Source organism: Ottowia beijingensis, assembly GCF_013423955.1.
Classification (GTDB): Bacteria; Pseudomonadota; Gammaproteobacteria; order Burkholderiales; family Burkholderiaceae_C; genus Ottowia; species Ottowia beijingensis.
Window position 1 is genome coordinate 2,043,079 of the sequence record NZ_JACCKX010000001.1, and the last position, 113,181, is coordinate 2,156,259.

General features: G+C 69.1%; 92 protein-coding genes, 23 pseudogenes and 1 riboswitch (2 of these 116 cut by a window edge). Of the genes and pseudogenes, 55 read left to right on the top strand and 60 right to left on the bottom strand.

The genetic code is table 11. The annotated features are described in order from the left end of the window. Positions 1-1,627, bottom strand: a pseudogene (locus tag H0I39_RS10270) (cation:proton antiporter); it reaches 355 nt to the left of the window's first position. A gap of 132 nt (positions 1,628-1,759) precedes the next feature. Here H0I39_RS10270 and H0I39_RS10275 point away from each other — a divergent pair. Genes H0I39_RS10275 through H0I39_RS10290 form a run of 4 tightly spaced genes read left to right on the top strand, consistent with a single transcriptional unit; the run spans position 1,760 to position 4,711 of the window. Beyond that, entirely contained in the window at positions 1,760-2,737 is a 978-nt protein-coding gene (locus H0I39_RS10275; RefSeq protein WP_180550414.1) for a KpsF/GutQ family sugar-phosphate isomerase, read from the top strand. After that, positions 2,737-3,285 carry a KdsC family phosphatase gene (locus H0I39_RS10280; RefSeq protein WP_180550415.1) on the top strand — a complete coding sequence of 183 codons (549 nt, stop codon included), beginning with the start codon at positions 2,737-2,739 and terminating at the stop codon, positions 3,283-3,285. Before H0I39_RS10275 ends, H0I39_RS10280 begins: the two co-directional genes overlap by 1 nt. Next, positions 3,282-3,899, top strand: coding sequence for an LPS export ABC transporter periplasmic protein LptC (gene lptC, locus H0I39_RS10285; RefSeq protein ID WP_180550416.1), 618 nt, complete (start codon positions 3,282-3,284; stop codon positions 3,897-3,899). The genes H0I39_RS10280 and lptC overlap by 4 nt, the downstream gene beginning before the upstream one ends. Next, positions 3,896-4,711 (top strand): SDR family oxidoreductase, encoded by an 816-nt coding sequence (locus H0I39_RS10290; RefSeq protein ID WP_180551772.1) that lies wholly within the window; start codon positions 3,896-3,898, stop codon positions 4,709-4,711. Before lptC ends, H0I39_RS10290 begins: the two co-directional genes overlap by 4 nt. 62 nt (positions 4,712-4,773) lie before the next feature. On the opposite strand, the gene rbp is transcribed toward H0I39_RS10290, so the two are convergent. Next, positions 4,774-5,370: an RNA-binding regulator gene (rbp, locus tag H0I39_RS10295; RefSeq protein ID WP_180550417.1), complete on the bottom strand. Its 597-nt coding sequence runs from the start codon at positions 5,368-5,370 to the stop codon at positions 4,774-4,776. 386 nt (positions 5,371-5,756) lie between these two features. On the opposite strand from rbp, the gene H0I39_RS10300 reads away from it, so the two are divergent. The 6 genes and pseudogenes from H0I39_RS10300 (at position 5,757) to H0I39_RS10325 (ending at position 13,437) form a co-directional block, all read left to right on the top strand. Continuing rightward, positions 5,757-6,326, top strand: coding sequence for a TMEM165/GDT1 family protein (locus H0I39_RS10300; RefSeq protein ID WP_180550418.1), 570 nt, complete (start codon positions 5,757-5,759; stop codon positions 6,324-6,326). A gap of 131 nt (positions 6,327-6,457) precedes the next feature. Then, positions 6,458-7,670, top strand: a pseudogene (gene metX, locus H0I39_RS10305) (homoserine O-acetyltransferase MetX). Continuing rightward, entirely contained in the window at positions 7,667-8,251 is a 585-nt protein-coding gene (gene metW, locus H0I39_RS10310) for a methionine biosynthesis protein MetW (RefSeq protein WP_180550419.1), read from the top strand. Before metX ends, metW begins: the two are co-directional and overlap by 4 nt. 175 nt (positions 8,252-8,426) lie before the next feature. Then, positions 8,427-9,671 (top strand): Calx-beta domain-containing protein, encoded by a 1,245-nt coding sequence (locus H0I39_RS10315; RefSeq protein WP_180550420.1) that lies wholly within the window; start codon positions 8,427-8,429, stop codon positions 9,669-9,671. Then, positions 9,656-11,887: an ExeM/NucH family extracellular endonuclease gene (locus tag H0I39_RS10320; protein WP_180551773.1), complete on the top strand. Its 2,232-nt coding sequence runs from the start codon at positions 9,656-9,658 to the stop codon at positions 11,885-11,887. The genes H0I39_RS10315 and H0I39_RS10320 overlap by 16 nt, the downstream gene beginning before the upstream one ends. Positions 11,888-12,057: 170 nt before the next feature. Then, positions 12,058-13,437, top strand: coding sequence for an amidase (locus H0I39_RS10325; RefSeq protein WP_180550421.1), 1,380 nt, complete (start codon positions 12,058-12,060; stop codon positions 13,435-13,437). Between the two features lie 159 nt (positions 13,438-13,596). Here the strand turns inward: H0I39_RS10325 and H0I39_RS10330 are convergent, their stop codons facing one another. Together H0I39_RS10330 and H0I39_RS10335 are read right to left on the bottom strand one after the other, a co-directional pair. Then, on the bottom strand, positions 13,597-14,142 hold the full coding sequence (locus H0I39_RS10330) for an FAD-dependent oxidoreductase (protein WP_180550422.1): 546 nt from the start codon (positions 14,140-14,142) through the stop codon (positions 13,597-13,599). After that, on the bottom strand, positions 14,078-14,806 hold the full coding sequence (locus tag H0I39_RS10335) for a transglutaminase-like domain-containing protein (protein WP_180550423.1): 729 nt from the start codon (positions 14,804-14,806) through the stop codon (positions 14,078-14,080). Before H0I39_RS10335 ends, H0I39_RS10330 begins: the two co-directional genes overlap by 65 nt. 159 nt (positions 14,807-14,965) lie before the next feature. Here H0I39_RS10335 and ltnD point away from each other — a divergent pair, with 159 nt between their 5' ends. From ltnD to H0I39_RS10350, 3 genes and pseudogenes are all read left to right on the top strand, one after another. Then, positions 14,966-15,838 carry an L-threonate dehydrogenase gene (gene ltnD / locus H0I39_RS10340; protein ID WP_308645920.1) on the top strand — a complete coding sequence of 291 codons (873 nt, stop codon included), beginning with the start codon at positions 14,966-14,968 and terminating at the stop codon, positions 15,836-15,838. Next, positions 15,835-17,099, top strand: a pseudogene (gene otnK / locus H0I39_RS10345) (3-oxo-tetronate kinase). The gene ltnD and the pseudogene otnK overlap by 4 nt, the downstream one beginning before the upstream one ends. Beyond that, positions 17,096-17,761, top strand: coding sequence for a class II aldolase/adducin family protein (locus H0I39_RS10350; RefSeq protein WP_180550424.1), 666 nt, complete (start codon positions 17,096-17,098; stop codon positions 17,759-17,761). The pseudogene otnK and the gene H0I39_RS10350 overlap by 4 nt, the downstream one beginning before the upstream one ends. Positions 17,762-17,971: 210 nt before the next feature. Here H0I39_RS10350 and H0I39_RS10355 read toward each other — a convergent pair whose 3' ends face one another. The 11 genes and pseudogenes from H0I39_RS10355 to can all read right to left on the bottom strand — a co-directional run bounded on the left by H0I39_RS10355 (position 17,972) and on the right by can (position 29,882). Further along, on the bottom strand, positions 17,972-18,946 hold the full coding sequence (locus tag H0I39_RS10355) for an IS5 family transposase (protein ID WP_024815148.1): 975 nt from the start codon (positions 18,944-18,946) through the stop codon (positions 17,972-17,974). A 202-nt stretch (positions 18,947-19,148) separates the two neighbouring features. Continuing rightward, positions 19,149-19,826, bottom strand: a complete 678-nt coding sequence (locus H0I39_RS10360) for an HAD family hydrolase (RefSeq protein WP_180550425.1) — start codon at positions 19,824-19,826, stop codon at positions 19,149-19,151. A gap of 39 nt (positions 19,827-19,865) precedes the next feature. Beyond that, positions 19,866-20,273: a YchJ family protein gene (locus H0I39_RS10365; protein WP_180550426.1), complete on the bottom strand. Its 408-nt coding sequence runs from the start codon at positions 20,271-20,273 to the stop codon at positions 19,866-19,868. Beyond that, positions 20,273-21,731 (bottom strand): annotated as a pseudogene (locus H0I39_RS24090) (TrkH family potassium uptake protein). The gene H0I39_RS10365 and the pseudogene H0I39_RS24090 overlap by 1 nt, the downstream one beginning before the upstream one ends. Positions 21,732-21,970: 239 nt before the next feature. Continuing rightward, positions 21,971-23,359: a Trk system potassium transporter TrkA gene (trkA, locus tag H0I39_RS10375; protein ID WP_180550427.1), complete on the bottom strand. Its 1,389-nt coding sequence runs from the start codon at positions 23,357-23,359 to the stop codon at positions 21,971-21,973. 95 nt (positions 23,360-23,454) lie between these two features. Further along, positions 23,455-24,590, bottom strand: a pseudogene (locus H0I39_RS10380) (acyl-CoA dehydrogenase family protein). Positions 24,591-24,758: 168 nt separating this feature from the next. Then, positions 24,759-25,430, bottom strand: a complete 672-nt coding sequence (locus H0I39_RS10385) for an SDR family oxidoreductase (RefSeq protein WP_180550428.1) — start codon at positions 25,428-25,430, stop codon at positions 24,759-24,761. Positions 25,431-25,519: 89 nt separating this feature from the next. Then, positions 25,520-26,658, bottom strand: a pseudogene (locus tag H0I39_RS10390) (acetyl-CoA C-acyltransferase). Between the two features lie 95 nt (positions 26,659-26,753). Further along, on the bottom strand, positions 26,754-27,323 hold the full coding sequence (locus H0I39_RS10395) for a DUF8453 domain-containing protein (RefSeq protein ID WP_180550429.1): 570 nt from the start codon (positions 27,321-27,323) through the stop codon (positions 26,754-26,756). Positions 27,324-27,402: 79 nt separating this feature from the next. After that, a pseudogene (gene aceK, locus H0I39_RS10400) lies at positions 27,403-29,195 on the bottom strand (bifunctional isocitrate dehydrogenase kinase/phosphatase). A gap of 54 nt (positions 29,196-29,249) precedes the next feature. After that, positions 29,250-29,882, bottom strand: a complete 633-nt coding sequence (can, locus tag H0I39_RS10405) for a carbonate dehydratase (protein WP_373368280.1) — start codon at positions 29,880-29,882, stop codon at positions 29,250-29,252. A gap of 206 nt (positions 29,883-30,088) precedes the next feature. Here can and H0I39_RS10410 point away from each other — a divergent pair, with 206 nt between their 5' ends. Together H0I39_RS10410 and H0I39_RS23275 are read left to right on the top strand one after the other, a co-directional pair. Then, the gene (locus H0I39_RS10410) at positions 30,089-30,472 is read left to right on the top strand and encodes a hemerythrin domain-containing protein (protein ID WP_307776807.1); all 384 of its coding nucleotides are present in this window, start codon (positions 30,089-30,091) and stop codon (positions 30,470-30,472) included. Further along, positions 30,412-30,684 (top strand): hypothetical protein, encoded by a 273-nt coding sequence (locus tag H0I39_RS23275; protein ID WP_307776808.1) that lies wholly within the window; start codon positions 30,412-30,414, stop codon positions 30,682-30,684. Before H0I39_RS10410 ends, H0I39_RS23275 begins: the two co-directional genes overlap by 61 nt. A gap of 217 nt (positions 30,685-30,901) precedes the next feature. Here the strand turns inward: H0I39_RS23275 and H0I39_RS10415 are convergent. From H0I39_RS10415 to H0I39_RS10425, 3 genes and pseudogenes are all read right to left on the bottom strand, one after another. Continuing rightward, positions 30,902-32,082, bottom strand: a pseudogene (locus H0I39_RS10415) (isovaleryl-CoA dehydrogenase). 25 nt (positions 32,083-32,107) lie between these two features. Next, positions 32,108-32,551, bottom strand: a complete 444-nt coding sequence (locus tag H0I39_RS10420; protein WP_257645749.1) for a PaaI family thioesterase — start codon at positions 32,549-32,551, stop codon at positions 32,108-32,110. Between the two features lie 36 nt (positions 32,552-32,587). Then, positions 32,588-33,004, bottom strand: coding sequence for a MerR family transcriptional regulator (locus tag H0I39_RS10425; RefSeq protein WP_180550430.1), 417 nt, complete (start codon positions 33,002-33,004; stop codon positions 32,588-32,590). Between the two features lie 129 nt (positions 33,005-33,133). Between H0I39_RS10425 and H0I39_RS10430 the strand changes: the two genes are divergently transcribed. From H0I39_RS10430 to H0I39_RS10440, 3 genes are all read left to right on the top strand, one after another. After that, entirely contained in the window at positions 33,134-34,213 is a 1,080-nt protein-coding gene (locus H0I39_RS10430; protein WP_180550431.1) for an MBL fold metallo-hydrolase, read from the top strand. A gap of 86 nt (positions 34,214-34,299) precedes the next feature. Beyond that, the gene (locus tag H0I39_RS10435) at positions 34,300-35,073 is read left to right on the top strand and encodes an SDR family oxidoreductase (protein WP_180551777.1); all 774 of its coding nucleotides are present in this window, start codon (positions 34,300-34,302) and stop codon (positions 35,071-35,073) included. A 147-nt stretch (positions 35,074-35,220) separates the two neighbouring features. Beyond that, complete coding sequence (locus H0I39_RS10440) at positions 35,221-36,462, top strand: diguanylate cyclase (protein WP_180550432.1); 1,242 nt, start codon at positions 35,221-35,223, stop codon at positions 36,460-36,462. Here the strand turns inward: H0I39_RS10440 and H0I39_RS10445 are convergent. The 16 genes and pseudogenes from H0I39_RS10445 to H0I39_RS10515 form a co-directional block, all read right to left on the bottom strand. Further along, positions 36,411-37,354 (bottom strand): annotated as a pseudogene (locus tag H0I39_RS10445) (M48 family metallopeptidase). The gene H0I39_RS10440 and the pseudogene H0I39_RS10445 overlap by 52 nt on opposite strands. A 17-nt stretch (positions 37,355-37,371) precedes the next feature. Next, positions 37,372-38,148: a lysophospholipid acyltransferase family protein gene (locus H0I39_RS10450; RefSeq protein ID WP_180550433.1), complete on the bottom strand. Its 777-nt coding sequence runs from the start codon at positions 38,146-38,148 to the stop codon at positions 37,372-37,374. Positions 38,149-38,217: 69 nt separating this feature from the next. After that, positions 38,218-38,838, bottom strand: coding sequence for a D-glycero-beta-D-manno-heptose 1,7-bisphosphate 7-phosphatase (gene gmhB, locus H0I39_RS10455; RefSeq protein ID WP_180550434.1), 621 nt, complete (start codon positions 38,836-38,838; stop codon positions 38,218-38,220). Between the two features lie 9 nt (positions 38,839-38,847). After that, the gene (locus tag H0I39_RS10460; protein WP_180550435.1) at positions 38,848-39,504 is read right to left on the bottom strand and encodes a hypothetical protein; all 657 of its coding nucleotides are present in this window, start codon (positions 39,502-39,504) and stop codon (positions 38,848-38,850) included. After that, positions 39,501-41,500, bottom strand: a pseudogene (gene glyS / locus H0I39_RS10465) (glycine--tRNA ligase subunit beta); the annotation flags it as partial. The pseudogene glyS and the gene H0I39_RS10460, both read right to left, overlap by 4 nt. Further along, positions 41,410-41,637, bottom strand: coding sequence for a glycine--tRNA ligase subunit beta (locus H0I39_RS24095; protein ID WP_373368281.1), 228 nt, complete (start codon positions 41,635-41,637; stop codon positions 41,410-41,412). The pseudogene glyS and the gene H0I39_RS24095, both read right to left, overlap by 91 nt. 11 nt (positions 41,638-41,648) lie before the next feature. After that, positions 41,649-42,071, bottom strand: a complete 423-nt coding sequence (locus H0I39_RS10470; RefSeq protein ID WP_180550436.1) for a type II toxin-antitoxin system VapC family toxin — start codon at positions 42,069-42,071, stop codon at positions 41,649-41,651. A gap of 35 nt (positions 42,072-42,106) precedes the next feature. After that, a complete protein-coding gene (locus H0I39_RS10475; protein WP_257645751.1) occupies positions 42,107-42,370 on the bottom strand; it encodes an AbrB/MazE/SpoVT family DNA-binding domain-containing protein in 264 nt (87 codons plus the stop codon). Positions 42,371-42,398: 28 nt separating this feature from the next. Beyond that, complete coding sequence (locus H0I39_RS10480; RefSeq protein WP_180550437.1) at positions 42,399-42,725, bottom strand: antibiotic biosynthesis monooxygenase family protein; 327 nt, start codon at positions 42,723-42,725, stop codon at positions 42,399-42,401. Further along, entirely contained in the window at positions 42,725-43,630 is a 906-nt protein-coding gene (gene glyQ / locus H0I39_RS10485; protein ID WP_180550438.1) for a glycine--tRNA ligase subunit alpha, read from the bottom strand. Before glyQ ends, H0I39_RS10480 begins: the two co-directional genes overlap by 1 nt. A 263-nt stretch (positions 43,631-43,893) precedes the next feature. Then, positions 43,894-45,111, bottom strand: coding sequence for a beta-ketoacyl-ACP synthase I (fabB, locus tag H0I39_RS10490; protein WP_180550439.1), 1,218 nt, complete (start codon positions 45,109-45,111; stop codon positions 43,894-43,896). Further along, positions 45,108-45,631 (bottom strand): annotated as a pseudogene (fabA, locus tag H0I39_RS10495) (bifunctional 3-hydroxydecanoyl-ACP dehydratase/trans-2-decenoyl-ACP isomerase). Before fabA ends, fabB begins: the two are co-directional and overlap by 4 nt. A 63-nt stretch (positions 45,632-45,694) precedes the next feature. Next, the gene (lnt, locus tag H0I39_RS10500) at positions 45,695-47,278 is read right to left on the bottom strand and encodes an apolipoprotein N-acyltransferase (protein ID WP_180550440.1); all 1,584 of its coding nucleotides are present in this window, start codon (positions 47,276-47,278) and stop codon (positions 45,695-45,697) included. 41 nt (positions 47,279-47,319) lie between these two features. Next, a complete protein-coding gene (locus tag H0I39_RS10505) occupies positions 47,320-48,147 on the bottom strand; it encodes a CorC family transporter (protein WP_180551779.1) in 828 nt (275 codons plus the stop codon). 166 nt (positions 48,148-48,313) lie between these two features. After that, positions 48,314-48,988: a GNAT family N-acetyltransferase gene (locus H0I39_RS10510; RefSeq protein WP_180550441.1), complete on the bottom strand. Its 675-nt coding sequence runs from the start codon at positions 48,986-48,988 to the stop codon at positions 48,314-48,316. A 209-nt stretch (positions 48,989-49,197) separates the two neighbouring features. Beyond that, positions 49,198-49,691 (bottom strand): annotated as a pseudogene (locus H0I39_RS10515) (Lrp/AsnC family transcriptional regulator). A 241-nt stretch (positions 49,692-49,932) separates the two neighbouring features. On the opposite strand from H0I39_RS10515, the gene hppD reads away from it, so the two are divergent. Next, positions 49,933-50,997, top strand: a complete 1,065-nt coding sequence (gene hppD / locus H0I39_RS10520) for a 4-hydroxyphenylpyruvate dioxygenase (protein WP_180550442.1) — start codon at positions 49,933-49,935, stop codon at positions 50,995-50,997. A gap of 497 nt (positions 50,998-51,494) precedes the next feature. On the opposite strand, the gene H0I39_RS10525 is transcribed toward hppD, so the two are convergent. Both H0I39_RS10525 and H0I39_RS10530 read right to left on the bottom strand, forming a co-directional pair. Next, positions 51,495-52,433, bottom strand: coding sequence for a lysylphosphatidylglycerol synthase transmembrane domain-containing protein (locus H0I39_RS10525; RefSeq protein WP_180550443.1), 939 nt, complete (start codon positions 52,431-52,433; stop codon positions 51,495-51,497). Continuing rightward, a complete protein-coding gene (locus H0I39_RS10530) occupies positions 52,430-53,422 on the bottom strand; it encodes a glycosyltransferase family 2 protein (RefSeq protein ID WP_373368282.1) in 993 nt (330 codons plus the stop codon). Before H0I39_RS10530 ends, H0I39_RS10525 begins: the two co-directional genes overlap by 4 nt. Positions 53,423-53,560: 138 nt before the next feature. Here H0I39_RS10530 and H0I39_RS10535 point away from each other — a divergent pair, with 138 nt between their 5' ends. From H0I39_RS10535 to H0I39_RS10570, 8 genes and pseudogenes are all read left to right on the top strand, one after another. Then, entirely contained in the window at positions 53,561-55,087 is a 1,527-nt protein-coding gene (locus H0I39_RS10535) for an ArnT family glycosyltransferase (RefSeq protein WP_180550444.1), read from the top strand. A 38-nt stretch (positions 55,088-55,125) separates the two neighbouring features. Continuing rightward, positions 55,126-56,258: pseudogene (locus tag H0I39_RS10540) on the top strand (NAD-dependent epimerase/dehydratase family protein). Between the two features lies 1 nt (position 56,259). Continuing rightward, positions 56,260-57,597 (top strand): annotated as a pseudogene (locus H0I39_RS10545) (UDP-glucose dehydrogenase family protein). A gap of 70 nt (positions 57,598-57,667) precedes the next feature. Further along, positions 57,668-58,525 carry a 2-oxo-tetronate isomerase gene (otnI, locus tag H0I39_RS10550; RefSeq protein ID WP_180550445.1) on the top strand — a complete coding sequence of 286 codons (858 nt, stop codon included), beginning with the start codon at positions 57,668-57,670 and terminating at the stop codon, positions 58,523-58,525. Between the two features lie 164 nt (positions 58,526-58,689). Next, entirely contained in the window at positions 58,690-58,833 is a 144-nt protein-coding gene (locus tag H0I39_RS10555) for a hypothetical protein (protein ID WP_180550446.1), read from the top strand. After that, complete coding sequence (locus H0I39_RS10560; protein WP_180550447.1) at positions 58,830-59,342, top strand: DUF1236 domain-containing protein; 513 nt, start codon at positions 58,830-58,832, stop codon at positions 59,340-59,342. The genes H0I39_RS10555 and H0I39_RS10560 overlap by 4 nt, the downstream gene beginning before the upstream one ends. Positions 59,343-59,394: 52 nt before the next feature. Then, on the top strand, positions 59,395-59,994 hold the full coding sequence (locus H0I39_RS10565; protein WP_180550448.1) for a YceB family lipoprotein: 600 nt from the start codon (positions 59,395-59,397) through the stop codon (positions 59,992-59,994). Positions 59,995-60,194: 200 nt separating this feature from the next. Next, complete coding sequence (locus tag H0I39_RS10570) at positions 60,195-60,959, top strand: alpha/beta fold hydrolase (RefSeq protein ID WP_180550449.1); 765 nt, start codon at positions 60,195-60,197, stop codon at positions 60,957-60,959. A 26-nt stretch (positions 60,960-60,985) separates the two neighbouring features. On the opposite strand, the gene H0I39_RS10575 is transcribed toward H0I39_RS10570, so the two are convergent. The 3 genes from H0I39_RS10575 to H0I39_RS10585 form a co-directional block, all read right to left on the bottom strand. Then, the gene (locus H0I39_RS10575) at positions 60,986-61,456 is read right to left on the bottom strand and encodes a 6,7-dimethyl-8-ribityllumazine synthase (protein ID WP_180550450.1); all 471 of its coding nucleotides are present in this window, start codon (positions 61,454-61,456) and stop codon (positions 60,986-60,988) included. A gap of 126 nt (positions 61,457-61,582) precedes the next feature. Next, a riboswitch (FMN riboswitch) is annotated at positions 61,583-61,740 on the bottom strand. 154 nt (positions 61,741-61,894) lie between these two features. Next, positions 61,895-62,713 carry a DUF72 domain-containing protein gene (locus H0I39_RS10580; protein ID WP_257645752.1) on the bottom strand — a complete coding sequence of 273 codons (819 nt, stop codon included), beginning with the start codon at positions 62,711-62,713 and terminating at the stop codon, positions 61,895-61,897. Between the two features lie 66 nt (positions 62,714-62,779). Beyond that, complete coding sequence (locus H0I39_RS10585) at positions 62,780-63,487, bottom strand: glutathione S-transferase N-terminal domain-containing protein (RefSeq protein ID WP_180550451.1); 708 nt, start codon at positions 63,485-63,487, stop codon at positions 62,780-62,782. Positions 63,488-63,587: 100 nt separating this feature from the next. Between H0I39_RS10585 and H0I39_RS10590 the strand changes: the two genes are divergently transcribed. The 3 genes from H0I39_RS10590 to H0I39_RS10600 all read left to right on the top strand — a co-directional run bounded on the left by H0I39_RS10590 (position 63,588) and on the right by H0I39_RS10600 (position 66,870). Beyond that, positions 63,588-65,063 carry a M20/M25/M40 family metallo-hydrolase gene (locus H0I39_RS10590; protein ID WP_180550452.1) on the top strand — a complete coding sequence of 492 codons (1,476 nt, stop codon included), beginning with the start codon at positions 63,588-63,590 and terminating at the stop codon, positions 65,061-65,063. Further along, a complete protein-coding gene (locus tag H0I39_RS10595; protein ID WP_180550453.1) occupies positions 65,063-65,965 on the top strand; it encodes an alpha/beta hydrolase in 903 nt (300 codons plus the stop codon). The genes H0I39_RS10590 and H0I39_RS10595 overlap by 1 nt, the downstream gene beginning before the upstream one ends. Before the next feature lie 152 nt (positions 65,966-66,117). Next, the gene (locus H0I39_RS10600; protein WP_180550454.1) at positions 66,118-66,870 is read left to right on the top strand and encodes an Lcl C-terminal domain-containing protein; all 753 of its coding nucleotides are present in this window, start codon (positions 66,118-66,120) and stop codon (positions 66,868-66,870) included. A 6-nt stretch (positions 66,871-66,876) separates the two neighbouring features. On the opposite strand, the gene H0I39_RS10605 is transcribed toward H0I39_RS10600, so the two are convergent. Beyond that, on the bottom strand, positions 66,877-68,058 hold the full coding sequence (locus H0I39_RS10605) for an MFS transporter (RefSeq protein WP_180550455.1): 1,182 nt from the start codon (positions 68,056-68,058) through the stop codon (positions 66,877-66,879). Next, positions 68,055-68,779, bottom strand: a pseudogene (locus H0I39_RS10610) (16S rRNA (uracil(1498)-N(3))-methyltransferase). Before H0I39_RS10610 ends, H0I39_RS10605 begins: the two are co-directional and overlap by 4 nt. A 67-nt stretch (positions 68,780-68,846) precedes the next feature. On the opposite strand from H0I39_RS10610, the gene H0I39_RS10615 reads away from it, so the two are divergent. The 4 genes and pseudogenes from H0I39_RS10615 (at position 68,847) to H0I39_RS10630 (ending at position 74,350) form a co-directional block, all read left to right on the top strand. Further along, a complete protein-coding gene (locus H0I39_RS10615) occupies positions 68,847-69,602 on the top strand; it encodes a TFIIB-type zinc ribbon-containing protein (protein WP_180550456.1) in 756 nt (251 codons plus the stop codon). An 81-nt stretch (positions 69,603-69,683) separates the two neighbouring features. Next, a pseudogene (locus H0I39_RS10620) lies at positions 69,684-71,772 on the top strand (acetoacetate--CoA ligase). A 74-nt stretch (positions 71,773-71,846) separates the two neighbouring features. Next, complete coding sequence (locus tag H0I39_RS10625) at positions 71,847-72,077, top strand: hypothetical protein (RefSeq protein ID WP_180550457.1); 231 nt, start codon at positions 71,847-71,849, stop codon at positions 72,075-72,077. A gap of 14 nt (positions 72,078-72,091) precedes the next feature. Continuing rightward, a complete protein-coding gene (locus H0I39_RS10630; protein WP_180550458.1) occupies positions 72,092-74,350 on the top strand; it encodes a hybrid sensor histidine kinase/response regulator in 2,259 nt (752 codons plus the stop codon). A gap of 32 nt (positions 74,351-74,382) precedes the next feature. Here the strand turns inward: H0I39_RS10630 and H0I39_RS10635 are convergent, their stop codons facing one another. Further along, positions 74,383-74,739, bottom strand: coding sequence for a response regulator (locus tag H0I39_RS10635; RefSeq protein ID WP_180550459.1), 357 nt, complete (start codon positions 74,737-74,739; stop codon positions 74,383-74,385). A 318-nt stretch (positions 74,740-75,057) separates the two neighbouring features. Here H0I39_RS10635 and H0I39_RS10640 point away from each other — a divergent pair, with 318 nt between their 5' ends. Then, positions 75,058-75,900: a glycine zipper 2TM domain-containing protein gene (locus tag H0I39_RS10640; RefSeq protein WP_180550460.1), complete on the top strand. Its 843-nt coding sequence runs from the start codon at positions 75,058-75,060 to the stop codon at positions 75,898-75,900. A gap of 67 nt (positions 75,901-75,967) precedes the next feature. Here the strand turns inward: H0I39_RS10640 and H0I39_RS10645 are convergent, their stop codons facing one another. Both H0I39_RS10645 and H0I39_RS10650 read right to left on the bottom strand, forming a co-directional pair. Beyond that, the gene (locus H0I39_RS10645; RefSeq protein ID WP_180550461.1) at positions 75,968-76,285 is read right to left on the bottom strand and encodes a chaperone modulator CbpM; all 318 of its coding nucleotides are present in this window, start codon (positions 76,283-76,285) and stop codon (positions 75,968-75,970) included. Between the two features lie 18 nt (positions 76,286-76,303). Further along, positions 76,304-77,310, bottom strand: a pseudogene (locus H0I39_RS10650) (DnaJ C-terminal domain-containing protein). A 151-nt stretch (positions 77,311-77,461) separates the two neighbouring features. On the opposite strand from H0I39_RS10650, the gene H0I39_RS10655 reads away from it, so the two are divergent. Continuing rightward, complete coding sequence (locus H0I39_RS10655; RefSeq protein WP_180550462.1) at positions 77,462-78,199, top strand: ABC transporter substrate-binding protein; 738 nt, start codon at positions 77,462-77,464, stop codon at positions 78,197-78,199. A gap of 148 nt (positions 78,200-78,347) precedes the next feature. On the opposite strand, the gene H0I39_RS10660 is transcribed toward H0I39_RS10655, so the two are convergent. Both H0I39_RS10660 and H0I39_RS10665 read right to left on the bottom strand, forming a co-directional pair. Next, on the bottom strand, positions 78,348-79,259 hold the full coding sequence (locus H0I39_RS10660; RefSeq protein WP_180550463.1) for a DMT family transporter: 912 nt from the start codon (positions 79,257-79,259) through the stop codon (positions 78,348-78,350). Further along, the gene (locus H0I39_RS10665; protein ID WP_180550464.1) at positions 79,256-79,765 is read right to left on the bottom strand and encodes a flavin reductase family protein; all 510 of its coding nucleotides are present in this window, start codon (positions 79,763-79,765) and stop codon (positions 79,256-79,258) included. Before H0I39_RS10665 ends, H0I39_RS10660 begins: the two co-directional genes overlap by 4 nt. A 127-nt stretch (positions 79,766-79,892) precedes the next feature. Between H0I39_RS10665 and H0I39_RS10670 the strand changes: the two genes are divergently transcribed. Next, positions 79,893-80,738 (top strand): alpha/beta fold hydrolase, encoded by an 846-nt coding sequence (locus tag H0I39_RS10670; protein WP_308645830.1) that lies wholly within the window; start codon positions 79,893-79,895, stop codon positions 80,736-80,738. 102 nt (positions 80,739-80,840) lie between these two features. Here the strand turns inward: H0I39_RS10670 and H0I39_RS10675 are convergent. The 6 genes and pseudogenes from H0I39_RS10675 to H0I39_RS10700 all read right to left on the bottom strand — a co-directional run bounded on the left by H0I39_RS10675 (position 80,841) and on the right by H0I39_RS10700 (position 86,588). Continuing rightward, positions 80,841-81,261 (bottom strand): annotated as a pseudogene (locus H0I39_RS10675) (universal stress protein). 47 nt (positions 81,262-81,308) lie between these two features. Continuing rightward, complete coding sequence (locus H0I39_RS10680; RefSeq protein ID WP_180550465.1) at positions 81,309-82,178, bottom strand: metallophosphoesterase; 870 nt, start codon at positions 82,176-82,178, stop codon at positions 81,309-81,311. A 91-nt stretch (positions 82,179-82,269) separates the two neighbouring features. After that, a pseudogene (locus H0I39_RS10685) lies at positions 82,270-84,147 on the bottom strand (phosphoenolpyruvate carboxykinase (GTP)). A 286-nt stretch (positions 84,148-84,433) separates the two neighbouring features. After that, positions 84,434-84,571, bottom strand: a complete 138-nt coding sequence (locus tag H0I39_RS10690) for a hypothetical protein (protein WP_180550466.1) — start codon at positions 84,569-84,571, stop codon at positions 84,434-84,436. Positions 84,572-84,621: 50 nt separating this feature from the next. Next, a complete protein-coding gene (locus H0I39_RS24100) occupies positions 84,622-85,341 on the bottom strand; it encodes a PaaI family thioesterase (protein ID WP_373368283.1) in 720 nt (239 codons plus the stop codon). Next, on the bottom strand, positions 85,236-86,588 hold the full coding sequence (locus tag H0I39_RS10700; RefSeq protein WP_373368284.1) for a mechanosensitive ion channel: 1,353 nt from the start codon (positions 86,586-86,588) through the stop codon (positions 85,236-85,238). Before H0I39_RS10700 ends, H0I39_RS24100 begins: the two co-directional genes overlap by 106 nt. Before the next feature lie 254 nt (positions 86,589-86,842). Between H0I39_RS10700 and H0I39_RS10705 the strand changes: the two are divergent. Then, positions 86,843-89,176, top strand: a pseudogene (locus tag H0I39_RS10705) (ATP-binding protein). Here the strand turns inward: H0I39_RS10705 and H0I39_RS10710 are convergent. The 4 genes and pseudogenes from H0I39_RS10710 to H0I39_RS24105 all read right to left on the bottom strand — a co-directional run. Next, entirely contained in the window at positions 89,173-89,808 is a 636-nt protein-coding gene (locus H0I39_RS10710; RefSeq protein WP_180550467.1) for an ATPase, read from the bottom strand. The pseudogene H0I39_RS10705 and the gene H0I39_RS10710 overlap by 4 nt on opposite strands. A gap of 134 nt (positions 89,809-89,942) precedes the next feature. Further along, positions 89,943-90,299, bottom strand: coding sequence for a type II toxin-antitoxin system Phd/YefM family antitoxin (locus H0I39_RS10715; protein ID WP_180550468.1), 357 nt, complete (start codon positions 90,297-90,299; stop codon positions 89,943-89,945). 83 nt (positions 90,300-90,382) lie between these two features. Next, the gene (locus tag H0I39_RS10720) at positions 90,383-91,870 is read right to left on the bottom strand and encodes a RecQ family ATP-dependent DNA helicase (RefSeq protein WP_373368285.1); all 1,488 of its coding nucleotides are present in this window, start codon (positions 91,868-91,870) and stop codon (positions 90,383-90,385) included. A 64-nt stretch (positions 91,871-91,934) separates the two neighbouring features. Further along, positions 91,935-92,204, bottom strand: a pseudogene (locus H0I39_RS24105) (DEAD/DEAH box helicase); the annotation flags it as partial. A 192-nt stretch (positions 92,205-92,396) separates the two neighbouring features. Here H0I39_RS24105 and H0I39_RS10725 point away from each other — a divergent pair. Beyond that, positions 92,397-93,443 carry a homocysteine S-methyltransferase family protein gene (locus H0I39_RS10725; protein WP_180550469.1) on the top strand — a complete coding sequence of 349 codons (1,047 nt, stop codon included), beginning with the start codon at positions 92,397-92,399 and terminating at the stop codon, positions 93,441-93,443. Between the two features lie 88 nt (positions 93,444-93,531). Here H0I39_RS10725 and H0I39_RS10730 read toward each other — a convergent pair whose 3' ends face one another. Next, positions 93,532-94,272, bottom strand: a complete 741-nt coding sequence (locus H0I39_RS10730; RefSeq protein WP_180550470.1) for a hypothetical protein — start codon at positions 94,270-94,272, stop codon at positions 93,532-93,534. 151 nt (positions 94,273-94,423) lie between these two features. On the opposite strand from H0I39_RS10730, the gene H0I39_RS10735 reads away from it, so the two are divergent. Continuing rightward, positions 94,424-94,663 (top strand): helix-turn-helix domain-containing protein, encoded by a 240-nt coding sequence (locus H0I39_RS10735; protein ID WP_257646105.1) that lies wholly within the window; start codon positions 94,424-94,426, stop codon positions 94,661-94,663. Here the strand turns inward: H0I39_RS10735 and H0I39_RS10740 are convergent. The 3 genes from H0I39_RS10740 to H0I39_RS10750 form a co-directional block, all read right to left on the bottom strand. Then, positions 94,635-95,642, bottom strand: a complete 1,008-nt coding sequence (locus H0I39_RS10740; RefSeq protein ID WP_257645754.1) for a DMT family transporter — start codon at positions 95,640-95,642, stop codon at positions 94,635-94,637. The two genes, H0I39_RS10735 and H0I39_RS10740, sit on opposite strands and share 29 nt — an antisense overlap. 203 nt (positions 95,643-95,845) lie before the next feature. Beyond that, the gene (locus tag H0I39_RS23280) at positions 95,846-96,520 is read right to left on the bottom strand and encodes a 4'-phosphopantetheinyl transferase family protein (protein ID WP_180550472.1); all 675 of its coding nucleotides are present in this window, start codon (positions 96,518-96,520) and stop codon (positions 95,846-95,848) included. 144 nt (positions 96,521-96,664) lie between these two features. Next, a complete protein-coding gene (locus H0I39_RS10750; protein WP_180550473.1) occupies positions 96,665-100,801 on the bottom strand; it encodes a Pls/PosA family non-ribosomal peptide synthetase in 4,137 nt (1,378 codons plus the stop codon). 278 nt (positions 100,802-101,079) lie between these two features. Here H0I39_RS10750 and H0I39_RS10755 point away from each other — a divergent pair, with 278 nt between their 5' ends. The 15 genes and pseudogenes from H0I39_RS10755 to metH form a co-directional block, all read left to right on the top strand. After that, positions 101,080-101,346: a hypothetical protein gene (locus H0I39_RS10755; protein WP_180550474.1), complete on the top strand. Its 267-nt coding sequence runs from the start codon at positions 101,080-101,082 to the stop codon at positions 101,344-101,346. Between the two features lie 119 nt (positions 101,347-101,465). Beyond that, the gene (locus tag H0I39_RS10760; RefSeq protein WP_180550475.1) at positions 101,466-101,765 is read left to right on the top strand and encodes a hypothetical protein; all 300 of its coding nucleotides are present in this window, start codon (positions 101,466-101,468) and stop codon (positions 101,763-101,765) included. 59 nt (positions 101,766-101,824) lie between these two features. Beyond that, entirely contained in the window at positions 101,825-102,196 is a 372-nt protein-coding gene (locus tag H0I39_RS10765) for a hypothetical protein (protein ID WP_180550476.1), read from the top strand. Positions 102,197-102,241: 45 nt separating this feature from the next. Further along, positions 102,242-103,894 carry a DUF4384 domain-containing protein gene (locus H0I39_RS10770; RefSeq protein ID WP_180550477.1) on the top strand — a complete coding sequence of 551 codons (1,653 nt, stop codon included), beginning with the start codon at positions 102,242-102,244 and terminating at the stop codon, positions 103,892-103,894. 37 nt (positions 103,895-103,931) lie between these two features. Beyond that, the gene (locus H0I39_RS23725; protein ID WP_180550478.1) at positions 103,932-105,128 is read left to right on the top strand and encodes a tetratricopeptide repeat protein; all 1,197 of its coding nucleotides are present in this window, start codon (positions 103,932-103,934) and stop codon (positions 105,126-105,128) included. Positions 105,129-105,157: 29 nt separating this feature from the next. Further along, entirely contained in the window at positions 105,158-105,682 is a 525-nt protein-coding gene (locus tag H0I39_RS10780) for a pentapeptide repeat-containing protein (RefSeq protein WP_180550479.1), read from the top strand. 240 nt (positions 105,683-105,922) lie between these two features. Next, positions 105,923-106,371 (top strand): annotated as a pseudogene (locus H0I39_RS10785) (PACE efflux transporter). A 261-nt stretch (positions 106,372-106,632) separates the two neighbouring features. Further along, positions 106,633-107,853 (top strand): annotated as a pseudogene (locus tag H0I39_RS10790) (threonine ammonia-lyase); the annotation flags it as partial. Between the two features lie 590 nt (positions 107,854-108,443). Continuing rightward, positions 108,444-108,644, top strand: a complete 201-nt coding sequence (locus tag H0I39_RS10795; protein WP_180550480.1) for a hypothetical protein — start codon at positions 108,444-108,446, stop codon at positions 108,642-108,644. Between the two features lie 220 nt (positions 108,645-108,864). Then, complete coding sequence (locus H0I39_RS10800; protein ID WP_307776809.1) at positions 108,865-109,476, top strand: metal ABC transporter ATP-binding protein; 612 nt, start codon at positions 108,865-108,867, stop codon at positions 109,474-109,476. 268 nt (positions 109,477-109,744) lie between these two features. Beyond that, entirely contained in the window at positions 109,745-110,641 is an 897-nt protein-coding gene (locus tag H0I39_RS10805; protein WP_257645755.1) for a metal ABC transporter permease, read from the top strand. Further along, entirely contained in the window at positions 110,638-110,814 is a 177-nt protein-coding gene (locus H0I39_RS10810) for a hypothetical protein (RefSeq protein ID WP_180550481.1), read from the top strand. The genes H0I39_RS10805 and H0I39_RS10810 overlap by 4 nt, the downstream gene beginning before the upstream one ends. A 48-nt stretch (positions 110,815-110,862) precedes the next feature. After that, positions 110,863-111,390, top strand: coding sequence for a metal ABC transporter substrate-binding protein (locus H0I39_RS23285; protein ID WP_307776810.1), 528 nt, complete (start codon positions 110,863-110,865; stop codon positions 111,388-111,390). Further along, positions 111,324-111,782, top strand: a complete 459-nt coding sequence (locus H0I39_RS23290) for a metal ABC transporter solute-binding protein, Zn/Mn family (protein WP_308645831.1) — start codon at positions 111,324-111,326, stop codon at positions 111,780-111,782. The genes H0I39_RS23285 and H0I39_RS23290 overlap by 67 nt, the downstream gene beginning before the upstream one ends. 209 nt (positions 111,783-111,991) lie before the next feature. Next, positions 111,992-113,181, top strand: the beginning of a protein-coding gene (metH, locus tag H0I39_RS10820) for a methionine synthase (protein ID WP_373368286.1). It continues 1,633 nt past the right edge of the window; the window shows 1,190 of its 2,823 coding nt (coding positions 1-1,190); its start codon is at positions 111,992-111,994; its stop codon lies off the right edge, out of view.

Below are 113,181 nucleotides of genomic sequence, written 5' to 3' on the forward strand. Positions count from 1 at the left end.
CCGGCCAGCATCAGCGAGCCTTCGTGCGATTCGGGCACCACCTCGGTGGCGCCGGCGGCGCGCAGCTTGTCGAGATCGCGGTCGGTCTGCGTGCGCACGATCACCGGCAGCTGCGGCGCCTGCGCGCGGATGCTGCCCAGCACCTGCATCACGCCGTGCAGGTCCAGCGTGGTGATGACCACGGCGCTGGCGCGGTTCAGGCCGGCGGCGATCAGCGCCTGCGGCTTGGCCGCGTCGCCAAACGCCACGGCGTGCCCGGCGGCGCGCGCCTGGCGCACGCGGTCGGGGTCCAGGTCGAGCGCCATGTAAGGAATGCCTTCCTGCTCCAGCACACGCGCCATGGCCTGGCCGCTGCGCCCGTAGCCGCAGATCAGCACATGGCCCTGCGCGTTGATCGACTGGCTGGCGATGCGCGTCATCTGCAGCGACTGCTGCAGCCATTCGCTGGCCACCAGCCGCATCACCAGCCGGTTGCTGCCCATGATGATGAAGGGCGTGGCCAGCATCGACAGCACCATCGCCGCCAGGATGGGGTTGAACAGCTCGGGCGCCAGCAGGCCTTCGCGCCGGCTCAGCGTGAGCAGCACGAAGCCGAATTCGCCCGCCTGCGCCAGGTACAGCCCGGTGCGCAGCGCCACGCCGCTGCTGGCGCCCAGCAGCCGGGCCAGCAGCGCCACCAGGCCCAGCTTGAACAGCACCGGCACCGTCACCAGCGCCAGCACCAGCGGCCACTGCAGCCAGATCAGGCGCCAGTCCAGCAGCATGCCGATGGTGATGAAGAACAGGCCCAGCAGCACGTCGTGGAAGGGGCGTATCTGCGCCTCCACCTGAATCCGGTATTCGGTCTCCGAGATCAGCACGCCGCAGATGAAGGCGCCCAGCGCTAGCTCAGCCCCGCGTGCTCGGTCAGCCAGGCCAGGCCCAGCGTCATCAGCAGCAGGTTGAGCATGAACAGCTCCTCGCTCTTGCGCCGCGCCACCACCGTCAGCCACCAGCGCATCACGCGCTGGCCACCCCACAGCAGCAGCGAAATGAGGGCGGCCGCCTTCAGGCCCGCCAGCAGCAGCGCGGTGAACAGGCGCTCAGGCTCGGCACCCAGCGCCGGAATCAGCACCAGCAGCGGCACCACCGCCAGGTCCTGCAGCAGCAGCACGCCCATCACGCGCTGGCCGTGTTCCGAATCCAGCTCCAGCCGGTCCACCATCATCTTCACCACGATGGCGGTGCTGCTCATGGCCATGGCGCCCGACAGCGCCAGCGCCGTCTGCCAGCCGATGTGCCAGCGGTCGGCCATCAGCCAGTTGATGGCGATGGCGCCGGCGCTGACCAGCGCCATCGTCAGCACCACCTGCGCCAGCCGCAGGCCGAACACGTGCCGGCGCATGGCGCGCAGCTTGGGCAGGTTGAACTCCAGCCCGATCACGAACATCAGGAACACCACGCCGAACTCGGCCAGGTACTTGATGCTTTCGGCGTCCTGCCCGAAGGCCAGGCCCAGCGTGTGCGGCTCCATCAGCACGCCGGCCACCAGATAGCCCAGGATGGCCGGCAGCTTGAGCCAGCGGCACGTGGCCACGCCCAGGACGGCGGCCAGCAGATACAGCAGCGTCAGCTCCAGGGCGGTCATGGGGTGGTGTGCAAAACGGGCGGGTTGCCATGATACTCCTGAAAACATAGCTGTTGGCGCTTGATGGGTGGGCGCTACAGGCATTTTTTGCTTGAATGTCTTTCTGCGATGCCTGCCGATAAAATGCCCCGCATGCCTTTCGACCCCGCCCAGGTGCTGCGCTTGGCCCACGACACGCTGGACATTGAAGCCGCCGCAGTGCTGGGTCTCAAGCGCCGGCTGGGCGACGGCTTCGCGGTGGCGGTGGAGCTGATGCTTCAGGTGACCGGCCGCGTGGTCGTCATGGGCATGGGCAAGAGCGGCCACGTGGGCCGCAAGATCGCCGCCACGCTGGCTTCCACCGGCACGCCGGCCATGTTCGTGCACCCGGCCGAGGCCAGCCATGGCGACCTGGGCATGATCAAGGCCGCCGACGTGGTGCTGGCGATTTCCAACAGCGGCGAGAGCGACGAGCTGATCGCCATCGTGCCGCTGTTCAAGCGCCTGGGCGTGCCGCTGGTGGCCATGACCGGCCACACCGACTCCACCCTGGCGCGCCACGCCGACGTGGTGCTGGACAGCGGCGTCGAGAAGGAGGCCTGCCCGCTCAACCTGGCGCCCACCGCCAGCACCACCGCGCAACTGGCGCTGGGCGACGCGCTGGCCGTGGCGCTGCTCGATGCGCGCGGCTTCAAGGCCGAGGACTTCGCCCGCTCGCACCCCGGCGGCGCGCTGGGCCGGCGCCTGCTCACGCGCGTGGCTGACATCATGCGCAGCGGGGGCGACGTGCCGCGCGTGCCGCCCGAGGCCGACTTCAGCCACCTGATGCGCGAGATGACGCGCAAGGGCCTGGGCGCCTCGGCCATTGCAGACGCGGAGGGCACGCTGCTGGGCATCTTCACCGACGGCGACCTGCGCCGCCTGGTCGAGACCGGGCGCGACCTGCGCGCGCTGACCGCCCGCGACGTGATGCACGCCAACCCGCGCGCCATCCGCGACGATGCCCTGGCCGCCGAGGCCGCCGAGGCGATGGAAAAGCACCGCGTGAACGTGCTGCTGGTGCTGGATGCCCAGGAGCGCCTGACCGGTGCGCTGAACAGCAACGACCTGATGCGGGCCAAGGTGATCTGATGGCGTCGCCCGCACTGCACTATCCGCCCGAGTTGCTGCTGCGCGCACAGGGCATTCGCGTGGCCTTTTTCGACGTCGACGGCGTGCTGACCGACGGCGGGCTGTACATCAGCGCCGAGGGCGAGACGCTGAAGCGCTTTCACACGCTGGACGGCCACGGCCTCAAGCTGCTGGCGCGCGCCGGCATCGTGCCCTGCGTGATCTCGGGCCGCGACTCGGCGCCGCTGCGTCTGCGGCTGCAGGCGCTGGGCGTGCAGCACCTGCGCCTGGGCACCGAGGACAAGCGCCCCGCCGCCGAGGCCCTGCTGGCCGAGCTGGGCCTCGACTGGTCGCAGGCCGCCGCCATGGGCGACGACTGGCCCGACCTGCCGGTGATGCAGCGCGCCGCCTTCGCCTGTGCGCCGCCGCAGGCCCACCCCGAGGTGCTGGCGGTGGCGCACCACGTCACCCAAGCGGCGGCCGGCGCCGGCGCGGGCCGCGAATTCTGCGACCTGCTGCTGGTGGCGGGCGGGCATTACCGGCGCCTGCTGGACGAGGTGCTGGCATGAACCCGGCCCGCCTGTGGCGCTACGGCATGAACCAGTTGTCGGCCTGGCTGCCGGCCTTGCTGATGCTGGTGTTCGCGCTCGGCACCTGGTGGCTGGTGCGCAACGCGCCCAAGTTCGCGGCGGCGGATGCCGAGCAGGTGGTGTCGAAGGAGCCCGATTACTTCATGCGCGATTTCTCGGTGCGCAGCTTTGATCCCTCGGGCCGCCTGAAGTCCGAGCTCATCGGTGCCGAAGGCCACCATTACCCGGCCACCGACACGCTGGAGGTGCAGCAGCCGCGCATCCGCTCGTACGACGAGCAGGGCCACCCGACGGTGGCCACGGCGCAGCGCGCGGTCTCCAACGGCGATGGCTCGGAAGTGCAGCTGTACGGCAATGCCCGCGTGGTGCGCGACGCCGTGGCACGCCCCGGCCAGGCGGCGGTGCCGCGCATGGAGTTCCTGGGCGAGTACCTGCACGCCTTCATCGACGAGGAGCGCGTGAGCTCGGACCAGCCGGTGGAGCTGCGCCGCGGCGCCGACGTGTTCACCGGCGACGTGTTCTCCTACGACGACCGCAGCGGCGTGGCCGAGCTCACGGGCCGCGTGCGCGGCGTGCTGCAGCCGCAGCGCTGACGCCGGCCCATGGCTGCCGCGCCCTGGCCTTCATCACTGGCGCCTCCAGCGGCATCGGCCAGGCCCTGGCGCTGCGTTACGTGGCGGCCGGCTGGCGCGTGGCGCTGGTGGCGCGGCGCCAGGCCGAGCTGACCGCCTGGGCCACCGCGCAGGGCTGGCCCGCCGGGCGCTGGCAGGTGTACGGCGCCGACGTGGCCGTCATCGACGCCATCGTGGCCGCCGGCCAGGCCTGCATCGCCGCGCAGGGCGTGCCCGACGTGGTGATCGCCAACGCCGGCATCAGCGTCGGCATGGACACGGCCGAGCGGGATGACATCGACGTCATGGCGCGCACCTTCGCCGTCAACAACACCGGCATGGCGGCGACGTTCCATCCCTTCGTCGAGCCCATGCGCCGGCGCGGCAGCGGCACGCTGGTGGGCATCGCCAGCGTGGCCGCCATCCGCGGGCTGCCGGGCCATGGCGCCTATTGCGCCAGCAAGGCGGGGGTGGTGAGCTACTGCGAAAGCCTGCGTGGCGAACTGCGCGGCAGCGGCGTGCGCGTGGTCATCATCGGGCCCGGCTACATCGACACGCCGCTGACACGCCAGAACCGCTATGCCATGCCGTTCCTGATGCCGGCCGAGGTGTTCGCCGACCGGGCTTACCGGGCCATCGAGCGCGGTGTCAGCTACCGCGTGATTCCGTGGCAGATGGCGGTGGTCGCCAGGCTGTTGCGCGTGCTGCCGAACGCCCTGTTCGACCGGCTGCTGGCGGGCCGCCCGCGCAAGGCGCGGCAGCACCCTCATCCTGAGCGTCGGCGGCGACCATGAAAAAGGCTCCCGAGGGAGCCTTTCTGGTGGATGTCCTCCGGGCCGCGGCCCGAGTCGTCACATCACTCGTCGTCGCGACCGCCGTCGTAGCCGCCTTCACGGCGACCACCGCCATAACCGCCTTCACGGCGGCCACCGCCACGCGGGCCGGCGCCGTAAGGGCTGCGGAAGCTGCCGTCGTTGCCGCCGCCTTCGTAGCCGCCACCGCCTTCGCGGCGACCGCCACCGTAGCCACCGCCGCCGCTGCCTTCGCGACGACCACCGCCGTAACCACCGCCACCGCCGCCGTAACCGCCGCCGCCACCACCGTAGCCACCGCCGCCTTCACGGCGACCGCCGCCGTAGCCGCCGCCACCGCCGCCGCCGTAACCACCACCGCCACCACCAAAACCGCCGGTGCGGGGGCGAGCTTCCATCGGGCGGGCTTCGTTGACGACCACGTTGCGGCCGCCAAGCGATTGGCCGTTCATGCCGTTGATGGCGTCCTGCGCCTCGGCATCGGTGCCCATTTCGACAAAGCCGAAGCCCTTGGAGCGGCCGGTGTCGCGCTCCATCATCACCTTGGCGCTGGTCACGGAACCGAACTGCGCGAAGGCTTGCGCCAGGTCGGCATCGCGTACGCCGTACGGAAGGTTGCCGACATAAAGTTTGTTGCCCATTAAACGGGACTCCTCAATAACAAAGAAAAAGCGATGGAGTCCGCAAAACGCCTTCCACGAACCTTGGCTCGGCCAAGAAGGGGCAACTGACTGTGATCACCGCAAAGCACATGGCGTACCACTTTCTGTGGCACACCCGCGCGATTATGCGTCAGAACCATGAAAGTCAAGCATGTGGAAATTAGTTGACTGATATTGTCGGAATTCGCGTGGATACTGGCTTTGCGCACGATTGGGCCTCTGTGTGGGGGCTAGAATCCGCGGCCTTCAGGCTGTGCGGCGCGGCGTCGATCGGCTTTCAGGCAACTATTGTTTCCATAGCTGTTGGCGCATGACAGGCTTGCGAAAACGGGCATTTTGACCATCATTCTTGATTCGCAGCCTTCATGGAAGCCTTCCTGATCTCGACCGGCATCGTCGCCTTGGCTGAAATGGGTGACAAGACGCAATTGCTGTCGCTGGTGCTGGCGGCACGCTTTCGCAAGCCCTGGCCGATAGTGTTGGGAATTTTCGTCGCCACGCTGGCCAATCACGCGCTGGCCGGCGCCGTCGGCAGCTGGGTGACCACAGTGCTGGGCCCCGATGTGCTGCGCTGGGTGCTGGGTGCATCGTTCATTGCCATGGCCGTGTGGATGCTGATTCCCGACAAGCTCGACGATGGCGACACGCCGTCCGGCACCAGCCAGTGGGGCGTGTTCGGCACCACGCTGATCGCGTTCTTCCTGGCCGAGATGGGTGACAAGACCCAGATCGCCACCGTGGCGCTGGCAGCGCAATACCAGCAGTGGGCGGCGGTGGTGGCCGGCACCACGCTGGGCATGATGATCGCCAATGCACCCGTGGTGTGGTTCGGCGACAGGCTGGTCAAGAAGGTGCCCATCCGTGTGGTGCACCTGATCTCGGCGCTGATCTTTGCCGTGCTGGGGGTGTTGGCCATCATGGGCGTGGGGGCGTAGGCAGGCGCGGCGCTATACTGGCCTTTCAGCGCCGATTTGCCTCTGCTTGCGGGCGCTTAACAAATACCGCTAAATCCGAGACACGCGTGCAACCCGGTTTCTGATTTGGCGGAACCGGGTTTTTTGTTGCCATGTCGTTCATCGCCACGCCGCAAAGCCTGCATTTCGAGGCGCCGCTGCCCCTGCAAAGCGGCGCGTCGATCCGCGGCTACGACCTCACCTACGAAACCTACGGCCAGCTCAATGCCGAGCGCAGCAACGCCGTGCTGATCTGCCATGCGCTCAACGCCTCGCACCACGTGGCCGGCATCTACGAAGGCCAGGCACGCAGCGAAGGCTGGTGGGACAACATGGTCGGCCCCGGCAAGCCGGTGGATACGGACCGCTTCTTTGTCATCGGTGTCAACAACCTGGGCAGCTGCTTCGGCTCCACCGGGCCGATGCACGTGAACCCCGACACAGAGCGCGTGTATGGCGCCGACTTCCCGGTTGTCACCGTGGAAGACTGGGTCAACGCCCAGGCCCGCCTGCTCGATGCGCTGGGCATCCAGCAGCTGGCCGCCGTGATGGGCGGCAGCCTGGGCGGCATGCAGGCGCTGAGCTGGACGCTGCAATACCCCGAGCGCGTGCGCCACGCCGTGGTGGTGGCCAGCGCGCCCAACCTGTCGGCCGAGAACATCGCCTTCAACGAGGTCGCGCGCCGCGCCATCGTCACCGACCCGGACTTTCACGGTGGCCACTTCTACCAGCACGGCGTGGTGCCGGCGCGCGGCCTGCGCATCGCGCGCATGATCGGCCACATCACGTATCTCAGCGACGACGTGATGAACGCCAAGTTCGGCCGCGAATTAAGGCCCCCACGCTCCCTGCTTCGCATGGTGCGCTGCCCCCGGAGGGGCGCTCGCGCCTAGGGGCGGCCCGTCGGCGCTCGACGCGCCGCCCGTGCCAGCCTATCGTTATTCGACGCAGGACATCGAGTTCCAGATAGAGAGCTACCTGCGCTACCAGGGCGACAAGTTCAGCGAATACTTCGACGCCAACACCTATCTGCTGATCACCCGCGCGCTGGATTACTTCGACCCCGCGCGCGCCTTCGGCGGCGACCTGACGCAGGCGCTGGCGCGGGCCACGTGCAAGTTCCTGCTGGTCAGCTTCTCCACCGACTGGCGTTTCTCGCCCGCGCGCTCGCGCGAGATCGTCAAGGCGCTGCTCGAGAACCGCCGCGACGTCAGCTACGCCGAGATCGACGCGCCCCACGGGCACGATGCCTTCCTGCTGGAAGACGAGCGCTACGTGGGCGTGGTGCGCTCCTATTTCGAGAGTTTTGCAGGAGAAGCGCGATGAGCGATGCCCTGACGCAAGACACCATCGCCCGCCTCGTGCCCGAAGGCGCGCACGTGCTCGATCTGGGCTGCGGCGACGGCGCGCTGCTGGAGAAGCTGGTGCGCCAGCGCCGCTGCACCGGCTACGGCATCGAGATAGACGACGCCAACGTGCTGGCCTGCGTTCAGCGCGGCGTGAACGTGCTGCAACTCAACCTGCATGAAGGGCTAAGGGCGTTCCAGGACCAGAGCTTCGACGTCGTGCTGCAGATCGACACGCTGCAGCACCTGCGCAACGCCGAGGTGATGCTGCGCGAAACCGCGCGCGTGGGCCGCATCGGCATCGTAGCCTTCCCCAACTTCGCCTACTGGCCCAACCGCCTGAGCATCGCGCGTGGCCGCATGCCGGTGACGCGGCGCCTGCCCTACCAGTGGTACGACACGCCCAACATCCGCGTCGGCACCTTCAGGGATTTCGAGGCGCTGGCGAAGAAGAACGGCCTGAAGGTGCTCGACGCCTTCGGCCTGCAGGACGGCCGCACCGTGCGCTGGCTGCCCAATGCGCGCGCCAGCACGGCGGTGTTCAAGCTGGCGCGCGGCTGAACACTTCGACGCAAATCGTCATTGAACCGACCCGGTGCTGACACGGCCAATTCACGGCGCAGGAAGAAAGTAAGCCTTTTGTGTTTTCGCCCGCTGAGGAAGGCGGGGCGAGGAGAGGCTCATGTTCACATCTATCTCTGCGCGCCGTTGGTGGCGCGCGGGCGGCGCCTTGGCGATGACTGGCCTGCTCATGGCGGCATCGGCGCAGGCCGCGCCCATTCAGTTCGGCGGCGGCACGTACACGCAGAATTTCGACACGCTTGCCACGTCAGGCAATAACAACCCCTGGTCGAACGGCAGCACGCTGCAGGGGTGGTACCTGTTCACCATGGCGAATGCCGAGGTCACCACCTACCGTGCCGGCAGCGGTTCTGCCAACAACGGTGCCTTCTACAGTTTCGGCATTGGCACCGATGCCGACCGTGCTCTGGGCGGCATCGGCTCAGGCAGCGTCTCCGGCTACATCGCGCTGGCCCTGACCAACACCAGCGGCCGCACCATCAACGCGCTCGACCTTGCCTTCAACGGCGAGCAATGGCGCAACGGCGGCAACACCAGTGCGCAGACGATGGTGCTGGAATACGGCCTGGGCGACAGCTTTACCACGGTGACGCAATGGACCGCCGTGCCCGCGCTCCACTGGGAATCGCCTGTCACTGGCCCCTCAGCCGCTGCAGTGGATGGCAGCTCGGCAGGGCGTGTGCCGGTCAGCGGCGCCCTGAGCAATCTGAACTGGGGCAGCCAGCAGACGCTGTGGCTGCGCTGGATCGAGCGCAACGACACCGGCAATGACCACGGCCTGGCCATCGACGACTTTTCGCTGGCGGCCGCGGCCGCGCCCAGCGGGTCCACCTTCTCCATCGCCGCGCTCGATGCCGACAAGGCTGAAGGCAACGCCGGCAGCACGCCCCTCACCTTCACGGCCACGCGCAGCGGCGACACCGCGGCGGCGGCCGCCGTGGCCTATGCCGTCACCGGCAGCGGCACCGTCGCGGCCAATGGCGCCGACTTCGAGGGCGGTACCCTGCCCAGTGGCACGCTGAGCTTCGCCGCTGGCGAAACCAACAAGACGCTCACCATCGCCGTGGCCGGGGACACCACGGCCGAACCGGACGAAGGCTTCACCGTCACGCTGAGCAGTCCCACCCCCGGCACGCTGGGCACCGCCACGGCCAGGGGCATCATCCGCAACGACGACACCAGCACCGGCTTCACCAAGATCTCCAGCGTGCAGGGCAGCGGCAACGCCACGCCGTTGCCCACCAACCAGCGCGTGACGGTGCAGGGCATGGTGACCGCCTGCGTGCCCAACCTGAGCGGCTTCGTGTTGCAGGCGACGCGGCCGGACGAGATGGACGACGACCCGGCCACGTCCGAGGGTCTGTTCGTCTTTACGGCGCCAACATGCCGGCCTTCATGAGCGGCGGCGCGTGCCCGCTGGGCACCACCTACCAGGTCAACGGCGTCCCGGGCGAATACAACGGCCAGACGCAGCTCGGCTCGCCCAACACCTACACCGTCGTCTATCAGGGCAGCGCCAGCAATCTGCCGGCGCCGGTGACGATCCAGCTGCCGGTGCCCGACCCCACGGTCTGGGAGCGCTACGAGGGCATGCGGGTCAAGGTCGTCGCGGCCAGCGGCAGGCTGGTGGTGACCGACAACTACAACCTGGGCCGCTATGGCGGCCTGACGTTGGCCGGCGGTGGCCTGCAGACTCAATACACCGAGCTGAATGCGCCGGACACGCAGGGCAACCTGGCCTGGCTGAACGCGGCCAGGCTCAACCAGATCCAGCTGGACGACGGCAGCAGCCGGCAGAACCCCGGCTTGCTGCCGGGCCGCAACGGCCAGCCGCTGTGGGCCAGCAACACCCTGCGCGCGGGCGACAGCACCGACGCGGTCATCGGCTATCTCGATCAGTTCGACGATGGCAAGGGCACCTTGGCCCTGCACGAAAACAGCTACCGCATCCAGCCCACCGCCCCGCCGATGTTCAGTGGCGATGCGCGCCCGGTGGCCCATGACATCCCTGCCGCCATACGCGATGCGGGCATCAAGGTGGCATCGGTCAACGTGCTGAACTACTTCACCACGCTGGGCACGGCCAACTTCAACACGCCGCTGGGCAACGCCATGGGCGGGCGTGGCGCCAGCAACGCCGCGGAGTTCAAGCGCCAGGAGGACAAGCTTGTCGCCAAGCTGCTGGGGCTGGACGCCGACGTGATGGGCCTGATGGAAATCCAGAACAACGGCTTTGCCACGCCCACGGGCACCACCAGCAACGGCAAGAGCGCGATCCAGTCGCTGACCGACGCGCTCAACGCCAGGGCCGGCGCCGATGTCTATGCCTTCGTCAGCGGGCCGTTCAAGTCGGGCAGCACCACGGTGGCCGCCGCCGGCAACGATGCCATCACCGGCGGCATCCTCTACAAGCGCAACAGGCTCACGCCCGTGGGGCCGGCCGCCGTGCCGGACCGCGCCAACCTGGCCCAGTACGACGCCTTCTGGGGCCCGCCGGCGCAGAACGGCAACCGGGTGCCGATCGCGCAGACCTTCCAGGCCAACCGGGTCGATGGCTCGCCCGACCGCGGCGGCGAGAAGTTCACCGTGGTGGTAAACCACTTCAAGTCCAAGGGCAGCGCCACCGTGGAGCAGGGCATGGACCAGGACGACGGCCAGGGCAACGCCTACCTGGCACGCGAAAAGGCCGCCGCGCAACTGCTGGCCTGGATGCGCACCCACCCCACCGGCGACGCCGACCCCGACCCCGACGTGCTGCTGCTGGGCGACTTCAACGCCTACAGCCAGGAAAAAGCGATCAAGGACCTGGTGGCGGGCGGCTTCCAGAAGGTGTCGAGCGGCTACTCGTATTCTTTCGACGGCCTGTGGGGCTCGCTGGACCACATCTTCGCCAGCAACGCACTGCAGGCCAGCGGGCAGATCGCGGGCGTGACCAAGTGGCACATCAACGCCGAGGAGCCGGCCGTGCTGGACTACAACACCGAATACAACTCCGCCGATCAGGTCAGCAGCTACTATGCCGCCGACGCCTACCGAGCAAGCGATCACAACCCCTTGCTGATCGGCCTCAACCTGGGCGCCGCGCGCGCCGCACCCGCCACCGAGTTCAGCCTGCCCCTGGCCGGCGGCGCGGGCACCCTGAGCGCCACCAGCTGCCGCCTGGCCGCCACGCCAACGCTGGCCAGCGCCCCGGCCGCCGCGCCCGCGGGCTGGCAGCTGCCTTACCCGCTGCTGTCGTTCCAGGCACAGGACTGCGGCCAGCAGGGCAGCCTGACAATGACGCTGACCTACCCGCAGGCGCTGCCCGCCGGCGCACAGCTGTGGAAATGGGGCCCGACCGCCGCCAACCCGGCCGACCACTGGTACACGCTGCCGGCCCGCATCGATGGCAACACCGTCACCTTCACCCTGACCGACGGCGCCGATGGCGACGCCGACCGCACGGCCAACGGCGTCATCGTCGACCCGGTCACCGTCGGCCTGCCGCTGGCGGCGCCCGGCCCCGGCGGCCCTGGCACGGTGGCCGCCGTGCCCACGCTGCACGAATGGTCGATGGTGCTGCTGGCCTTGCTGATGCTGGGAAGCGCGGCCCACCGTCAGCGCCGCCGCCGCTGACGCCCGCCGCCGCCCTGCGAGATTCATGGCAGATCGGCCGCCAGTTCTTGTACAGCAAGCGCTGGCAGCTATCAATAATGAACTAAGCCGCGCCATGCCCACCGCTGCGCGCACGATCGTGCGGGCGCGATGTACGCTCGCCGTTTTCCACCGCTTGCGCCGCCATCGCCATGAACGCCGTTCCCACCATCACGCAACTCGCCGCCGACCTGGCCGCCGGTCGCCGGACCTCGCAGCAACTGACCGAAGCCGCGCTGACCCGCGCGCAAGACCCTGCCAGTGAAGGCGCGCGCGTCTTCACCCTCATCGATGCCGAACGCGCCCGCGCCGCGGCACAGGCCAGCGACACGCTGCGCGCCGCCGGCATCGTGCGTTCGCCGCTCGAAGGCCTGCCGGTGTCGGTGAAGGACTTGTTCGACGTGGCGGGCCAGGTCACCACCTCGGGCTCGGTGGTGTTGAAGGATGCGCCGCCGGCCGATCGCAACGCGCCCGTCATCGACCGCCTGATCGCCGCTGGCGCGGTGATCGTCGGGCGCACCAACATGACGGAGTTCGCTTTCTCGGGTCTGGGGCTGAACCCGCACTACGGCACGCCGAAGAACCCGTGGGATCGCGTCGATGGTGGCCGCATTCCTGGCGGCTCGTCGAGCGGCGCGGCCGTGTCGGTGACCGATGGCATGGCGGTGGTCGGCATCGGCAGCGACACGGGCGGCTCGGTGCGCATCCCGTCGGCGCTGTGCGGGCTCACCGGCTTCAAGCCGACGCAGCGGCGCGTGCCCACCGAAGGCGCGCTGCCGCTGTCCACCTCGCTCGATTCGATCGGCCCGCTGGCCGCTAGCGTGCGCTGCTGTGCCATCGTCGATGCCATCCTGGCCGGCGAGCCGCCCACCGTGCCCGCGTTGCGCGACGTCGCGGGTGCGCGGCTGGCGATCCCCGAGACGCTGGTGCTGAACGATGTGGACGACACCGTGGTCGCGGCCTTCGAGCGCGCCTGCGCCACGCTGCAGCAAGCTGGCGCGCGCCTGCAGCGCATCGCCGTGCCCGAGTTCGCCGAACTGGGCCGCCTGCATGCGCGCGGCACGCTGGCCGGCGCCGAGGCCTGGGCTTGGCACCGCCAGTTGCTGACCGAGCGCGGCGACGAGTACGACCCGCGCGTCGGCCTGCGCCTGCGCGGCGGCGAGGCCATGGGCGCGGCCGATTACATCGACCTGCTGGCGGCGCGCCGGCGCTGGATCGCGCAGGTCGAGGCACGCATCGCACCGTTCGACGCCCTGCTGATGCCCACCGTGCCCATCGTGGCGCCCCGCATCGAAGAACTGGTGGCCAGCGATCAGGCTTATTTCGCCGCCAACGGCCTCATCCTGCGCAACCCGACGCTGATCAACTTCCTGGATGGCTGCGCGCTGTCGCTGCCTTGCCATGCGCGGGGCGACGCGCCGGTGGGCCTGACGCTGGCTGCAGCCGGTGGACGAGACCGCGCCGTGCTGGCGCTGGGGCTGGGGGTGGAACGGGCACTGAGTGGGGTGACTGGTCTGGATACTCCTCTATAACCTATCCGTCAACGCTTGATGGGCGCGCGTAACAGGCAGATACTCCCCTTGTCTTAGGGCCGCCTTCTCGTGGTGGCCTTCTTGTGGCGCGCGTGCCGGAGCGCACGGGCTTTGACGGCCCCCTGCGTGAAACCGGCGGGCGCAGCGCGGTGGTGCTGCCTACCCGGCTGGCTCGCCAGCGCCCTGCGCACCGCTGCGTGCCATCGCCTTGCCCACTTCGTCCAGATTCAGCCGCCGCCAGCGCGCCAGCACGCGCGCCTGTGGGTCGAGCAGGTAGCTGGTGCGGGCGCGCGCATCGCAACGGCGCGCCAGTTCGCCCTCCATGTCGACCAGCGACTCGAAGCCTTGAATCTTCAAACCGCCGCGCGTGATCAGCAGCGGCAGCACCGGCGTGCGGGCGCGCAGCAGCGCGTGCAGCATGCGCCGCTCCTCGTCGTCCAGCAGGCCATCGCCGCGCACGAAGTACAGCAGCTGGTAGCAGCCGCCCAGGCGCGCCGCCAGCCCCTGCGGCAGGCCGTCGCTGAGCACCACCGAATCCTGCAGCGTTTCGCCCGGCTGCAGCGGGCCGAAGAAGCTCGGCTCGTCGCCCGTGTAGTCCTGGCGCTGCGCGGCCAGGCGCTCGGCGTCGGCATCCAGGGGTTCATGGGCGCGCTGTCGTGCCAGGTCGCCATCGGTCAGCCCCCGGCGCGGTCTCGCGCGCCACATCGGCCAGAAAGTCGGCCTGCTCCAGCCGGCTGTGCAGCTCGGCGCCGGGCATCCAGCCAGGATAGGTGGTGTGGAAGTCGGCCACGATCTGCGCCAGCGGCAGGTCGTCGAAGGCGCCGCGCTCGTTCACGTATTCCATGTGGCGGTTGCCGGCCTTGTCGAACGGGTGGTAGATGCTGTCGTGCACGCCGTCGAAATCCAGCGGGTGCAGGCCGAACTTCTCGCACAGGCTGAGGTTGAACGCCGGCGTGGCCTTGCGCCAGGCGCCGTCGATCCACAGTTCGGTGTAGCCGTGCCAGATGAACAGGTCGGTCTTCATGGTCTCGCGCATGCGCTCGGTGCTCAGGTGGTTGCGCACGTCGGCAAAGCCCAGCCGCGCCGGAATGCCGGCGGCGCGTGCCACCGCCGCCAGCAGCGCGGCCTTGGGCACGCACCAGCCGTAGCCGTTGGCCAGCACGGTGCTGGCGCGCATGCCGGTGGGCGACAGATCGATGCGGTACGGGTCGTAACGGAAACCGTCGCGCACGGCGTGTGTCAGCGCCACGGCGCGTTCGCGTTCGTTCGCCCCTTGGGCATGTTCGCGCGCGAAGGCCTGGACATCGGGATGATCCGCGTCGATCGCGGGCGTGGCGCGCAGGTGCGCGGGCGTGGGGGCATCGCTCATGCGGTGCATCTTAGAGGTTTGCCTGCCGGCGTGGTGCCCATCGCGCGGGCGCCCGGCCAAGGCGCCGGGCAGCGCTGGCGTATGCTGCGAGCCATCCGGAAGACAGCGTGAGGAGACCTCTTTGAGCACAGCGGACAGCGGCCGCCCCGCGTGGGCGTGATCGGCCTGGGCGCCATGGGCGCGGGCATGGCGGCGTCGCTGCGGCGGGCCGGCTTCGCGCTGTGCGTGCACGACGTGCGTGCCGAGGTAGCGCAGGCCTTTGCGCAGGCCGGCGGCACGGCCTGCGCCTCGCCGGCCGCGCTGGGCGCGCAGTGCGACGTGGTGGTCAGCGTGGTCGTCAACGCGCAGCAGACCGAAGAGCTGCTGTTCGGCGCCGACGGCTGTGCCGGTACGCTGCGCCCCGGCAGCGTGTTCGTGATGTGTTCCACCGTCGACCCGGCCTGGTCGGCCGCGCTGGCAGATCGGTTGGACGAGCGCGGCCTGCTGTACCTGGACGCGCCCATCTCGGGCGGCGCCGCGCGCGCGGCGCAGGGCCAGATCACCATGATGACGGCCGGCAGCGCCGCCGCCTACGCCAAGGCCGGCGCCGTGCTCGACGCCATGGCGGCGCAGGTCTACCGCCTGGGCGACGCGCCGGGCGCCGGCAGCAAGGTGAAGATCATCAACCAGCTGCTGGCCGGCGTGCACATTGCCGCCGCGGCCGAGGCCATGGCGCTGGGCCTGCGCGAGGGCGTGGACCCTGCCGCGCTGTACGAGGTCATCACGCACAGCGCGGGCAACAGCTGGATGTTCGAGAACCGCATGGCGCACGTGCTGGCGGGCGACTACACGCCGCTGTCGGCGGTCGACATCTTCGTCAAGGACCTGGGGCTGGTGCTGGACATGGCGCGCGCGAGCAAGTTTCCGCTGCCGCTGTCGAGCACGGCGCACCAGATGTTCATGCAGGCCAGCACGGCCGGCTTCGCGCGCGAGGACGATGCGGCGGTGATCAAGATCTTCCCGGGGATCACGCTGCCGGAGAAGAAAACGTGAAACCCATCCAGCTGGGCTGCATTGCCGACGACTTCACCGGCGCCACGGATCTCGCCAACAACCTGGTGCGCGCCGGCATGCGCGTGCTGCAGACCATCGGCGTGCCGGAGGGGCCATTGGATGTCGATGTCGACGCCGTGGTGGTGGCGCTGAAGTCGCGCACCATCCCTGCGGCCGATGCCGTGGCGCAGTCGCTGGTCGCGCTGCGCTGGCTGCAGGCGGCGGGCAGCCGACAGATATATTTCAAGTACTGCTCCACTTTCGACAGCACGCCGCAGGGCAACATCGGCCCCGTGACCGAGGCACTGATGGACGCGCTGGGCTGCGACTTCACCATCGCGACGCCGGCCTTCCCAGACAACGGGCGCACGGTGTTCAAGGGCCACCTGTTCGTGGGCGACGTGCTGCTCTCCGACAGCGGCATGAAGGACCACCCGCTGACCCCCATGCGCGACGCCAACCTGGTGCGCGTGCTGCAGGCGCAGTGCCGCCGGCGCGTGGGGTTGATCGATCACCGCGCGGTGGCGGCGGGCCAATGTGCGATCCGCGCCCGCATCGACGAACTGAAGGCGCAGGGCGTGGCCATCGCCATCGTGGATGCGGTGAGCAACGACGACCTGCTGCGGCTGGGCCCGGCGCTGGCCGACCTGCCGCTGGTCACCGCCGGCTCGGGCGTCGCCATTGCGCTGCCGGGCAATTTCGGGCTGCAGCCGTCGGCACAGGCGAGTGCGCTGCCGCCGGCCAGCGGCTTGCGCGCCATCGTGTCGGGCAGCTGCTCGCAGGCGACGAACGCGCAGGTGGCGCACTTCATCGCTGGCGGCGGCGTGGCCCATGTGCTCGATCCGCTGCGGCTGGCGCGCGACCGTGCGGGCGCGGTGGCCGAGGCGTTGGCACTGGCCGAGGCGCAACTGCCGTCGGGGCCGGTGCTGATCTACTCCACGGCCGAACCAATGGCGGTGGCGGCCGTGCAGGCGCAACTGGGCACCGAAGGCGCCGGCGCGCTGGTCGAGCAGGCGCTGGCCGAGGTGGCGCAGGGCTTGCTGCGCCTGGGCGTGCGCCAGTTGGTGGTGGCGGGGGTGAGACCTCCGGCGCCGTGGTGCAGGCGCTGGGCGTGCGGCAGATGCAGATTGGCCCACAGATCGACCCCGGCGTGCCGTGGTGCCACGCATTCGGCAACGACGGGCCGCTGCACCTGGCGCTGAAGTCCGGCAACTTCGGCAGCGACGATTTCTTCACCAAGGCGTTCGCGCAACTCGCATGACCGAATCCCAGGCCCGCGAAGACATCTGCCGCATCGGCGCCAGCCTGTTCGCGCGCGGCTACGTGCACGCCACGGCCGGCAACATCAGCGTGCGGCTGGACGACGGCGGCTTTCTCATCACACCGACCGACGCCTGCCTGGGCGCACTCGACCCCGCGCGGCTGGCGCGGCTCGATGCGCAGGGGCAGCAGCTGAGCGGCGACCGGGCCAGCAAGACCATTGCGCTGCACCGCCGCATCTACGCCGCCGCGGCGGCGAGCGATCCGCACACGCGCTGCGTCATCCACACGCACAGCACGCACTGCGTGGCGCTCAGCCTGCGCAGCGAAGGGCAGGCGGAGCTGCTGCCGCCGATCACGCCGTACTTCGTGATGAAGGTGGGCCATGTGCCGCACATCTCGTATCACCGCCCGGGCGATGCGGCGGCGGCCGAAGCGGTGGCGCAGGCCATCGCCGACTACGCCGCGCGCGGCACGCCGATCCGCGCCGTGATGCTGGCGCGGCTGGGGCCGAACGTGTGGCACGACTCGCCGGCGGCCGCCATGGCCACGCTGGAGGAAATGGAGGAAACGGCGCGCCTGGCGATGCTGTCGCCCGGCGTCACGCCGCTGGACGAGGCGCGCATCGACGAACTGCGGCGGCAGTTCGGGGCGCACTGGTGAGGCGGCACGGAGCGGTTTGGCGCGATTGCAGGCCGCAATCAATTCAATAGCTGCCTGCGCCTGTCATTCAATTATTTCGGGTTAAGGCAATGCTGATCAAGTAGCGTCAATCCATGGCACGAACCATTTGAATGCCAAATGGCGTGAAACGCTGCCGAATCTCGGCCCGCTGAGCCCGCTCTCTGGAGGCTTTCAGCCCCCTTCAAACCCCTACGGGCGCACCTGTCCCAGCAATTGCCCTCGGCCCAGGTAGATGTTGGCCAGCGCCAAGGCCGTGAACGCCCGCGTCGCGTTCTTTTGCAGCCCGCGATAGCGCACCTTGCCAAAGCCCCACAACCGCTTGACCACCCCGAACACATGCTCTACGCGAGCGCGGATGCGTGACTTGTTGCGGTTCTTGGACCGCTGCGTCTCGTCAACCACCCCGCACCTGCGGGTGCGCTGGTTGGTGAAGTCTTTGGCTTTGGGTGCCTTGCCCCGGATCAGCGCTTTCTGGCTGGCGTAGGCCGAGTCGCCGTACACGCGCTGTTCGTTGCCATGCAGCAGATCGGGCAGAGGGTGTTTGTCGTGCACATTGGCCGCCGTCACCACGGCGCTGTGCGCCAGCCCGCTTTGGCTGTCCACGCCAATGTGCAGCTTCATGCCGAAATACCATTGCTGGCCCTTCCGCGTCTGATGCATGTCGGGGTCGCGTGCCTTGTCGGCGTTCTTGGTGGAGCTGGGCGCTGCGATGATGGTTGCATCCACGATGGTGCCGGTGTTGACCTTGAAGCCGCGCTCCTGCAGTTGCTGGCCTACCTTGGCAAACAGGGCTTCGCCCAGTTTGTGCTCATTGAGCAGTTTGCGAAACTTCAGCAGCGTGGTGGCATCGGGCACGCGTTCGCGGCCCAGATCAATGCCCACAAAGCGGCGCAGACTGGCGCTGTCATACAGAGCCTCCTCGCACGCCAGATCGGCCAGGTTGAACCAGTGCTGAAGAAAATGGATGCGCAGCATGCGCTCAAGGCCAATGGGCGGGCGGCCGTTGCCTGCCTTGGGGTAGTGTGGCTCTATCACCTGGCAGAGGGCGGCCCATGGCACGATGGCATCCATGGTTTGCAAGAACTCTTCGCGTCGGGTGGGCTTGCGCGAATGCTCGAATCCGCTGTCTTGATCTGCGGCCATGGCCAGGGTCTGCTGCTTCATAGGCGGATAACGGTTGAAACCCCACAACGGTGGACCTTAATCAGCATTGCCTTAATTTATATCTGAAATCATTCAATAGCGGGCGATGGCAGCTATCATTTTGATTGATCATCAAGAGGTTTCAGACCGTGTTGTAGGAGCGGGCTTGCCCGCGATGAGGCGCCTCGTCACCGCCAACGCCTCATCGCGGGCAAGCCCGCTCCTACAACGCTGCCTGAGGCGTCTTCTGGCGCCACAACCTGGCCAGTTCGCGCATCGAATCGAACAGCTGCGCGGCGCCCGCATCGCGCAGCGCCGCCGCATCGCCCGTGCTCGACCGCAGCGCCCACACGGTGGCGCCCGCCGCCACGCCGGCCTGCACGCCGGTGGGCGTGTCCTCGATCACCAGGCAGCGCTCGGGCGCGATGCCGACCGATTGCGCGGCGGCCAGGTAGACGTCGGGGAAGGGCTTGCTGCGCGGCAGGTCGTGCCCGCTGAACACGTGCGGGCCGAACCACTCGGTCAGGCCCACCTTCGCCAGTTGCAGCAGCAGCTTGCCGCGGTCGGCGCCCGAGGCACAGGCGATGCGGCCGCCGGTGTGCGCATGGGCCGCGCGCACGGCATCCAGCGCGCCGTCGATGGGCTGCAGCTGGGCGCGCAGCAGCTCGTCGCGCCGGGCGTAGAAACGCGCCATCCATTCGTCGGTCAACGGCCTGCCGGTGCGCGATTCGATCAGCGCGGCCTGGCTGCGCACGGTGCGGCCGATGAAGTGGCGCATGCATTCGTCGATCGGCATGTCCCAGCCGCTTTCGGCCAGCTGGTCGCGCAGCACGCCGTGGGTGATGGGCTCGCTGTCGACCAGCACGCCGTCGCAGTCGAACAGGATCGCTTCAAAATTCATAGCTATTTGCGCTCGTCAGGCAAGCGTTGCAGGCCAAAATCATTCAAAAACACCATCGACGTAGAACCAGCGCCCACCCTCGCTCACGAAGCGGCTGCGCTCGTGCAGGCGCACGGCGCGGCCGGCGATGCGGTGGCGGGCGACGAACTCGACCTCGGCGGTGTCGTCGCCGGTCGCACGGGCTGAACGAACTTCCAGCCCCAGCCAGCGCGCGCCTGCGTCGAAATCGACGGACGGCGGCCGCTGCGGCGCGTGCCAGGTGGCCAGCAGGTAGTCGGCGCGCTGCAGCACGAAGGCGCTGTAGCGCGAGCGCATCAAGCTTTCGGCATCGGGCGCGGGCTGCTCATCCCAGTGGTCCAGATAGCGGCCGCAGCAGGCGGCGTAAGTCATCGGCCGGCCACGCGCATCGGTGCGGCCACAGGGGCAGTGGGTGGTGGCCGCCTTCATCAGCGCTTCCAGAACTGGGGCGTGAACAGCACCAGCACCGACAGCATCTCCAGCCGCCCCAGCAGCATGGCGGCCGAGCACAGCCAGATCTGGAAGTCGCTGAGTACCGCGTAGTTGCCCGCCGGGCCCACCTTGCCCATGCCGGGGCCGATGTTGTTGAGGCAGGCCACGATGGCGGTGAAGGCGGTCACCACGTCCAGCCCCGAGGCCAGCATCAGCATCGTCAGGCCCACCATGGTGCCGCCGTAGATCAGCATGAAGGCCATCACGGCCCAGATGATGTCGGGCGGCACGATGGTGCGGCCCAGCGCCACCGGGTACACCACGCGCGGGTGGATGATGCGCACCAGCTCGCGCTGCGCCACCTTCACCAGCACCAGCACGCGCACCATCTTGATGCCACCGCCCGTGGAGCCGGCGCACGACACGAAACAGCCCAGAAACAGCAGCAGCACCGGCACGAAGCTCGGCCACAGCAGGTAGTCGGTGGTGGCGTAGCCGGTGGTGGTGGCCACCGACACCACCTGGAACGCCGCCTGCCGGATGGCGCTGGGGAAGTCGTCGACCACCCGCTCCACCAGCAGCATCGACATCACCAGCAGCGTGGCCAGGCCCAGCACGCCCAGGTAGGCGCGCACCTCGGTATCGCGCACCACGGGTGAGAAGGAGCGCTGGCGCCACAGCATGAAGTAGCGCGCAAAGCTGATGCCCGCCAGCGACATGAACAGCACCGCCGTCCATTCCAGCTGCGGCGAATTCCAGTGGCCGAAGCTGGCGTCGTGCGACGACAGCCCCCAGCCCGACGGTGGTGCACATGTGCATGAAGGCGTCGGACCAGCTCATGCCACCCCAGCGGTAGGCCAGCAGGCAGCCCAGCGACAGCACGAAGTACACGCCCCACAGGCCGCGCGCTGTCTCGGCCAGGCGCGGCGTTAGGCGCTGCTCCTTCATGGGGCCGGGCATCTCGGCCTTGTACAGCTGCGCGCCGCCCAGGCCCAGGAAGGGCAGGATGGCCACCGCCAGCAGCATGATGCCCAGGCCACCGATCAGCTGCAGAAAGCAGCGCCAGATGTTGACCGAGGGCGCCAGCAGATCGAGCCCCGCCATGGCCGTGGCGCCGGTGGCGGTGAGGCCGCTCATGGCCTCGAAATAGGCGTCGGTGAAGCTCAGGCCCTGCACCGCGTACATCAGCGGCAGCGCGGCGTAGACCGGCAGCACCACCCACACCAGCGTGACCAGCAGAAAGCCGTCGCGCACCGTCAGCTCGCGGTTGGCGTGGCGCGTGCGCACCCACAGCCAGGCGCCGGTGGCCAGCGTGAAGGCGAAGCACCAGGCCCACACATGCACGTGCGTGCCGCCCTCGCCAAACCAGTCCCACGCCATCGGCACGAAGAAGGCGAACGAGAAGCCCATGACGACCCACGAGAGCACCAGGAAGGCGGGGGCGAAGCGGCTCATGGGGTCAATGAAGATCGGATGCTGGGGAGCGGCCTTGGCCGCGATGGCAGCACAGCGCCCGCCGAAACGCCGAATCGCGGCCAAGGCCGCTCCCACATCGGGGCGCAGGGCCGCGCAGCAGGCCATGCGGCAACCGACCAGGGGCCGCGGAGCAGGCCACACCAGAACGCCGTGGCCGGACCTGCGCCGGCCAGCAGCGTTGTCCCCCTTCGGGGGAAGGCGCGAAGCGACTCAGGGGGTCATAGGAACGTTGCACGCACCTGAAACAGCTTCTCCACCTCGCGCACCATGCGCTTGTTGGGCAGGAAGATGATCACGTGGTCGTCCGGCTCGATCACCACGTCGTGCGTGGGCACCACGGTGTGGGCGCTGCTGCCCTCGCCGCGCACGATGGCGCCGATGCGCGCGCCCGCCGGCAGCTTGATCTGCTCGATGCGCCGGCCCACCAGGTGCGATGTCTTGGCGTCGCCATGCGCCACGCCCTCCAGCGCCTCGGCCGTGCCGCCGCGCAGGCTGTGCACGGCCGCCACGGCGCCGCGGCGCACGTGCATCAGCAGCTCGCCGATCACGGCGTGCGCCGGCGAGATGGCGATGTCGATGGTGCTGCCCTGCATCAGGTCGGCGTAGGCGCGGCGGTTGATGAGCGCGATGACGCGGCGCGCGCCCATGCGCTTGGCCAGCATGGCCGAGAGGATGTTGTCCTCGTCGTCGTTGGTGACGGCGATGAACAGGTCCATGTCGGCCACGTTTTCATCGAGCAGCAGCTCCTCGTCGGTGCCGTCGCCCTGCAGCACCAGCATCTCGGGCGGCAGCTCGCTGGCCAGGTAGTCGCAGCGCTTGCGGTTGTTTTCGAGGATCTTCACCTCGCACTTTCCCACCAGCCCGCGCGCCAGCCGCAGGCCAACCTTGCCGCCGCCGGCGATCATCACGCGGCGCACCGGACGATCCGGGTTGCCGATGGTGTGCAGCGCGGCGCGCACCGTCTCGCGGCCCGTCAGCACGAACACCTCGTCGCCGGCCTGCACGCGCGTCTCGGCGGCCACCGGCAGTTCCTGGTCGCGCCGGTAGATGCCGACGATGCGCATCGGCACGTCGGCGCGGTGGGCGCGGAACTCGGCAATGCTGTGGTTGGCCAGGTAGCTGCCGGCCGACACGCGCACCACGATCAGGTGCGCCTGGCTCTGCGAGAACTTCACCACCTGCAGCGCCTCGGGGTATTCGATCAGCTGGTGGATGGTGCGCGTGACCGATTCCTCGGGGCAGATCACGTGGTCGACGGCGAAGCCGTCCTTCTCCAGCAGCTTGTCGCCCTGGCGGAACTCGGGCGAGCGCAGGCGCGCGATGGTGGTCGGGATGCCGAACACGTCGTGCGCGATCTTGCAGGCCACCAGGTTGGTCTCGTCCTGCGGCGTGCAGGCGATGAACAGGTCACAGTCCTGCGCACCGGCGCCGCGCAGCACCGAGGGCTGGATGCCGTTGCCGGCCACGCCGCGCAGGTCCAGCCGGTCCTCCAGCATGCGCAGGCGCTCGGGATCGGGGTCGACCACGGTGATGTCGTTGGCCTCCGACACCATGGTCTCGGCCACGCTCTCGCCCACGCGGCCGGCGCCGAGGATGATGATTCTCATGCGATCGCTGCCTTCAGTTGCCGATCAAGATCGCTATTCTAACGATAGCTGTTGGCGCTTGATGGATGGGCGCTGAAGCCTTGTTTGGCCTGAATCTACAGCGCCCGCGAGATGATGATCTTCTGCACGTCGCTGGTACCTTCGTAGATCTGGCACACGCGCACGTCGCGGTAGATGCGTTCGAGCGGAAAGTCGCTGACGTAGCCGTAGCCGCCCAGCGTCTGGATGGCGGCGCTGCACACGGCCTCGGCCGTCTCGGTGGCGAACAGCTTGGCCATGGCCGCTTCCTTCAGGCAGGGTTTGCCGGCATCGCGCAGGCTGGCGGCGTGCCAGATCAGTTGGCGCGCAGCCTCCAGCCGGGTCGCGCAGTCGGCCAGGCGGAAGCTCACCGCCTGGTGGTCGATGATGGGCACGCCGAAGGCCTCGCGCTCCTTGGCGTACTGGATGGCCACTTCGAGCGCGCTGCGCGCCATGCCCACGGCCTGGGCGCCGATGCCGATGCGCCCACCCTCCAGCGCGCTGAGGGCGATCTTGTAGCCCTCGCCCTCCTCGCCGATCAGGTTGGCGGCCGGCACGCGGCAGTTTTCCAGGTTGATCTGCGCCGTGTCGCTGCTGTGCTGGCCCAGCTTGTCCTCGATGCGCGCCACCACCCAACCGCTGTTGCCGAGCCGGTGCGTGGGCACGATGAAGGCCGACAGGCCGCGCTTGCCCGCCGCCTTGTCGGTGACGGCAATCACGATGGCCACGTGGCCGTTCTTGCCGCTGGTGATGAACTGCTTGACGCCGTTCAGCACCCACTCGTCGCCGTCCTTCACCGCCGTGGCGCGCAGGGCCGAGGCGTCGCTGCCCACGTGCGGCTCGGTCAGCGCGAAGGCGCCCAGCATCTCGCCGCGCGCGGCGGGGACAGCCATTGCTGCTTTTGCGCCTCGGTGCCGTAGCGCATCAGGATCGCGTTGTAGGGGCAGTTGGTGACGCTGATCGGCGTGCTGGTGCCGCCGTCGCCAGCGGCGATCTCCTCCAGTACCAGCGCCAGCGTCAGGTAGTCGAGGCCGGCGCCGCCGTATTCCTCGGGCACGCAGATGCCGTAGGCGCCCAGCTCGGCCAGGCCGCGGTGCGCGGCCTCGGGGAAGGTGCGCTCGCGGCTCCACTGCGCAGCGTGCGGCCACAGCTGTTCCTGCGCGAAGGCGCGCACGGCGTCGCGGATCATCTCCTGGTCGGTCGTCAAAAGCATGTCAGTCGTCCCGCGCTGGGCTCCACCCGCAGCGCATCAAGCACAAGGAAGCCGGCGACCGCGGAGCAGGCCATCCGAGCGAACGCCGTGGCCGGGCTTGTACCGGCCACTGGCGTTGTCCCCCATGGGGGAAGGCGGCCGCAGGCCGACTCAGGGGGCTTTCATTTTTCAACATGAAGAAAAGCGTTGTCCGTCGTATTGAAGGAAGGCGCCATTGTCGGCCGGGGTGAGCGCGGCAACCACACGGCGCAGGCCGGCAGCGCTGTCAGGCACCGCCACGGGCGCCGCGCCACCGCCCATGTCGGTCTGCGCCCAGCCGGGGTGCAGGCACACGAAGGTGGCCTGCGGGTACGCATGCCGCGCCGAGGCCACGGCCATGTTCAGCGCCGCCTTGCTGACGCGGTACAGCCAGGCGTTGCTGCCCGCCGCGCTGCCGATCTGCCCCATCACGCTGGAGAGAAAGGCAAAGCGCCCCTGCGCCGCCTCGACCAACGGCGCCACCTGCGGAATCACCTGCATGGCGCCCAGCACGTTGGCGTGCATCACGCGGTCGAAGTCTTGCTGCGTGGGCGGCTGCGTGGCGTCGGCGCGGCTGCACATCACGCCGGCCACGTGCCAGCCGGTGTCGATCTTCTCGCCATCGAGCTGCCAGGCCAGGCCGCTGACGCTGGCCGGGTTGGCCACGTCCAGCTTCAGCACCTGACAACCCAGTTCACGCAGCGTGGCCAGGCCATCGTCGCTGCGCGCCGTGGCGATCACACGCTCGCCGGCGGCCACGGCCTGGCGCGCCAGTTCCAGGCCGATGCCGCGCGAGGCGCCGAGGAGGAGGGTGGTGGGCATGGGGTTTCCATCGGGGTGCCGAGTCGGCGCCGTTCATGAATCAAACAGGCGTCCAGCGCTCGTCCATCAAGCGCGAGCAGCTATGATTTTCATACCATCTCCAGTGCCACGGCCGTCGCTTCGCCGCCGCCGATGCACAGCGTGGCGATGCCTTTCTTCTTGCCACGCGCCTTCAGCGCATGGATCAGCGTGACCATGATGCGTGCACCGCTGGCGCCGATGGGGTGGCCCAGCGCGCAGGCGCCGCCGTTGACGTTGACCTTGTCGTGCGGCACCTTCATGTCGTGCATCAGCGCCATCGGCACCACGGCGAAGGCTTCGTTGATTTCCCACAGGTCGACGTCGTCCGTCTTCCAGCCGGCCTTGGCCAGCACCTTCTCGCTGGCGCCGATCGGGGCGGTGCTGAACCACTCCGGCTCCTGCGCGTGCGTGGCGTGGGCGACGATCCTCGCCAGCGGCTTGCAGCCTAGCTTCTTCGCCGTCGATTCGCGCATCAGCACCATGGCGGCGGCGCCGTCGTTGATGCTGGAGCTGGCCGCCGCCGTCACCGTGCCGTCCTTCTTGAAGGCGGGCTTGAGCGTGGGAATCTTGTCGATGTTGATCTTGCCCGGGCCTTCATCGGTGTCGACCACGCGCTCGCCCTTGCGGTCCTTCACGGTGACGGGCGTGATCTCGTCCTTGAATGCACCGGATTTGATGGCGTCCTGCGCACGCTGCACGCTGGTTTGAGCGAACTTGTCTTGCTGCTCGCGTGTGAAGCCGTACTTGGCGGCGCAGTCCTCGCCGAACGTGCCCATGCTGCGGCCGGGCTCGTAGGCGTCTTCCAGGCCGTCGAGCATCATGTGGTCGAACACGCGGTCGTGGCCCATACGGTAGCCGCCGCGCCCTTCAGCAGCAGGTAGGGCGCGCCGGTCATGCTCTCCATGCCGCCGGCCACCAGCACGTCGTGCGTGCCGGCCACCAGCATGTCGTGCGCGAACATGGCCGCGCGCATGCCCGAGCCGCACATCTTGCTCAACGTCACGGCGCCGGCGCTCTTGGGCAGCCCGCCCTTGAACGCCGCCTGCCGCGCCGGCGCCTGGCCCTGGCCGGCCATCAGGCAGTTGCCGAACAGCACTTCGGTGACCAGTTCGGGCTTGATCCCGGCGCGTTCGACGGCGGCCTTGATCGCCGCCCCGCCCAGGTCGTGCGCGGCCAGGTTGGCGAAGTCGCCCTGGAAACTGCCCATGGGGGTGCGGGCGGCGGAAACGATGCAGATGGGGTCGGACACTTTGGTTCCTTTCGTCAAGTAATACAGATACGCAGCTAATGACTGTTAAGAGCTCATCGAATGCGTTCAAGCCCTGTTAGCTTTTCGCGCAACTTCCTCAGTTCTTCGACCACGGGATCCTGGGGAACCTCCGTGTGCAGATAGGGGTTTAGATCGATTGGTGAAACTTCAACAACTCGCTCATGACCGGCTAAATAGGTGGCACTAACGTTGAACTCCCGTGGACAGGCACCTTGCTTCCCAGTGAGTATCGAAGGACCGGTGCCAAGGAGAAATCGAAGCTTTGAATCCGGTGGGAAGCTGCGTATGGTTCGGGAAAACGCAGAAGTGTTTCGTAGATTGCTGTGCTCACCTACTTGTTCGAGTGGATATATGTCCGTATCTAACGCCAAAGTCAGATCGTTTGCTGCAGTCTTACCAACGTTCAGAATCTCAAGATAGATGAGATTTGTACCAGTGCGCACACTCGTGCTGATCTGCACATAAGGGCGCATAGTTGCATGTTGCTGCTTACGTACCGCATCAAGCATGGCCTCGTTAGCGATAAGCATCCGCCTTGTCAGCCACGCATACCAACCGGTAATGCCTACGAGGGCCAGTGTGAGCCAATCAGTTGGATTCATGGTCAGGATGTAGAAAGCGATTTCAATCTGATGACTCCGTTGTCGTCGGTCCAGTAGCGTAGGGTTGCTCAGCCGGCGTTTAGGCGTTCAGCGCCATGGAGTCAGCGAGTTCAACGGCGTCGTCGATGCCACCGTTGATACCAAACCGCCGGTGCGCCCCATACGGAAAGAAATCGATCACCTCGCCCCGCTGGATGCGTTCCTTATTGCGCTGCCAGAACCCGGGCTCCAGCAGATCGGCATGGTGGCGCATGAAGGCCTCGCGCACGCGCGGGTTGCCGAGCAGGAAGGGGGCGAAGGTTTCGGGAACACGTCGTGCTTGCCGACGTGGTACCAGATCTCGCCGCTCATCTCGTCTTCTTCGTTGCGCGGCGGTGGCACGCGGCGGAAGTTGCAGTCGGTGATGTATTCGATCTCGTCGTAGTCGTAAAACACCACCTTGCCGTGGCGCGTGACGCCGAAGTTCTTCCACAGCATGTCGCCGGGGAAGATGTTGGCGGCCACCAGGTCCTTGATGGCGTTGCCGTATTCGACGACGGCGCGCTCCAGCTGCGCGCTGGCCGCGGCGTCGCCCTCGCCGGCGTCGAAGGCTTCCTGCAGGTACATGTTCAGCGGGATCATGCGCCGCTCGATGTAGGCATGCTGGATGATGACCTCGGTGGCGCCGTCGCCGTCGCGGTCGGAGATTTCGAGCTGGCTGGCGGCGTGCTGTTCGATCTCGGCGATGAGTTCGTCGGTGAATCGCTCGCGCGGGAAGGCCAGCAGCGAGAACTCCATGGTGTCGGCCATGCGGCCCACGCGGTCGTGCCGCTTGACCAGCTGGTACTTGCCGCGCACCTGCTCGCGCGTGGTGTCCTTGGGTGGCGCAAAGCGGTCCCGGATGATCTTGAACACGTAGGGGAAGCTGGGCAGGTCGAACACCAGCATCACCATGCCCTTGATGCCGGGGGCGATGCGGAACTGATCGGTGCTGTGCCGCAGGTGCCACAGCAGGTCGCGGTAGAACAGGTTCTTGCCCTGTTTGGCCAGGCCCAGCGCGTTGTAGATTTCGGCGCGCGGCTTGCGCGGCATCAGGCTGCGCAGGAACTGCACGTAGGCGGACGGTATGGCCATGTCGACCATGAAGTAGGCGCGCGAGAAGCTGAACAGCACCGCCAGGTCGTCCTCGCCGAACAGCGCGGCGTCGACGAACAGCGTGCCGGGCGTGCGGTGCAGCAGCGCCAGCGCGAACGGCACTTCGGTGAAACCGTTGATGAGCTTGCCCACCAGGTACGCGCCCTTGTTGCGGTAGAACAGGCTGCTGAGCGCCTGCACCTGGAAGTTGGGCCGCGCGCGGCCTTCGCCCAGCTCGCGCTGCATGGCGTCGGCCACGCGGCGGGCATCGCGGGCCAGGTCTTCGAAGTCGCAGTGCAGCGCAAAGGATTCGAGCATGGCGCGCACGGTGTCCTGCAGCGGCGCGCCGGCGGGGTAGAAGGCCTGGTAGGTGGTCTTGGCGCGCGGGTCGTCGGTCTCCAGGTATTCGGTGCTGATGGCCGGGCGCACGAAGATGAAGTCGTTGTGGAAGTAGCTGCGGTGCAGGATGCGCGTGGTGACCGAGTTGAAGAAGGTCTCGGCCAGCTCGGGCTGCTGGTGCTGCACCAGCAGGCCGATGTAGTGCAGTTTGACCTGCTGCCACACGGCCATGGGTTGCTCGCCGGCCTTGAACTCGCGCTCGAGCCGGCGCTGGCATTCGCGCACGCGCAGGTCGTAGAACTCGATGCGCTCGCGCTGGGCGCGTTGCTGGCCGTGCCAGTCGCAGGTTTCAAAGCGGTGCTTGGCGCGCGCCGACTCGGTGCGAAACAGCGTGTAGTGGCGGTTGAAGCCGTCGACCATGGCCTGCGCGATGGCGCGCGCCAGGGGAGTCGAGCGCGGCCAGCGGCATGGTGGCTACAGGGGCAGATCGCTGGAGCCGGGTTTGGCGTCCGGCGCGCGTGGGTAGCGCTTGATGGCGGCGCGGAACACGTCCACCACCTCGCCCGGGTGCGCCATGGTGACGCCCAGGTCCTTCACCATGCCGTCCTTCAGGCCGTAGCACCAGCCGTGCACTGCCAGCGGCTGGCCGCGCGCCCAGGCGTCCTGCACCACGTTGGATTGCGCCACGTTGCCCACCTGTTCGATCACGTTCATCTCGCACAGCACGTCTTCCTGCTCGTGGCTGCACAGGTGCATCAGGCGGCCGCGGTGGCGCATCTTCACGTCGTGCACGTGGCGCAGCCAGTTGTCGGCCAGGCCCACGCGCTTTTCGTGCAGCACGGCCAGCACGCCGCCGCAGCCGTAGTGGCCGACGACCATGATGTGCTCGACCTTGAGCACGTCGACGGCGAACTGGATCACCGACAGCGCGTTCAGGTCGGAGTGCGTGACCACGTTGGCCACGTTGCGGTGCACGAACACCTCGCCCGGCGCCAGGCCGATGACCTGGTTGGCCGGCACGCGGCTGTCGGAGCAGCCGATCCACAGGTATTTGGGCGATTGCTGGTCGGACAGGCGCTTGAAGAAGCCGGGGTGTTCGCGCTCCACGCGCTCGGCCCAGGCGCGGTTGTTGTCCAGCAGCAGCTGCAGGGGTGGGTGGCTTGAGGTTCGGTCAAGGCGATGCTTTCACACAAATGGCGGGCATGATGTCTGCGACGCAGGGCGCGCGCGTCCTACAGCGGCGGGGGCGCGGCTTCGCACAATGCGGGCATGACCTCGATTGCAACACAAGTGCGCGACGCACCGCCCGCGCCATGACCACACCCGACATCTACCAAGCCCTGCGCGAGAGCCACGAGATTCAGCGCGCATGGTGCACCCGCCTGACGCGCACGCGCGCCACCAACCCGCAGGGCCGGCGCGACGCCTTCCTCACCCTCAAGCTGGAGCTGGCCGCCCACGCCGCCGCCGAGGAGCGCTTTCTGTACGCGCCCATGCTGATGGACGACCGCGGCATCGACAGCGCCCGCCATGCGCTGGCCGAGCACCACGATCTGGACGAACTGGTGGCGGCGCTGGGCCAGCTGGCGCCCGAGGGCGAAGCCTGGGGCGAGAAGGCCAGGAACTGGCGCACGAGGTGCGCCACCACCTGGAAGAAGAGGAGCGCGGCTTCTTTCAGGTCAGCGGCAAGATTCTGACCGCGGCGCAGAAGCAGCGCCTGGGCGCGCAGTATCTGCGCAACTACGCGCAGATGAAGAAGAAGTACGCCGCCGACTGGGGCTACGCCGCCGAGCGGGCCACGCAGACCGACACCCCGGCCGTCGGGGCCGCCCGCAAGACCGTGGCGCCCGTGCCGGCCAAGGCGCGCGTGGCGCGTGTGGTGTCGGCCGCGGGCCGGCGCAGGCGCTGAGCCGGTGCTCGGCGCGCTGCCGTGCGTGCGCGTGGTGTGCGCCAGGCCTGTTTCGGCCCTCAAAGGGTAGAAACAGGCGATTGCCATTTGGCGCGGCTTTGAGGTATGAAAAAGAAGCTGCTGGCGCTTGGTATTTGGGCGCTGGAAGCTTTTTCACCATTGAAAAATCTGGAAGGTCCCCCCGGCGTTTGAAGGTCAACGCGGAGGGCCGTCCGCCTCACATCGTCTCGGCGAACAACTCGCGCCCGATCAGCATGCGGCGAATCTCGCTGGTGCCGGCGCCGATCTCGTACAGCTTGGCGTCGCGCCACAGGCGGCCCAGTGGGTAGTCGTTGATGTAGCCGTTGCCGCCGAACAGCTGGATGCCGTCGCCGGCCATCCTGGTGGCCATCTCGGCCGTCCACAGGATGACGCTGGCGCAGTCCTTGCGCACCTGGCGCACGTGCTCGCTGCCCAGCGCGTCCAGGTTCTTGCCGATGGTGTAGAGGAAGGCGCGGCCGGCCTGCAGCACGGTGTACATGTCGGCCACCTTGCCCTGCACCAGCTGGAATTCACCGATGCTCTGGCCGAACTGCTTGCGGTCGTGGATGTAGGGCACCACGTTGTCCATCACCGCCTGCATGATGCCGACGGGCCCGCCGGCCAGCACGGCGCGCTCGTAGTCCAGCCCGCTCATCAGCACCTTGGCGCCGCCGTTCAGGTTGCCCAGAATGTTCGCCTCGGGCACCTCGACGTTGTCGAACACCATCTCGCCCGTGTGGCTGCCGCGCATGCCCAGCTTGTCCAGCTTCTGCGCCGTGCCAAAGCCCTTCATGCCCTTTTCGACGATGAAGGCCGTGACGCCGCGCGCGCCCAGCTCGGGCTCGGTCTTGGCGTAGACCACCATGGTGTCGGCGTCGGGGCCGTTGGTGATCCACATCTTGGTGCCGTTCAGCAGGTAGTAGCCGCCCTTGTCCTCGGCGCGCAGCTTCATGCTGATGACGTCGCTGCCGGCGCCCGGCTCGGACATGGCCAGCGCGCCCACGTGCTCGCCGCTGATCAGCTTGGGCAGGTATTTCTGCTTCTGCGCCTCGCTGCCGTTGCGCTTGATCTGGTTGACGCACAGGTTGGAGTGCGCGCCGTAGGACAGGCCCACCGAGGCGCTGGCGCGGCTGATCTCTTCCATGGCGATCATGTGCGCCAGATAGCCCATGTCGGCGCCGCCGTACTGCTCGGGCACGGTGATGCCCAGCACGCCCAGCTCGCCCATCTTGGGCCACAAGTCCATCGGGAACTGGTCGCTCTTGTCGATCTCGGCCGCGCGCGGGCGATCTGGCCTAAAGCAAAGTCGCGCACGGCATCGCGCAGGGCGTCGATGTCTTCGCCAAGCTGGAAGTTCAGGCCGGGCAGGTTGCTCATGGTTTGTCTCCTGGGGAAAAGCGGGTCAGTAGGTTTTGGGAACCGGCACCAGGGTCTGCTGCATCAGCGCGCAAGGCCCTTGCTTGCCATCGTCGTCCACGTGCACCACCTCGGCGGTGCAGACGATGAGGCGCTTGCCCGGCTTCACCACGCGGCCGATGGCACGCAGCGCGCCGCCCTGGTAGCTGCCGAGAAAGTTGATCTTGTATTCGGCGGTGACGACTTCCATGCCCTCGGGCGCGATCGTCAGCCCCGCATAGCCACCCGCGATGTCGGCCACCGCGCCCATGGCGCCGCCGTGAAAGCCGTCCTGCTGCTGGGTCACCTTGTCGGAGTAGGGCAGCCAGATCTCGACCAGGCCCGGCTCCACGCGCCGCAGCTGCGCGCCCAGGTGCTGCATCATGCCCTGGCGGGCAAAGCTGCTGGCCACGCGGTCGTGCAGGGCCTGGGCGTCGGGCGTGGTGTTCATGGCAATCCCGGATTGTGATTTACGTTTACGTTAACGTCAATTGGCCTTGGCCTTCTTCGCGGCCGGCCGGTCGACGCGCGCCAGCAGGCTGCGCGCTTCCTTCTCGTGCTCGCTGATCTCGCTCAGCGTGGCCTGCAGCTCGGCCAGCTGCGCCTCCAGCTGGGCGCGGTGCTGGCTCAGCACCTGCAGGAACTTGCGCAGCTGCGGCCCGGTGTCGCGCGGGCTGTCGTACATGTCGATCAGCGCCTTGGCCTCGTGCAGCGACAGGCCCAGGCGCTTGGCGCGCAGGGTCAGCTTCAGGCGCGTGCGGTCGCGGTTGCTGTACACGCGCTGGCGCCCGCCGGGGCCGCTGCGCCCGGGCTGCAGCAGGCCCATGTCTTCATAGAAGCGCATGGCACGCGGCGTCAGGTCGAACTCGCGCGCCAGATCGCTGATGGTGTAGGTGGTGGCCATGGTGGACTGCAAGGCTGTCGCGCACGTGCTGGGCGCGCGGCGCGGCTCCTTCATAGAATGAAATCGCGGGGTGACGTGCACGTCAAGCTCGCGTGCCATCGTAGCGCACCGCCGCTGAAGAACAAGCCCATGTCCCTTGCCGCCGAACTCGAACGCGCTCTGCACTACCCGCTGGCCGACCAGCTGCCGCCGCCGGGTGGCGCCATCCAGATCGCCCCCGGCGTGAAGTGGCTGCGCATGGTGCTGCCCTTCGCGCTGGATCACATCAACCTGTGGCTGCTGCGCGACCGGCTGGACGGCCGCGACGGCTGGACCGTGGTGGACACCTGCATCGACCGCCCCGAGTCGCGCGCGCTGTGGGAGCAGGTGTTCGCGCACGAGCTGGACGGCCTGCCCATCCTGCGCGTGGTGGTCACGCACATGCACCCCGACCACATCGGCCTGGCGCACTGGCTGTGCGAGCGCTGGAGCACGCCGCAGCACGAATGCCGCCTGTGGATCAGCGCCACCGACTACCAGACCGCCCGCTACGCCTGCGAGGTGGTCAACAGCTTCGGCGGCGAGCGCCTGGCCGAGTACTTCCGCAGCCACGGCATGACCAGCGCCGACGACCTGGCGCAGATCCGCAACCGCAAGAGCTACTACCGCGGCCTGGTGCCGGCGGTGCCGCTGTCGTTCGCGCGGCTGATGGACGGGCAGACGCTGACCATCGGCGGCCAGGCCTGGCGCTGCATCGACGGCTACGGCCACGCGCCCGAGCACATGGCGCTGTACTGCGAGGCGCTGAACGTGCTGATCAGCGGCGACATGGTGCTGCCGCGCATTTCCACCAACGTCAGCGTGTACGAGATGGAGCCCGAGGCCGATGCGCTGACGCTGTTCCTCGATTCCATCGAGCGCTTTCAGCCGCTGCCGCGCGACGTGCTGGTGCTGCCCTCGCACGGCAAGCCCTTCACCGGCCTGCACGTGCGCATCGCGCAGTTGCACGACCACCACCGCGACCGGCTCGATGAAGTGATGCAGGCCGCGCGCGTGCAACCCGTGTGCGCCTACGACGTGCTGCCCGTGCTGTTCAAGCGCCCGCTCGACCTGCACCAGACCACCTTCGCCCTGGGCGAGGCGGTGGCGCACCTGCACCGCCTGTGGTTCGGCGGCCAGCTGCGGCGCACGCGCGATGCCGAGGGCATCTGGCGCTTTGCGCCGGCTTGAACCGATTTTCAAGCCAAATCGGCCTGCAGCGCCCGTCCAGCAAGCGCAGGCAGCTATCAATTTCATATCAAGGAGACCTCGTCATGATCGACCCGCAGCAGCTGTTTTCACTGAAAGGCCGCACCGCCCTCGTCACCGGCGGCTCGCGCGGCATCGGCCGCATGATCGCCGAGGGCTATGTGCGCAGCGGTGCGCGCGTCTACATCTCGGCGCGCAAGGCCGAGGCCTGCGACGCCACGGCGAAAGAGCTGTCGGCACTGGGCCACTGCGTGTCGCTGCCGGGCGATGTCTCCACGCTGGAGGGCGTGCACGCGCTGGTGGCCGCCTACCGGCAGCACGAGCAGACGCTCGACATCCTGGTCAACAACGCCGGCGCCGCCTGGGGCGCGCGGTATGCCGAGTTCCCCGAAAGCGGCTGGGACAAGGTGGTCGACCTGAACATGAAGGCGCCGTTCTTCCTTACGCAGGCGCTCACGCCCATGCTGAAGGCCGCCGCCACCGACCACCTGGCCAAGGTGATCCACATCGCGTCGATCGACGGCATCACCGTCAACCCGTGGGACACCTATTCCTACGCCGCCAGCAAGGCCGGCCTGATTCACCTGACCAAGCGCATGGCGACCGAGCTGGCGCCGCAGCGCATCGTCGTCAGCGCCATCGCGCCCGGCCCGTTCGCGTCGAACATGAACAAGGACGCGCGCGACCATGAAGGCGAGGTGGCCGGGCGCGTGCCCCTGGGCCGCATCGGCCAGCCCGAGGACATGGCCGGCGCGGCCATCTTCCTGGCCTCGCGCGCCGGCGACTACGTGGTCGGCGGCACGCTGGTGGTGGACGGCGGCGTGGCCTGGGCGCGCGGGTAAGCGCCTCGGTATAACCCGCAGGTGACAGGCGCCAGGGGCGCACGTTATGATTTGTAACGAAAGGTGCCCCGCGGCACGTGCCCCCGGCAGTTGAGCTGCGGGGTGGTGCCCACAGCCTGCGATGGGCGGCCTTCGCCCGTTCCGCGCATGGCCTCCAACAAGCACCTTTATCGACGTCTGTACCCGCACCGCATCGTCGGCCTGGGCTTCGCTGCGCTGGCGGTCGGCACGGTGCTGTGGCAGCACGCTGCGCCCGCTGCCCACTGGGGCGTCGTCGTGGCGATGCTGGCGTGGCCGCATTTGGCGTTCGGGCTGGCACGCGCGGCCGCCAACCCGTTTCGCGTCGAGCGGCGGAACCTGATCGTCGACACGGTGCTGGTCGGCGTGTCGCTGCCGCTGATGTCGTTCAGCCTGCTGCCGAGCGTGATCCTGGTGCTGGTGGCCCTGTTCGACCGCGTCAACCTCGGCGTTCGCCGGCTGGCGCGGGATGCCCTGATCGGCGTGGTGGCGTCGGCCGCGGTGGCAACGCTGCTGTTGCGCCCCGGCCTTGCACTGGAAAGCCCGCTGCCCGTGGTGCTGGCCTGCCTGCCCCTGCTGGCGGTGCACATGCTGTCGGTCAGCTTAGGCATGAACCGTTACGTCCAGATCGTGGTGCGGCAGAACCGCGAGCTGGAAACCGCGCACCGCACGGACCAGCAGACCAGCCTGTTCACCCGCGCCCACTGGATGACGCTGGCCGAGGAAGCCCTGGCGGACGTGCGCGCCGGCAAGACCAGCGCGGCCGTGTTCGTGATCGACCTGGATCGGTTCAAGCAGATCAACGACACCCATGGCCACCTGGTCGGCGACTCCGTCATCACCGCGGCCAGCCTGGCCATCCGCCAGTCGTTGCGGCAGGAGGACGCGGCCGGCCGCTACGGCGGCGACGAATTCACCGTGCTCTGCCGGGGTACCACGCCGGCCGAAGCCGAAGGCCTGGCACAGCGGCTGCACGAGCGGATCGCGGCCATCCGCGTGCGTCAGGTGCCCGACCTGGTGGTGGGCAGCAGCATCGGCGTGGCCATGGCCAGCCCCGACCACGCCGACATGCAGGACTGGCTGCACAGCGCCGACGAGGCGCTGTACCGCTCAAGCGGCAGGGCCGGGGCCGGATTTCGTTCGACGGGGCCGTTCCCGGCGCGGCGTGAGCGGCGTCCGGGCTTATGCCGTTTCGACTTCAAGACGTTAGCCAACGTCATCCCTGCGAAAGCCGGGAGCCAGGTCCGCCGCGCGCGCCGTCTGGATTCCGGCTTTCGCCGGAATGACGAAATTCATGTCGTTTTGATCTGTAGATGGCATTACCAGCGCGGCACCGCCTCGTCCTTCAGCGCGCCGCGCCGTTCGGCGTAGTCGGGCAGCACGGCCTCCACGTGCTGCCAGAAGCGCGCGCTGTGGTTCATCTCGCGCAGGTGGGCCAGCTCGTGCACCACCACGTAGTCGATGATGGGTTCGCGGAAGTGGATCAGCCGCCAGTTGAGGCGGATCGAGCCGTCGGCGCTGGCGCTGCCCCAGCGCGTGCCGGCGCTCGATAGCTCATCTTCTGCCAGCGAACGCCCAGCTGCGGCGCAAAGTGATCCAGCCGCGCGGTGAACACGCGGCGCGCCTGGCGCATCAGCCAGGCCTGCACGGTGTCGCGAAGCTGCTCGGGCGTGGCGGTGTGCGGCAGGCCCACGTGCAGCGCCATCTGCGGCACGCCGGGCAGGGCGGCTTCGCCCGGTACCAACACGGCGCCGCCGCGGCCGTGGCGCTGGCGCGGGTCGAGCACCAGCACCACCGGCTCGCCCAGAAAGGGCAGCGTGGCGCCTTCCTTCCAGTCGATGCGGCTGGCTTCGAGCCGCTGGTGGCGCGCGCGCGCCTCGCCCAGCTTGGTGACGATCCAGCGCTCTTTCTCGCGCAGCGCGGCCTCGACTTCGTGCACCGGCGTCCAGCGCGGCGCGCTGACGGTGAGGCCGTCGGCCCCCACCGAGAAACCGATGGTGCGCCGCTGCCCGCGCTTGAATTCGTACGCCACCTGCGCGCCGCCCAGCGCGATGGCGCGGCTGGCGCGCGGGTGGGCGAAATGCGCCGGGGCCAGTGCGTCGGGCAGGGCGATGGCGGGTTCGGTCGCTACTACATCGATAGCTGTCGGCGCCGGATGGACGGGCGCTGGCGCCGGATTGGGCTTTGAATCGACAGCGCCAGGCGCCGGCGCGCGCGGCGCCGCGTCGGGGCCGGTGAACAGATCGAGCAGCAGTTGCAGCATGCCGCGTGCCTGTGCCTCTAGTCGGCGCCGGGCTTGATCTGCGACAGGCGCGCCTGCCCCGTGGGGTAGGCCTCGGAGTCGAGGCGCAGCATCTCGGCCTCGATCCAGGCCTCGACCTCGCGCATCAGCTCGTCGGGCTTGCGGCCCACGCTGGGGATGGCCGGGCCGATGGAGATGTCGACGATGCCCGGCCGCTTGACGAAGGCCTTGCGTGGCCAGCATTTGGCGCTGGTCACGGCGATGGGGATCACCGGCGCGCCGCATTCGATGGCCAGGCGTGTGCCGCTGCTGCGGTACTTGCCTTTCTCGCCGCGCGGGATGCGCGTGCCCTCGGGGAACATGATGACCCACACGCCCTGGCCCAGCAGGCGCCGGCCCTGCTGCACCACCTTGGCGAAGGATTCGATGCGGCGGCCGCGGTCGATGTGGATCATGTCGAGCCGCGCCATGGCCCAGCCGAAGAACGGCACGGACAGCAGCTCGCGCTTGAACACGTAGGCCAGCGGGTGCGGCATCAGCGGCGGCATGCAGAAGGTTTCCCAGGTCGACTGGTGCTTGACCAGCAGCACCGCCGGGTCCTTCTGGCCCAGGGGCAGGTTCTCGAAGCCGGTGACGCGGTTGCGGATGCCGAGGATCCAGTGGCCGCCCTTCACGGCCACGTCCAGCCAGCCCACGCACATCCAGTACAGGCGCGCGCCGCTGATGAAGGGCGCGGCGATCAGCACCGCCGTGGCCCACGGAATCACCGTGAGCACCATCCACAGCATGTGCAGGATCGAGCGAATCAGGTTCATAGTCAACTAGGCCTTCAGCGCAGGCGGGGCAAGCGCAGGCAGCTACTTATTCTATAGCTATCCTGGCCTTCAGCGCAGCGGTGCAGGGGCCGTGCGATCGGCCTTCGCGTCGGCCTCGGCCCTGGCGGCGGCCTGCTGCGCCTCCACCTCGGCCACGAAGGCGGTGGCGAAGGCGGCCAGGTCGGCGTGCACGCGCGTGCCGGGCGGAAACTCGGGCGGCAACGGATCGGTCTGCACCGGCGCGCCCTTGCCCGTCAGCACCAGGTGCGGGATGCAGCCGGCGGCCGCGGCGGCCTGCACGTCGCGCACGCTGTCGCCCACGGCGTGGATGTTGCGCAGGTCGACCTTGTAGCGCTCGCCGATCTGCTGGAACAGCCCCGGCAGCGGCTTGCGGCACGTGCAGCCTTCGTCGGGCGCGTGCGGGCAGTAGAAGATGGCCTCCACCCGCCCGCCCACGGCGGCCAGCTGCTTGTTCATCTTGGCCTGGATGGCGTTGAGCGCCGCCATGTCGAACAGCCCGCGCCCCAGCCCCGGCAGGTTGGCGGCGATCACCACGTGGTAACCCGCCTGGTTGATGCGGGCGATGGCGTCCAGCGCGCCGGGCAGCGGCTCCCAGTCGTCGGGCGTCTGGATGTAGCCCTCGCGCTCGACACAGATGGTGCCGTCGCGGTCGACGATGACGAGTTTCATGACGGGCGATTATCCGCCCGGGGCGCGGCCCGCGGGGGCGCTGACCGGCGGCCGGGGCAGCTCCAGCCGCGATTCCAGCCGGCCCCACTGGCCCCACCAGCGGCCGGCGTGCGCATGCAGGCGCGCGATGCTGCCGGGCGCAAACGCCGTCACCGGCGCATCCTCGACGAACAGCCGCTGCGGCGTGGCATCGCCCTGGCGCTCGAAATACACCTCGGTGCCGCCCGGGCGGCGCTTGGTCGGCTGCATCTCGCGCGCCAGCAGCACCCTGGCCGATTGCTCGGGCAGCGGCTGGCGGCCGTTGCGGTTCATTTCGCTGGCCACCAGCCAGGCGCCCATGGCGGTCCACATCAGCACCCACAGCGCCAGCACCGTCGCCCGAATGCGCGGCCAGCCCAGGCGCCGCACGGCCAGCCACAGGCCGCCCAGCACCGCGCCGATGACCAGCAGGCCATACAGCAGCGGGCGCGCCGCCAGCCAGAAGGCCTCGCCGGGATCGGACACCATAGAGGCCGCCGTCACCGGGTACAGGCCGTCGCCCTCGGGCTGACCCGGCATCAGCACGCGCAGCACCAGCACCGCCAGTGGCGGCACGGCGGCCAGCGCCAGCACGCGCCAGTCGGCGGGGCTGTCGTCGGGCGGGCGGCGGGCGGGCAGCACGCTCATGCGGCGAGCCTCGACAGATCGGCCACGCGGTTCATGGCCTGGTGCAGGGTCTTGAGCAGGCCCTGGCGGTTCAGGCGCAGATCGATCTGCTCGGCGTTCACCATCACGCCGTCGAAGAAGGCGTCCACCGGCTCGCGCAGCGCGGCCAGGGTCTGCAGCGAGGCGGTGTAGTCGCCGGCGTCGAACTGCGCGTCGGCCTGCGGCACGATGCGCTGCATGGCTTCGTACAGTGCTTTCTCAGCGGGTTCCTGCAGCAGCAGCTCGCTCACGTGGGCGTCGACCACCTGTTCGGCATCACCGGCCTTCTTGAGGATGTTGCCGATGCGCTTGTTGGCGGCGGCCAGCGCGGGGCTTCGGGCAGGGCGGCGAAGGCGCGCACGGCGTCAAGCGCCTTCGGGAACTCGCCCCACATCGGCCGCGCGGCGATCACCGCATCGGCCTCCTGCGCGCTGGCACCGCGCTCGCGCAGGTAGCCGTTGACGCGTTCGTAGAAGAAGTTCAGCAGCTGTTCGTTGCTCTTGGTCGCATCGGGCAGCAGTGCGCCGAAGGCCTGCGCGGCCTGCGCCACCACGGCGGGCATGTCCAGCCGCAGGTCTTTCTCGACCAGCATGCGGATCACCCCCAGCGCATGGCGCCGCAGCGCGAACGGGTCCTTGTCGCCCGTCGGCAGGTTGCCGATGCCGAACAGGCCGACCAGCGTCTCCAGCTTGTCGGCCAGCGCCACCACGGTGCCCACCTGGCCGCGCGGCAGTTCGTCGCCGGCAAAGCGCGGCTTGTAATGGTCTTCGATGGCGAAGGCGATGTCTTCGGAGAGGCCGTCATGGCGCGCGTAGTAGCCGCCCATCACGCCCTGCAGCTCGGGGAATTCGCCCACCATGTCGGTCAGCAGGTCGGCCTTGGCCAGTTGGGCGGCCTGATCGGCCGCCTGGGCCAGCACGTCGCCGCCCAGTTGCTGGCCGATGGCCTTGGCGATGGCGCGCACGCGCTCAACCCGCTCTCCCTGCGTGCCCAGCTTGTTGTGATAGACCACCTTGGCCAGCTGCGGCACGCGGCTTTCCAGCGTCTTCCTGCGGTCCTGGTCGAAGAAGAACTTGGCGTCGGCCAGGCGCGGGCGCACCACGCGCTCGTTGCCGCCGATCACGGCGCTCGGGTCGGCCGGCGAGATGTTGCTGACGACGAGGAACTGGTTCGTCAGCTTGCCCTGCGCGTCCAGCAGCGGAAAGTACTTCTGGTTCGCCTTCATGGTCAGGATCAGGCATTCCTGCGGCACGTCGAGGAATTCCTGCTCGAAGCTGCACACCAGCACGTTGGGGCGCTCGACCAGCGCCGTCACTTCGTCCAGCAATGCTTCATCTTCGATAGCTTGCAGCGCTGGTCCTGCCTGCGTTGCAGTCGATTTGAGCTGTGAAGCGATGGCCGCACGGCGCTCGTCGAAGCTGGCGATAACGGCACCCTTGTCGCGCAGCGTGTCGGCGTAGCGGTCGGCGTCGACGATGGTGATGGGGTCGGCCACAGCCTCGAAGCGGTGGCCGTGCGTGGAACGGCCGGCGGTCAGGCCCAGCGCGGTGACGGGCACCACGCTGCTGCCGTGCAGCGCCACCAGGCCGTGCGCCGGACGCACGAACTGCACGCTGTCCCAGCCGGGCAGCGGTGTGCCTTCCTGCAACTGGTAGGTCATCACCTTGGGGATAGGCAGTTTGGCAATCGCTTCGTTCAGCGCCTTCTGCAGGCCCGTGTCCAGCGTGGCGCCGGTGACCAGCGAATCGAGGAACAGCGCCTCGGCCTTGCCGTCCATCTGGCGCTTGAGCGTGGGCACCACCGACGGATCGGCGCCCACGGCCTGCAGCTTCTTGAGCAGCGCGGGCGTCGGGTTGCCGGCGGCGTCCAGCGCCACGCTCACGGGCATCAGCTTGACCTGCACCGCCTGGTCGGCCGCCTTGGCCGCCACGTGCGTGATGTGCACGGCCAGCCGCCGCGGCGTGGCGTAGGGGTGGCCACCGAATCGGCGGCGGTGAGACCCTGGCTTTTCAGTTGCTCGAACAGCGTGCCGGCGAAGGCCTCGCCCAGCTTCTTCAGCGCCTTGGGCGGGAGTTCTTCGACGAACAGTTCGACGAGGAGGTTTTGTGCGGTCATGAAATGGACGATCAGAAAGCTGTCAGTTGCAGGCCCAGGTGCCGGGCTGCCACGTTCATGTCGTTGTCGAGCGAGGCCAGCGCCTGGCAGTTGTGCCGCAGCGCCACGGCCAGATGCAGGGCGTCGCCGGCGCGCAGCTTGGCGGGTGAGGTGCGGCACAGTTCGGCCGCGTACAGGTAGTCGTCCGCGATGACATCCAGTTGGTTCGTCATCGCGACCGCCGCGTCATAGGCGTGCCAGGCTTTCGCGACGCGGTCGCGGCCCTCGCCCTTGTCACGCAGCTTGATGCCCGAAGCACTGGCGAACTCGGCGTGCGTCCAGAGTGCCGTGGCGGTGCGGTCCAGTTCGGCCTCGGCCAGCCAGCGCACGGCGCCGGGTGATTCGGGTTCGTTGTAGCAGTACGCGCACCAGACGCTGGTGTCGACGTAGGTCATGCGCGACGCAGGGGTGACATCAGTAGCGCGCCCCGTCACGCATCTCGCGGATGACCGATTCCGAGGGGGCATCGACGCCAGATGCGCCCGCGCCTGCGCCAGCCAGGCGGCCTTGTCGAACGGCTTGCGCGCGCCGCGGGCGAGAGCGTGAAGCTCTGATCGGCATTGCGTGCAAGCTGCAGCGTGCTGCCTTCGCGCAACCCCAGCTCGCGCGCCAGCTCGGCCGGCAGCCGCACCGCCAGGCTGTTGCCCCAGCGGCCGACGCTCAGTTCGAGCTTGTTCAAATCGTTGGCACCCATGGCGATCCTCGAATGTAGATACACGTATCTACATGGTACCGCAACCCGCCACGGCGTGGTAGTGCAGCACCGTGGGAAACGGGTCGTAGAAGTGGTGCAGCAGCGCGCGCCACTGCTGGTAGTCGGGCGACTGGCGGAAGCCGACGGTGTGCGCTTCCAGGCTGTCCCAGCGCACCAGCAGCACGTATTGCTGGTCGTGCTCGATGCAGCGCTGCAGCTCGTGCCCGCGATAGCCGGGGACGGCGGCGATGAGGCGCTGCGCCTGCGCGAAGGCGGCCTCGAACGCGGCCGCCTGGCCGGCGCGCACGTTCAGCGTGGCGACTTCCAGCACGCCGGCATCGGCGGTGGTGGCCATCACGCGGCCTTTTTCTCGATCTGTGCCACCCATTCGGCCGGCGCCAGCGGAAAGCCCAGGCGCTCGCGGCTTTCGTAATAGCTTTGCGCCACGGCGCGCGCCAGGTTGCGGATGCGGCCGATGTAGGCGGCGCGCTCGGTCACGCTGATGGCGCCGCGCGCGTCCAGCAGGTTGAAGGTGTGGGCGGCCTTCAGCACCTGCTCGTAGGCGGGCAGCGCCAGTTCGACCGCGATCAGCTCGTTGGCCTTCTTCTCGTGCGCCGAGAATGCGGTGAACAGGAAGTCGGCGTCGCTGTGCTCGAAGTTGTAGGTGCTCTGCTCGACTTCGTTCTGGTGGTAGACGTCGCCGTAGCTCAACCCCTCGGTCCAGGTCAGGTTGAACACGTTGTCCACGCCCTGCAGGTACATGGCCAGGCGCTCCAGGCCGTAGGTGATCTCGCCCGTGGCCGGCTTGCAGTCGATGCCGCCGACCTGCTGGAAGTAGGTGAACTGCGTCACCTCCATGCCGTTGAGCCACACCTCCCAGCCCAGGCCCCAGGCGCCCAGCGTGGGGTTCTCCCAGTCGTCCTCGACGAAGCGGATGTCGTTCTTCTTCAGGTCGAAGCCGAGTGCCTCCAGGCTGCCCAGGTACAGCTCCAGGATGTTGGCTGGCGCGGGCTTGAGCACCACCTGGTACTGGTAGTAGTGCTGCAGGCGGTTGGGGTTCTCGCCGTAGCGGCCATCCTTGGGGCGGCGGCTCGGCTGCACGTAGGCGGCCTTCCACGGCTCGGGGCCGATGGCGCGCAGAAAGGTGGCGGTGTGCGAGGTGCCGGCGCCCACTTCCATGTCGTAGGGCTGCAGGAGCGCGCAGCCTTGCGCGTCCCAATACTGCTGGAGCTTGAGGATGATCTGCTGGAAGGTGAGCATGGGACGAAGCGGCACGAAGGCAATCGGCCATTTTACCGAGACCGGCAAGGCCGGCCGCCGAGGCGCTTGGGATCAGCGGCGGTGGCTAGCGTTTCGATAGCGGTTGGCGGGCCGGCCGGCCACCAAAAAAGGCGCCGGCCGAAGCTAGGCGCCTTTTCAATAATCATAGCTGCTTGCGCCCGTTACACAGCGATTTCAGATGGATTTGATACTGAAACCTTTGAATGACGGGCGCAAACAGCTATGAAAACAATATCAGGAGCTCAGCCCCAGCGGCGCAGCACCAGGCTGGCGTTGGTGCCGCCAAAGCCGAAGCTGTTCGACAGCACGGTGCGCAGGTCGGCGTCGCGTGTGGCGGTCACCAGCGGCATGTCGCCCAGCGTTTCATCGGGCGTGTCGACGTTGACCGAACCGGCGATGAAACCCTTGTTCAGCATGATGAGGCAGTAGATCGCCTCCTGCACGCCGGTGGCGCCCTGCGAATGGCCGGTGAGCGACTTGGTCGACGAGAACGGCGGCACCTGGTCGCCGAACAGCGCCCGCATGGCGCGCACTTCCTGCATGTCGCCCACGGGCGTGGAAGTGCCGTGGGTGTTGATGTAGTCCACGCCACCGTCAAGCCCTTCGAGCGCCTGCTTCATGCACGCGATGGCGCCGTCGCCCGAGGGCGCGACCATGTCCTCACCGTCGCTGGAGGCGCCGAAGCCGATCACCTCGGCCAGGATGGTGGCGCCGCGCCGCTCGGCATGGGCCAGCGATTCGAGCACCACCGCGCCGCCGCCGCCGGCGATGACGAAGCCGTCGCGGTCGGCGTCGTAGGCGCGCGAGGCTTTTTCCGGTGTGTCGTTGTACTTGCTGGAGATGGCGCCCATGCCGTCGAACAGCAGCGCCATGCCCCAGCTCAGTTCCTCGCCGCCGCCGGCGAACATCACGTCCTGCTGGCCCCAGGCGATCTGCTGCGCCGCCGCGCCGATGCAGTGCGCCGAGGTGGAGCAGGCCGAGGTGATGGAGTAGTTGAGGCCCTTGACCTTGAAGTTGGTCGCCAGGCAGGCCGACACGGTGCTGCTCATGCAGCGCGTGACGCGATAAGGCCCGACGCGGCGGATGCCCTTGTCGCGCAGGATGTCGGCGGCCTCGATCTGGTTGGCGGGCGAGCCGCCGCCCGAACCCATGATGAGGCCGGTGCGCGGGTGGCTGATCTGCTCCGACGCCAGGCCGGCCTGCGCGATGGCGTTCTGCAGCGCGATCTGCGCGTAGGCCGCCGCATCGCCCATGAAGCGCAGCTGCTTGCGGTCGATATGCGCCTCCAGGTCGATCTCCGGCTTGCCGGCCACCCGGCTGCGCAGGCCCATCTCGGCGAATTCGGGCATGGCGCGGATGCCGCTTCTGCCTTCGCGCAGCGATTGCTCCACCGTCGCCAGGTCGTTGCCGATGCACGAGACGATGCCCGCGCCGGTGATGACCACCCGTTGCTTGCTCATGATGCCGCTCCCGGCGTGTCGCCCTCGCGCAGGAACAGCCCCACGCGAAGATCGTTGGCGACGTAGATTTCCTTGCCGTCGGCCAGCAGGCGGGCGTCGCCAATGGCCATGTTCAGCTTGCGCTTGATGACGCGCTTGATATCAATCTCGTATTTCACCAGTTTGACATCGGGACCGACCTCGCCGGTGAACTTGACCTCGCCCGCGCCCAGCGCGCGCCCGCGCCCGGGCAGGCGCAGCCAGGTCAGGTAGAAGCCGATCAGCTGCCACATGGCGTCCAGCCCCAGGCAGCCGGGCATCACCGGGTCGCCCTGGAAGTGGCAGGCGAAGAACCACAGGTCGGGCTTGACGTCCAGCTCGGCCTCGATGCGGCCCAGGCCGTGGGCGCCGCCATCGCCGTCGATGTGGGTGATGCGGTCGAACATCAGCATCGGCGGCAGCGGCAGGCGGCCGGCGTCGGGCCCGAAAAGGCGCCCTCTCCGGAGGCAATGAGATCGTCGTAGGAAAAGGATTCGGCCATCGGCCGATTGTGCCTTAGGCCAACGCGGCTGGCCGCCGCGGCCCGCGCCGGGCTTGTCCCGGATCAGGCACGGCGGCGGCGCAGCAGCGCCAGCAGCACGATCAGCGCGCAGCCGGCCCACAGCGGCCACAGGCCCGCCCGCGCGGCCCAGCGGGCGAAGGGCGTGACGTGCGTGCGGCCCTCGAAGCTGCCGTGCAGCACCCCGCGGGTGAGGCGCGGCAGCAGGTGCGTGACCTGGCCGCGGTGGTCGACGATGGCCGTGGCGCCGGTGTTGGTGGCGCGCAGCATGGGGCGTTCGAACTCCAGCGCGCGCATGCGGCTGATGTGCAGATGCTGGTCGATCGCCACGCTGTCGCCGAACCAGGCGATGTTGCTGACGTTGACGAAGGCGGTGGGTGCGCGGGCGGGGTCGGCAAAGCGCGCGGCCAGCTCCTCGCCGAACAGGTCTTCATAGCAGACGTTGGGCGCCAGCCGCTGGCCCTGCCATTCGAACGAGGGCTGGCCGACGGCCCCGCGCGCGAAGTCGCCCAGCGGGATGTTCATCATGCGCACGAACCAGCGGAAGAACGGCGGGATGAACTCGCCGAACGGCACCAGGTGGTGCTTGTCGTAGCGGTAGGGCTCGGCCTGGCCGGCCTTCAGGCCGATCACCGAGTTGGTGTAGCCCGCCTCCATGTCGCCCAGCGGCACGCCCAGCAGCGCGGCCTGGGTGGGGCCGGCGTAGCGCGCCAGCAGCGCGTCCCAGTAGCCGTCGGGCAGCTGGCGCGGCAGCAGCGGCAGCGCCGTTTCGGGGCCCACGATCAGCGGCGCGCGGTTGGCCTGCAGCTGCTCGCCGTACCAGGTGAGCGAGTCGAGCACGCCGGTGCCGGGCACGAACTTCTCGTCCTGCGGGATGTTGCCCTGCATCAGCGCCACTTCGGTCACCAGCGGCTTCTGGCCCGCGGCGGGCGCGGCCTGCAGGTCGAGGTGGCGCCAGCCCCACAGCGCCGCGCCCAATGCCAGCAGCAGCGCCATGCCAGCCAGCGTGCGCGCCCGCCGCCAGCGCACATGGCCGCCGAGCGCCAGCAGCGCCGCAAGCGCCGCCGCCACGAAGCCCACGCCGTACACGCCCACGTAGCGCGCCAGAAAGGCCAGCGGCCCGTCGACATGCGCGTAGCCGCCCGCGCCCCAGGGAAAGCCGGTGAACCAGCTGCCGCGCGCCAGCTCGGCCAGCGTCCACAGCGCGGCGAACAGCAGGGCCGAGCGCACCGGGCGGTGCACCAGCCCCTGGGCCGCCGTGACTGCGATGAAGGCCGCGCTGGCCAGCGCGCAGTAGATGGCCAGCAGCCCCGCCAGCGCCAGCACGGCCGCCACGGCCAGCACCGCGTTCAGCCCGCCGTAGGTGTGCATCGAGATGAACAGCCACCAGAACGTGCCCGCCAGCCAGCCCAGGCCGAACAGCCAGCCCAGCCACAGCGCCCGGCGCCAGGCGGTGCCGGTTTCGGGGCTGGCCCAGGTGCTGGCGCTCCAGGACATGCGCCGCTCGGCGCGGTGTGCCAGTTGCCACACCAGCCACGACAGGCTCAGCAACTGCAGCCACCAGTGCGCGTGGCCGGTCCACGGGTCGGCCATCGACAGCGCCTGCGCCGCGCCGGCCAGCAGCGCCATGGGGGAGAGGCCAGCGCGTGGATGAGCCGCATGGGCGATCTTCAGTCGGCGTCTGGGGGCGTGGGCGACACCTTGAACCAGCGCACCGCGCCGCCCTTGGTGTGCAGCACGTGGAAGTCCAGCCCGCCGAGGCTGAAGCGCTCGCCGCGCTTGGGCACGTGGCCCATCTCGTGCGCGATCAGGCCGCCGATGGTGTCGAACTCGACCTCCAGGTCGCCGTTGGGGTCGGCCCCGAGGTGCACGCCGAAGGAATCGTTGACGCGCTCCAGCGGCGTGTCGCCGGCCACGCGCCAGGTGTTGTCGGCCAGGGCGAAGATGTCGCCCTCGTCGCCGTCGATGTCGAACTCGTCCTCGATCTCGCCGACGATCTCTTCCAGCACGTCCTCGATGGTGATCAGCCCGGCCGTGCGGCCGAACTCGTCCACCACGATGGCCAGGTGGTTGCGGTTCACGCGGAAGGCGCGCAGCAGCTCGTTCAGGCCCTTGCTCTCGGGCACGAACACCGCCGGGCGCAGCAGCGTGCGCACGTTCAGCTCGGGCGCGCGCTGCAGCTTCAGCAGATCTTTCGACATCAGGATGCCGATGATGTTCTCGCGCTCGCCCTGGTACACCGGAAAGCGCGAATGCGCCGTGCGGATCACCTCCAGCAGCATGTCCTCGTAGGGCGCGTCGATGTCCAGCAGGTCCATGCGCGGCGCGGCCACCATGGCGTCGCCGGCAGTCATGTCGGCCATGCGCAGCACGCCTTCCAGCATCACGCGGCTTTCGGCGTCGATGACCTCGTTGTCTTCGGCCTCGGCCAGGGTGCCGATCAGTTCGTCCGTGGAATCAGGCCCCGGCCGGATGAATTCGACCAGTTTCTGGAACAGGCTGCGCTTGTCTTCGCGCTCGGGGCGCTCGCCGGGGCGAGCAGGGTGGGGTCAGCCACGGTGGGTGGTGCAGGACGTGCGGTAGTTGCGAAGTGGGCAAGGATAGCCCAATCGCATGGCGCGCCGGCGTCGGGGTGCGGCCCCCGCGGGGCGGCGCCGCACGCGGTCAGCTGTTCGACTTGTGGCGCCCTTCGCGCACCGCCTCGCGCACTTCCTGCACGGTGGCCAGCACGTCGCGGGCGCGCACGGCCTCGGTCTTCAGCCAGTAGTCGACCTGGCCCACCTGGTCGGCGAACAGCTCGCCCATGTGGCTGGCGAAGGTGGCCGCGGGCAGCGTCAGGTGCGCCTCGCTCTCGCTGCCCTGGCGTTCCACGGTGGCGCCGGCCTGGCGGGCGATGCGCAGCATGGCGGTGTTCTCGCTCAGCGCGTGGATGTAGAGCGTCTTCACGCCGTCGTTCACGGCATGGATGGCGGCGCGCTCGAACAGGCGCGAGCCATAGCCGCGGCCGCGCGCATGGTGGGCCACCGACACGCCGAACTCGGCAAAGCCGGCCTGCACCATGTCGGCCGGGTAGGCCAGGTGCGCCATGGCGATGAGTTCGAGCTTGCGGTTGAAGATGCCGAAGATCTGGTCGCGCTCGAAGTCGAGCTGGTCGACGTAGTGGCGGATCTGCCGGTCGTTGGCAGCGTAGCCGAAGCGCAGGTAGCGGTCGTGCTCGCCCAGCGCCAGCAGGTGCCGGGCGATCTGCTCGCGGTAGCGCGCGCCGATTTCGCGGATCGGCACGATGGCCGAATGGGGCTTGGCGGCCACGCGCGGGCTTGTGGCCTGCGCATCGCTCACCGGACGGGGGTGGTTGGCGTGTCCATGCCATTCATATTAGGGTTCACCCCTAGAGTCCACACTCCAATCGACAGCCGTGGGGCAGAAGTTGGTGACGAGATGTGAACTTTTGGGCGCATCGGTGCGCCATCCGCCACAGGGATTCAGTAGCGGTTTTCTATCAAATCAATAGCTGTCAGCGCTTTCTGTACAAGGGCTGGAGGCCAAAATCATGCCTGAATCGGCAGTGCCGTGGTCGCCTTGACCCGGTCCATCACGAAGCTGGTCTTGCAGTCCTGCACCGAGGGTGGCGCAGCAGCGTGTCCATCATGAAACGTGAGTACGCACTCATGTCCTGAAGCACCAGCCGCAACAGAAAGTCCATCTCGCCGGTCAGCGCCACGCATTCCACCACCTCGGGCCAGGCCTGCACGCTGGCGCGGAACTCGTCCATGGGGTTGCGCTTGGCATGCTCGGCGCGCTTTTCCAGCCGCACGTTCACGTAGGCCATCAGCCCCAGGCCCAGCGCCTCGGGCTTGAGCAGGGCGACATAGCGGTCGATGACACCCGCCTCCTCCAGCTTGCGGATGCGCCGCAGCACGGCGCTGGCCGACAGGCCGATTTCAGCGCCGATTGCATCGTGCGCCGCGCGGCCGTCAGTCTGCAGGTGGGCGAGGATGGCGCGGTCGAGGCGGTCGAGGCGGTCGAGCGGGGGCGGTGTCATGGTCATCGAAAGGGTCGGGCGCGGCAGTGGGGGCGCGGTTTGATGATTGAATGCATTATTTCAGCGTGATACACGGCAAAAAAGCAAGAATAAGGCGTCAAGGTCCAGTGTGCGCCGTCCGGAAGACGAGAAACGCAGGCCGTGCCACCCTACAGTGCTGGGTTTCGTCCACAACGACGTCGCAGGAGACAAGACATGACCGCTTCCCCACCGCCCGCCCCGGCACCCCTGGGACAACCCCATGGGCACCGATGGCTTCGAGTTCATCGAATACGCCGCGCCCGACCCGCAGGCCATGGGCGCGCTGTTCGAGCGCATGGGCTTCACCGCCGTGGCCCGGCACCGGCGCAAGAACGTGACGCTGTACCGCCAGGGCGAGATCAACTTCATCATCAACGCCGAGCCTGACAGCTTTGCCCAGCGCTTTGCCAAGCTGCACGGCCCCAGCATCTGCGCCATCGCCTTCCGCGTGCAGGACGCCAAGGCGGCCTACGAGCGCGCCCTGTCGCTGGGCGCCTGGGCCTACGCGGGCCAGGCCGGCGCGGGCGAACTGAACATCCCGGCCATCAAGGGCATTGGCGACTCGATCATCTACCTGATCGACCGCTGGCGCGGCAAGGACGGCGCTCAAGCAGGCGACATCGGCAACATCGGCTTCTACGACGTCGATTTCGAGCCGCTGCCGGGCGTTCAGGGCGCCGGCATCAACCCGGTCGGCTACGGCATGACGGTGATCGATCACCTGACGCACAACGTGCACAAGGGCCGCATGGCCGAATGGTCGGGTTTCTACGAGCGGCTGTTCAACTTCCGCGAGGTGCGCTACTTCGACATCGAGGGGCAGGCGACGGGCGTGAAGTCGAAGGCGATGACCAGCCCCTGCGGCAAGATCCGCATCCCGATCAACGAGGAGGGCAACGACCAGAAGGGCCAGATCCAGGAGTACCTGGACAGCTACCACGGCGAGGGCGTGCAGCACATCGCGCTGGCGACGACCGACATCTACGGCACGGTGGATGCGCTGCAGATGGCGGGGGTGAAGCTGCTGAACACCAGCGAGACGTATTACGAGCTTTTGCCGAAGCGCATCCCCGGCTTGCAGGAGCCGATTGGGGAGCTGCAGGCGCGCAACATTCTGGTGGACGGCACGCCCGATGAATTGTTGCTGCAGATTTTCAGCGAGAACCAGCTGGGGCCGATCTTCTTCGAGTTCATTCAGCGCAAGGGGAACGAAGGGTTTGGCGAGGGCAACTTCAAGGCGCTGTTCGAGACGATGGAGCTGGATCAGATGCGGCGGGGGTGTTGAAGGCGACTTGAGGTTGGATGCGCGGCTGGCCGGGAGTTCGCCCCGGCGGGCGACCTACTTTTCTTGCTCGCACAAGAAAAGTAGGCAAAGAAGTGCGCCCCACTGGCCGTGTCCCTGCGCTTCGCTTCGGGCAGCCTGCGATGCTCGGTCGCGGGGCGGCGCTGCGGAACTCGCTTCGTTCACTGCGTTCACTTCGCTCAGACAACCGCAGCGAGTCAGTTCACGAAGCGCGCATGCTTCGCTGCGCGCCCGCCCCACGCCCTGCGCTTCTCGGCACGGCCAGAGGGGGTTTGGAGCCCCACACGGGCCATCGCTGCGCTCGGCCTTGAGTGAGTCAGGCCGCTGCTTCGCGCGGCACGGGCTTTTCTCCCTCTCCCTCTGGGAGAGGGCAGGGGTGAGGGCAGCCCAACTTAAAAACATAGCGGCTCGCGCTTACCCCGAAACGATTTCAAGCCATTTTGACCTGAAACCCCCACCAATCAAGCGCAAGCAGCTATTTATTCAGAAGCGCCTTCCCGCGCACTCTGCCCCGGCAACCCAAACGCCAGCGCCCCCATCGCCCCCTGCACCAGCGCATACAGCCCGTAAATCACCCCCACGCCCACGGCCGCCGCCGCCGCTACACCGAAGGGCGCGAGCGCGGCCACCGTCGCCGCTTCGCGCGTGCCCCAGCCGCCGACGCTGACGGGCAGCGCGGCCATCAGGAACACCGGCGCAATGGCGAACGCCCACGCCGCCAGCGGCAACTGCACGCCCAGCGCCAGGCCGCCACCCGCCAGCGCAGCGGCCGACAGCACCTGAACCGCGGCCGACGCCAGCGCCTGCCAGCCCATCTGCCGATTGAAGTCGGGCCGCTGCGCGGCCGCGCGCAGCGGCCCCAGCCAGCGCACGCCCCAGCGCCGCAGCAGCGCCGGCAGCGTCCAGGGCGTGGCCAGCCACAGCGCCGTGCCGGCCAGCATCAGCGCGGTGAACGCGCCGGCCGGCAGGCGCAGCCAGGGCGCCAGCACGTCGGCGCACAGCGCGGCCCCCAGGCCGCCGATGGCGCACAGCATCCACAGGCCGCTCACGCGGTCGAGCACCACCGACCAGCTCGAGGCCAGCGTGGCCTGGCCCGCGCGCCGCAGCACCACAGCGCGGTACAGGTCGCCGCCCAGCACGGCGCCGGGCAGCAGCGCGTTCAGGCCGATGGCCTGGAAGTACCAGCGGCTGGCATCGCGCACGCTGACGTCGGCCCCCAGCCAGCGCGCCAGCGCACGCCAGCGCAGGGCCGAGACGACGTTCGACGCCACGGCCGCCGCCAACCCGGCCAGCAGCCAGCCGACGTGGGCCTGCCGCAGCTGCGCCAGCACCCGCGCCGGATCGGCCAGCGCGATGACGGCCACCAGCAGCGCCCCGCCCAGCAGGCCGCGCAGCAAGGCCTTGTGGGCGCGCTTCACGCTATGTTTTGAGGAGCTGACTGCGCTGATGGGGCGGGCGCTGAAGGCTGATTCGGCTCTGAATCAACCACGACTTCCTCGGCATGGAACTGCGGCGCGCCGCCGGCCTCGTGATAGATGCGCGTGAGCAGCTCGCCGATCAGGCCGGCGGCGATCATCTGCGCGCCCATCAGCACCAGCATCACGCCCACCAGCAGCAGCGGCCGGCCGCCGATGTCGTGCCCGAACAGCTTGACGACGAGCAGCCACAGCAGGATCAGCGCGCCCGGCGCCGCCAGCCACAGCCCCAGCCCGCCGAAGGCGTGCAGCGGGCGCTGGCGGTAGCGCATGAAGAAGACGATCAGGATCAGATCGAGGATGACGCGGAAGGTGCGGTCGATGCCGTACTTGCTGACGCCGCGCGTGCGCGCGTGGTGGCGCACCGGCACCTCGGCGATGCGCGCGCCGGCCTCCTTGGCCAGCGAGGGGATGAAGCGGTGCAGCTCGCCGTACAGGCGGATGCGGTCGATGATGGGGCGGCGGTAGGCCTTCAGCGCGCAGCCGTAGTCGTGCAGGTGCACGCCGGTGGCGTTGGAGATGAGCTTGTTGGCGATGCGCGAGGGCAGCTTGCGCGACAGCTCGGCGTCCTGCCGGTCCTTGCGCCAGCCGCTCACCATGTCGACTTCGGGGTCGGTCTCCAGCCGCTGCAGCAGCAGCGGGATGTCGCCCGGCTCGTTCTGCAGGTCGGCATCCAACGTCACCACGTAGCGCCCGCGCACGCGGTCGAAGCCGGCCTGCAGCGCGCTCGACTGGCCGTAGTTGCGCGCCAGCATCACCGGGCGCAGCCAGGGCGTGGCGGCGGCCAGCTCGCGCAGCCTGGCGCGGCTGCCGTCGCTGGAGCCATCGTCCACCGCCAGCAGCTCCCAGGTCAGCGGCTGCCCGGCCATGGCCTGGCCGATGCGCGCCACCAGGTCGGGCAGGTTGTCCACCTCGTTGTAGATCGGCACCACGATGGAAACATCGGGTGCCGGGGTGCGGGCTGGGTCATGGGGCGTCGGATGGGAGGCGGGATAATGGCCGTCGATTGTGCCTTGCGCCGTGGCCCCGCCTGCAGGCCGTGCGTGCGGGCGCTGCCCTCCTTTGCTCCCATGAATGCTTCTGCGGCGCCTGGCGCCCTTGCCCCGATCTCGCCCCGTTCGCCCATCGCCCACCCGCTGGCGTGGCTGCTGGCCATCGCGCTGGCGCATGTGGCGGTGCGCGTGTCGGTGTCGCCGGCGCTGAAATGGGACGAGGCCGAGCAGATGCTGTGGTCGCAGCAGCTGGCGTGGGGCTACGGCGCGCAGCCGCCGCTCTACACCTGGCTGCAATGGGCGCTGAACCTGGTGTTCGGCCCCAGCGTGCTGGCGCTGTCGCTGCTCAAGCACGCCTTGCTGGCACTGACCTACGCCCTGATGTACTTGGCCGGGCGCGAGCTGCTGGGCCCGCGCGGGGCCTGGTGGGCCTCGGCCAGCATGCTGCTGCTGCCGGCGCTGGGCTGGTACTCGATCCGCGACCAGACCCACACCATCCTCGTCACCGCCATGACCTGCGGCGCCTGGTGGCTGCTGCTGCGCATCGTGCGGCAGCCGCGGCCGCTGGACTTTGCCGCGCTGGGCCTGGTATGCGCGCTGGGCCTGCTGGCCAAGTACAGCTTTGCGCTGGTCATCGCCGCCATGCTGCTGGCGGCGCTGTCGGTGCCCGAATCGCGCCGCGCGCTGCTGTCGCGCGGCTGGTGGTGGGCGCCGCTGGTGGGCCTGATCGTGGTGGCGCCGCACGCGGCCTGGCTGATGGCGCACCTGCAGGAGGCCACCACCGGCACCATCGGCAAGATGCAGATCCATCCCGAGCGGCGCCTGGGCAAGGGGCTGCTGAGCTTTGCCGACGGCATCGCCGGCACGCTGGCGCTGTGGGCCATCGTGGCAGTGTGGGCGTTTCGCGGCGCCTGGTGGCGCCGGCCGCTGGCGCCGGCCATGCCCTGGGCGCACCGCGTGTTCGTGCGCTACCACGTGCTGGTGCTGCTGGCGCTGCTGGGCATGGTGCTGTTCGCCGGGGTCACCAACTTCAAGGGCCGCTGGGTGCTGCCGCTGCTGTGCGCCGTGCCGTTGGCGGCCTTCGCGGCGCGGCCCGAGTTGCAGCAACATCCGCGCGGCGGGCGCTATACCGGCGCCATCGTCGTCATGGCCATCGTCATCCTCGCTGCCGCAGGGATACGCCCGTGGTTCAGCGGCCTGCGCGGCGAGGCGGATGAACTCAACCATCCCGCGGCCGAACTGGGCGTGGCGCTGCGCGCGGCCGGCTACGACGGGGTGAGCCCCATCATCGCGTCCGACCACATGATGGCCGGCATGCTGCGCACGCGCTTTCCGCAGGCCACGGTGGATGCCTGCACCTCGGAAGAAGAGGACGTGCCGCGCTGCGTGGCCACCAACGTCGCGCGCGCCCAGGCCGCCGGCCAAGGGTGGCTGCTGATCTCGCGCGCCGACCGCATCGAACCCGGCTGGTGGGACAAGGCCGACAGCGCGCTGCAGGCACCCGCGCCGCTGCAAACCATTGAGCTGCCCTTCCACATGGTGCGCGACGGCATGGCGCCGGCGCAGTATCCCTACCGCTGGCACGCCGCGGGGGCCAGGCCATGAGCACCATCCTCGTCACCGGCTGCGCCGGCTTCATCGGCATGCACTGCGCCGAGCGGCTGCTGGCGCGCGGCGCGCAGGTGGTCGGCATCGACAACCTGAACGCCTATTACGACCCGGCGCTGAAAGAAGCGCGCCTGGCGCGGCTCACGGGCCACCCCGTTTCCGTTTCGAGCGCATCGACCTGGCCGACCGCGCCGCCATGGCCGACCTGTTCGCGCGCGTGCAGCCCGCCCGCGTGCTGCACCTGGCCGCGCAGGCGGGCGTGCGCTACTCCATCGACCAGCCCGACGACTACACCGACAGCAACCTGCTCGGCTTCGGTCACATCCTGCAGGGCTGCCGCGCGGCGAGTGTTGAGCACCTGGTGTTCGCCAGCAGCTCCAGCGTGTACGGCGGCAACGCCAGGCTGCCTTACAGCGAGCGCGACGCGGTCGATCACCCCATAAGCTACTACGCCGCCACCAAGAAAGCCAACGAGGTGATGGCGCACACCTACGCGCATCTGTACGGCATCTCCGTCACCGGCCTGCGCTTTTTCACCGTCTACGGCCCCTGGGGCCGGCCCGACATGGCGCTGTTCAAGTTCACCCGCGCCATGCTGGCGGGCGAGCCGATCGACGTGTACGGCGAAGGCCAATTGGTGCGCGACTTCACCTACATCGACGACATCGTGGAAGGCGTGCTGCGCGTGCTCGACAAACCCGCCACGCCCGACCCGACCTACGACCCCGCTGCGCCCAACCCCGGCACCAGCAACGCGCCCTACCGCATCTTCAACATCGGCAACAGCGCGCCCACGGTGCTGATGGACTACATCACCGCGCTCGAATCCGCGCTGGGCATCACCGCGCACAAGCGCATGCTGCCCATTCAGCCCGGCGACATGCACAGCACGGCGGCCGACACCTCGGCGCTGGCGGCGTGGGTGGGTTTTGCACCGTCAACACCGGTTCAAACCGGTGTGGCACGCTTCGTGAACTGGTATCGGGGTTTTATGAAGGGCAGTGACCAGTGCAAGGCCCCAACAGCCCAACCTCCATACGCAGAGGACGCAAAGATGACGCAGAGGACGCTGAAGAACAGCCAGAATCCTTGGGTTTTTTTGCGTTCTCTGCGAATCCTTTGCGTCCTCTGCGTCCGGCAGTTCCCGATTTCTGCGAGTTTGAATTGACATGAAAGTCACCGTTTTCGGCACCGGCTACGTTGGTCTGGTGCAAGGGGCCGTGCTGGCCGATGTGGGGCACGACGTGGTCTGCGTCGATGTCGACGCCGCCAAGGTGGCCGCACTCAAGGCCGGCCGCATCCCCATCCACGAGCCAGGGCTGGAGCCCATCGTGCAGGCCAACCACGCCGCGGGCCGGCTGCACTTCACCACCGACGCGGCCGAGGGCGTGGCGCATGGCGAGCTGATCTTCCTGGCTGTGGGCACGCCCCCGACGAGGACGGCAGCGCCGACCTGCAGCACGTGCTGACGGTGGCGCGCACCATCGCGGCGCACATGACCGCGCCCAAGACCATCGTCAACAAATCCACGGTGCCCGTGGGCACCGCCGACAAGGTGGCCGAGGCCGTGCGCGCGGGCCTGCAGGCGCGCGGCGCCGACATCGCGTTCGAGGTCGTCAGCAACCCCGAATTCCTGAAGGAAGGCAACGCCGTGGCCGACTGCCAGCGGCCCGACCGCATCATCATCGGCACCGGCAGCGCCGCGGTCGAGGCCCAGCTGCGCGAGCTGTACGCCCCTTCAACCGCAACCACGACCGCATGGTGGTGATGGACGTGCGCAGCGCCGAGCTGACCAAGTACGCCGCCAACGCCATGCTGGCCACCAAGATCAGCTTCATCAACGAGGTGGCCAACCTGGCCGAGCGCCTGGGTGCTGACATCGAGGCCGTGCGCCGCGGCATCGGCAGCGATCCGCGCATCGGCTACCACTTCATCTACCCCGGCGTGGGCTACGGCGGCAGCTGCTTTCCCAAGGACGTGAAGGCGTTGATCCACACCGCGCAGTCCATCGGCTTCACGCCCGAGGTGCTGCTGGCCGTGGAGCGCCGCAACGAGTCACAGCGCCGCGTGCTGCCCGAGCGCATCGTCGCGCACTACGGTGGCAGCCTGAAAGGCAAAACCATCGCCGTCTGGGGCCTGGCCTTCAAGCCCGAGACCGACGACATGCGCGAGGCGCCCAGCCGCAACCTGCTGCAAGGCTTGTGGGCCGCCGGAGCCACGGTGCGCGCGCACGACCCGGTGGCGATGCAGGAGGCGCGCCGCATCTTCGGCGAGCGCGATGATCTGCTGCTGTGCGACACGCCCACGCAGGCGCTGGAAGGCGCCGATGCGCTGGCCATCGTCACCGAATGGAAGGCCTTCCGCGTGCCCGACTTCGCGCAGATGGCGCGCCTGCTGAGGACCGCATGGTGTTCGACGGCCGCAACCTGTACGACCCGGCGGTGCTGGCACGGCACGGGCTGGGCTACCAGTCGATCGGCCGGCAGGCTGTGTCGACAGCGCCGTGATGCTATATAAACAAGAGCTGTCATCGCTTGCTACATAAGCGCTGGAGCCGTTTTTCACTCATAAACCGCCATGCCCCGATTCGCCGCCAACCTGAGCATGCTGTACCCCGAACTGCCGTTCCTCGACCGCTTCGAAGCAGCGGCCAAGGACGGGTTCGAGGCGGTGGAGTACCTGTTTCCTTACGCCTATCCCGCCGAAGAACTGGTGGCGCGGCTCAAGGCCCATGGCCTGCGGCAGGTGCTGTTCAACGCGCCACCGGCCGGCACCGACGCCGCCAGCATCGACGCCGCCTGGGCCGCCGGCCTGCGCGGCACGGCCAGCCTGCCAGGCCGGGAGGACGAATTCCGCGCCGGTGTGCAACTGGCGCTGCGCTACGCCGCCGCGCTGGATTGCCCGCGCATCCACTGCATGGCCGGCCTGCTGGACGAGGGCGCCGACCGCGAGGTCGCGCGTGCGGTGTACGTGAGCAACCTGCGCTGGGCCGCGGCCGAGGCGGCGCGCGAAGGGCGCGACATCCTGATCGAGCCGATCAACCCGCGCGACATTCCGCGCTTCTTCCTCAAGCGCCAGGACGAGGCGCACGCCATCGTGCAGGAAGTGGGCGCGCCCAGCCTCAAGGTGCAGTTCGACCTGTACCACTGCCAGATCGTCGAAGGCGACGTGGCGACGAAGATCCGCCAGTACCTGCCCACCGGCCGCGTCGGCCACTTCCAGATCGCCGGCGTGCCCGAGCGGCACGAGCCCGACACGGGCGAGCTGAATTACCCTTACCTGTTCAGCGTCATCGACGAGGTGGCGGCGCAATGCGGCTGGCAGGGCTGGGTCGGCTGCGAGTACCGGCCGCGCGAAGGCGCCCAGCCCGGCGGCACCACGCGCGGGCTGGCCTGGCTGCGCCAATGGCGCACGGTGCACGCACCGGCATCTTGATACCAAAGGCTACACCCACGTGCGCGCGTTGCATTTCGATGCAGAGCTTCACCCAGGCCGGGTGCGCGGTGGCCGGGGCTGGGGCGTTGAACGAGGGTGGCACGGGTGGTCTGCGCGGTCGCCCGCATTCAGCACGCACTTGATGCAGAAGAAGGATTCATGACATGACTTCACACCTCACCTTCCGGTCGTCGCACCGCACCCTGGCCCTGCTGCTGGCCGCAGCCCTGGGCGCCAGCGGTGCCTGGGCCGAAAGCCCGAGTGGGCCGGCGGCGGCAAGGACCGCGACGGCCCGCCCGGCCAGATGAAGAAGCAGGACCGCGACGACCGTGGCGAGCGCCGTGTCCGCCGCGACAACGACGACGGCCGCTGGGACCGCAGCGACGACCGCCGGGGGCCACGGGCCGAGCGGGGTGACCGGGGCAATCGGGCCGACCGGGATGACCGCCGTGATCGCCGCGAGGCCCGTGATCGCGGCCCCGTCGTGGTCATCCAGCCCGGCGGCTTCTTCAACGACGGCCAGCGCCGCCATGCCCACCAGTGGTATGGCGAGCAATACCGCGCCGGCCACTGCCCGCCCGGCCTGGCCAAGAAGAACAACGGCTGCATGCCGCCCGGCCAGGCCAAGAAGTGGCGCGTCGGCCAGCGCCTGCCGGCTGGCGTCGTCTATTACCCGGTGCCGCAGCCCGTGGTGGTGCAACTGGGCCTGCCGCCGGCCGGCTACCGCTATGTGCGCGTGGCCAACGACATCCTGCTGATGGCCATCGGCACGCGCATGGTGGTCGATGCCATCACCGATCTGGGGCGTATCCTCTGAGCGGTCGCAACCCCGGGGCGCGTGCCCCGCATCGCTGAAGGCACCGAACGCCATGAACCACGCCACCCCCGCGCTCACCCGCCGCCGCTGGCACCAGCTGGGCGCCGCCGCCGCGCTGACCACGCTGCTGCCCGGCCTGGGCGCCTGCGCCAGCGGCGTGGGCGACCTGGCCGGCTACACCGTGTCGCAGCAGCGGCTCAACCAGCTGCTGGCGGCCAGCTTTCCGGTCACGCGCACGTTTGCCGGCCTGGCCGATCTGACGCTGCAGTCGCCCCGGCTGGGCCTGCTGCCAGCGGCCAACCGCATCGCCACGGCGTTCGACCTGGTGCTGTCCGAGCGCATCGCCCACACCCGCTACAGCGGCGGCATGGACCTGGACTACGGCCTGCGCTTCGACATGCAGGAAGGCGCCGTGCGCATGACCGACGTGAAGGTCAACCGCCTCATGATCGACCAGCTGCCGACGGCGCAGCGGCTGCTGGTGTCGCAATACGCGCCCGGCATTGCCGAACAGCTGCTGCACAACATGGTGCTGTACCGCCTGCCCGCCGAGCAGATGGCGCTGGCGCGCAACCTGGGCTGGGGCAACGCCGCCCTGCGCGTGCTGCCGCAGGGCCTGCGCATCGACATGGGGCCGGCGGGTTTGCGCTGAGCGGTCGCGCCATGTTCCAGGCCAAATAGGCCGTCAGCGCTTGCCAGTATTGCGCTGACAGCTCCTGAATTCATAGTTTTCTGGCGCCTGCAAGGCCGCTGCGGCTGCGCTGCATCAAACGCAGCCGGCGGCGGGCTTCGTATCATGGGGCGTGCCGCGCGGCGGCACCATGCCCCACGACAACACAGGAGACAAGCGACATGCCCAACACCCATCTGGCCATCGGCAACGGCCCGCACAAGGTCATCGGCCTGCACGGCTGGTTCGGCCACGCCCACGGCTGGGGGCCTTTCACCCAGCACCTCAACGGCCAGGATTTCAGCTACGCCTTCATGGACCAGCGCGGCTACGGCGGCATGAAGGGCAGCGGCGGGCCCTACACCGTCGAGCAGATCGCGCAGGACGCGCCGGCGCTGGCCGATTCGCTCGGCTGGCAGCGCTTTTCCATCATGGGCCATTCGATGGGCGGCGTCGGCATCCAGCAGGTGCTGGTCGCCGCGCCCGAGCGCGTGCGGTCGCTGGTCGCCATCACGCCCGTGTCGGCCGCCGGCGCGGGCTTTGACGACCAGGGCTGGCAGCTGTTCTCGGCCGCCGGCACTGATGGCGGCGCGCGCCGCACCATCCTCGACTTCACCTCCGGCAACCGCCTCACGGGCACCTGGCTCGACGCCATGGTCGCCAGCACCAAGGCACACTCCGACGACGAAGCCGTGGCCGGCTACATGCCTTCGTGGGCCAAGGCCAGCTTTGTCGACAAGATCAGCGACCAGAAGCTGCCGGTGCTGGTGCTGCCCGGCGAGCACGACCTGGCACTGGGCGAGCAGGCCTGCCGCGACACCTGGATGAAGCACTACCCCCACGCCGAGCTGCACGTGATCGGCAACGCCGGTCACTACCCGATGGACGAGACGCCGATCTACCTGGCCACGGTGATCGAGAAGTTCCTGGCCGGCGTGCCGGCGTAGCCTGCTTCGGCGCTGCGCGACAAGGTTCAGACCCCCAGCGCCGCATGCGCCGCCAGCGTCTGCACGCAGGCGCGCGCGGCCTCGGCGCCCTTGGCGACGAAGTGCTGGCGGAAGAAGTCGCGGTGGGTGTCGTGTTCGTGGAAGTCCTTGGGCGTGAGCACGACCGAGAACACCGGCACGCCGCTGTCGAGCTGCACGCGCATCAGGCCGTCGATGACGGCGCCGGCGACGAACTCGTGCCGGTAGATGCCGCCGTCGACCACCAGCGCGCAGCACACGATGGCGGCGTGCCGACTGGCGCGCGCCAGGCGCTGGGCCAGCAGCGGGATTTCAAAAGCGCCGGGCACGGCGAAGCGCTGCACGGCTGGCGGCGGCGCGCTGCCGCCGAGGCGCGCCAGCTCGTCGGCAAAGCCATCGTGGGCGCGCGCCACGATGTCGGCGTGCCAGCCGGCCTCGATGAAGGCGATGGGTGCGGTGGGTGCAAGGGGCTGATTCATGAAAGTCTCCTGAAGGGGACGAAGGTTCAGTGAATCAGGGCGCATGCGACAGCGCAGGGCGGCGCGCGGGCGCATGCCGACGGCCAGGGCCGGCACGCTGCCGCAACGCCGCGCCAGCGCGGCTTCGCACGCTCTCTTTCATCCGGACTGTGACCGTCGGCCCTGGCATCGCACCCGGTCTGCTGACCTTCGGCCTGCCGGGTGGCGGGCCGAAGCGCTCGCGGGCTCCCGCCGCAAGGACGGATACCGCCGGTGGGGACTTTCACCCCGCCCTGAGAACGCTTGTGCGACCGCGCTGCTGCGCGATCGCACAACGATGATACGGGGCGCACGTGCCGGTCGTGCAGCCAAGGCGACACCCGGGTGCCGCCGGTCTGGAGTTTTTAAGGGCTGATCGGCCGGAATATCCTGCTCTTCAGCGATCGATAGCAGCGCGTGTCATGCGCTGGCCAGCCGCTCGATCAACCCCGTTGCCGCCGCCGGGTTGCGCGCCTTGGCGGCGGCGATGAACTGCACGAACACTTCGCGCGGCGCGGTGTGCGCGGGCGCCGTGGCGGGGTCGACCAGCGGCAGGCCGGCGGGCAGGGCGCCCTGTTGCCAGCGGCGCACGCGTGCTGCCCACTGGTCGAGTGCACGCGGCGGGTAGCCCGTGGCTTCGCCGGGTTGCGAACGCATGAGCCGAGCGTAGACGAAGTCGGCCGTCGGGTCGGCGATGTTCGGGTAATCGGGCGAGTCGGTGTAGACGGTGGCGACGCCGTAGCTGCGCGCCAGGCGCACGTAGTCGGCGCAGGCAAAGCTGGCGTGGCGCGGCTCCAGCACATGGCGCAGCGGCAGGCCATCCACGGCGTCGGGCAGCAGGGCGAGGAAGCACTCGACGTCGTCGGCGTCGAAGCGCCGGAACGGCGGCAGCTGCCAGACGATGGGACCGAGCCTGTCGCGCAGTTCGGTGACGCCGCTCTCCAGAAAGTGGACCACGGCCTCGGCGCCCTCGGCCAGCGTCTTGCGCTGCGTGGCCAGCCGGTGCGCCTTGACGGCGAACACGAAACCCTCGGGCGTCTCGTCGCGCCAGCGGGCGTAGGTGGCGGGCTGCTGTGTGCTGTAGAAGGTGGCGTTGACTTCGAGGCCCGTCAGCGCGCGGCTGGCGTAATGCAGTTCCTGTGCCTGCGGCAGCCCGGCGGGGTAGAACACACCGCCGCGCCATTCGGCGTAGTTCCAGCCGCCGATGCCGACGCGAATACGGGGCGTATGGGCGGCCAAGGTCGCTATCTTAAAAATAGCTGCTTGCGCTTGCTGGATCGGCGCTGGGGGCTGATTTCATGTAAATCAACCCGCCGCTGGCACCGCCAGCCCGCGCTGCACTGCCGGCCGCGCCACGAAGGCGTCGAGCACGCGCTGCACCTGCGGGAAGCGGTCGAACTGCACCAGCTCGCGCGCCTCGTAAAAGCCGACAAGGTTGCGCACCCAGGGAAAGATGGCGATGTCGGCGATGCTGTAGTCGCCGCCCATCATCCAGTCGCGCCCTTGCAGGTGGCCGTCCAGCACGCGCAGCAGGCGCACGCTTTCGGCCACGTAGCGGTCGCGCGGGCGCTTGTCCTCGTAGTCCTTGCCGGCGAACTTGTGGAAGAAGCCGAGCTGGCCGAACATGGGGCCCAGGCCGCCCATCTGCCACATCAGCCACTGCAGCGCGTGGTAGCGCGCGGCCGGGTCTGGGGGCAGCAGCTGGCCGGTCTTGTCGGCCAGGTAGATCAGGATGGCGCCCGATTCGAACAGCGCCAGCGGCTGGCCGCCAGGGCCGTGCGGGTCGATGATGGCGGGGATCTTGTTGTTGGGGTTCAGGCTCAGGAACTCGGGCGACAGCTGGTCCTGCGTGTCGAAGCCGACGCGGTGCGCCTCGTAGGGCAGGCCGGTCTCCTCCAGCATGATCGAGGCCTTCACGCCGTTGGGCGTGGGCAGCGAATACAGCTGCAGGCGGTCGGGGTGGCGCGCGGGCCATTTGCGGGTGATGGCGAAGTGCTGGAGTGCGTGTGTCATGCGGGCCAATATACGCCCGGCAGCTTGGCCTTCGTGCTGGCGTGGACGTGCGCAAGGGCGTAAAGTGCCTGCTCTTTCTGATGTTCACAGGGTCACCGCCATGAACGCTCCGCTGCACCGTGAAATGCCCGGCGCCCCGGCCTGGGACGCCGCCGCCGCGCTGGACCAGATCGGCCGCCAATGGGACGGCGACATCGTGCGGCGCCTGTCCGACTACATCGCCATCCCGGCCAAGTCGCTGGCGTTCGACCCCGACTGGGCGGCGCACGGCTTCATCGACCGCGTGGTGCGCGATGCGGCGCAATGGGTCGAGTCGCAGAAGGTGCCGGGCCTCAAGCTGGAAGTGGTGCGCATCGACGGGCGCACGCCGGTGATCTTCTTCGAGATCGAAGGGACGAAAGCCGGCGCTGCGCAGACGGTGCTGATGTACGGCCACCTCGACAAGCAGCCCGAGTTCACCGGCTGGCGCAGCGACCTCGGGCCGTGGACGCCGAAGTACGAGGACGGCAAGCTCTACGGCCGCGGCGGCGCCGACGACGGCTACGCCGTGTACGCCGCCATCGCCGCCGTGCAGGCGCTGAAAAGCCAGAACGTGCCGCACCCGCGCATCGTCGGCCTGATCGAGACCAGCGAGGAAAGCGGCTCGCCCGATCTGCTGCCCTACGTCGACGCGCTGCGCCCGCGCCTGGGCGACGTCGGGCTGGTCGTCTGTCTGGATTCGGGCGCCGGCAACTACGACCAGCTGTGGCTGACCACCAGCCTGCGCGGCATGGCGGCGGGCACCTTGAAGGTCGAGGTGCTGACCGAAGGCGTGCATTCGGGCGATGCGTCGGGCCTGGTGCCTTCATCGTTCCGCATCCTGCGCCACGTGCTCGACCGGCTGGAGGATTCCGCCACCGGCCGCCTGCTGCCGGCCAGCTTTCATTGCGACATCCCGGCCGAGCGTGTCGAGCAGGCCAAGCAGACTGCCGCCATCCTGGGCGACGACCTGTTCAAGCGCTACCCCTGGGTGCACTACGACTGCGGAGGCGAATCGCGCAGCGTGCTGCCGATGACGGGCGACCCGGTCGATGCGCTGCTGGCGCGCACCTGGCGGCCCACGCTCAGCGTCACCGGGGCCGAGGGCTTTCCGGCGCCGCAGGACGCCGGCAACGTGCTGCGGCCGTACACGGCGTTCAAGCTCAGCCTGCGCCTGCCGCCGCTGGTGGACGCGGCGCAGGCGGTGCAGCAGGTCAAGCGCCTGCTGGAAGACAACGCGCCCTGCCAGGCCAGGGTCACCTTCGAGAGCCAGGGTGGCGCCTCGGGCTGGAACGCGCCGGCATCGGCGCCGTGGTTCGAGCAGGCGCTGAACGCCGCTTCCAGCACCCACTTCGGCGCGCCCTGCGGCTACATCGGCCAGGGCGGCACGATCCCGCTGATGAACCAGCTCAGCGAGGGCTTCCCGACCTCGCAGATGATGGTCTGCGGCGTGCTGGGGCCGCGCAGCAACGCGCACGGCCCCAACGAATTCCTGCACGTGCCCTATGCCAAGAAGCTCACCGCGGCCGTGGCCGAGGTGATCGCGCGCATGCCCTGATGACGAGCGATTCCACGCTGTCGCACTTCGCCAGCGCGCACGGCGATGCGCTGGCGCTGCACGACTGGCCGCTGTCGGCCGGCTGGCCCACGCGCGGCGTGGTGCTGCTGGTGCACGGCCTGGGCGAACACGTGGGCCGCTACATGCACGTGGCCGACCGGCTGAACCAGTGGGGCTTTTCGGTGCGCGGCTACGACCAGTACGGCCATGGCGAATCGGCCGGCATTCGCGGCGAACTGCCGACCGACGACCAACTGCTGACCGACCTGGCCGCCGTCATCGACGACACCCGCATCCGCATGGACGACCGCCTGCCGCTGATCCTGCTGGGGCATTCGCTGGGCGGCCTGGTGGCCGCGCGGCTGGTGTCGCTCAAGCTGCGGCGGGTGGATGCGCTGGTGCTGTCGTCACCCTCGCTGGACGTGGGCATGACCGTGGTGCAGAAGGCGCTGACCGCCTCGCTGTACCGCGTGGCACCGCAGGCCCGCGTGGCCAACGGGGTGGACGCGCGCTTTCTGTCGCACGACCACGCCGTGGTGGATGCCTACCGCGACGACCCGCTGGTGCACGACCGCATCAGCGCCCGGCTGGCGCACTTCATCGCCACGGCGGGGCCGGCGGTGATCAAGCGCGCACCGCGCTGGAAGGTGCCCACGCTGCTGCTCTACGCCGGGCAGGACCGGCTGGTGCGGGCCGCCGGCAGCCGCGCCTTTGCCAGCGCGGCGCCCGCTGAATGGGTGACGGCGCAGGACTTTCCCATGCATTACCACGAGCTGTTCAACGAGCTCGAAAGCGCGCCCGTGTTCGAGGCGCTGCACGACTGGCTGGTGTCGCGCTTTCCGCCCATCGTGCTGGGCGAGGCCAGCGAGCCGATGCCCGGCGGCGCGCCGTCGCACTTCTAGAACGCCGGTCGAACGGGTTACCCCGTTCGCGTGATACCGCGCGGGCTGACAAAGATTTACATTGCCTGAAAACAGTGGCGCACCAGTAGCGGTGCGGCGCGTGCGGGTTGCCGTCATCCCAGTCGGGGGAGGGTGCAGCCAAGGAGGGCACGATGAACAACAGGAACGAAGCAAGTGGGTGGCCGGGCGCCGTGCGCGCCGTGCTGGGCGGGGTGGCGCTGGGCGGCCATGCCCTGGCCTGGGCCAGTTGTGTCGGTGGCGGCCTGCCGCATCTGCCGCAGGGCCCGTTCGTCGACGCGGGCGGCGGGATGGTGCGGCACGTGCCCAGTCAGACGGTGTGGAAGCGCTGCGCCGAGGGGCAGAACTGGGTCGGCACCAGGTGCGTCGGCCAGCCGCTGGTGCTGACCGCCGCGGCGGCGCAGGCGCGTGTCGTCGCCGTCAACGCCAGTGCGCCGGGCACGCGCAACGCGGGGCAGACCAGCTGGCGCCTGCCCCGCGTGCACGAGCTGCGCTGGCTGGTCGAGTCGGGCTGCGAGCGGCCGGCCATCAACCAGACGCAGTTCCCGGCCACGCCGGTGCTGCCGTTCTGGACCGAAACCCCGTTCGTCAATGCCTACAACGCGGCCTGGACGGTGGACTTCGCGCGTGGCGAACCCCGCAGCGCCAGCCGGCTGTCGACGGCCGCCGTGCGCCTGGTGCGTGTGGCCGCCGACGCGGAGATCCGGCGCGATCCCGTGCTGGCAGCGCGATCAGACAAACCCTCGACGGGCCGCAGCCGCGCCGCGTCGGCCCGGGCCGCCGTACCGCCGCCGCTGGCGGACGCGATCCACATCAGCGTGCCCTCCGCGCCGCCGGAGCTGCCCTGGACGAGCCTGCTGCCGCCACCCGGCCCGGAGTGCCGCTGACGTTGCTCAGTCGGCCGCGCGCAGCGCCGTCTGGCGACCGCGCCAGCCCAGCCAGGCCAGCGCGCCGCCCACCAGCGCCAGCGCGGGCAGCGAACCCAGGTTCAGCCACATCCAGCCCTGCGTGGTCACCAGCGCGCCCGAGGCGAACGAGGTGAACGCCATGGTGGCGAAGACGCAGAAGTTGATCGCCGCCTGCGCGCGGTCCTTCTCCTCCGGGCGGTAGGCCGTCAGCGCCAGCGTGGTGCTGCCGGTGAACAGGAAGTTCCAGCCCACGCCGAGCGCGAACAGCGCGATCAGGAACTGGTGCAGGTCCACGCCCGACAGCGCGATGGCCACGCACACCACGTTCAGCACCACGCCCGCGCCCATGACGGGCAGCACGCCGAAGCGCTTGATCAGGTGCCCGGTGAAGAAACCCGGCGCGAACATGCCGATGACGTGCCACTGCAGCACCAGCGCCGTCGATTCGAAGTCGAAGCCGCACACCTGCATGGCCAGCGGCGTGGCCGCCATCAGCAGGTTCATCACCCCATAGCCCAGCGCCGCGCCCACGGTGGCGACGACGAACACCGGCTGCCGCATGATCTGGCCCAGCGGCCGCCCGGCGCTGCTGCCGGGCGCCTTGGCCGGTGCGGGTGGAAAGTCGATGAACGCCATCACCCCCATGGCCAGCACCGCCACCACCGCCAGCGCCAGGTAGGCGCCGACGAAGGGCACGGGCAGCACGGCGCGCGTCCAGGCCGCCAGGTTGGGGCCGACGATGGCGCCCAGCAGCCCGCCGGCCAGCACCAGCGACACCGCCTTCTCGCGCCAGGTCGGGGCGGCCAGCTCGGCCGCGGCGAAGCGGTACAGCTGCCCGTTGGCGCTGTAATAGCCGGCAATCATGGTGGCCGCCACCAGCAGCCAGAACTGGCGCGTCCACGCCGCGAAGGCCGCCAGCAGCGCCGAACCCAGGGCCACGGCCAGCCCGATCTGGAACGAGCCCTTGCGCCCGAAGCGCGTCTGCGCGCGCGCCACCAGCGGCGTGGCCAGCGCGCCGCCCACCACGTAGCCCATCACCGGCAGCGTCGCCATCCAGCCGAACGGCGCCAGCTGCAGGCCCACCAGGCCGTTGATGGCGATGAATGTGACGTTGTTGGTGAGGAACAGGCCCTGCACCAGGGTGAGCAGCAGCAGGTGGCGGTTCATGGCAGGCTCAGGCAGGCCAGCGCGGCCAGCGGCGCGGTTTCGGCGCGCAGCACGCGCGGGCCGAGGTCGATCGGCAGCCAGCCGGCGGCGCGCGCGGCGGCGTCCTCGTCGGGGCTCAGGCCGCCCTCGGGGCCGGACAGCAGGTGCACGGCGGCCTGCGGTGCCAGCGCCGCGGCACGGGCGCGCAGCGATTCGGCTTCCGGCGCGAGCGACAACACCCAGCGCGTGCCGGCGACGTCCGCAGGCTGCATCAGATGCTCCTGAAAAGTGAGCTGATCGCGCACGTCCAGCAAACGATTGCGGCCATTTTGTTCACAAGAAGCCGCGGCCACCGCCTGCCAGTGCGCGCGCTTCTTCGTGGCCCGCTCGCCCGACAGGCGCAGGCTGCTGCGCGCCATCAGCAGCGGCGTCAGGCTGGCGGCGCCCAGCTCGGTGGCCTTCTCGACCAGCCAGTCCATGCGCTCGGCCGCCATCAGGCCGACGGCCAGGTGCACGGCGCGCGCGGCCTCGCGCTCGACCGGGGTGTGCGTTTGAACCGCCACATCCACGTCGCTGCGCCCCATGCGCGTGACGGTGGCCGACCACTCGCCGCCCTCGCCGTTGAACAGCGTGATGCCATCGCCCGGCTGCAGCCGCAGCACCTGCACATGGCGCGCGGCACCGGGCGGCAGCGCCAGCGCGCGCCTGCGGCGAGCGGGACGGGAACGTGAAAACGTGGCATGGGACCACGATTGTCGTTGAGCCGCCGGTCACGACATGCCCTGGCGCCGCGCTAGCATTTGCGCACCATGCCCCAACGTCTTGCCCCCAGCACCACCGCCTGCCCGTCCTGCCGCGCCCCGATGGAGGTGCACCACGTGGCCGGGCACAACGGCACCACCCTGGAACTGGACCTGTGCCACGCCTGCCACGGCCTCTGGTTCGACGGCAACGAGAACCTGCGCATGGCACCCGGCGGCGTGGTCGACCTGTTCCGCCAACTGCACGAACACCGCGACGACCCGCAGGCCCCGCTGGTGCGCGACATGGCCTGCCCGCGCTGCCGCCGCCGGCTGACCGAAGGCAGCGACGTGGTCAAGCACGGGCGCTACTTCACCTGGCGTTGCCCGCAGCGGCATGGGCGCTTCTCCACCTTCTCGTCGTTCATGATCGAGAAGGGCTTCGTGCGCCAGCTCACCAAGCCCGAGATCGCCGACCTGGCCGAGCGCCTGAAGGTGATCCACTGCAACAGCTGCGGCGCGCCGGTCGATTTGCGCGAGCACAGCGCCTGCCCCTACTGCCGTGCCGCCTTCTCGCTGCTCGATCCCAAGGCGGTGGAACAGGCCCTGGCCAACTATGGCCAGAAGGCACAGCGCAGCACCGAGGGCCCCCAACCGGCCGACCTGGCCGACGCGCTGGTGACCATCGAGCGCGACCGCGAGCGTGCCCGGCGGGAAGAGCAGCAGGACCGCTGGCGCCAGGGCGGCACCGGCATCGGCGACACCACGGTGGATGCCCTGTGGGTGGCGGGGCTGGAACTGGTGTGGAATGTGCTGAGACGCTGACCGGGCGCGACGTCGCCGGCGCGACCGCGCCCGGGTGAAGCCGGATGCGCGCGGCCACCGGATGGTGCCAAGATACGGTGCATGAACACCCCCGCCCTCACCGCCCGCGTTCCCCACATCCGCCGCTACCAGGACTGGCTGCGCGACACGCGCGGCCTCGCCTTCGACGACTACCACGCGCTGTGGCGCTGGTCGACCACCGATCTCGACGCCTTCTGGCAGAGCATCTGGGACTACTTCGACATCCAGTCGCCCACGCCGCACACGGCGGTGCTGGCGAAGAACGTCATGCCTGGGGCCGTGTGGTTCCCCGGTGCGCAGACCAACTACGCGCAGCAGGTGTTCCGCCACGTGCAGCCGGCGCACGCCGCGGGGCTGCCGGCCATCATCAGCGAGAACGAGAAGGGACAGGTGCGGACCTTAAGCTGGCCCGAGCTGAAGCGCCAGGTCGCTTCGCTGGCGCTGCACCTGAAAGCGCAGGGCGTGCAGCCGGGCGACCGGGTGGCGGCCTACATGCCGAACATCCCCGAGACCATCGTCGCCTTCCTGGCCACCGCCAGCATCGGCGCCGTGTGGAGCGTGTGCGCGCCCGACATGGGCACGAACGCGGTGCTGGATCGCTTCAAACAGATCGAACCCAAGGTGCTGATCGCCGTCGACGGCGTGACCTGGGCCGGGCGCGACATCGACCGCCTGGCCGTGGTGCAGGAACTGCGGGCGGCGCTGCCCAGCGTGCAGCACCTGATCGTGCAGCGCAATCTCGATACTACGGTTTCAGTAGCTGACAGCGCAGACTGGGCAGGCGCTACAGCCCGAAATGATGCTGAAACTGCCGCCTTCGAACCGATGTGGCTGCCGTTCGACCATCCGCTGTGGGTGGTGTATTCCAGCGGCACCACCGGCCTGCCCAAGCCCATCGTGCACGCGCATGGCGGCATGATCCTGGTGATGCTGATGCTGGCCAGCCTGCACAACGACGTGGGCTGCAGCTACGCGCCCGAGACGCTGGGCGAGCGCTTCCACTGGTACAGCTCCACCGGCTGGGTGATGTGGAACGCGCAGATTGCCGGGCTGCTGTCGGGCACCACCTGCGTCATCTTCGACGGCAGCCCCGGCGGCAGCAAGGAGGCGCCCGACTGGACGGTGCTGTGGCGCTTCGCCGCGCGGCACCAGGTCACGTTCTTCGGCGCCGGCGCGGCGTTCTACGCCAATTGCATGAAGGCCGGCGTCGACCTGGCGCAATGCGGCGACCTGTCGCGCATCTGGGCGCTGGGCACCACCGGCTCGCCGCTGGCGCCCGACGTGCAGGCCTGGGGCACCGAGCAGTTCCGCCGCATCGCCAGCGGGCCACTGCAAGCTGATATCTGGTGGTGCAACATCAGCGGCGGCACCGACTTCTGCGGCGCCTTCATCGGCGGCCACCGCGAGCTGCCGCAGGCCCGGCGTGATGCAGTGCCGCATGCTGGGCGCGGCGGTGGAGGCGTGGAACGACGCCGGCGAGCCGGTCGTCGGCCAGGTCGGCGAGCTGGTGTGCACGCAGCCCATTCCGTCGATGCCGCAGTACCTGGTGAACGACCCCGACGGCGCGCGCTACCGCGCCAGCTACTTCGAGATGTACCCGCCCGGCCACGGCCGCAAGCCCGGCGGCGGCGATCTGGACAAGAGCGCGGGCAGCGTGTGGCGCCACGGCGACTGGCTGCGCGTGGGCGATGAGAACGGCGAGGGCGAGTGGTGCGTGATCTACGGCCGCAGCGACGCCACCATCAACCGCCACGGCCTGCGCATGGGCACCAGCGAGATCTACAGCGCGGTCGAGGGCATCCCCGAGGTGCTCGATTCGATGGTGATCGACCTCGAATACCTGGGCAAGCAAAGCTACATGCCGCTGTTCGTGGTGCTGCGCCCCGGCGTGGTGCTGGACGAGGCGCTGACGAAGCGCATCAACGAGGCCATCCGCCAGTCCTTGAGCCCGCGCTTCGTGCCCGACGCCATCTTCCACGTCACCGAGATTCCGCGCACCCTGTCGGGCAAGAAGCAGGAGCTGCCGATCAAGAAGCTGCTGCTCGGCCAGCCGCTGGAGAAGGTGGTCAACCGGGAGGCCATGGCCAACCCGGCCTGCCTGGCGTGGTACGAGGATTTTGCCAAGCAGCGCATTGCCGCTATTGATTAAGTAGCTGCCAGCGCCGTATGCAAGCCGATGATCGGGCAATTTCGCTTGAATTTCCGTTTCTGTCGGGCGACGACGTGGCCAGCCGCCTGGTGCGCGCCATCGACTGGGTGGCCACGCCGCTGGGGCCGATCGCGCAATGGCCGGCCCCGCTGCGCACCGTGCTCGGGACGATGCTGCGATCGCGCAACCCCATGCTGCTGTACTGGGGCCCGCAGCTCACGCACTTCTTCAACACCGCCTTCATCCCGAGCCTGGACACGCGGCAGTTTCCCGGCGCCATGGGCCAGCCGGGCGAGCAGGCCTGAGCGACATCTGGCCGGTGATCGGCCCCAAGCTGCGCCACATCATGCAGGGCGGCGCCGCCACCTGGGACGAAGACCAGCTCATCCCCGGCCTGCGCGACGGCCGCACCGTGGACGTGTACTGGAACTACAGCTTCACCCCCGTGTTGCTGGAGGACGGGCAGGTGGGCGGCGTGCTGGTGGTGGCCACCGAAACCACCGCGCGCATGGTGGCTTCACGCCGCCAGGCCGCGCTGCACCAAGTGAACGATGCGCTGGCGCGCCTGTCGCCGGACAAGCCCGACCTGTTCTCCGCCGCCTTGCAGTCGCTGCAGGCCGCCAGCCGCGACGTGCCGTGCGCGGCCTACCTGCGCTGGCCCCACGCGGCCGACGCGCCCCAGGTGGTGGATTGCGTGGGCATCGGCGAGTACCAGTGGCCGGCGGGCGAGCCCGTGCTGCCGACCGCGCTGGCGGGGCAGCAGGCGCTGTTCGACACGCTGATGCAGGGCCGGCACGTGGTGCTGCCGGGCAGGCTGCGCCTGACCACGCCCGAGCACCCCGAGCCGGTGACCGACCTGGTGCTGCTGCCGATGCGCCATGCCGGCGAAGCGGGGCTGCAATGCATGGGCTTCGGCCTGAACCCGCGCGTGCCGCTGGACCAGGCCTACCTGCAGTTCCTGCAGCAGATCGCCGACGACGTGGGCGCCGCCATCGACCGCGGCGAATCGGCCCGCGCCCGCGCGCGCGCCTTCGAGGAGCGCGACAACCTGCTGCGCCAGGCCCCGGTGGCCATCGCCATCCTGTCGGGCCCCGAGCAGACCTTCACCCTGGTCAACCCGCTGTACTGCCGCGTCACCGACCGCAGCCCGGACCAGCTGATCGGCAAGACCTACCGCGAGGCGTTTCCCGAGCTGGCCGACACGCCGCTGCCCGGCATCCTGCAGCAGGTCTACCGCACGGGCGAGCGCTACGCCAGCCCCGAGAGCCTGATCCCGCTGACCATCGACGGCGCGCTGAGCGACCGCTACTTCGAGTTCAACCTGGAGCCCATGCGCGACCTGCAGCAGCAGGTGACCGGGCTGATGGCCGTGGCCATCGACGTGACCCACCGCGTGCTGGCCCGCGCCAGCCTGGACCGCAGCCATGCCGAGCGGCAGCAGCTGCTGGAGCGCGCGCACGACGCGGCCCGCGCCAAGGACGAGTTCCTGGCCATGCTGGGGCACGAGCTGCGCAACCCGCTGGCGCCCATCGTCAGCGCGCTGCACGTGATGGAGCGCAAGGGCGCCGGCGCCGAGCGCGAGCGCGCGGTCATCGAACGCCAGGTCAAGCACATGACGCGGCTGGTCGACGACCTGCTGGACGTGTCGCGCATCGCGCGCGGCCGCATCCGGCTGGAGCCCACGCTGGCGCGCGCGGCCGTGCTGCTGCAGCGCGCGGCCGAGATGGTGCAGCCGCTGGTGGAGCAGCGCGGGCACCGGCTCGACGTCAGCCTGCCGTCGTCGCCCGTGCTGTGGTGGGGCGACTCGGCGCGGCTGGTGCAGGTGATCACCAACCTGCTGACCAACGCCGTGCGCTACACGCCGCCCGGCGGGCACATCCGCCTGTCGGGGCGCCGCGAGGGGCAGGCGCTGGTGATCGAGGTGGCCGACAACGGCACGGGCATCGCCCCCGAGCTGCTGCCCGACGTGTTCGACGTGTTCTACCAGGGCCAGAAGCAGGGCATCGACCGGTCGCAGGGCGGGCTGGGCCTGGGCCTGGCGCTGGTCAAGAACCTGGTGGTGCTGCATGGCGGCGAGGTCGAGGCGCACAGCGCCGGGCGCGACCAGGGCAGCCGCTTCGTGGTGCGCCTGCCGCTGCGCGAACAGCCGGCGCTGGCCGAAGGGGCCTGGCCCCAGGGCGAGCAGGCGGCGGCGCAGAGCCGGCGCGTGCTGCTGGTCGATGACAACCGCGATGCGGTCGATCTGCTGGCCGAATCGCTGGCCCTGCAGGGCAACGAGCTGCGCGTGGCCTACACGCCCGAGCAGGCGCTGAGCGTGGCCGAGCGCTTTCAGCCCCAGGTGGCGGTGCTGGACGTCGGCCTGCCGGACATGGACGGCCATGAGCTGGGGCGGCGCCTGCGCGCGCGCCTGGGTGAGGGCTGTGTGCTGATTGCCCTGTCAGGCTACGGGCAGGACAGCGACCGCGAGCGCGCGCAGGTGTCCGGCTTCGCCCATTACCTGGTCAAGCCGGTGGAGCCGGCCCAGCTGCACGCGCTGATCGCCGGCATCCCGGTCAACGGGACAGCGCAGCGCGGCTGAGCGGCGGTGTGCGGTGTCGCCGGCGTCGGGCGTCAGAGCGACAGCAGGCGGCGCAGCGCCGCCAGATCGACCGGCTTGCGGAAGTAGTGGTCGACGCTGTCGAAGGTCTGGCTGACGCGCGCGTCGTCCGGGTCGCTGCCGCTGATGGCGATCAGCACCATGGCGTCGCCGTAGCGCTGGCGCAGCTCGCGCGTCAGTTCATGGCCGTCCATGCCGGGCATGGCCACGTCCAGCAGCACCATGTGGGGGCGAAATTGCTCGATCAGCGACAGCGCGCGCTCGCCGCTGGTGGCCGTCTGCACCTGGTAGCCGTCCAGCTCGAGCGCCGCGGCCAGCATGTCGGCGGCGTCCAGCTGGTCGTCGACCACGACCACACGGACATCGGCCATGGGCGCCGCAGATTCTGGCGACAAGGATGAACCCGTCATTGAAGACCCTTCCCTGGTCATCTGAACCCTGAAACCCAGTGCCTGGACATCGTCCACATGGCTTCGCATCGCTGGTTTCATGGCGTGGAAGGGCAGGTGCGGGATTATCGCTGGGCGTAGGTCATTTTTACTATGCAAAATGACATAGAAGCCGCGTTCGTTGACCTGTGACAAGTCCACGGCCTGGTGACGCGCGTGTAAAGATGGTCTGCCGCCGCTGGGGCCGGGCGTTGAACCTGTTGGAAGGGCGCCACGGTGCGCGCCTTGAAGGAACTCGATATGCATCCCTCTGCTGTCCTTACCCGCACCACGCTGGAGCTGGGGCTGGCCGTGCTCGCCGCGGGCGGTGCTGCCGCGCAGGGCGTGGTCAACGCCCGCGTGCTGTCGTCCACCCCGGTCTGGGAGCCGGTGCCGGTGTCCGACTGTGCGCCCGGCAGCTACGGCGGCCGCACCTCGGGCGGTGGTGCCGGCGTGGGCGCGGTGATGGGCGGGCTGATCGGCAGCCAGATGGGCAAGGGCTCGGGCCATATCGCCGGGGCCATTCTGGGCGCGCTGGGCGGTGCCATGCTGGGCAACGCGGCCGAGGCTTCACAGGGTGGCTATTACGGCGGCTACCCCGGCCAGTGCGGCACGCGCTACGAGAACCGCGTGACGGGCTACGACGTGACCTACGAAATGGGTGGTCGCCAGTACCAGACCCGCACCGCGCAAGCCCCCGGCGCCTGGATCCAGGTGCCTGGCGATCCGTACTACAACCAGGGTGGCTACGGCGCGGTGCAAAGCTACCCGGTGAACCCGCCGCCGGTGGCGGGTTATCCGCTGCCGGCCTACCCGGCCGCGGGCGAGCAGTCGGGCGTGGTCACGGCGCCGCCAGTGGCGTATGGCGGCTATCCCAGCCCTTATCCGGCCCAGGGCTATCCGCCGCCATACCCCGCCCAGCCGTACCCGGCGCCGGTGTACCGGCAGGCCTATCCGCCACCCGCGTATCCCGCGTACCCGGCACCGGTCTACGTGCGGCCGGCGCCGGCCTACGTGGCGCCGGTGGGCGTCAACCTGTCGATCGGCGGCGTCATCGGCGGCCGCCACAGCCGCGGCGGGGTGGGCGTGGGCATCGGCTTCTGAAGCCGAACGCTATATTAAAGATAGCTGTCAGCGCTTGCAGCACAATCGCTGAAGGCCGATTTGACACTTAATCCAGCAGCCTGAGCTGACGCCGCAGCCGCGCCACTTCTTCCATCAGGTCGGCCGCCAGCGCGGCCAGTTGCGGGTCGGCGTCGTAGGTGTGTTCCAGCTCGGCGATACGGCGCGCGCGCGTCAGCGTGGCGCCGGCAAAGCGCCATTCGGCCGCGCCGCCGCCGGCCAGCGGCTGCAGCACGCCGGCTTCCACGCGGGTGAGCACCCACTCAGGCGGCATATGGCAAGCCTGCGCCAGCTGCTGCAGCGTCAGCGCGGCGTCGTCCAGCAGTTCGACCAGCTCGGCAGGAACGGAAATGGGCATCGGGCTCATGTCGGTGTGCTCTCCCAATCAAACGCGGCGCGGGTCGAACCCGGGGTAGGCCTTGGCCAGCGCTTCCCAGGCGGCCTTCTGCTCGGGCGTGACGGCGCCGGGCACGGCGATCTCCAGCTCCAGGAACAGGTCGCCCGGCGTGGCCGACGACGGAATGCCGCGCCCCTTCAGCCGCAGCTTGCGCCCGCCGCCGGAACCGCTGGGCACGGTCACTTCCACCGTCTTGCCGTCGGGCGTGGTGACGTGGACGGCGCCGCCGGTGGCGGCCTCCCACGGCGTCACGCGCAGCTTCTGCGTCACGTCGCGGCCGTCGATGCGCCAGCGTGCGTCTGGGCGGAACTGCACTTCCAGGAACAGGTCGCCCGCCGGCCCGCCGCCGAAGCCGGGGCTGCCCTGGCCGGCCAGGCGTATCATCTGGCCTTCCTTCACGCCTTGCGGAATCTTCACCTGCAGCGTGCGCTCCTCAGGCACCACGTGGCCCTGCGCATCCACCTTGGCGCCGCGCAGGTTGATGCTGCGCTCGGCGCCGCGGTAGGCGTCGATCAGCTCCAGCTCGATGCGGGCGTGGTGGTCCTCGCCGCGCATCTGCGCCTGCGTGCCGCCACCCGCGCGGCTACGCGGACCAGCGCCGCCGCTTGCTCGCGCGCGGCCGAACATCTGCTCGAAGAACTCGCTGAAGTCCTGGTTGTCGCCGCCGAAATGCTGGCGGAACGCCTCGCCCCGCCCGCGCCGCCGTCGCGGAACTCGTAGCCGGTGTTCCAGCCGGGCGGCGGCCGCACGTCGTCGCCCGAGCGCGCGCCGGCGGCCCAGGCCTGCGCGCCCACGGTGTCGTAGGCGGCGCGCTTCTCGGGATCGCTCAGCACGGTGTTGGCCTCGTTCACCTCGGCCATGCGGGCGGCGGAATCAGCCTCCTTGCTGACGTCGGGGTGGTACTTGCGCGCCAGCTTGCGGAAGGCCTTCTTGATGTCGTCCTGCGTGGCGCTCTTGTCGACGCCGAGGATCTGGTAGTAGTCCTTGAACTGCATGCGCTTCTCGGGTGGGTGGGGATCGCGTGGCGAATGCACGCGCCGTCATTGCCGCCTCAGATGCGGGCCATTGTCCCATTTGCAACGCCGGCGGTGGACGTGCGGGCACCGTAGACTTGTCGTTTTCATCGGCTTCGCATCGTTTCGCACCATGTCCACCCCGCTCCCGACCGAGATCGTCCAAGCCTTCACCCCCGCCGGCGTGCTGCGCGCTTCCATCAACCTGGGCAACCCCATCCTGGCCGGGCGCAACGCGGCCGGCGAGCCGGCGGGCGTGTCGATCGACCTGGCGCGCGCCTTCGCCGAGCGCTTGGGCGTGGGCTGCGAGCTGGTGGTGTTCGAGAAGGCGCAGGCCTCGGTCGAGGCGGTGCGCGGCGAGCAGGCCGACATCGGCTTCTTCGCCATCGACCCGCTGCGCGGCGAGGGCATCCGTTTCACCGCGCCCTACGTGCTGATCGAGGGCGCGTATCTGGTGCGGCAGGATTCGCCGCTCGCCGACAACGCCGAGGTCGACGTGCCCGGCCGCCGCGTGGTGGTGGGCCAGGGCAGTGCCTACGACCTGTTCCTGTCGCGCGAGCTGAAAAGCGCCAGCATCGAGCGCGCGCCCAGCTCGCCCGACGTGGTGCCCACGTTCATGGCGCGGAACGCCGACGTGGCGGCCGGCGTGAAGCAGCAACTGGAGGCCGACGCCGCACGCCTGGGCGGGCTGCGCCTGCTGCCCGGGCGCTTCATGGTGATCCAGCAGGCCATGGGCCTGCCCGCCGGGCGTGGCGAGACGGCGCAGGCCGCGCTGGCGGCGTTCGTCGAAGAGATGAAGGCGAGCGGCTTCGTGGCCGAAGCGATGAAGCGCCATGGCGTGCAGGGCGCGGCGGTGGCGCCGGCGGCCTGAGCGCCTGTGCTTCTGTGGGAGCGGGCTTGCCCGCGATCAGCGCTGATCGCGGGCAAGCCCGCTCCTACAAAAACTATGAATTTAATAGCTGCTGGCGCTTATGGGACGGGAGCTGCAGGCCGATTTGGCTTGAAGCCTTCCGCTGCCCTCACACCCGCGCCTTGCCCGGCACGCGCCGGTTCACCAGCACGATGCCCACCGCCACCAGCGCCAGCGCCAGCAGCAGCGATGCCGTCACCGGCTCGCCCAGCCACAGCGCCCCCGCCAGCAACGCGAACAGCGGCGTGAGGAACACGAAGGCCGAGATGCGCGTGGCCGGGTAGTGCGCCAGCAGCCACATCCACACCAGGTAGCTGGCGAAGGCGCCCACCACCGTCTGCGCCGTCATCGACACCGTGGCGAAGGCGCTCCACCGCCAGTTCCACGCCTCGCCCAGCGCCAGCGACAGCAGCGGCAGCGTGACGGCGCTCACGCCCACCTGGTAGAACAGCATCTTCGACGGCGCCGCGCGCACCAGCGCGGTGGAGCGGATCACCACCGTGGTCAGTCCCCACAGCGCGCCGGCGGCCAGCCCCAGCAGGTCGCCGCGCCAGGTGATGCCGGCCCCGCCAGCCGTGAAGCCTTCGCGCAGAGCGAACACCACCGCCGCGAAGGCGCAGGCCAGGCCAATCCACTGGATGCGGTGCAGCCGCTCGGCCGGCACGAACAGCGGCAGCAGCAGCGCCACCCAGAACGGCGAGGTGTAGAGAAACACCGTCAGCCGCGAGGCCGTGGTGTATTGCAGGCCGATGTAGATGGCCGCGAACTCGGCCGCGAACAGCAGCCCCGCCAGCAGCCCCGGCCACAGCGTGCCGTCGCGCGCGAACAGCCGCACGCCGCGCCACGCGCACCACAGCCCCAGCAGCAGCGTGGCGCCGACGAAGCGCACCGCCGCCTGGAACACCGGCGCCAGCTCGGGCAGCGTGGCCTTCACCAGCACCTGCTGCACGCCCCAGAAGGCGCAGCAGGCCAGCAGGATGACGACGGCGCGGCCGTCGAGGTGTTCCTGGCGCCCGGTCACAGCGGGTGCTCGGTGTAGAAGCGGCCGCCGTGAAACAGCAGCGGCGCGGCGCCCGGCCGGTGGTCGCAATGCTCCACCTGGCCGACGAAGATCACGTGGTCGCCCTCTTCATAGCGGCTGCGGTTGAAGCATTCGAAATGCGCCACCGCGCCGTCGATCAGCGGCGCGCCGGTCACGCCGGGGCGCCACGCGGTGCCGGTCCAGCGGTCGCCCACCGGGGCGGCAAAGCGCAGGGCCAGCTCCTGCTGCTCGGCGGCGAGCACGTTGATGGCGTAGTGCGTGCCGGTGGCGAAGGCTTCCAGCGACATCGAGCGCTGGCTCAGGCTCCACAGCACCAGCGGCGGATCGAGCGAGACCGAGTTGAACGAATTGGCCGTCAGCCCCACCAGCTCGCCCGTCGCCGTGCGCGCCGTGACCACGGTGACGCCGGTCGCGAACATGCCCAGCGCGGCGCGGAATTCGAGCGCGGAGAAGGCGGGGGCGGTGGCGCGAAGGGGCAGGTTCATCGGCGGGCGGCGGGGCAGCCGGCCATGATAGCGAGCGGGCCACGGCCCTGCTGTCGCCCGGGTAGCCGTAACATGGCCGCATGGCGCGTGTTCCCACCTACAGCTCCTGGGCGCCGGCCCGCTGGTCGTGCTGCTGCACGGCGCCGGCGGCGGCTTCCGCTCCTTCGCGCCGCAGGTCGAGACGCTGGCCAGCCTGGGCTTTCGCGCGGTGGCCTGGAACATGCCTGGCTACGGCCTCAGCCCGCCGATCGAGCCGTACGGCTTCAAGGGCCTGGCCGAAAGCTGCATCGCGCTGATCGAGGCGCTGGCGCCGGAAGGCGGCGCCGAGCCGGTTGCCCTGGTCGGCCACGGCCTGGGCGGCATGGTGGCGCAGGAGGTGGCGCTGCGCCGGCCCGACCTGGTGCGCCAGCTGGTGCTGGTGGCCACGGCGGCGGCCGTGGCGCCGGGCGATGCCTACAGCCGCCACGCGGCGCAGGGCCTGGGCTGGCTCGACGAAGGGCGCGACATGACGGCCATCGCCGAGGCGCTGCTGCCGCAGCTGGTCAGCCCGCGCGCCCTGCCGGCCGGCGTGCAGCTGGCACGGCACGTGCTCACGCAGGTGCATGCGGCGACGTGGCGGCGCGCGCTGCAGGCGCTCAGCGGCTTCGACCGCCGCGCGGCGCTGGGCCACATCCACGTGCCCACGCTGCTGGTGGCGGGCGCGCAAGACACGGTGGCCCCGCCCGCCGTGCTGCAGGGCATGGCCGCCGCGGTGAGCGGCGCGCGCTGCGTGAGCTGGCCGATGCCGGCCACCTGCCGCACCTGGAGCGGCCGGACGAGTTCGACGAGCTGCTGCTGGAGTTTCTGCGCCACGCCAGGGCGTGGCTGCATTGAGCAGGCAACCGTGGGGCGCCGCCTGACGCGGCTTCAGGACCTGCCGCCACCAAGCTTTGGATATACTTATTGGGAGTATACGTCTCCAGCGCCCAATTGACGGGCGCTAACGGAGAGGTGGTGGGGAGTATAGGGTGGGCCGCACCATGAAGGCGACCCGGGCCGCGCCGCCGGCGGGCGCGCCGGCGGCGGCGTGCCCCGCTCAGCGCACCAGCAGCACCGGCGTCTGGCAGTTGGCCAGCACGCGCGTGGCCACCGAGCCCATCACCAGGCTGCCCAGCGCGCCGTGGCCGCGCGAGCCCATGATGATCATGTCGAACTTGCCGCTCTCGGCCGTCTTGGCGATGGTCTCGCCGGCGTTGCCGACCTTGGCCAGCTCTTGACCTTCAGGTCGTGCCGGCCGAGGAACTTGACCACCGGGTCCAGCACCTTGGCGGCCTCTTCGGCGTAGTACTGGTCCACCACTTCCTTGCCCACCGCAGCGCGGGCCGCGGCGGCAGCGCGCCCTGCACGGTGAGGGCGGTGAACTCGTTGTCACCCGAGAACATCTCCAGGTGCGTGGTCACATAGGCCAGCATCTTCTTGGTGTACGAGCTGCCATCAACGGCCAGAAGAATCTTCATCGGTGGTCTCCTTGTGGAAGGTGGGGGAATGCTTCAAGTCTAAGGCTTCAGGCGGCGGCGTCGCGCGGGCCATCGGGCATCGGCGGCGGCGCGGGCGCGCGCTCCAGCGCGATGGCGAGTTGCGGCGCGAACGCGGCCTGCTCGCCCTTCTTCTCGTAACCCAGCGGGTTGGCCACCACGCGGCAGCGGCCGCTGTCGTCGCGCCAGTCGATGGCGCAATGCAGGTGCCCGTGCAGCCACAGGTCGGCCAGCGGCAGCAGATCATCCAGCGCATTGCAGAAGCCCGCCGTGCCCGGCCGCAGGCCATAGCGCGGATCGGCGCTGCGCAGGCTGGGCGCGAAGTGCGTGACGACGACCGTCGGGCCGTCGAACGGCTCGGCCAGCGCGGCGCGCAGCCAGGCCTGGCACACCAGCGCGTGTTCGCGGATCTGCTCGGCCAGGAACGGCGCGCCGCCGCGCGTGGTGGCGGCGATGCGCAGGTAATAGTCGGCGGCGCGAAACGCCTTGTGCCGCGCCTGCAGCTGATCGGCCAGGCTGGCCGTGGGCCCGCGCGGCGCCAGCGCGTCGAAGTCGGCCCACAGCGTGGTGCCGACGAAGCGCACGCCGTGCAGCACGATCGTCTCGCGCTCCAGCCAGATCAGCCCCAGCCGCTCGCAGGTGGCGCGCAGGCGCGCGTGCGTGGCGTCGAAATCGAGCGTGTCGTACTCGTGGTTGCCCGGCACCACGATCACCGGCACCGGCCAGTCGGCGAAGCGGCCCAGCCCGAAGTCCTCGTCGCCCAGCGCCGACAAGGCCGAGCCGCCCTGGTACGAGCCGATGTCGCCCGCCAGCACCAGCACGTCGGCGCCCGGCGCGCGTTGGGGCTGAAAGGCGCTGTTCTCTTCGAGGTGCAGGTCGGACAGGAGCTGGATGTGCATGGGCTGGGCCGAGTGTCGCACGCGTGGGCTGCTGTGGCAGTCCACAAAAAGCCCCGCACGCGGCGGGGCTGGGGCGCGGGGTGCGTCAGCCTCAGACTGCGGCCAGACGCGCTTCCATCGCTTTCTTGGTCTCGGTCATCTGCGCGGGCAGGCCCTGGGCCAGTTGCGCGAACAGTTCGTCGTGCAGGGCGAACTCCTCTGCCCAGGCGTTCTGGTCGATGCTGGTCACGTTGGCGAACTGCTCGGGGCTGAAGGCCAGGCCGTTCCAGTTGATCTCGCCATAGGCCGGCGCCACGCCGAACATGGTCTGCTGGCCGGCAGCGCGGTTTTCGGCGCGGTCGATGATCCACTTGAGCACGCGCATGTTCTCGCCGTAGCCGGGCCAGACGAACTTGCCCTCGGCATTCTTGCGGAACCAGTTGACGCAGTAGATGGCCGGCAGCCTGGCGCCCTGCGCCTTGAGCTGTTCGCCCATCTTCAGCCAGTGGCCGAAGTAGTCGGCCATGTTGTAGCCGCAGAAAGGCAGCATGGCGAACGGGTCGCGCCGCACCACGCCCTGCGCGCCGAAGGCGGCGGCGGTGGTCTCAGAGCCCATGGTGGCGGCCATGTACACGCCCTCGGTCAATCGCGCGCCTCGGTGACCAGCGGCACGGTGGTGCTGCGGCGGCCGCCGAAGATGAAGGCGTCGATGGGCACGCCGGCCGGGTCGTCCCAGGCCGAATCGAGCGCAGGGTTGTTGGTGGCGGCGACGGTGAAGCGGGCGTTGGGGTGCGCCGCCTTGCGGCCAGCCTTGCCGTCCTCGGGCGTCCAGTCCTTGCCCTGCCAGTCGATCAGGTGCGCGGGCAGGGTGGCGCCAGCGTCTTTTCCATGCCTTCCCACCACACGTCGCCGTCGTCGGTGAGGGCCACGTTGGTGAAGATGACGTTTTCATTCAGGCTCAGCATGCAGTTGGGGTTGGTCTGCATGTTGGTGCCGGGGCAACGCCGAAGTAGCCCGCCTCGGGGTTGATGGCGTACAGCTTGCCGTCGCGTGGCTTGATCCAGGCGATGTCGTCGCCGATGGTGGTGACCTTCCAGCCCTCGAAGGCCTTGGGCGGCACCAGCATCGAGAAGTTGGTCTTGCCGCAGGCGCTGGGGAAGGCGGCGGCGACGTGGTACTTCTGGCCCTCGGGGTTGGTCACGCCCAGGATCAGCATGTGCTCGGCCAGCCAGCCCTGGTCCTGGCCCATCTTGGAGGCGATGCGCAGCGCGAAGCACTTCTTGCCCAGCAGCGCGTTGCCGCCGTAGCCCGAGCCGTAGCTCCAGATTTCGCGCGTCTCGGGGTAGTGGACGATGTACTTCACATCCGGGTTGCAGGGCCAGCTGGTGGTGTCTTTTTCGCCTTCGGCCAGCGGCGCGCCCACGGTGTGCACGCAGGGCACGAACTCGCCGTTCTCGCCCAGCACCTCGATGGCGCCACGGCCCATGCGCGTCATCAGCTTCATGTTGACGGCGACATAGGCGCTGTCGGAGAGTTCCACGCCGATGTGGGCGATGGGGCTGCCCAGCGGGCCCATGCTGAAGGGGATGACGTACATGGTGCGGCCGCGCATGCAGCCGTCGAACAGCGGCTGCAGCCGTTCGCGCATCTCGGCCGGCGGCGTCCAGTTGTTGGTGGGGCCGGCGTCTTCCTGGCGTTCGCTGCAGATGAAGGTGCGGTCTTCGACGCGCGCCACGTCGGACGGGTCGGACCAGGCCAGGAAGGAGCCGGGGCGCTTGGCCGGGTTCAGCTTCTTGAAGGTGCCGGCGTCGACCAGCTGCTGGCACAGGCGGTCGTACTCGGCCTGGCTGCCGTCGCACCAGACCACGCTGTCGGGCTTGCACAGCGCCACCATCTCGCCGACCCAGGCGATCAGCTTGGCGTTCTTGACGTAGTCGGGGACGTTCAGGTCCTTGACCATCCCGGGGGTCAGGGGTGCGTTCACGGGCATTGCTCCTAAGTTTTGAAAATCGCTCTTTCCGAAGGCCCGTGCCTTGGGAAAGCGGACTTCTCAGGATGGCCGAGGCGCTGAAAGCACTGGCCGGGCCAGCGGATGCACAAAGGTGTGGCGGAACGCCCGGCGCAAGGTGACGATTTTATGAAATCGGGCCGACACCCCGCTGACGGACGCCGCGACGCAGCAAGCGACCAGCGGGCGTCAGCAAATCACTATTTATTTGATAGCTGCCCGCGCAGATGGGGCGGGCGCTGGAGCTGATTTGATGCCTGAAACGGGTTCAGGCCATCTTCACCGCGATGAAGGCCAGCAGGAAGATCATGATGGCGCCGGCCAGCGGAATCACCACCGGAATGTGCTTGGTGATGTCTTCGACCGGATCGTGGTGAACGGTGTCGTCGTGGGCTGGCGCGGACATGGAAGGCCTCTTCAACGTAAGGAATCAGTCATTCTAGCGACAGCCGCAAGCTACAGCAGGGCGTAGGTGGTACTGGCGCGGCACACGCTCTGGCCGTCGCGGGCGCCGCGCAGGTCGATCTCGCCGAACGCCAGGCTCTTGCCGGCCCGCAGCACCCGCGCCTCGACCAGCGCATCCTGGCCCGACAGCGGCTTGAGGAAGCTGGTGTTCAGCTGCACCGTGGTGCAGGGCCGGAACTGGCCGAAATGGCGCATCAGCGCCAGCACCATGGCGGTGTCAGCGGCGGCCATCATGGCCTGGCCGCACAGCATGCCGCCCTGGCGTGCCAGCGCCGGCGTGACGGGCAGGCGCAGCACCACGCTGCGCTCGCCCACGCACTCCACGCGCAGGCCGAGCGCCTGCACCCAGGGGCAAACAGCTCGGCCAAGGCGGATTGCAGGGCAGCGGCGTCGGGTGCCGCTGCGGTGGGTGCGTGCATCAGGGCAGGTCGTTGGTCGGCGGCAGGGGTTGCCCGGCGTGGGCGGCACGGCGCCGGTGGCGGGCGGCAGATCGGCCGGCTTGTCCTTGCACAGCCGGTCGGCCCAGCGCGAGGCCAGGCGGCCCGCCGCCTCGCGCCCACCCAGGCCGAAGGCCAGCGCCACGGCCACCGCCACGGCGCCCAGCGTCAGGCCGAAGGCCAGGTTGACGATGTCGTCGGCAATGCCCATGGCGCGCAGGCCCATGGCCAGCACGATGCCCAGGATGGCCAGGCGTGCGATGCGCGCCAGCATGGTGCCGCGGGCTTCGCCGCTGGCGCGGGTGATGGCCTCGTAGGCCACGTTGGCATGAAGCCGATGATCAGGATGGCCGAGCCCAGCAGCACGTCGCCGGCGAACTCGATGAAGGTCATGATCATGTCGCTGAAGCGATGGAAGCCCAGCTGGTTGCCGGCTTCGACGATGGCGAACAGCATGGCGAACAGCAGTGCGATGCGCCCCACCAGCACCGACGGCTGCGTGCGCACGAAGGCATGCTGCATGTTCAGCTTGGCCGGCAGGGTGTCGAAGCCGACGTTGCTCAGCAGGCTGGACAGCAGGCGCGTGGCGAACGAGGCCACCAGCCAGGTGATCAGCAGGATCAGCCCGGCCGCGATGATGCGCGGCACGGCGTCCAGCAGCATGGCCAGCATCTCGGTGGCGGGGCGCGAGATGGCCTCGATGCGCAGCGCGTCCAGCGCGGCGATCAGCGCCGGCACGAACACCACGATGAACACCAGCAGGCCGGCCAGGCCGGAAATCTGCACCGTGCCCGCCAGCCCGGCCTTGTTGCCGATCTGGTCGGCGCCGGCCGAGCGCAGCAGGTTGGTCGTCAGGTTGCGCAGCACGGTGGCCACGATCCAGCCCACGCCGCCTATCACCAGCGCGGCGACGATGTTGGGCAGGATGTCCACCGCCCGGGTCGTCATGTCGCGCAGCGGCGAGAGCAGGCCGTCCATCTGCAGCGTGCCCAGGATGGCCGGCACGAACAGCAGGATCACCAGCCAGAACAGCGCGTTCGACAGGCTCTCGCTGATCGGCGAGATGTTGGCGTGCTCGGACAGCTTCTCGTCGAACGAGGTGCGGTCGAGCACCTTCTGCACCAGGCCGCGCACCAGCGTGGCCACCAGCCAAGCCAGCAGCGCCAGCAGCACGGCGCCCAGCAGGCGCGGCGCGTATTCAAACAGCTGCGTGGTCAGCGCGGCGAACGAGCCGGACACCATGGCCAGGTTGAGGGCATTGAACATGGCCGCCAGCGTGAGCAGCATGACCACCCAGAACAGCACCAGCGCCACCACGCCCTCGATGTCCACCGGCTTGCCGGTGGTGCCGGAAAAGCGCTGGTTGAGCCGCAGCGCACCCAGCGCCTTGCGCGTGCCGGCCTTGACCAGCGCGGCCACGAACCAGCCAATGATGAAGATCGCCAGGGCTCCCAGCACCTGCGGGATGTGGACGCCCATTGAGTTCTGCAGCGACATCCACATCGTGTTCCAGTCGTTCATTCCGACACTCCTCGCATGATTTGACAACTTTGGTCACAACATGATCGCCCGGTAGCGTGACAGCGTCAACCGCGCGACCTGTAGGACGCGACCCCAATGTGCACCGATGCGCCCGCCCGCAGCCGGCCAAAGTGCGCAATAGTTGTGCCCACGGCGCCACACAGGAACCCGGAGGGCCGTGGCGCTGTCTTCCACCCCGAACGCGATTGCGTTAAGGTGACATTTGTGTTGGCGCAACCCCAGGGAGGCTGCTGATGGCGAAACGGACGATCACGGTGCGTGAACAGGCGGGCATGCTGGCCACGCCTGGCTTGCCACGGCGCCGGTGCTGGATCTGATGTGTTCGCATTTCGTGCTGACACTGGCCGCGCAGCAGGGCAGCAAGTTCAACGTGCGGCGCGACATCAACGGCCTGATGGCGCTGGCCGGCCGCCACCTGCTGTGGCCCGAACCGGTGCTGCTGCGCCTGCGCGAATTCCTCACCCGCCGCTGCAAGGACAACGAGTTCTGGCGCGGCCACGAGGCGCTGTCGAATGCCGAATTCCTGGAACGCCACGGCATCTGGCGCGGCCCGTATGAAGAAGGCACGCTGTTCTTCTACCTGGACGAGTACGCCAAGGACTCGCCCAAGGACCTGCTGGCGCTGCTGGCCAGCACCGGGCAGTGGCTTAACCACGCGCTCAAGAAGCAGTCCACCCTGGTCGAGAAGAACATCGACGCGCTGTCGAACCTGTTGCAGCTCAACAAGGCCGAGCGCGCGCTGCTGCTGTACGGCACCCTGGCGCGCTACCAGCGCGATCTGCGCAGCATCCTGGTCGAGTTCAAGGTCAACAACGCCCCGAGGCCTACGCCGCCATCGCCACCATTGCCGGCGTGACCGCGGCCGAGGTGGGCGAGGCCCTGCGCGCCGGCGGCCGGCTGGAGCGCATCGGCCTGGTCGAGAACCTGATCTCCGAGCACAGCATCACCGACCTGGCCGACCTGATGAAGGTCAGCGAGAAGCTGCCGCCGGTGCTGATGCGCGAATACCGCGACCGCGCCGAGCTGATGGCCGTGTTCACGCGCCCGGCCGCCCGCAGCGAGCTGAAGAGCAGCGATTTCGAATTCGTCGGCGACGACGTGCAGGTGCTGGTTCACCTGCTGCGCAAGGCGCAGGCCACCAAGGCGCAGGGCGTCAACGTGCTGCTGTACGGCCCACCCGGCACCGGCAAGACCGAACTGGCCAAGGTGGTCGCCGCCGAGGCGGGGCTGGACCTGTTCGAGGTCGAATACGCCGACCGCGACGGCAACAGCCTGTCGGGCCGCGACCGCTACCGCTCGATGCAGATCGCGCAGGTGTTCCTGAAGGGCTCGCAGGAGGCGGCGCTGCTGTTCGACGAGGTGGAAGACGTGTTCCCGCCCATCAGCGTCGATGCCGCCGGCCTGATGGCGCGCGCCGAGCAGCAGGCCATGCCCGCCGGCATGGGCCACAGCGTGAGCGGCAAGGCCTGGGTCAACCAGATCCTGGAAAGCAACCCGGTGCCCACCATCTGGGTCACCAACCGCATCGAGCAGATCGACCCGGCCTTCCGCCGCCGCTTCGCCTATCACCTGGAGCTGAAGTCGCCCCCGCCCGGCGCGCGCGAACAGCTCATCCGCAAGAGCCTGGCCGATGTTGCCGTGAGCGACGAATTCGTCGCCAAGCTGACCGAGCGCAAGGGCCTGACGCCGGCGCAGATCCGCACCGCCGTGCGCTTTGCCGACCTGGCCCACGTGGGCGAGGTGCCCGGTGGCGAAGCCTTCGAGGCCCTGATCGAGCGCCAGCTGAAGAACTCCGACGCCGCGCTCGGCCGCAAGGCCGATACCGGCACGAGCAAGGGCCTCCGCCAGGTCACCACCTACGACCTCGGCATGCTGAACGTCGAAAGCCGCTTCGAAATCCCGCGCATCGTCGAGGCGCTGAAGGCGCGCGGCCACGGCGCGCTGTGCTTCTACGGCGCGCCCGGCACCGGCAAGACCGCGCTGGGCGAATACATCGCGCAGCAGATGGACCAGCCGCTCATCATCAAGCAGGCCAGCGACCTGGTGAGCAAGTACGTGGGCGAGACCGAGCAGAACATGGCTGCCATGTTCGAGGAGGCCACGCAGGAGAAAGCCGTGCTGCTGCTGGACGAGGCCGACAGCTTTTTGCTGGACCGCCGCGGCGCGCAGCGCAGCTACGAGGTGACCGAGGTCAACGAGATGCTGCAGCAGATGGAGCGCCACCACGGCGTGTTCATCTGCACCACCAACCTGCTCGACCGCATCGACCAGGCGGCGCTGCGGCGCTTCACCTTCAAGATCAAGTTCAAGCCGCTCACCGCCGAGCAGCGCGAGCGCATGTTCGTCACCGAGGCGCTGAAGGGCGACGCCAACGCGCTGACCGATGAGGTGCGCCGTCGCCTGGCCAAGCTGGAGCAGTTGGCGCCCGGCGACTTCGCCGCCGTCAAGCGCCAGACCGACATCCTGGCGGCCGAGTTCACGGTCGAGGAGTTCCTGGAGCAGCTCGGGCCGAGCACCGCATCAAGCCCGAGGTGCGCGAGCAGCGGTCGATGGGGTTCGTGCACTAAAGCTGAAGCGCCGCCTCCAGCACCGGCTTGGCCCAGTCGGGCGTGGCGGCCAGTTGCGCGGGGGCGTCCGGCGCGGGCCAGGCCAGCCGGCCGCGCTGAATCACCGCCACCGGCACCGGGTCGGGCACGGCCTCGCCCGGCGGCACGCTGGCGGAGTTGTCGAACAGGCGCACTTCGGCCAGGTGCGGCAGCAGGGCAATCAGGTTGGCGACGGAGGCGTTCCAGCGCTCGCGGATCTTCGCTTCGGGGATGTCGTGCCCGCCCGCCGCCACGCGCGCCTGCACGCGGGCCAGGTGCAGCTCGGGCGAGGCCAGGCCGCAGAACCACACCAGCACGTCGTGCGTGCTGGCCGCGCCCTGCAGCCGCGCCGCGACGCTGCGGCCGCCCAGCGTGGTTTCGAAGGCAAAGCTGCGGCCGGCGGCCACGGCTTCGTCGAGCCGGCGCATGCCTTCCTGCCAGGCAGCGGCGTTGGCGGCAGTCTGGTCCATGCCGGTGGCGGCGATGAGTTCGCGCGCAAAGCGGTCGGGGTTGAACCAGGCCAGGCCGGCGCGCGTGAGCAGGTGGCCGCCGATGCTGCTCTTGCCGGCGCCGTTGACGCCAGCCAGCACGTAGAGGACGGGGCGGGTGGGCATGGGGTGGCAGCCAAAGGAGGGACTTGCTGAATTTTTCAGGTACTAAAAAGCCTTCAGCGCCTGTTCATCGGGCGCAAGCAGCTTCTTTTTGATACTCAAGAACGGCGCCAAATCGCTATCGCTTGATTTCGGCCTCAATGGCTGTCGCCGGCCTTGACCTGGCCTTGCAGCGCGGCCGGCGCGCCCAGCACGGCGCGCAGCCGGTCGGCCGCATCGTCCTCGGCCAGCGCGGCCAGCCGCGCGTCGAAGCGGCGGCGCAGGGTGTCGAGGGCGGCGTCCTGCTGCGCCTGCGCGCCTTCGGCGGCCTGCATCAGGCGCTGGTATTCGTCGGTGGAGAGGATCACGGCCTCGGGCTGGTCGTGGTTGGTGACCAGCACCTTGCCTTCGCGCCCCACGGTGCGCATCACGCCGCGCCAGCCCAGGCGCTTGACGTCGGACGCGGGCGTGCGGGGCAATTGGGCGAAGCTGTCAAGACGCAGGGCGTGGGCCATGGGAACCTCCTTCACGGGCGAATGGGGCCATTATCCCTTGTTTGGGGAAATTGGCCAATTTGCCGTGATGGGCCACTTTCGGTTCACGCGGCGCTCCGGCTCACCCGCAGCACCTCGTCGCCATAGCGCTCGAGCTTGGTGGCGCCAATGCCGCTGATGCCTTGCAAGTCGTCCAGCGCCTGCGGGTCGCGCGCGGCGATCGCCGCCAGGGTGGCGTCGTGGAAGATCACGTAGGCGGGCAGGTTGTGCTCGCGCGCCACCTCGCCGCGCCAGGCTTTCAGGGCGGTGAAACGGGCCTGCGCGGCGCTGTCCAGGTCGGCCGCCGCGGGCGGTGGCGTATCGGCGCGGCGCGGCTTGCGCACGCGCTCGCGCGCCGGGGCGGCGCTGGCGGCGCGCAGGCGCACCGGCTGCTCGCCGCGCAGGATGGGGCGCGCGTCGGGCAACAGCTTGAGGGTGTTGTAGGCCTGCGCATCGACCTGCAGCGCACCCACGGCGATCAGCTGGCGCAGCACGCCGCGCAGCTGCGCCTCGCTGAACTCGGCGCCGATGCCGAAGGTGGACACGCGCTCATGCCCGAACTGCGCCAACTTGTCGGTCGATTTGCCGCGCACGATGTCCATTATGTGCCCGGCGCCGAAGCTCAGGCCGCTTTGCTGCTGCACGCGGTAGATGGTGGACAGCAGCTTGCGCGCCGCATCGGTGGCGTCCCAGACCTCGGGCGGGTTCAGGCAGTTGTCGCAGTTGCCGCAGAAGGTGGCGGTATAGCGGGGTTTTGAATCAAATTGGCCTTCAGCGCCCGCCTGGTCAGCGCAAGCAGCTTCTGAATCGATAGCATCCATGCGCTCGCCGAAGTAGCCCAGCAGCCGCGCGCGGCGGCAGTCGGTGGCCTCGGCCAGGGCCAGCAGGGCATCGAGCTTGCCGCGCATCACCTGCTTGAAGTCTTCCTCGGCCGGGCTCTCGTCGATCATGCGGCGCTGGTTCACCACGTCCTGCAGGCCGTAGGCCATCCAGGCGTCGGCCGCATCGCCATCGCGGCCGGCGCGGCCGGTCTCCTGGTAATAGCCTTCGATGTTCTTGGGCATGTCGACGTGGGCGACGAAGCGCACATCCGGCTTGTCGATGCCCATGCCGAAGGCGATGGTGGCGCACATCACGATGCCGTCCTCGCGCAGAAAGCGGTCCTGGTTGCGCTGGCGCTCGTCGGCGGGCAGGCCGGCGTGGTAGGGCAGCGCGCTGATGCCCTGCGCGCACAGCGTGGCGGCCAGTTCCTCGCAGCGCTTGCGGCTCTGGCAGTACACGATGCCGGCCTCGCCTTCGTGCTGCTGCTGGATGAACTGCAGCAGCTGGCGCGTGGCGTCCTTCTTCTCGACGATCGTGTACCGGATGTTCGGCCGGTCGAAGCTGCTGACGAAGGGTTCGGCCGCCTGCAACTGCAGGCGTTCCACGATGTCGGCGCGCGTCACGTCGTCGGCGGTGGCCGTCAGCGCCACGCGCGGCACGCTCGGCCAGCGCTCGTGCAGCACCGTCAGCTGGCGGTATTCGGGCCGGAAGTCGTGTCCCCACTGGCTCACGCAGTGCCTCGTCGATGGCGAACAGGCTGAGCTGCCCGTGCGCGTGCAGCGTGTCCAGCAGGCCCAGAAAGCGCGGCGTGCCCACGCGCTCGGGCGCGGCGTACAGCAGCGTCAGCTGGCCGGCCAGCAGGCGGCGTTCGATGTCCTCGGTCTGCTCCCAGCCCTGCGTGGAGTTGAGGAAGGCCGCCGCCACGCCGGCCTCGTGCAGCGCGCCGACCTGGTCGTGCATCAGCGCGATCAGCGGCGAGATGACCAGCGTCACGCCATGCCCCGCGCGCTGCCGCGCGATGGCGGGGATCTGATAGCACAGGCTCTTGCCCCCGCCGGTGGGCATCAGCACCAGCGCATCGCCACCGGCGGTGACGTGCTCGACGATGGCCTGCTGCTGGCCGCGGAAGGCGGCGTAGCCGAAGGTCTCGTTCAGGATGGCGAGGGGGCGGTCGGGGCGGTCACGGGGCGAAAAGCAAAACACCCGATTGTCCTCGTTGCGGGCGGGCGCATGCCCCGCTGCCTAGAATCGCGGCCCATGCAACCCATCGCCTACACGCGCGCCGCTGCGCTGCCCGACATCCTGCGACAACGCCTCGTCATCCTCGACGGCGCCATGGGCACCATGATCCAGCGCTTCAAGCTGACCGAGGCGCAGTACCGCGGCGAGCGCTTCGCCGACTTCCACCGCGACGTGAAGGGCAACAACGAGCTGCTGTCGCTCACGCGCCCTGACGTGATCCGCGACATCCACGAGAAGTACCTGGCCGCCGGCGCCGACCTGATCGAGACCAACACCTTCGGCGCCACCAGCATCGCGCAGGCCGACTACGACATGGCGCACCTGGCGCGCGAGATGAACGTCGAATCGGCGAAGCTGGCACGCGCCGCCTGCGACAAGTATTCGACGCCCGAGCACCCGCGCTTCGTCGCTGGCGCGCTCGGCCCCACGCCCAAGACGGCCAGCATCAGCCCCGACGTGAACGACCCCGGCGCGCGCAATGTCGATTTCGAGGCACTGCGCGCCGCGTACTACGAACAGGTCGAGGGCCTGGTGGAAGGCGGCGCCGACGTGCTGCTGGTCGAGACCATCTTCGACACGCTCAACGCCAAGGCCGCGTTGTTCGCCATCGACGAGTTCTTCGAGAAAAGCGGCGAGCGCCTGCCGATCATGATCAGCGGCACGGTGACCGATGCCTCGGGCCGCGTGCTGAGCGGCCAGACGGTGACCGCCTTCTGGTACAGCGTGCGCCACGCGCAGCCGTTGTCGATCGGCCTGAACTGCGCGCTGGGCGCCACGCTGATGCGCCCCTACATCCAGGAGCTGAACCGCGTCGCGCCCGACACCTTCATCAGCTGCTACCCCAACGCCGGCCTGCCCAACCCGATGAGCGACACCGGCTTCGACGAAACGCCCGAGGTGACGAGCCGGCTGATCCACGAGTTCGCCGCCGAGGGGCTGGTCAACATCGTGGGCGGCTGCTGCGGCACCACGCCGGATCACATCGGCGCCATCGCCCAGGCCGTGGGGCCGCTGAAGACGCGCGGCGTGCAGCCGGCGGGGTTCTACCGCGCGGCGGCATAACCCTGCGCTTTTGTCTTGGCGACAAGCGCGGCAGTGGGCCGGGCCATGGGAAGCCCGCGCCACTGCACTTGGCGTTCAGGACGCCGACTTAGTCCTTACGGGCAACGTAGATGAAGCCGTCGCTCTTGGCACTGTTCAGGGCCAAAGCCCACAGACTGCGCTGGGCAGTGTCATACACGGCAATGCCCCTTACCGTGGTGCCGTGGCCCAGCGCGCAGGTGCTGCCCTGAAAAGTGATCGTCACATCGTAGACGTTCTTGCCCGATGCACGTGGCAACACCCAGCCGGCCCCGCCGCAGCCCTGGGTGCTGGGTAGGGTGATCAGACCGTCGACACCAATGCTGACCCCGTAGGCCTGCGGGAAGGTCGTGCCAGTGACGCCCTCGCCCGAAAAGAAACCCACGAGGGTCGCCAGTGACGCCGGCTGATCGTAGCTGTCGTCGTAGCGGCCGGTGAATGTCGATCCGTTGGAGAGGCGGACGTCGATCTGGTTTCGGGCACTGAAAGTGCCGGCGTAGCTGGCGTCGCTGACGCTGCGGGCCGGCAGATTGAAGTCCCGGCCCGAACCCGAAAGCTGGTCACCCCTGAAGCTGGTGGTGCCGGTCAAAGCGCCAACGATGTAGCCACCCGACGCATAGATGCCCCAGCTTTGGCCGTCCTCCAGCACAGCAACAAAGACATCCGTGCCGGTCGAGGCATGGCCGACCCAGAAGCCCTCCGGGCTCGCCTGCGGCGTGGGCTCCGGAACGGGGGTGTCGTCGTCTCCGCTGCCGCCGCAGGCGGTCAGCACTGTGCACAGCAGCGCGACCACTGCCAGTTTCTTGCTCATATGTCCTTCCTTCTCCGAATTGATCATGGTGGGCGTCAGCCCAGATGATCGTAGCGTAAAAGTCGTAAATGGACTATTCCGATTAGGAATTCAGCATCGGCGCGTGCCCGTCTCCGTCCATCACCCGCGCTACCAGGCCCTGCAGGCGGCGATGACGGCTTGTCGCAAGAAGGCTGGGCTATCGCAAGCCCTGTTGGCGCAGCAACTGGAGGTCGGCCAGTCCTACGTGTCCAAGATTGAACGCGGAGAGGCCTACGTCGATGTGCTGCTGTTCGTCGACTGGTGCCAAGCCTGCGGAGTCAGGCCAGGGGTCGCTCTGGACCGTGTGCTGGCCACTTTGCCAAGCCCCACGGGTCGCCCGGTCAAGCCCAAAATTGAAAGTTTCTGGTGATGGTCACGTAATGATGTCGATGAATTTTCATTCTCAAATCATTGATGTGCATGCACCGGCAACCATCCCAACCTGGACGCACGATCCGGATGTTGACCCGCTTCAATCCCGCCGCAGCAGCACCGCCCCAATCGCCACCACCACGCACACCATCGCCGCCAGGTCCTGCCAGCGCGGCCATTCGCCCACGATCAGCGGCGCGCTCAGGGTGCCGATCAGCGGCACCGCCAGCACGCTCATGGCGCTGGTGGCCGGCGGCAGCGCGCGCCAGGCCGAACCAGATCACCTGCGCGGCGCCGTAGTTGATCAGCACCGCCCACGCCAAGCTCACCCACACGCCGGCGCTGAAGTGCCAGGTCTGCGGCGGCTCCAGGGCCACGGCCAGCACGGCGATCACCGCCGCCGACCAGGCCATCATCCACACCACCAGCGCCTCGGGCGGCAGCGTCAGCCGGGCGCGCCGCATCCAGATGGTGCCCAGCGCCCAGCACAGCGCGGCGCCCTGCATCCATACGATGCCGGCCGGGCTGCCGGCCAGCCGCGCGAACTCGTCCCACAGCAGCAGCGCGATGGCGGCCAGCACCGCCGCCGTGGCCAGCACCAGCCGCGCCGTCAGGCGCTCGCGGTAGAACAGCACGCCCAGCAGCACCGTCCACACCGGCATGGTGAAGCCGAGGATGGCCGCGCGCCCGGCGGGCAACTGCGTCAGTCCGATGATCGATAGCCCATGCCAGCCCAGGATGTTGGGCAGGCCCAGCACGCCCACGTCGCGCCATTCGGCGGTGCCGTGCGGCAGCATGCGCACGCCGCGCGCGCGAAAGAACAACGCCAGGGCCAGCGCGCCCAGCGCCATGGTGACGGCGCGAAAGTGCAGCGGTTCGATCTCGCGCAGCGACAGCTTCATCACCGGCCAGTTCAGCCCCCACATCAGCGTGAGGACGACCAGGCCGATGAGTTGGCGGCGGGTGAGGGCGGACATGGGGGCGAGCTTATTGACTTGAAAGAAGCAACCTGAAAACCTTTGAACGCAGAAATTGCCAAGGCAGCGCAAAAGACGCAGAAGCATCATCTGCCGTTCATCAAGCAAGGAAGATAGCCACCATCGCTTGTGAAAGCTGAAGTCACACAAGGTTTTCACCCTCTTGTTCTGCGTCTTTTGCGAAGTCTTGGCGTTCTCTGCGTTCAAGAATTCAGCGCATCTTCAAGCCGACAGCTTTCCCATCCATGGCGGTTGCGCCAGGCCACGGCCGCCGTGTGGCCGGCGGCCCAGGCGGGCAGTTCGACGCGGGCGGTGCGCAGCGCGCGCAGACGCTCTTCCAGCGCCGGGTGCCATTCGATCAGCGGCTGACCGAGGCATTTGAGCGCCGCCTCGTGCCCAGCCCAGGCGCGCATGAAAGCTATTGAAACAATAGTTTCTGGCGCTTGCCAGTCAAGCGCTGCAGCCGTTTTTGGCTCTAAATACAGCCTGGCCAGGCGATGCATTTCTTCGGGCGCCGGCGCAGTGTCGTGCGCCACCACGTCGACGCCCACGGCGCCACCCGGGAGCAGCGCCAGCAGGCACAGGCCGCGCTCGTGGCTGACCGACAACCCGACGTGATCGAGCCCGGCGGGCGGCGTGACCGGGCCGCGCCAGCGTGCGCGCGGCGGCTGGCCACGCTGGTTGCCGATGTCGAGCGCCTCGGGCGCGCAGCGCAGCACTTCGGCCAGCGCGGCCGCCAGCGCCGCGCGCGCCTGCTGTCGCGCGGCGTTGCGCGTGGCCTCGGGAGGCCCCGGTTGCGCGGGCACGGGCAGCGCGAGCACGCGCAGGCCGTCAGGCGCCGATGGGGCGTCGATGCGGCAGGCGACCGACGCGGTCACGGCGCCGCGCACTCCGCCGCTGCAAGCAGACAGGCCGGGCCGGACTTGGCGGAAGCGGCCTTGCCCGCGATCACCGGCCCGCGCGCGGCAGGCGCCGCATCGCGGCCAAGGCCCGTTCCACCAAGCCGGGGCGCCACCGCGCCCTCATCGCCACGGCGAAGCCGGCAGGCCGTGCCAGCGCGTGCGCGGCGGAATGCTCTCGCCCTTCATCACCAGCGTCAGCGGCCCCAGCTGCGCGCCGTCGCCCACCTGCGCGCCATACAGCACGGTGCAGCGCGGGCCCAGCGTGACGCGGCTGCCGATCTTCACGTGGTCGATCTTCATCACGCGGTCCTCGAACAGGTGCGTCTGCGGGCAGCACAGGGCGTTCAGCTCGCTGTGGTCGCCGATGTGCACGCAGTCGAACTCGGTCATGTCGGTGGTGTCCAGGTACACGCCGCGGCCGACCTTGGCGCCCAGCAGGTTGAAGGCGTCGCCCAGCCAGGGCGTGCCGCGCAGGTAGCGCAGGAACCAGGGCACGGCGATGCCTTCGTACAGGTTGGTCGCCGCCTCCGACAGCCAGACGAAGGGCGTCCACATCGGCACCGAACGCTGGCGGTATCGGCCCACGGCGAGCCACTTGAACAGCGCCACGAACAGCAGCGTGGCGAAGCCGAACAGCACGCCGCCCACGGCCAGGTCCAGCGCCACCAGGCCCCAGCGGTCGGCCTCCGCCAGCGGCATGGCGTCCAGCACGATGGCGTAGCCCACGGCGATGACCAGCGCGTGCGGCGCGGCGATGCGGAAGGCTTCCACCAGCCCGCGCGCCAGCTTGCGCCAGGGCGAGGGCGCGAAGGTCAGGTGCTCGGGAAAGCCCGTCACCACCTCGCGCGCCGGCAGGTGCAGCGGCGGCGAGCCGAGCCAGGTGTCGCCGTCCTGCATGGTGGCGTTGCGCGGCACCGCGCTCATCACGCCGATCAGCACGTTCTCGGGCACGGTGGTGCCGTCGGGCACGTAGGCACCGTTGCCGACGAAGCTGCGGCGCGACACCACGGTGGGCTGCACCGTCATCCAGCCGCCGTCGATGTGCTCGTCGCCCAGCATCACGGCGTCGGCGATGAAGCACTCGTCGCCCAGCGTCAGCATGTCGGGCACCACGCCGAGCGCGGTGGACAGCTCGGTCTCCTTGCCCACCTTGGCGCCCAGCAGCCGGTACCACGGCGCCGAATACACCGTGGCGTAGATGCCGTGCAGCACCGCCAGGCTGGATTCCTGGATCTGGCTGACCAGCCACTTGGCCAGATAGCGGTTGCTGTGCACCGGCCAACTGCCGGCCTTCATCTTCGGCAGGAAGGCCCAGCGGATCAGCGCCGACAGCAGCACGGTGGCGAAGATGAACACCAGGCTGGCCGGCAGCGCCAGCAGGAAGAACTTCACCAGCCGCAGGCCGAACGCCTGCAGCGCGGTCACGCTGCCGTCGTCGACCAGCGGGCGCACCGACAGCTCGGGCATGTCGAGCCAGTCGATCAGCAGGAAGGTGGGGAACACCGGCATGAAGAACAGCACCGCGATGGCCAGCGCGCCGAGCACGAAGACGGCGCCCTCCCAGGCCTTGCGGCCGCTGCCGACGGGCGGGCGCGGGGGCAGGCTGGCCGGGTCGAAATCGCCCCGCTCGCGCGCTGGCGAACCGTGCCAGACCTTGCGCGCCGGAACATGCTGGCCGCTGGCGAGGGCCGACTGGCCTTCCAGGTGGCCGTATTCGCCGATGGCGGTGTCGCCTTCGATGACGACGTAGGAGCCGACGCAGGCCTCGGCGCCGACGTCGATGCGGCCCAGGTGCAGCAGGCCGCCTTCGACGCGCGCATTCTCCAGATTGACCGCGTTGCCGATGCTGGCGCCGGCGCCGATGGTCACCAGCTCGGGCACGCGGATGGTCACCGAGCCCAGGTTCGCATCGGTACCCACGCGCGCGCCGAGCAGGCGCAGCCACGCCGCATACAGCGGCGAGCCGTTGATCATGTAGGTGGGCGCGGTCTCGGCCAGCCGGTCGGCCAGCCACCAGCGGTAATAGGCGATGCCCCACAGCGGGTAGCTGCCCGGCTTCAGTCTGCCGCCGATGAGCCGCCGGCCAACCCAGGCGATGACGAAGTTCAGCCCGATGGCCACCACGAACGCCAGGGCCGACATGAGCACCGCGTAGGCGATCGAGTCCTCCGGGTCGCCGGTGTGGAAGTGGTAGACGAAGAACGGCGCCAGCCACTGCGCCATGGTCAGCAGCACCAGGAACGGAATGGCCAGCCCCTGCGCGATGCCGCAGCGCCAGCGGCGCCAGGCGCTGTGGATGACGAACGGCCTTTCGGCCGCCGCAGCCCCGGTGTCGATCATGCCGGCCGACAGCGCCTCGGTGATCAGGCCGATCCTGCGGTGGTTGTAGATGTCGGCCACGGTGGCCTGGGCGAAGCGCGGGTCCTGCCGCAGCGTGGACGTGATGCGCGCGGCGAACAGCGAGTGGCCGCCCAGGTCGCTGAAGAAGTCCAGCTCGCGGCGGATCGGCTGGCCGGGGAACAGCTTTTCGAGCGCGGCGAACAGCACTTCCTCGGCCGGCGTCTCGGGCAGGTCGCTGCCCTCGGCCGGCGCGGCGGCGGCCAGCGGCTGCGCCTTCAGCACCTTGCGGTCGATCTTGCCGCTGGGCAGGCGCGGCATGGCGGGCAGCGCCTCGAAGCGCGCCGGCACCATGTACGGCGGCAACTTCTCGGCCAGGCCGGCGCGCAAGGTCTTGATGTCCGGCGCCCCGCCGGCGCCGGGCCGCCCCAAGCCGGCGGCGGCCCCTCGGGGGCAGCGCACCACGCGCAGCGGGGAGCGTGGGGGCTCACCAGTCGGCACGTAGAAGGCGACGAGCTGGTCGATGCCATCATCCTTGCGCAGCAGCACCGCCGTGGTGCCCACGCCGGGCTGCGCCGCCAGCACGGCCTCGATCTCGCCCAGCTCGACGCGGAAGCCGCGAATCTTCACCTGGTCGTCGGCGCGGCCCAGGCACTGCATCTGCGGCGTGCCGTCCGACTTGTATTCGACCTTGGCCAGATCGCCTGTGCGGTACAGGCGCGCTTCCTGTTCGTTGCGCGCCCAGGGGTTGGGCAGGAACTTCTCGGCCGTCAGCTCGGGCCTTCCAAGATAGCCGGCGGCCACGCCGGGGCCGGTGATGCACAGCTCGCCGGTTTCGCCGAAGGGCAGAATTTTCAGCGGCGGCACCACGCCGTTCACGATGCTGTCCGGGTCGATCACCTCGATGACGAACAGGCCGTAGTTGGGCAGCGCCTCGCCAATCGTCACCGGCTCGCCGGCCTTGAGTTCGGCCAGCGAGGCCGACACCGTGGCCTCGGTCGGGCCGTAGGTGTTGAACATTTGCCGCCCCGGCGCCCACTTCTCCACCAGCGTCTGCGGGCACATCTCGCCGCCCAGGTTGATGATGCGCAGGCCAGGCACGTCCTGCGCGAACAGCGCCAGCAGCGTGGGCACGGCGTGCAGCACCGTCACGTCGTGCTCGATCAGCGCACGTGGCAGCGCCTCGGGGTCGCCGGCGATCTCCTTGGGCGCGATCCACAGCGTGGCGCCGACGAGGTAGCTGATCCAGATCTCCTCGAAGCTCATGTCGAAGGCGACGGAAAAGCCCTGGTAGACCTTGTCGTCCTCGCGCACGCCGAGGCGCGCGTTCTCGCTGCGCAGGAAGTGCGCGATGCTGCCCTGCGTGATGGCAATGCCCTTGGGCTTGCCGGTGGAGCCGCTGGTGTAGATGACGTAGGCGGTGTGGCTGGGCAGCGCGCCTTCGCGCCGGCGCAGTGCGGTGCCCTCGGGCAGCGGTGCCAGCAGTTCCTGGGCGGTCAGGATGCGGGCCGTGATGCCCTCCTGTCGCCGTGCCGGCTCGCCGTGCTGCTCATCGATCAATAGCGCCTTGGCGGACGCGTCCTCCAGGCAGGTGGCGATGCGGTCGGTGGGCACGTCGGCGTCGAACGGCAGCCAGGCGGCGCCGGTCTTGGCGATGCCCAGCTGTAGCGTGAGCAGCTCGATGCCGCGCGGATGCCACAGGCCCACCATGTCGCCGGCCTGCACGCCCGCCTCGATCAGGCGGTGGGCCACGCGGTCGGCGGCGGCGTCCAGCTCGGCATAGGTGACGTGGCGCGGGCCGAAGACCAGCGCCGTCTTGTCGGGGACGCGCGCCGCGGTGGCCTCGAAGATGTCGGCCAGGATTTCGCCGCGCAGCAGGTCGGGCCGGTCGGGGCCGTGGAGGATGGGAGTGTCGGTCATCGCAAGGGCTCAGTGGGCGCGCAGCGCGGCATCATCGACACGGCTATTCCATCAGGCATACGTCCGCAGGAGATGACCAAAAACACGGTCATTCCTACCATGCCGACCAAGGCATCGACGAAGTGAAGCACACGCTGGTCGACCCGCAAGAAACGAACAGCTCGAGACATGGGAGGCCAGGATGAAAAAATCGGGAGGTTGCTTGGCGTGACCCTGCTGGTCGGGGAGGGACCGCGGGGGCACAGAACAGCCAGAGCGTGCATGTTAATGGCGCCGTGGTGAACCAGGCTGTAGGCGGCGGCCACGCGATCATGAACGTCGCCTCGACCAAGGGTGGAGCGCCGAAGGGCCGCAACCGCCAGCAGGTCGACGTGAAAGGCGCCCTGGTCAACGCGGCCAGCCAAGGTGCGCGCAGCGAGCTGAACGTGGCTTCGGGCGGCCAATCGCCCGGCTCGCGTTCGCAGGTCGTCTCCATCGACGGCCCCATCGTCACCGGAGCCAGTGGCCGGGGCGTCAACAGCACCGTCAACATCGGCGGCCGCTAGGCCGCCTACCCAGGTTCGGCGCGTCGCGATCGCGGCAGTCGGACGAGCGTGCCGTCTGCGGCCCACGGGCTTCAGGGGCACACCTTTGTCAAAACAGTCTCTTTGGAAGGGGAATCATCATGAAAAAGACCGTCGCCATGATCGCCTGCGGCCTGCTGCTCGGCGCTTCGGCGCAAGCCGAAGTGAAGATCGGGGGCAACAACAAGCAGACCGTCACGGTCAAGAACGGCGCCGTGCTGAACGCCGCCGTCGGCCCCGGCGCGCAGGCCAAGCAGAACCTGGCCTCGAACAAGGGCAACGTGAAGATCGGTGGCAACAACACGCAGGAAGTGTCGGTCAAGAACGGCGCTGTGCTGAACGCCGCCGTCGGTCCGATGAGCAAGGCCGAGCAGAACCTGGCCTCCAACGAAGGGAAGTGAAGCCACAGCGGCCGGCGCGGCCCCGCCGCCGCCGGCCGCCGCCACACGAGGAGACGACCATGACCACCTCCACAGCCGAATGCCACCGCGCCGCCGTGCTGGCGACGTCGGCCCTGCTGCTGGCCCTGGCCTGGGCGGTTGCGCCGGCCGCGCATGCGCAGCAGAAGCCGCCCGCCGAGCGCCGCGCCATCGACCCCGCTGCACGCACCAAGGTCGGCAACGCCATGGCGCGCTCGCGCATCGAGCGCGAGGACGGCAAGCGCCAGGTCGACGAGCAGATGGACGCCCAGATGGGCGGCCAGAAGAACTGCACCACCAACATCGGCTCGAACCCGGCGCAGAAGCCGGGCGTCGGCCAGCGCTACGGCTCCGGCGGGAAGGGCGATCAGGTGATCGTCGTGCGCGGGCCGGTGATCAATGTCTGCAAATAGACACAACGACACCAGGCGGCCGCCGCGCTGCACAGGGAGGGGATCATGCGAAACACCATGGCAGGGCTGGCGCATCGACCGGCCTGGCTGCTGCTGGCCGCACTGTCGGGCTGCAGCCTCAATCCGACGCTGACCGACCGCGTCGACGTGATCGACAAGGCCACCGTGGAGCAGGCACCGCTGGTGTCGCCCACCAAGTCGGTGTCGGTGCTGCGCGAAGGGCTGGCGTGCATGGACCGCATGCTGGCGGCAGAGCAGGTGCCCACCACGCTGGTGGCGGTGAAATCGATCCCCGATCCGTCGGGCCTGTTTTCCACCGCAACCAAGGACATGGTGATCACCGCGCTGTCGCGCATGTCGCGTACCAGCCAGGCCTTCAAGGTGGTGGACTACGAGATCGACGCGCTGCGCCAGGACACTGTTCAGGCCATCACCGGCCTGCTGCTCAACAGCGGCCAGGTTGAGTTGCAGAAGCCGCAGATCTACCTCTCCGGCTCGATCAGCTTCGGCGACAAATCGGTGGTCGGCAAGCGCCGCACCATAGGGGTCTCCACCGCCAATACCGATACCGGCTACAGCTGGGACCTGCTGGGCACCGTGGTCGGGCTCGATCTGCACCTGGGGGACATGAACACCCGCACACTGTATTCGGGGCTCGACTCGGCCAACGAGGCCGTGGTGGCCACGGGCGGCAAGTCGGTCGAGATCGGCGCCAAGGCCACCGGCCTGCCCAAGCACATCTACCGCCTGGGCCTGCAGTACGAGGTGGCGGCCGACAACAACCAGGGCGCGGGCAGCGCGATCCGTCTGCTGGTCGACCTGGCGGCGATCGAGCTGGTGGGCAAATGGGCGCGCGTGCCGTACTGGGACTGCATCGACTACGAGCAGAACCACCCCGAATTCCTGCGCCAGGTGCGCCATTGGTACGAAGAGCTGAGCGTGCCCGAGCGCTGGCAGATGGCGCAGCGCGTGCTGCATGCGCAGGGCGCATGGAGCGACGAGGTGAATGGCCTCGACAGCCCGGCGTTCCGCAAGGTCGTAAGCCGCTACCAGGCCGCCAACGACCTGACGCCCGTCGGCACGGTCAACTTCGAGACCTACGCCAAGCTGATGCGCGCCTACGTCGGCATGACGGCAGATGGCAAGCTGCGGCGAGATGGTGTGTCGGCCCAGGCCGCGCTCAAACCCCATACGCCGGGCCTGCCCGAGAACGCGCCGCCGCCCGGCACGCTCGACGTCACGCTGGTCGGCAAGCGCGACAGCAAGACGCTGGCGATCGGCGAGGCCATCGTGGTCAAGGTGGTGCCGCCCAGCACCGGCTACCTCTACTGCTATTACCAGGACGCGGGCGCGGTGGTGAGCCAGATCTACCCCAACCCGGCGCAGCCCGCCGCCGTGGCGCAGGGCGGGCGGGCGGTGACGGTGCCGGACATGAGCGGGGCCAATCCGTTCCTGATCGAAGCGTCGAAGGGCGGGGCCGAGCAGGTGTACTGCGCGCTGTCGCCCAAGCCGCTGACGAGCCAGCTGCCGCCCACCTTCACCCGCGCCGACCTGAAGCCGATCGAGGGCGTGAAGTCGATGGACGCCGTGCGCTCGACCTTCGGTGCCTTCCGGCCCGGCGTGGTTGGCGAATTGCAATGGCAGGTCGAAGGCGCGCCTGGGAGCAAGGGTGGCGCCAAGGGAGGAGGTCGCAAATGACCCCTCGAACCTTGCACGCACGCTGCTGTGGCTGGCCGTGGTCAGCTGCACCGCCGGCCCGGCGCTGGCGGAAATCAAGTTCCCCGGCCAGGCAGGCGCCGCGCGCGGCAGCGACACGCAGGCACGCGCTGGCGGCGGCGCATCGGCAGGCATCGACAGTGGCGCCGAGGCTGCCCTGCGCGAGGGTCTGGAATACCACCGCAACAGCGGCGTGCCCATGGCGCCGGCCCTGGAGCGCCAGCGCCTGAAGCAGGCCGCCACGGCCGGCGACGCGCGCGGCATGGTGGCCTATGGCTGGCTGCTGGCCAACGGCATCGGCGGGCTGCGCGATGTGGAGCAGGCGCGCGAATGGATCAACGAGGCGCGCATCGCCGGGCTGGCGCGCGCGACCTTCGTCTCGTCACTGATCGAAGGGCGCATCTCGGGCGCGAAAAAGCGCGTCGAATCGCTGCAACTGCTGGAGCAGGCCGCGCGCGACGGCGACGCCATGGCCGCCAACAACCTGGGCGTGGCGATGGAGCTGGAGGGCAACCTGACCGGCGCCCGCACACTGTACGAAACCGCCGCCCTGCAGGGCAACGCGGTGGCGCGCGAGAACCTGGAGCGCATGCGCCGCCTCACGCGCGGCGGCGACGCGCTCAACCTGTCGCGCCTGCGCCTGCAGGCCGACGACGGCGACACCGACGCCATGCTGCAACTGGCGCAGCGCTACCACCGCGGCGAGGGCGTGCAGCAGGACTTCGCTCAGGCGATCCAGCACTACCGGCGCGCGGCCGACGGCGGCTCGCAGCGCGCGCGCGAGTTCCTGGCGCTGATCTTCAGTCGCCCCGCGCGCGACCCGGCGCAGATCTACGACGTGGCGTGGATGCGCGAGCTGGCGGCGCGCGTCAACATCCAGTCCGACCGGCGGGCCGGCGGTGGCGCGCTCAACAGCGACCGACCGCGCCGCAACGAAGACCCACTGGAAGGCCTGGCCGAGCAGCGCGCCAGCGCGCGTTCACTGGCGCTGATGGGCGGCGCGCCCACCACGGCGCTGCGCCGTGCGCCAGTGGAGCCCGCCGCCGAGCCCGCGGTCGAGCCTGCGCCGATGGCAGAGCCCGCGGTTGCACCGGCGCCCTCGGCCGCACAGGCCGCCGTGCCGGCGCCCGTCGAACCGCCACCGCCACAGGCCGCTGCACCGGCCGCGCCCGAACCTGCCGCCGAACCGGTGGAGGCCGAATCAACGCAGGAATAGACAGGCCATGTGCGCCAAGGAGATGAACCATGAAGTGGATGCTGGGATTGTGTCTTGCCGGGCTGGCCGCCGGCGCGGGTGCCCAAGGCGGCGCGCGATCGGAGGTCCGCGTGGGCGGTGAGAACACCTCACGCGTGGTGATCGAAGGCTCGGTCGTCAACCGCGCCGTCGGCAAGGGTGCCGTGGCCGAAACCAACATTGCCGGGCGGCGCAGCGTGGTGCGCGGCGACGCGGAGTCCTCGGTGACCGTCGGCGTACCCGACCGCCCGGTCGACCTGGGCGTCGACTTGGTCAACGCTGAACTGGCCGGCCGCGACCTGCGCGGCCACGTCTTCGACCAGCGGCGCATCGCCAACACCGACCTGGCCGGTGCGCAGTTGCGCGGCGCAAGCTTTCGCGGCAGCCGGCTGACCAATGTCGACCTCTCGGGCGCCGACCTGCGCGAGGCCGACTTCACCGGCGCCAGGCTGGTCAACGTCGATCTGGATGGCGCGCTGCTCGAAGGCGCGCGCTGGACCGACGGCAAGCCCTGCCGCGCCTCGCCCTGCCGCTGAGCCGTGCGGGTGTTGAACGAGTCCTGAAGATGAATGCCGCAAATACGATAGCTATAACTGTAGTGTTCATGGCAACCTGGCAGTATTTTTGGTGCCAATCAGCATTCCGATGTGCGGCTGAACAACGCGGTCGCTGGCGCTGACCCTCGCACGATGACGCAGTCCGGCACTCGCCGGATGCACCCGCCCGCCGTCGCGGCGCGGGCAAGGCGAGTCGCATCGGCTTGCTAGAGTGTCGCCATGTCCGCACCGGCACCCCTGCTGTTCCTGCTGCGCGGCCCGCGCCGCCGCATCCTCTACGTCGCGCTGTACGAGCTGATCGCCATCGCCGTGGTCACGCTGGCGCTGGGACTGTTCACCGACCACGGCTGGGGCAGCTCGGGCGGCATGGCGGTGGGCAGCTCGGCCATCGCGGTGGTGTGGAACCTGGTGTTCAACTGGTTCTTTGAGCGCTGGGAGCTGCGCCAGCCCGTGCGCGGCCGCAGCCCGGCGCGGCGCGTGGCGCACGCCATCGGCTTCGAGGGCGGGCTGCTGCTGTGGCTGGTGCCGTTCATCGCATGGTGGCTGGGCGTGAGCTGTGGCAGGCGCTGCTGCTCGACATCGGGCTGCTGGTGTTCTTCCTGATCTACACCTTCGTGTTCACCTGGGTGTTCGATCGCTTGTTCGGGCTGCCGGCGTCGGCGGTGTAGCTGGTGGATGCATCAAAAATACTTGGTTGGCAACAAGTCTCAGACAGTGTTGTGGGAGCGGGCTTGCCAGTGATGAGGCGTCTCACCGCAACCTAGGCTTGATCACGGGCAAGCCCGCTTCCACACCGCGGATGCGGTCCGCACGTCATCTGAGACTTCTTGATCGTCAAGCAAAAAACAATAGCTGCCCGCGCCCGTCCATTCTTGGTTTTAGATGATTTTCTCTTGAAATCAAGGTGTGGCGTGCGCAAGCCACTATTAATAAAGAGTGACCGCGCGGCGCACAATGCGCCGATGCTGCAACTCACCGACATCCAGCAAGCCGCCGACCGCCTGAAGGGCCAGGTGCTCGACACCCCCTGCGTCGAATCGCGCACGCTGTCGCAGGTGACGGGCGCGCAGGTGTTCCTGAAGATGGAGAACCTGCAGTTCACCGCCTCGTTCAAGGAGCGCGGCGCGTGCAACAAGCTCGCGCAGCTATCGAAGGAGGAGCGTGCCCGCGGCGTGATCGCCATGAGCGCCGGCAACCACGCGCAGGGCGTGGCCTTTCATGCGCAGCGGCTGGGCATCCGCGCCGTGATCGTGATGCCGCGCTTCACCCCCGGCGTGAAGGTGACGCGCACGCAGGGCTTCGGCGCCGAGGTGATCCTGCACGGCGACACGCTGGACGCCGCCAGCGCGCATGCGCAGGCCCTGGCGCGCGAGCAGGGCCTGAGCTTCGTGCACCCGTTCGACGACGAGGCCATCATGGCTGGCCAGGGCACGCTGGCGCTGGAGATGCTGGCCGAGCAGCCCGCGCTGGACACGCTGGTGGTGCCTATCGGCGGCGGCGGGCTGATCAGCGGCGTGGCCACCGCGGCCAAGGCGCTCAAGCCCGGCATCCGCGTGGTGGGCGTGCAGACGGCGCGCTTTCCCGGCGCGGTGAACGCGGTCACCGGCAGCACGCACGCGCAGGGCGCCAGCACCATTGCCGAGGGCATCGCGGTCAGCGCGCCGGGCGCGCGCTGCCTGCCACTGATCCGTCAGCACGTGGACGATCTGCTTCTCGTGGACGAGGGCGACGTGGAGCAGGCCATCGTGATGCTGCTGGAGATCGAGAAGACCCTGGCCGAAGGCGCGGGCGCCGTCGCACTGGCGGCGCTGCTGCGCCATCCGCAGCAGTTTCAGGGCCGCCAGGTGGGGTTGGTGCTGTCGGGCGGCAACATCGACCCGCTGCTGCTGGCCGCCATCATCGGGCGCGGCATGGTGCGCTCGGGCCGGCTGGCGCGCATCGTCGTCAGCGCGCGCGACGTGCCGGGCTCGCTGGCGCGCGTCACGGCATTGGTGGCCGAATGCGGCGCCAACGTGCAGGAAATCCACCACCAGCGCGCCTTCACGCTGCTGGCGGCGCAAAACGTCGAGATCGAGATGGTGCTGCAGACGCGCGATGCCGAGCACGTGCGCGAACTGCTGGCACGGTTGGCCGCCGAGGGGCTTCAGGCGCGCTGGCTGGGGAGCAGTGAGGGCGGGCGTCGGTTTGATGGAACTGGCCACTCGAAGTCCTGTTGCGGTGCGCAGAGGCCTGCCATCCCTTGTGGGAGCGGCCGTGGCCGCGATAAGGCGCCGCCTCGACTGGGAGGCCGCATCGCGGGCAAGCCCGCTCCCACCCGGCTGCCATGGCGCCGCGGTGCGGCAACCATCAGCCGCCCGCTTTTTGGGTGGCAAGCCAAATCGGCCTCCAGCGCCCGGTGGATAAGCGCAAGCAGCTATCGAATCAGGAGTGATGGGCGCTGCCGTCTTCACGGCAGCCGGCGCAGGTGCCGTGCACGGCCAAGTCGACCCGCGCCGCCTGGTGCCCGTGCTCGGCCAGCGTGCGGCGCAGCGCATCGGCCACCGCCTGCGTGGGCGCGTCGGCCGCCTGCAGCGGAAACTGCGTGTGGCAGGCGTCGCATTCGAAGTGCGGCACGGCGGGCGCGGACTCAGGCGCCGATGCGGCCACACCCAGCCACTGAAAGCGCCACACCCGCTCGCCCGGCGCCGTGTGGCGCGCCAGCAGGCCGGCGGCGACCAGCCGGTCCAGCAGGCGGTACAGCGTGACGGGGTTCACCGGCTCGCCCGCCTGCGCCAGCCGCGCCGCCACGTCGGCATGGGTGGGTTGCCAGTGCGTGGCGGCCTGCTCGAACAGCTCGGCCACGCCCAGCACCGCGCGCGTGCTGCGCAGCCCGGCCTGGTGCAGGCGCTGGCTGAGGGCGGCGGGGTCAAACGTGGGCATGAAGCTGCAGGGCGGTCGTTAATGCAACTGACTTGCGATATGATCGCGCACTCGGCGGCTTGATGCAAGTCAGTTGCATTTTATCGCCGCCTTCCGATTGCCGCCCATGACCCCGCCCCCGCCGCTGTCCAAACGTCCCCGCTGCTGCTGCGCGGCGCCGGTTGGCGCCTGGGCGTCGCGGCGGTGTTGAGCGCCGTGCTGCTGTTGCTGTGGCGCTGGGCGCTGCAGGGCGGGGGCGCGTGATGGCGGCGCCGCAGCCCGTCGCCCTGCACGACCTGACGCTGGGCTACGACGGCCATCCGGCGGTGCACCACCTGTCGGGCGTGATCCAGCCCGGCGCGCTGCTGGCGGTGGTGGGGCCCAATGGCGCCGGCAAGTCGACGCTGATCAAGGCGCTGGCCGGGCTGCTCAAACCCATCGGCGGGCGCATCGACGGGCTTGCGGGCCAGCGTGTGGCCTACCTGCCGCAGCAGGCCACGCTGGAGCGCGGCTTTCCTATTCTGGTGGGCGAGTTCGCCGCCATGGGGCTGTGGCACGAAACCGGCGCGTTCGGCGGCTTTTCGCGCGCGCAGCGCGAGCGCGTGCGCGACGCTCTGGCGGCGGTGGGGCTGGAGGGCTATGCGCGCCAGCCGATCGACACGCTCTCGGGCGGGCAGTTGCAGCGTACGCTGTTTGCGCGCCTGATGCTGCAGGATGCGCCCATCTTGCTGCTGGATGAGCCCTTTTCGGCCATTGATCAGCGCACTTGCGCCGATTTGCTGGCCTTGCTGCAAGGCTGGCAGCGCGAGGGCAAGACGGTGCTGGCGGTACTACACGACCTGCACCAGGTGCGCGAGGCTTTCCCGAAACGCTGATGCTGGCGCGCGAGCTGGTCGGCTGGGGGCCGACGGCGCGGGTGCTGACGCCGGCCAACCTGCAGCGCCTGCGGGCGATGCCGGAGGCGTTCGACGAGCGGGCGCCGGTGTGCGAGGTGGAGGGTGCAGGCACGGGGCACGACGGGCACATGCATGTCCTCCCTCATGGGCATGAACATGTTCACGAGAGCGGTCACGCGCATGCGCATGGTCACGCGCCGGCCCCTCACACCAGCCCTCTCCCCAGAGGGGCGAGGGAGCAATACCCATGACGCCCGAGACGATGGACACCGGCCTGTGGGCGCTGCTCGTCGGCCCGCTGACCGAATTCGGCTTCATGCGCCGCGCGCTGGTGGGGTGCATCGCGCTGTCGCTCAGTTGCGCGCCGGTCGGCGTGTTCCTGCTGCTGCGCCGCATGAGCCTGACCGGCGACGCCATGGCGCACGCCATCCTGCCCGGCGCGGCCATCGGCTACCTGCTGTCGGGTCTGTCGCTGACGGCGATGACGCTGGGCGGCGTGGCCGCCGGCCTGCTGGTGGCCGTGGGCTCGGGGCTGGTGGCGCGCTCCACCGTGCTGCGCGAGGACGCCAGCCTGGCCGCCTTCTACCTGCTCAGCCTGGCGCTGGGCGTGCTGATCGTCAGCACGCGCGGCAGCAGCGTCGATCTGCTGCACGTGCTGTTCGGCACCGTGCTGGCGCTCAACGACGCGGCGCTGACGCTGCTGGTGGGCATTGCCGTCGCCACGCTGGCGGCGCTGGCGCTGATGTACCGGCCGCTGGTGCTGGAGTGCCTGGATCCGCAGTTCCTGCGCAGCGTCAGCCGCTTCAGTGCGCTGGCGCACTACGGTTTTCTGGTGCTGGTGGTCATCTGCCTGGTGGCCGGCTTTCATGCGCTGGGCACGCTGATGGCCGTGGGCATCATGGTGCTGCCCGCCGCCACCGCGCGCCTGTGGGTGCGCGGCGTGCCGGCGCTGATGGCGCTGGCCGCCGCGCTGGCGCTGGCGGCCTGCGTGGCCGGGCTGCTGATCAGCTACCACGCCGACTGGCCCACCAGCCCCACCATCGTGCTCAACCTGGGCGCGGTGTACCTCGTCTCGCTGCTCGTCGGCCGCCACGGCGCCTGGCGCAGTGGGCAGCATGGGCGCCAGCGGCATCTGCGGGCGTGAACGTTTTCTTCCTCGTCATTCCGGCGAAAGCCGGAATCCACACCGCCGCGCCAGCGAACGCCACGTTCATGCGAGCGAAGCGCAGCACGGATCCCGGCTTTCGCCGGGAGGACGACCTGTTGGATGGGCGGACCACCGCAGCCAATCGAAATTCAAGAAGAATCAACCGCTAACGCTTGTCTGGCAAGCGCACACAGCTATCAACAAAGGAGTAACTCAAGATGTCATTCCTCACCCGCCGCACCGCCCTGGCCGCCGCGCTCGTCGCCTTCACCCTGCCCGCCCACGCCGCCGAGCCGCTGCGCGTGGTCGCCAGCTTCAGCCTGCTGGGTGACCTGGTGCAGCAGGTGGGCGGTGATCGCGTCGCCGTCACCACGCTGGTCGGCCCGGGCGCCGATGGCCACGTCTTCCAGCCCACGCCCGCGCACGCGCGCCAGGTCGGGCAGGCGCAACTCGTGGTCTCCAACGGCCTGGGCTACGAAGGCTGGATGCCGCGCCTGCTGCAAAGCACCGGCTACAAGGGTCCGCAGGTGGTCACCACGAAAGGCGTCAAACCCATCGCCGGCACGCGCGGCCACAACCATGACCATGGCCACAAGCACGACCACGGCCGCCACGACCCGCACGCCTGGCAAAGCGTGCCCAACGTCATCACCTACGTGAAGAACATTGCCGACGGCCTGTGCACCGCCGACGCCGCCGGCTGCCCGCCTACCGCGCCAACGCCGAGCGCTACACCGCTGAGCTGAAAACGCTCGACGCCGACATCCGCGCCGCCTGGGCGCCCATCCCCGCCGCGCAGCGCAAGGTCATCACCTCGCACGCCGCCTACGCCTACTACGGCCAGGCCTACGGCGTGCGCTTTCTGTCGCCGCAGGGCGTCAGCACCGAGAGCGAAGCGTCCGCCAAGGGCGTGGCACAGCTGGTGCGGCAGATCCGCAAGGAAGGCATCAAGGCGCTGTTCGTCGAGAACATCTCCGACCCGCGCCTGATCGAGCAGATCGGGCGCGAGACCGGCGTCAAGCCCTCGGGCGAGCTGTACTCCGACGCGCTCAGCGCGCCCGGCGCCGACGCCGAAACCTACGTGCGCATGATGCGCACCAACACCGAGCGGCTGGTGCGCGCGGTGCGCGGCGACTGACGCCGCGGCCCAACGGCGCGACGCGGCAAGGGGCTTTGGCACGGCCTAGAATCGCGCCTTCGGCTGCCAAGGAGCGTTGCAGCGCCAGCGGCGCGGTTTTGAAGAAACCGCGCCACAAGCGGCGTCAGGCTTGCGCCGAATGCTATTGATCTCGAATCAATGGCGCGGGTCTTTGTTGCAACGACGCTCACCTGAAACTTGATTTGCAGGTGAGTGCCGTGTCCGCAGCTTCTCTTTCTTCTTCTCCGCCGCCGCTCCAGCTCTCGGGCCTGGAGCCGCTGGTCATCGGTCCCGGCGCGCTGTTCGTCAACATCGGCGAGCGCACCAACATCACCGGCTCGAAGGCCTTCGCGCGGATGATCCTGGGCGGCCAGTACGAAGAGGCCCTGGCCGTGGCGCGCCAGCAGGTCGAAAACGGCGCGCAAATCGTCGACGTGAACATGGACGAGGGCATGCTCGACGGCCAGGCCGCGATGGTGAAGTTCCTCAACCTGATGGCGACCGAGCCCGACATCGCCCGCGTGCCGGTGATGGTCGATTCCAGCAAGTGGAGCGTGATCGAGGCCGGCCTGCGCTGCATCCAGGGCAAGGGCATCGTCAACTCCATCAGCATGAAGGAGGGCGTGGACGAGTTCAAACGCCAGGCGCGCCTGATCAAGCGCTACGGCGCCGCCACGGTGGTGATGGCCTTCGACGAGCAGGGCCAGGCCGACACCTACGCGCGCAAGATCGAGATCTGCGAGCGCGCCTACCGCATCCTGGTCGATGAAGTCGGCTTTCCGCCCGAAGACATCATCTTCGACCCCAACATCTTCGCCATCGCCACCGGCATCGAGGAGCACGCCAACTACGCGGTCGACTTCATCGAGGCCACGCGCTGGATCAAGCAGAACCTGCCCGGCGCCAAGGTGTCGGGCGGCGTGAGCAACGTGTCTTTCAGCTTTCGCGGCAACGACCCGGTGCGCGAGGCGATCCACACCGTGTTCCTGTACCACGCCATCAAGGCCGGCATGGACATGGGCATCGTCAACGCCGGCATGGTGGGCGTGTACGACGACCTGGAGCCCGAGTTGCGCGAGCGCGTGGAAGACGTGGTGCTCAACCGCCGCCCCGACGCCGCCGAGCGCCTGCTGGAGATCGCCGAATCCGCCAAGGGCGCCGCCAAGGACGACAGCAAGAAGCTGGAATGGCGCGGCACGCCGGACAAGCCGGTGGGCGTGAACGAGCGCCTGAGCCACGCGCTGGTGCACGGCATCACCGAGTTCATCGTCGAAGACACCGAAGAGGCCTACCAGCAGATGGTGGTGCAGGGCGGCGGCCGCCCGCTGCACGTCATCGAAGGGCCGCTGATGGACGGCATGAACGTGGTGGGCGATCTGTTCGGCGCCGGCAAGATGTT

Coding starts and splice junctions, on each gene's coding strand:
- H0I39_RS10475 (WP_257645751.1), bottom strand. CDS start 42,370: ATGGGTGCCAACGATTTGAACAAGCTCGAACTGAGCGTCGGCCGCTGG.
- H0I39_RS10300 (WP_180550418.1), top strand. CDS start 5,757: ATGGAAGCCTTCCTGATCTCGACCGGCATCGTCGCCTTGGCTGAAATG.
- H0I39_RS10645 (WP_180550461.1), bottom strand. CDS start 76,285: ATGAGCCCGATGCCCATTTCCGTTCCTGCCGAGCTGGTCGAACTGCTG.
- H0I39_RS10450 (WP_180550433.1), bottom strand. CDS start 38,148: ATGAACCTGATTCGCTCGATCCTGCACATGCTGTGGATGGTGCTCACG.
- metW (WP_180550419.1), top strand. CDS start 7,667: ATGAGCGATGCCCTGACGCAAGACACCATCGCCCGCCTCGTGCCCGAA.
- H0I39_RS10615 (WP_180550456.1), top strand. CDS start 68,847: ATGCCCCAACGTCTTGCCCCCAGCACCACCGCCTGCCCGTCCTGCCGC.
- H0I39_RS10570 (WP_180550449.1), top strand. CDS start 60,195: ATGCCCAACACCCATCTGGCCATCGGCAACGGCCCGCACAAGGTCATC.
- H0I39_RS23285 (WP_307776810.1), top strand. CDS start 110,863: ATGTCATTCCTCACCCGCCGCACCGCCCTGGCCGCCGCGCTCGTCGCC.
- H0I39_RS24095 (WP_373368281.1), bottom strand. CDS start 41,637: ATGACCGCACAAAACCTCCTCGTCGAACTGTTCGTCGAAGAACTCCCG.
- H0I39_RS10280 (WP_180550415.1), top strand. CDS start 2,737: ATGGCGTCGCCCGCACTGCACTATCCGCCCGAGTTGCTGCTGCGCGCA.
- H0I39_RS10760 (WP_180550475.1), top strand. CDS start 101,466: ATGAAAAAGACCGTCGCCATGATCGCCTGCGGCCTGCTGCTCGGCGCT.
- otnI (WP_180550445.1), top strand. CDS start 57,668: ATGCCCCGATTCGCCGCCAACCTGAGCATGCTGTACCCCGAACTGCCG.
- H0I39_RS10800 (WP_307776809.1), top strand. CDS start 108,865: ATGGCGGCGCCGCAGCCCGTCGCCCTGCACGACCTGACGCTGGGCTAC.
- H0I39_RS10805 (WP_257645755.1), top strand. CDS start 109,745: ATGACGCCCGAGACGATGGACACCGGCCTGTGGGCGCTGCTCGTCGGC.
- trkA (WP_180550427.1), bottom strand. CDS start 23,359: ATGAGAATCATCATCCTCGGCGCCGGCCGCGTGGGCGAGAGCGTGGCC.
- H0I39_RS10360 (WP_180550425.1), bottom strand. CDS start 19,826: ATGAATTTTGAAGCGATCCTGTTCGACTGCGACGGCGTGCTGGTCGAC.
- H0I39_RS10410 (WP_307776807.1), top strand. CDS start 30,089: ATGACCACACCCGACATCTACCAAGCCCTGCGCGAGAGCCACGAGATT.
- H0I39_RS10680 (WP_180550465.1), bottom strand. CDS start 82,178: ATGCACATCCAGCTCCTGTCCGACCTGCACCTCGAAGAGAACAGCGCC.
- lnt (WP_180550440.1), bottom strand. CDS start 47,278: ATGGCGCTGCTGGCCGGCGCGGCGCAGGCGCTGTCGATGGCCGACCCG.
- hppD (WP_180550442.1), top strand. CDS start 49,933: ATGGGCACCGATGGCTTCGAGTTCATCGAATACGCCGCGCCCGACCCG.
- H0I39_RS10600 (WP_180550454.1), top strand. CDS start 66,118: ATGAACAACAGGAACGAAGCAAGTGGGTGGCCGGGCGCCGTGCGCGCC.
- H0I39_RS10740 (WP_257645754.1), bottom strand. CDS start 95,642: ATGTCCGCCCTCACCCGCCGCCAACTCATCGGCCTGGTCGTCCTCACG.
- fabB (WP_180550439.1), bottom strand. CDS start 45,111: ATGAGCAAGCAACGGGTGGTCATCACCGGCGCGGGCATCGTCTCGTGC.
- H0I39_RS10275 (WP_180550414.1), top strand. CDS start 1,760: ATGCCTTTCGACCCCGCCCAGGTGCTGCGCTTGGCCCACGACACGCTG.
- H0I39_RS10560 (WP_180550447.1), top strand. CDS start 58,830: ATGAAGAAGCAGGACCGCGACGACCGTGGCGAGCGCCGTGTCCGCCGC.
- H0I39_RS10730 (WP_180550470.1), bottom strand. CDS start 94,272: ATGAGCAAGAAACTGGCAGTGGTCGCGCTGCTGTGCACAGTGCTGACC.
- H0I39_RS10470 (WP_180550436.1), bottom strand. CDS start 42,071: ATGACCTACGTCGACACCAGCGTCTGGTGCGCGTACTGCTACAACGAA.
- H0I39_RS10590 (WP_180550452.1), top strand. CDS start 63,588: ATGAACGCTCCGCTGCACCGTGAAATGCCCGGCGCCCCGGCCTGGGAC.
- H0I39_RS10750 (WP_180550473.1), bottom strand. CDS start 100,801: ATGACCGACACTCCCATCCTCCACGGCCCCGACCGGCCCGACCTGCTG.
- H0I39_RS10320 (WP_180551773.1), top strand. CDS start 9,656: ATGCCGGCCTTCATGAGCGGCGGCGCGTGCCCGCTGGGCACCACCTAC.
- glyQ (WP_180550438.1), bottom strand. CDS start 43,630: ATGCTCACCTTCCAGCAGATCATCCTCAAGCTCCAGCAGTATTGGGAC.
- H0I39_RS10420 (WP_257645749.1), bottom strand. CDS start 32,551: ATGAACACCACGCCCGACGCCCAGGCCCTGCACGACCGCGTGGCCAGC.
- H0I39_RS10710 (WP_180550467.1), bottom strand. CDS start 89,808: ATGCCCACCCGCCCCGTCCTCTACGTGCTGGCTGGCGTCAACGGCGCC.
- H0I39_RS10575 (WP_180550450.1), bottom strand. CDS start 61,456: ATGAATCAGCCCCTTGCACCCACCGCACCCATCGCCTTCATCGAGGCC.
- H0I39_RS10425 (WP_180550430.1), bottom strand. CDS start 33,004: ATGGCCACCACCTACACCATCAGCGATCTGGCGCGCGAGTTCGACCTG.
- rbp (WP_180550417.1), bottom strand. CDS start 5,370: ATGGGCAACAAACTTTATGTCGGCAACCTTCCGTACGGCGTACGCGAT.
- H0I39_RS10330 (WP_180550422.1), bottom strand. CDS start 14,142: ATGTGGCGCGCGAGACCGCGCCGGGGGCTGACCGATGGCGACCTGGCA.
- H0I39_RS10395 (WP_180550429.1), bottom strand. CDS start 27,323: ATGAATCCAACTGATTGGCTCACACTGGCCCTCGTAGGCATTACCGGT.
- H0I39_RS10585 (WP_180550451.1), bottom strand. CDS start 63,487: ATGACACACGCACTCCAGCACTTCGCCATCACCCGCAAATGGCCCGCG.
- H0I39_RS10665 (WP_180550464.1), bottom strand. CDS start 79,765: ATGAACCTGCCCCTTCGCGCCACCGCCCCCGCCTTCTCCGCGCTCGAA.
- H0I39_RS10770 (WP_180550477.1), top strand. CDS start 102,242: ATGCGAAACACCATGGCAGGGCTGGCGCATCGACCGGCCTGGCTGCTG.
- H0I39_RS10385 (WP_180550428.1), bottom strand. CDS start 25,430: ATGCCCACCACCCTCCTCCTCGGCGCCTCGCGCGGCATCGGCCTGGAA.
- H0I39_RS10430 (WP_180550431.1), top strand. CDS start 33,134: ATGTCCCTTGCCGCCGAACTCGAACGCGCTCTGCACTACCCGCTGGCC.
- H0I39_RS24100 (WP_373368283.1), bottom strand. CDS start 85,341: ATGCTGGCGCGCATCGCACGCCTGGCCATCCTGGGCATCGTGCTGGCC.
- H0I39_RS10480 (WP_180550437.1), bottom strand. CDS start 42,725: ATGGCCACCACCGCCGATGCCGGCGTGCTGGAAGTCGCCACGCTGAAC.
- H0I39_RS10335 (WP_180550423.1), bottom strand. CDS start 14,806: ATGAGCGATGCCCCCACGCCCGCGCACCTGCGCGCCACGCCCGCGATC.
- H0I39_RS10565 (WP_180550448.1), top strand. CDS start 59,395: ATGAACCACGCCACCCCCGCGCTCACCCGCCGCCGCTGGCACCAGCTG.
- H0I39_RS10690 (WP_180550466.1), bottom strand. CDS start 84,571: ATGTCCGCGCCAGCCCACGACGACACCGTTCACCACGATCCGGTCGAA.
- H0I39_RS10350 (WP_180550424.1), top strand. CDS start 17,096: ATGACCGAATCCCAGGCCCGCGAAGACATCTGCCGCATCGGCGCCAGC.
- gmhB (WP_180550434.1), bottom strand. CDS start 38,838: ATGAAACTCGTCATCGTCGACCGCGACGGCACCATCTGTGTCGAGCGC.
- H0I39_RS10595 (WP_180550453.1), top strand. CDS start 65,063: ATGACGAGCGATTCCACGCTGTCGCACTTCGCCAGCGCGCACGGCGAT.
- H0I39_RS10460 (WP_180550435.1), bottom strand. CDS start 39,504: ATGAGCGTGCTGCCCGCCCGCCGCCCGCCCGACGACAGCCCCGCCGAC.
- H0I39_RS10605 (WP_180550455.1), bottom strand. CDS start 68,058: ATGAACCGCCACCTGCTGCTGCTCACCCTGGTGCAGGGCCTGTTCCTC.
- H0I39_RS10780 (WP_180550479.1), top strand. CDS start 105,158: ATGAAGTGGATGCTGGGATTGTGTCTTGCCGGGCTGGCCGCCGGCGCG.
- H0I39_RS10555 (WP_180550446.1), top strand. CDS start 58,690: ATGACTTCACACCTCACCTTCCGGTCGTCGCACCGCACCCTGGCCCTG.
- H0I39_RS10765 (WP_180550476.1), top strand. CDS start 101,825: ATGACCACCTCCACAGCCGAATGCCACCGCGCCGCCGTGCTGGCGACG.
- H0I39_RS10640 (WP_180550460.1), top strand. CDS start 75,058: ATGCATCCCTCTGCTGTCCTTACCCGCACCACGCTGGAGCTGGGGCTG.
- H0I39_RS10315 (WP_180550420.1), top strand. CDS start 8,427: ATGACTGGCCTGCTCATGGCGGCATCGGCGCAGGCCGCGCCCATTCAG.
- H0I39_RS10365 (WP_180550426.1), bottom strand. CDS start 20,273: ATGAAGGCGGCCACCACCCACTGCCCCTGTGGCCGCACCGATGCGCGT.
- H0I39_RS10355 (WP_024815148.1), bottom strand. CDS start 18,946: ATGAAGCAGCAGACCCTGGCCATGGCCGCAGATCAAGACAGCGGATTC.
- H0I39_RS10440 (WP_180550432.1), top strand. CDS start 35,221: ATGGCCTCCAACAAGCACCTTTATCGACGTCTGTACCCGCACCGCATC.
- H0I39_RS10735 (WP_257646105.1), top strand. CDS start 94,424: ATGACGGCTTGTCGCAAGAAGGCTGGGCTATCGCAAGCCCTGTTGGCG.
- H0I39_RS10535 (WP_180550444.1), top strand. CDS start 53,561: ATGAATGCTTCTGCGGCGCCTGGCGCCCTTGCCCCGATCTCGCCCCGT.
- H0I39_RS10325 (WP_180550421.1), top strand. CDS start 12,058: ATGAACGCCGTTCCCACCATCACGCAACTCGCCGCCGACCTGGCCGCC.
- H0I39_RS10635 (WP_180550459.1), bottom strand. CDS start 74,739: ATGGCCGATGTCCGTGTGGTCGTGGTCGACGACCAGCTGGACGCCGCC.
- H0I39_RS10655 (WP_180550462.1), top strand. CDS start 77,462: ATGTCCACCCCGCTCCCGACCGAGATCGTCCAAGCCTTCACCCCCGCC.
- H0I39_RS10725 (WP_180550469.1), top strand. CDS start 92,397: ATGCAACCCATCGCCTACACGCGCGCCGCTGCGCTGCCCGACATCCTG.
- lptC (WP_180550416.1), top strand. CDS start 3,282: ATGAACCCGGCCCGCCTGTGGCGCTACGGCATGAACCAGTTGTCGGCC.
- H0I39_RS10715 (WP_180550468.1), bottom strand. CDS start 90,299: ATGGCCCACGCCCTGCGTCTTGACAGCTTCGCCCAATTGCCCCGCACG.
- H0I39_RS10700 (WP_373368284.1), bottom strand. CDS start 86,588: ATGAACGACTGGAACACGATGTGGATGTCGCTGCAGAACTCAATGGGC.